The following is a 115,343-nucleotide window of genomic DNA, read 5'->3' as shown; positions in this document are numbered from 1 at the left end:
TACAAAATCACCCAGCGCCTATTTGGCTAGGAAGTATTCATCCTCATGTTGAGAAAAAAGAACTTAAAAAAGCTAATCAAAACGCTGTAAACCATACTGAGCTGTTTTCTGAGGTGAAAAAAGCGTTATCAAACTTTAATTTTAAACTGGTTCGATTAGACAACTTAAACAGTGAACGTTTGCCCCTTTCAGTTCCGCCAGTTATATTATTAATTAAAGAGCCGCAAGATTAGTTTTTTCTTAAGGATAAATAGGTATAAAATAACTACATTATATAAGCCAAGGATGTTGAAATGAATATAATTTTAAACACAATCAGTTATCTGCTCCCTCTGCTCGCACTTATTTTATTACTTGTGGGAATGTTTAAAAAACGTAAGCGCTTTGTACTTGCTTCTTTACTCGTTTCTTTAATTGGAATATTGCTACAGTATGAAACAGCTGGTGGTGAAATCTTTGGTCTTTACTTTAATTATAAAAACGCCCTAATCTATACGCTAAGCTTTTTAATTTTAATGATTGCGTTAATTTATATTGGCATTGCTAGCAAAGAAATGCGTGGTCGCTTTCGTTATCCCACATTATTTCTTTTTATGGTCCTTTTTTTCGCATCTTCAATTATTTTAGTGAATGTCTGGATTAATGCTTGGTTTATTGAACATACCTTAAAAGACACCACAGTTATCCAAGTCGCTACGTTTAAGAAAAACGAATTCTGCGCTCATGATTATTTATTTTATAAAGTTTCACCAGATGGGAAAATGCAGTATCTGTGCCCGAACCATTATGTATTAATTGCAAAAACAGGCCGATTAGACCTTCACCCAGAATTGTTTATCCAACAATATTTAGCGGGTCAAACTCCTTATGGCTGGTTTAAAGATCAAAATAACAACCGGCCAAATTAGTCACCGCTTAAGTATAGGCTTCATGCCTTTCTTTCGACTGACTTCAAATTGTTCTAATACTTAATTTTTGTTACTATCCCTAAAACAACTGTATGTAATTGCATCATGCCTTATTTACTTATTGCGGTATTAATTTTCTTTAACACCACATTGTATGCAATGGCTCCTAAGCTTCAGCTTAATAAGGCGATTGATAGAGCCATTCAACGGTATGGTATACCGTATGAACCCCAGCTCAAATCGTATTTTTCCCAGGCGGGCGTTCAATACCCCCCACAAAAAATTGCTTTACTGGCTTTTAAAAAAGAACAAAACATTCAGTTATGGGCAAAAGATGAATCCACATCTTGGCGCTATATTCATACCTATCCTTTAACCGCTTTCAGCGGCAGGCTAGGCCCAAAGTTAAAAGAACATGATTTGCAAATCCCAGAAGGGATCTATCGATTAACCTCTTTTAACCCTTACAGTGCCCATCATTTATCAATGATGATTAATTATCCTAATTCGTTTGACCGTATGAAAGCTAGTTTGGATGGACGCAAAAAACTAGGCGGCAATATTTTCTTACACGGAAAATCTTCTTCGGTTGGCTGCTTGGCTGTGGGAAATAAAGCCATTGATCAACTGTTTATGCTTGTAAGACGCGTAGGTTTAAATAATGTAAAGATCATTATCGCACCAAATGATCTGAGATTAGAGAAAGCCGCGACAACCAATTTCGCACAACCTCGCTGGTTACCAGAACTGTATAAAGAAATTACTTCGGCTTTAAAAGAATTTCCCGTGCGTAAAAAGCTAGTATGAGAAAAATAAAATTTAACATTCCGAATTTAATCAGACCGACCTTATTAATTTGGAATAGATAAATTAATTTAATGCTTTATACCGTAGCCAAAAGACCAACCCCTTCCTCCGGGAGACTTAAAGGCGTTTCAACCTCCGTTTTCTTCATTTCATCGGAGATGTTTTTTGCTGAAAGGATGGTATTCGCTTTAAAAAAGCCATACGTACTTGCTACTCCTAGAAGAGAACACCCTACTATAGCTACAGCAGCGAGCCCACCACTCAATATAGTAGCCGCAGCAATAAGTCCCAAAATTGAGGAAGTAAACAATAACGTCGCTAGAGCCATACTGGTGTATAAAAATAAACGACTGTATTTAGCTGCCGCGTCTGAATTTGTTTTTGCTTCAATATAAAATTTAGCATTAGACATAACACGACCAGGAAGCATGATAGGACATGGGATAAAACTTGGCCAAATAACTCCCAATGCAAGATGGTTCCAACTTACATTCGATAAATTAGGCTTTGGTATACCTGCAAACTCAGTTAAAAACCACTGCGCAGCAACGGCACAATTTTTACCTAAAATACTAGCCTCATCTTTTGTGCTATTCCAATATGTAATCCAATTTCTTAATATCTCATTCGGGTTAGCCTCAATATCAAAACTGTAAACTGAGCTGGCGAAGTCAATATAGCTTTTGGGTCCTAGATTACTCCAGTAAGTTGCTGGAAGCTCCCACCGATTAATACCATAATATTGATGAGGCTCGGTAGAGGTATTTTCAAGCACAATTTCAATATGAGACCAAATGCTATGAAAATTTAAAACATGTACTTTAATTTTTGCCATATTACAAAGGGTAAATCTAACTTATTTAGAAATGTATCAAATTTATATTAAGTAAGTATTAAGACCCTTGAAATTTTCATCTGAAGCTCTGTGCAGGAGAAAATCTCATGAAGTAAGATCGGCAATTTCTTAGGATTCTAACTTACTCATGCTCTGGGGCAACGACAAATATCCCTGGGGCATTGCGCAAATATTCATTATAATCCATGCCGTAACCAAAGATATAATGATCATCCACTTCTAAGCCTACAAAATCCGCCTTTTCAAGACCATGCTCAACTCGTTTATGATGCTTGTCTACTAACACAGCGCTGTAAACTTCTTTAGCGCCTAATGCTTTGATTTCATCAAGAATTCTTGCAAGCGTTACACCGCCGTCTAATATATCATCTACGACTAAAACTGTTCGATCTTTTAAGTTTGTGCTGGGCCTTACTTTCCAATGTAAATCGCCGCCTCGAATATCGCCTCGATAACGTGTAGCATGGACATAATCAACTTCCAAAGGAAAATCAAGTCGTGGCAATAAATTGCCCATAGGCACAAGCCCACCTATCATGACGCAGATAATCACAGGATTTTTGTCATGAAGTTTTTCATGGATATTAATCGCCATTCTATCCAAAGCGGCCTCCACCTCGAGGGTGGTGTAGAGACGAGATGATTTTTCGTAAACTTTTTTTATTTTTGCGGGTATAGTCATTAGCGTTCCAAATAATAGACAATGATTAAGAAAATGCCCTAATCGCTTAAAAACATAAATTTTTTAACACGATCTAGTCTGGCTTTTTATTACGAGCTGGAAAAATACTTACTTTCCCTGATTCGATAGACTTATCTCTTACTTTAACATCTCCAACTTTATCCACTTCATCAATGCGGTAAACAGAATGCATGGGGATATAGGTTCGATTAACACCATTAAACTCGTGCTTTAAGCGCTCTTCAGAAGGATCAACCACTAAGGATGTGTTTTCACCAAAAACAAAGTCTTGCACTTCTAAAAAGCCAAACATATCACTTTCACATATTTTACGAGCATATATTTCATAAACGGCTTCTAAATATGAAAAAGTAATGCGAAATAAAGTTTTACTCGTATTCGACATGGAAGTACCTAAAGAGAAAAAACGCATTATACAAAAGCCAAAGGCATTTGTTCAAATTTTTTACGAGCTTTTCGGAGACTACTTCTATTTTGCTAACACTCCGACCTACTCATTGATGAATAACATTGCCACTAATTGACATTGAGGGCTTCCCACCAACTTGCAATGCTTGTTCATCTACTGGAAGCAACCCCGAAAGTGCATATTCTTTTTTCTGCAAAATCAAGCAGTAAAACCCTGCAGGGAAAGGCCAGAGCATTTTGCCAATTTCATTAAAAAATTCAAGCTTATGAAGATATTTCTCTTTAGAAACAGGCGGTATGTAATAAAAACTATGATGTAGATATTGGCTATATCCTAGGTTGAGTAATATTCGCTTAACAGTAAAAGATGATGTTAAATGCTTTACTGCATGTCCTAAATATTCAATATTGCCCCATTTTACAGAAGCCCCCCAAAAGCTCCATGGGTTTATACCAAAAAAAATAACATACCCAGAGGGCTTTAAAATTCTATCGATTTCAACAATAAGGTTTTTATCAGTTGTAAGCACTTCAAAAGTAAATGGAGCAATCAAACAATCGAGACTATTTTTTTCGAAAGGTAATGACTGAATCGAAGACAATAAAGAGGTCCGATGAATATTGAGGTATGGTGTAGTAATCCATTTACAATAAAAATGCAATGATTTTAACCAGATATTATCGCCACAGTTTCCAAGTTGAAGTAGCGACTTTCCATAGATGTATTGTTGGTGCTTTGTTAATTCTTTTGCAAAAGCATGCGCAACACGCTCGCCTTGAGATGTCTCAAACCAATCGTCCAATGAGCGGTATTGCTTTGATAATGCATCAGTCGCCAATTTTAATAAGTCCTCTACGATAAAAATCCATTTCTCTACCTTTCTTACTGCTTTTAATCATCGACATGATCTTTTTAAACAGCATGAAATACCAATATTTCACACAAACACTGTACTATAATTTAAATGAGCAAAAAACATATTTAACGGTATACTAACGATTCTAGAGATAATATGGAATATCGATCTCATATCAGGTAGACCTTACCAGCACTGAATTGTTGAAATGGGAACCGTTCTTTATTGACCTCGTAGATAGCTATAAAAATCGACAGCCTATGCAGCAGTTGTCATTTTTGTCTATAGTTATCATATATTTTGAGCAAATAGCATATTATGGCAGTTACTGAACACACTCATTTAAACGTAATTGGTTCCCTTCTTGTCCAGGAAAGATTACTCGATCGTGACAAAGCGCTGGACTATCAGAGGCTTGCCACTGAAAATAAGATTAGTTTTCAAAAATACTTAATTGATAACGACGTATTAACAGGGAAAGAAATCGCTTTATCCCTCGCTAATAATTTTGGTATCCCTTTGCTCGATTTAGACTGCATTGATATTGAGTCTCTCCCGACCGATCTTGTCAGCAATAAACTCATTCGACGACACGGCATAATCCCTGTTTTTACACGCGGGAAACAGCTTTATCTAGCTATTGATGATCCCAGTAAAAATGCCTCATTAAAAGAAATCCAATTCCATACGGGTTTGCATTCTATGCCGCTTGTTGTTGAGACGGATAAATTAGATGATTTTATTGACCAATTGCTTAACGAGCAGGAATCACAAGGCTTAGCCAGCTATTTTGATGAAACCCAAGAGATTGAGGGACTTGAGATAACCACTGAAGAAGATGAAGATGAAGGCGATGAGACAGCACTTTCTCGAGAAGATGCCCCCATTGTAAAATTTGTTAATCGCATCTTAGTAGAAGCCATCAAAAAAGGTGCTTCTGATATTCATTTTGAACCTTATGAACGAACCTATCGCATACGCTACCGGCAAGATGGGATTTTGAATGAGGTGACTTCACCACCCGTGAGCTTATCTACACGTATCGCCGCCCGGATAAAAGTCATGTCGAATCTCGATATTTCTGAACGCCGAGTTCCGCAAGATGGTCGCTTTAAAATGAAATTGTCTGCAAAAAAAGCCATTGATTTTCGGGTAAGCACTTGTCCCACCGTGGGTGGTGAAAAAGTTGTCATGAGGATACTTGACCCAGGGGCTGCAAAAATTGGCATTGAAGCGTTAGGATTTAGTCCAGTCCAACGCGATCACTTTTTAGAAGCCATAAGTCACCCTCAGGGTATGATTCTAGTTACAGGGCCAACTGGAAGTGGTAAAACCGTTACCTTGTATACGGCATTAAATCTTCTGAATGTACCTGAAAAAAATATATCAACAGCTGAAGATCCGGTGGAAATTAAAGTTCCAGGTATTAACCAGGTGAATATTCACCCTAAAGCTGGTCTTACCTTTTCAAGTACCTTGCGTTCCTTTTTACGACAAGATCCTGACATTATCATGGTCGGTGAGATTCGCGATTTGGAAACGGCAGAAATTGCTGTAAAAGCGGCACAAACTGGTCATTTAGTTCTATCTACTTTACATACTAACAGCGCATCTGAAACATTGACGCGATTAGTCAATATGGGTATCCCCTCCTACAATATTGCCAGTTCAGTCAGTCTCATCATCGCGCAACGATTAATCCGACGCTTATGTGAACAATGCAAAGTACTCCATGATGACATCACAGAAAAAAGCTTAATTGAACTTGGTTTTTCCGAAGAAAATATTAAAGACATCAAAGTTTATAAAGCGGTAGGCTGCGCGCAGTGCAATAATGGCTATAAAGGCAGAATTGGCTTATTTGAGGTGATGCCTATGTCAAAAAACTTAGGTCGTTTAATTATGGAAGGAGGAAATTCCCTAGATATTCTAAAGCTCGCACAGTCTGAAGGAATGTTAACCATTCATCAGTCTGGGCTTTTGAAAATAAAAGAGGGAATTACAACCATTGAAGAAGTTAACCGCGTAACAGTAGATTAATATGGCAAAAACAACCAACGCAACTGTCAGTTTTACTTGGGAAGGAGTAAATCAGTCCGGAGAAAAAATCAACGGAACGATTGAGGCTCAAAGTATAGCTATCGCTAAAGTTGAACTCCGTAAGCAAGGGGTGATTACACGAAAAATCGTAAAAAAACGTGCACCATTATTCGGAAAACGAAGCAAAAAGATAAAAGCAGCAGATATCACGGTATTTAGCCGACAAATGGCCACCATGATTGAAGCAGGGATCCCTCTAGTGCAAGCCTTTGAAATTGTTGCACGCGGTCAGGCAAACCCTCGTATGAAAAAACTCATTGAGGATATTAAAGCGGACGTAGAATCTGGTACAACACTCGCCGAGGCCTTTAAAAAATATCCTGAACACTTTAATGAACTCTTTTGTAATTTGGTTGACGCAGGCGAACAATCTGGCTCATTGGATACCATGTTGGATAAGGTGGCGACCTATAAAGAAAAGATAGAAACGATTAAAAAGAAAATCAAAAAAGCGCTCACCTACCCCATGGCTATTATGGTAGTTGCTTTTGTGGTTACAGCAGGATTACTTATCTTTGTCGTTCCACAGTTTGAGTCTTTATTTGAGGGGTTTGGTGCTGATTTACCTGCTGTGACACGTGGGGTCATTACGCTTTCAGAGTTTTTTCAAGCCTATTGGTATATCATTTTTGGTGCCGTTGGGCTAGGAGTATATGGATTCACTTACTCAATGAAGCACTCAGAAACATTTGCGCATAATGTCGATCGCTTATTATTGAAGTTTCCAATTATCGGTACCATCATAGAAAAAGCCTCTATAGCACGATTTGCCCGAACACTTTCAATTACATTTGCTGCAGGACTTCCTTTAGTTGATGCATTAAAATCTGTTTCTGGTGCAACGGGAAATTACCTGTTCGCGAAGGCCACCGAAGATATCCGAGAAGAGGTTTCAAATGGTCAGCAACTACAAGTAGCAATGGAAAATACAACCATGTTTCCGAATATGGTTGTACAAATGGTTGCGATTGGGGAAGAGTCAGGAGCGTTAGAACAGATGCTCAAAAAAGTCGCTGACTTTTATGAGGAAGAAGTAGATAACGCGGTTGACTCACTAAGTAGTTTATTAGAGCCCTTAATCATGGCAATATTGGGAGTCTTAGTCGGTGGCTTAGTCGTTGCGATGTATTTACCCATCTTTAAACTTGGAACGGTGGTATAACCTAATGAATGAATTCATTTTACTTTACCCTATTACGTTTACGGTTTTGTTTGGAATTTTTTGTTTATGTGTAGGCAGTCTGCTGAATGTATTTATTCATCGCCTCCCTCGCATGATGATAGCCAGCTGGACTGAAGAGTGTCGAAGTTTTTTAGAATTACCTGAACAACCCACTGAAAAAATTAATCTTTTTACTCCCCGCTCTCACTGTCCTGAATGTAAAACCCCTATACCCGCTTGGCATAACATCCCTATCTTAAGCTATTGTGTTTTAAAAGGTCGGAGTCATTGTTGCAAAAAAAGGATTTCACTCCGATATCCTTTTGTGGAGGGGCTTTGCTTAGTTCTCTCTTTATTCGCCGCCTGGCATTTTGGTTACACTCTACCTTTAGTATTTGCTTTATTATTTATTTGGATCCTCATTGTTATTGCCTTTATAGACTTACAACACCAACTTATCCCTGACTCATTAAGTTTAAGTCTATTGTGGCTGGGACTTATTGCGAATACACAATCCTTATTTACCGCTCTTCCAAGTGCAGTGTTTGGTGCCGTCATAGGCTATGTTAGCTTATGGTCATTAATCCAGATCTATTATTTACTAACTGGGAAAGTTGGCATGGGGCATGGTGATTTTAAATTATTAGCTGCTTTTGGGGCTTGGTTTGGATGGACCATTCTGCCTTTTATTGTTCTCTTTTCTTCCTTGATAGGTTCTATAATTGGCCTAATTTATCTCAGATTTATCGGCAAGTCGCATGATACCCCCCTCCCATTTGGGCCTCATCTTTGTTTAGCAGGGTTTATTGCATTGTTTTATGGTTCAAACATTATTCAGTGGTATATCAGATTTTACCAATAATCCTAAATTCGGCAGTTGACTCGTTGCGAGAGCAGCTAATGTGCTGAATTTAGGATCATTCCAAACCGAGCAGCAATTCCTGCTCAGCATGAAATGTATCCCGTTTAATATTTTATGGACCAGGATTGTTTCTATGGAAAAATTATTGCTTATTCCGCATTTGCGTCAGCTGTGAAAAAAACTCCGGCTTATTCAATCCCATCGCTGCAAATATTTGCGGCACTCGATCCCAACTTTTTTCTTGGTCGATGCTGTCGACGACCAGCTCAAAGCCATGTTTTTTATCCTGCTCTACACCCCAACCATTAATGTAGCATAAACCATGCATCCGCTTTGCTCGAATATGGCCTAAATTCTCGGAAGCTTTGATGTAGGCTAAGGCTTCTTCATATAAAGTCTTCATACGGCGTTCATTACTAGGACTTGTAAAAACCTCACCTTTTTGAAGGCTTTCACGAAATTTACCTTCCTCAAGCAATTCTTTACCTAAAATATATTGCGCTTCTGCATCCTCTATAGAAGCAGCGGCACGATAGCATTCTAAAGCCATTTCACGAGCAAAAGGCCATTTTTTTCGCCCTTGCTTGCGCATAAAGATAGCCGCCAAGGTATAATATATACCGATTTCCTTTTTTAAGGCTTCATCACTCGGTTGATTATGAACCCTACTTTGTTGCATCGATTTAGCCTTTTTTATCAATCGTTTTACTTTAAAGCGTTTAAAAAACGACATCGTTGCTCCTGTTGTTAGCGTGGAGGAATAGGAGGAATATACAGCAGCCATTCAATTACCTCTACAGCAATAATGACTAGAATAAGAATAATAACAATTTTAATTAAAATGTTTCTTGTTCGGAGTAAATCTCTTCGTAAAACCATTCTTTTATCAAGCTCGCTTTGATCTCTTGCTTCGCTATAATATTGTTTATCAATCCGATTTGAAATCAAGTAGACGAAAAACGCAGCCAATATCCCTGGGATAAAAAAAGCCAAAAAAACAATGACAGAAGCTAAATAAGCACCTATATCAAAGGAGCGTTCTAAATCTTCTCGCCAAATAAATAACGAACCAGGAACATCATAAACCCAGCCAAATATCAGATGCGGCAAAACATAAATGCTAAACCCGATGAGAACCATCGCCAGGAGCAATAATATTATTCCAACGACAAATAAAGCTTTATTTTCCTTGTAACGTTCTCTATCCATAAGAAATAATCAACAATTTTCAAAAACTTAGATACTTAGATTGAACATAGCAGATCGTACAAGAATTGCCAATATTTCATGATAGGAATATAATGAGTTTGTTTACGCGTCTTAAAAATTAAAGACTCTTATATCATCTAAAGATTAACTTTTTTACTCCCTCGAATTAAGGTCTTCTACACACGATGAAACGCCAAGTTTATATGGTTTCAGATGGAACAGGCATTACTGCAGAATCCTTAGGCAATAGTTTGCTAACCCAATTTGAAACGGTCACCTTTGAAAAGCAAACCATTCCCTATATTGATTGTGTGGATAAAGCAGAACAAGTGCGAAAAAAGTTGGATCAGGATTTCGAAGAAACGGGTGTAAAGTCAATCGTCTTTTTAACGTCTGTAAATCCAGAAGTGAGCCAAATCTTAAATAAAGCCAATGCCTGTATTTTAGATTTATTCAATACCTTTTTGTCGCCCTTAGAGCTCGAATTGAATATCAAGTCTTCATACACGGTCGGTCGAACCCACGGCGTTTCGAATCCACAATCCTACTATCAACGAATTGAAGCGGTTAATTATGCATTAGCCCATGACGATGGAGTTAAAGTAAAAGAATACGATAAAGCAGATATTATTTTAATTGGTGTATCACGATGCGGGAAAACGCCAAGCTGTTTATATATGGCATTGCAGTTTGGCATTCTTGCAGCAAATTACCCTTTAACCGATGAAGAATTACAAGAGCTTAAACTCCCCAGCACGCTAAAACCCTTTAAATCAAAATTGTTTGGGTTATCTATTGATCCAGTTCGCCTTCATCAAATTCGTTCTGAACGTCGTCCTGATAGCCAATATGCATCAATGGAACAATGTCGGGTGGAAATTGCTGAAGTGGAAGAAATGTATAAGCAAGAAAAAATTCCTTTCTTAAATTCAACCCGTTATTCAATCGAAGAGATTTCGACTAAAATTATGGCTTCAGCAGGTATCAAACGAAAGTTATAACGATCAATCAACAGGTTTTTTTATGAAAAATTATCGATTCCATAATGAAGAATACGACTCTGAATTCGAAGATGATGGGGAACAGTTTAGACCTCAACGCAATAATGGAAAAATTACTTACTTAGGCGAAGGAACTTATGATAATGCAAGAGTGTTTACTAGCGAACAAGGAAACAGGGTAGTTTCTTTACAACCTAAAGAGACCGATGATTCGTTAAGCGTGCGGCAAGCAAGAAGAAAGCATGCATTTTTTCAAGCACTCTATCCTGATAAGAGAGTAGAATTATTCACTAACAGCAATAACCCCCTTGATTACCGTTTAGTTTTACCCAAACTTCCTGGAGTTGAGTTAACAAACGTCTTAACTCCAAACATAATCAAAAATTCATTGAATACAAGATTTGATATAGCGATTTCTTTACTTAGAGCCATTCAAGAGGTTCATCGTAAAGGACTTGTTATTGTTGATTTATCGGAAAAAAATATTCTTTACCATAGCGGAGTATTTTATCCGATTGATGGTGGCCTATCAGCCAATATTAATCGACCTCTTAACCCGAATGTATTTATCTTGGAATCTGAAAGCGATATCCTAAACTCTAGAAAAAGGTTTTATCATATTGCGCCTGAATGTTGGTCAACCCGTGCTGTATGCGCTGCTCCTTCAATGGATATTTTTTCGGTAGAAAGGATTTTAAGAAAAATTTTTGTTCATGTTGAAAACGACCAATTGTCACATATGCTCTCCCAATGCCGCGGTCCTGCTGTTACAAGACCTTCACTTGAAGAGATGATTACTACCTTGGAAACCATTAAGAAGGAAAAACAAAAAGAAGCGGAAAACGACGGAATTTTATCTAAAATAATAAGCAGGTTATTCTGGTCATCAGGAAAAAATGATCCTTCGCCCGATACTGAAAGAAAACCTAGACATGATTACTTTGGAGCGGTTACAAAACCTTAAGCAAATCGAGCAATCTCTTGATTCATCCACGCGCCTGGCTTTGACCGCTTTTTACTTGAGCTATTTAAGTATTCGCCGATGATCAATAAAGGCATCTTATGTTAGGCTTCTAATGATAATTATAACTTTTGAAATTTGGTGAGTAACGTGCTGGGCTTTTTCAGCCCAGCCTTCTACATTAGTTGCTATCAAGGAGGGGTTGTACCAGGGTAAACGCATCTAATAACATTAAATAAAATAAAAATGTCTCCGTTCCGCGCTTTATGGGCGGAATCCTGCTCCGAACTTCATTCAAGATCGACTGGATGCCCTGCATAAAGCAGGGCAAGTAGGCAAAAAAAATGATAAAAAATTAGATGCATTTGCCCTGAGAGTCGCACGAGAACCATCGCAAAATCAGAACGACCGGGGGTATATTAAGGACAAAAATTAAGAAAATTTATTTTCTTTTTCTGTCCAAAGAGACATAAAGTCATCAACCGTGGTGTTCGCTAGTTTGTTATAATCTGTCATAAGCTCAAAAATTTGCTCTGTTTTTTCTTCATTAAAGTAGCTATTTAAGTTTTGCTTAAATTTATCTTTAAGAACGGGTATTCCTTCTTCCCGTCTACGACGATGTCCAATAGGGTATTCCACGGTGACTAAATCGCTTTCAGTGCCGTCTTTAAAGATAATTTTAATGCTATTGGCTATGGAGCGTTTTTCAGGATTGTGATAATCCTTCGAAAACTGTTCATTCTCTTCGACTACCATTTTCTCGCGAAGCTCATCAATACGCGGATCCGAGGCAACTTCATCTTCATAATCTTGAGCTTTTAAATCACCTTTTAGCAAGGCAACAGCAACCATATATTGTAAACAATGATCTCGGTCAGCTGGGTTATAAAGTTTCCCTTTTTTACTGATGATTCGAATGGCAGATTCGTGCGTGATAAGTTCAATACGCTGAATTTCATCTAACCGATCATTTACCAAAGGATGCAGTTCTACAGCACATTCTACCGCGGTTTGAGCATGAAACTCAGCGGGATACGAAAGTTTGAATAAAATATTTTCCATAACATAACTGCCATAAGGTCTTTGAAATTCAAACTCCTTTCCTGAAAACAAAGCATCATAAAAGCCCCAGGTTGGTGCAGTCAATGCACTGGGATAGCCCATCTCTCCAGCTTGGGAAATTAAAGCTAAACGTACTGCCCTAGCGGTCGCGTCACCTGCAGCCCAAGATTTTCTGGAACCGGCATTCGGAGCATGACGATAGGTTCTTAAGCTTTGTCCATCAACAAATACTTGCGAGACGGTTCGTCTAATCATGTCTTTGTCGCCCCCAAGCATTTTTGATACTACAGCCGCTGTCGCTAGTTTTACTAACACCACATGATCTAAGCCTTCTTTATTAAAGCTGTTTTCCAAAGCCATACAGCCCTGAATCTCATGTGCTTTGATCATGGCCGTCAGAACATCATTTATCGATAAGGATTTTTCCTTATTTCGGCTTACATAATCTGCAACAGATAAGATCCCTCCGAGGTTATCTGAAGGATGCCCCCACTCGGCTGCAAGCCAGGTATCGTTATAATCTAGCCATCGAACCATTGTGCCAATATTAAATGCTCCTTGCACGGGATCTAACTCATAATTGGTTCCTGGGACTCTAACCCCCCGGGGTAATAGCGCGCCTGGCACAACGGGTCCAAGAAGTTTGGTGCAAGCAGGAAAATTTAGTGCTAAAATTCCACACCCTAACGTATCCATTAAGCAATAGCGGGCTGTATCGTAAGCTTCCTCACTTGAAATATTTTTTTCATCAACATAATCAGCGATGTCTTTAATCACCTGATCATAATCTGGTTTGATGTTTTCTTCAGCCTGTGAACTCATGATTAATCCCTCTTTTCAATCGATACGTAAGACCGTTCTTCTGGACCAACGTATTCAGCAGTGGGTCTGATAAGTTTATTATCTTTTCGTTGTTCAAAGACATGTGCCGACCAACCAGTAATCCTGGACATGACAAAAATCGGGGTAAAGAGTGATGTTGGTATATCGCAATAATGATAAGCAGACGCGCTATAAAAATCCAAGTTAGGGAACAGCCCTTTTTCGCGACGCATAACCTCTTCAATACGCTCTGAAATGTTATAGAGAGTCATGTCATTTTTTTCTTTAGACAATATTTTTGACCATTGTTTGATAATATCAGAACGGGGATCGCAATCCTTGTAAACCCTGTGCCCAAACCCCATTATTTTTTCTTTATTATCAAGCATTTCCAATAATTTTTCTTCAGCTTCCTCCGCATCATCGAACTGCTCAATCAACTCCATTGCCGCTTCATTAGCACCACCATGTAATGGACCACGTAGTGTGCCAATTGCTGAAGTAATGGCTGAATAAAAGTCAGATAAAGTCGATGCCGTGACTCTTGCTGCAAAGGTAGAGGCATTAAACTCATGCTCGGCATAGAGAATAAGCGAAACATTCATCATGTCTTTCTGAACTTGTTCAGGTGCGTATCCGTGTAACAACGTTAGAAAATGCCCGCCTAAAGTGGGTTCATCACTTTCTCCGGTAATTTGTTTGCCTTCAAAGTGGTATAAGTACCAATAGCACAGCATCCCAGGGAAAATTGCTAACAATCGGTCAGCAACATCGTATTGTTCTGAAAAATCAAGCTCAGGCTCTAATGTTCCTAAAAAAGAGCAACCTGTTCGTAGCACATCCATTGGGTGCGTGCTTTTAGGAATTAACCTTAATACAGTTTTTAAGTCCTGAGGAAGATAACGCAGCCGAATAAGTTTATTTACATAGTCCTTTAATTGCTCTTTAGTAGGCAATTCACCATGAATGAGTAAATGGGCAACTTCTTCAAATGAAGCGTTTTCAGATAAATCTTCAATGGAATAACCACGATAATTTAATCCTACCCCTTCTTTTCCAACCGTCGCAATTGCAGATTGACCAGCAGTTACATCAGCCAAACCACCTGATTTATTCGCCATCCTTCTCTCCCATAAACTGATCAAGTTTTCGTTCGTAATCCTGATATTTAAGAACCTGGTATAACTCATTGCGTGTTTGCATTGATTCGAGCTTATCTTTCTGAGTTCCTTTCTCGATAATAGAACGATAAACATTTAAAGCCGCTTTAGACATCGCTCGAAATGCACTTAAGGGATATAAGATCAATTGAACCCCTGCATCGTTTAACTCTTCTTTTGTAAATAATGGCGTTTTTCCAAATTCGGTTATATTTGCCAAAATTGGAGCCTTGATGTGCGATGTAAAACTTCGATACTCATCCAGTGTAGTCAATGCTTCAGGAAAAATCATATCCGCACCTAGCTCAATATAATATTCAGCCCGTTCAATTGCGCCTTGTAACCCTTCTTTTGCAAAGGCATCCGTTCTTGCCATGATGATAAAGTTAGGATCAATACGAGCATCTACAGCGGCTTTAATTCGATCGCCCATTTCCTGCTTAGAGACAATTTCTTTGTTCGGACGATGCCCACAGCGCTTAGCGATCACTTGATCTTCTAGGTGAACCGCTGCCGCACCCGCTCGCTCCATTTGTTTAATTGTTCTTGCGATATTAAATATATGCCCCCAGCCCGTATCGATATCCACTAAAAGCGGTAATTTGCTCGCAGAAGTGATACGACGTACATCTTCTAACACTTCTGAAAGCCCAGTTATACCTAGATCTGGTAAACCATAAGATGCGTTGGCAACGCCTGCACCGGATAAATAAATTGCTTTACCACCGGCCACTTCGGCTAGCATTGCTGCGTAAGCATTTACAGTACCTAATAATTGTACAGGTGATTCTTCTTTTACTAATGCCCTAAGCTTTTTCCCCATTGAGTCTAACATTAACACTCCTTAAAGCAATAAACTTCCTTTAAAATACCAACGGCAATACCCTGCGATATTTACTCGATCTTCGAGCACTTCACAAAATAGCTCTCCTTTTCGAACACCGCCTTGAATCCCTCGTAACGCCTTTTTATTCAACTGCTCTGACCAATAAGGGGCAATAACGCAATGTGCAGATCCTGTGACTGGATCTTCAAGAATATTATGTTTGGGATAAAAACAGCGAGAATAAAAATCAGAATCACTCCCTCTTGACGTAAGAATTAATCCGCGCTTGGGAAGAGCTGCTAACGCCTGAAAATTAATCGTTGCTTTAAGGACTTCTTTTTCACTGGGCAAAACAACCATATAGTCCAGTTCACTCACGAATGAGTGGTTTAGAGAAACGTTCACCACGTTTTCTAAACTAGAAACATCGCCAAGAGGATGAAACGATAAACGAGGAAACTCCATCACCAATAAATTTTCTTTTTTGCGAACATAAAGTGGGCCGCTTAAACTTGAAAATTTGATTGGGTTATTTTTGCATTGATCTAACTCAAACAGCAGAAATCCTGCTGCAAGGGTTGCATGACCGCATAAATTAATTTCCCCTTTTGGGGTAAACCATCGAATTTGGTACCCATCAGCCTCTTCTAGAATAAATGCCGTTTCAGACAAGTTATTTTCAACCGCAATGGCTTGTAATAATTCATCATTAAGCCATTCTGTTAAGAGACATACAGCAGCAGGGTTTCCATGAAATACTTTATCGGTAAATGCATCGATTTGATAGATGTCAATATTGTGCACAGATACTCCCTTATCCCGTGTGAGACACGAAGATTAGCATTTTAGTATTAAATAGCAAAGTTCCTTTCTAATTTTTTCTTTAAAAATCGTGACGGGCAGATGGAGTTAATGAGATATCTTGGCAAAATTGAAGGTTCGTGGTTAATGACGCCTGCAAGCCATTCTGTACAGAGTGGAATCGTAGTTAACCCGCGCGACCCAAATCCAGCAAGTATATAAAGCCCAGGATAGCTAGGTGAAGATGTTGCGATCCATCGTTTAGAATTCGTTGTAAAACCTGAATAACAAGACTCGAAGGCTGACTTTTGTGCAACTTGACCAACCAGTGGCAAATAATCTGGAGTACTCGCTCGAACGCCAGCCCAGTTTGACACCACTTGTTGATTCCATTCACTGTGAACGGGCAACTGGTTAAGTGCAGTTAAATTGGTCTCATCATCGTCTGAAAAAGTCATTGTATTATCCATACCCAGATGATAGGTTGCGCCAAAATGATGATGCCCCTTATAAGCAGGCAGCACATGTCCATTGCCACATAAGGGAAGTCTTAGTAACGCGCTTTCAGAGGACTCTGGAATCAATGACATTTGTCCACGTATTGGTTTTAAAGGAAGATAGTTCGTTTGGTTAAATTGATTGGCTTTACATCCTGTCGCGATAATTAGGATTTCTGCTCGATGCTCATTAACTTGCCAGTGCTGACCATTCTCTTCAATTTGGTTCACCACACACCCTCCATGCCAGCTTATACGCTCATGCAGAATGAGATGAGAACATAACTTTCGGGAGTTAATCCAACCAGCCTGAGGAATATAGAGTGCAGTTGAATGAATAGGGATACCAGCTTGCTCTGTAGCTTCATCGGAATTTAAAAGAATGCCCAATCCAGGATAAGCGCTTATCCATTCGTTCAAACTTATTAGATAATCTAGTGCTTTATCAGAATCAGCAAGCTGTAAGATCCCGTTTAATTCCCCAATTGGATGTTGTTTTAGAATCGTCTGGTAGGTTCTAATCGCATGCTGGAAGGCAGCCAGCATAAAATCGGTCATTGGCGCACTAAACGAAGAGAAATTAGGAAAAAGCACGGCTTGTTCATTTCCAGAAGCCCCTTGCCCTGGTTCTTTTTGCTCATCTATGACCGTCACAAACCAGCCTCGATTTGCAAGCTTTCGCGCCATGAAACAACCTGCAAGGCCACCACCAAGAATGATGGCTCGGCGGTCATTAACCTTGTTCATAACTGGAAAAGCCCAAGGGGTATTTCTTTTTTTTCTAGAATGAGTGCCTCCTTGATAGGTTGCGGATAACATTTCACGCTTACGACCAAACCCTCGTTTTTTGGTAAGGATAAAGCCCGCTTGTATTAAACTTTGCTTCACAATACTCGCCACAGAAAACGTAGCAAGTGTTGTTGACTTATCAGATAATAATCCAAGTATGGTCATCAGTTCGCTAGCCCACATAGAAGGATTTTTTGCTGGAGCAAATCCATCCAAAAACCAGGCATCAATCGCTTTGGTACGTAACATAGGTTCTAACATTGCATCGCCAGAAGTTAATAATTGCTCCCAACAATCCAATGCTTCACCAAACATTAAGGTTAGTTTTACCCGTCCATTTTCAAATTGAAGCGTATGAAAACCTGGGGTTAAACTAGGATATTGCTCAATGAGCTCTTTAGATTGCATCTGAAGTGTGGGCCATAATGCTAAGCACCGACTTAAATCCTCTTTTCTCAAAGGATGTTTCTCACAAGAAATAAAATGCAAAGAGGCATTTTCTGGTGCGTGAAGCTTCCATAAAGACCAACTTAACAGAAAATTTAGTCCACTACCAAAACCCGTTTCACCAATCACAAAGCACGATTCTGAACGATCATTCGGCATCGATTTCCAACGCTCGATGAGATGATTTCCAGCAATAAAGACATGATTAGACTCCGCTAAGCCATTCTCATGCGAAAAATAAATGTCATCATAATCAATAGCGAAAGGAATGCCATCTCTCCAAGTAATTTTGGCAGGTTTAATGGGTATAAAGCGTTTACTCACAACCAATTACTCATGAATTCGTCCTAGGCTGCTTTATGGTACCAAAGACTCTATCCGCTGCTTTCTCAGTATATTGAATTTCATCGTCTCCATGAGCGCTTGATACAAACCCGGCTTCAAACATGGAAGGAGCAAAATATACCCCTTCTGCTAACATTTTATGGAAAAATTGCTTAAAGAGCGCTTCATCTGATGCAGCAACATCATTAAAATCCAATATATTTGATTGCTCAGTAAAACAAAAACCAAACATCCCTCCAAGAGAAGAACCACAAAATGGAATGTTATGTCCTTTGGCAACGGCATCCAAAGAGCGGATTAATGCTGAAGCGCATTCATTTAATTGCTCATAAAATCCAGGACGCTCTAACTCACTTAAAGTAGCCAATCCAGCTGCCATAGCTAAAGGATTCCCTGATAAAGTACCTGCTTGATAAACAGGACCCTCGGGAGCAAGAAAATTCATGATCTCACTTTTTCCTCCGATAGCCCCGACAGGCATTCCCCCACCGATCACTTTGCCTAACGTGGTGAGATCCGGATCGATGCCAAAATACCCTTGTGCCCCTGTAAGCCCTACTCTGAATCCTGTCATCACTTCATCAAAAATTAAAACGGCATTGTTTTCAGTACAAAGCGCTCTTAGTCCTGATAAAAATTCAGGCTTTGGCATGACAAAGCCCATATTGCCAGCAACAGGTTCAATAATCACCGCCGCAATATCATCTTTGTACATTTCAAATAAGCGGGAAACCTGATCAAGCTGGTTAAAATCAGCAGTTAATGTATGTTCAGTAATGCTTTTAGGAATACCTGGAGTAGATGGGATCCCAAGGGTTAACACGCCGGAACCCGCCTTAACCAACAGCCCATCACTATGACCATGATAACAACCGTTGAACTTGATGATTTTTTGTTTACCACTATAGCCTCTTGCTAGTCGAATCGCGGTCATAGTGGCTTCAGTCCCTGAATTGACCATGCGAATTTTTTCGATAGCCGGCATTAATTCGATAATTTTTTGAGCTAATTGAATTTCTAATTCCGTTGGAGCGCCAAAGCTCATGCCATGATTGAGCACCTGAGAAACCGCCTCAATCACGCTTGGATGACAATGGCCTAAAATAAGCGGCCCCCAAGATCCGACATAATCAATGTATCGATTATCATCCACATCAATAAGATAGGCTCCTCTTCCCTCTTTAAAAAATAACGGCTCACCGCCAACGCCTTTAAAGGCGCGTACTGGCGAATTAACGCCACCTGGGATAAGTGTTTTGGCCTTAAGAAATAGATTATGTGAAATGCTCATCTTTCATCCTGAGTTTGAAATGCATATATTTTACTCACTAAGCAAGCAAATCGCCAGTTGAGTTTATCTGTAATAATAAATGCATTCTGATAGATAGTTCTTACCTGCACTGGACGTTCAAGCGGAATTACTATTTTGGACTTTCTCTTTACATTAGTCTCTACAGCCTATAAATTAGACGCTTTTTTACAATTAGAACAAATTATGGAATCTTACAAAAAATTCATTTGCGTCATTTGCGGCTTTATTTATGATGAAGAAGAAGGCTGGCCTGAAGATGGCATTGAGCCAGGCACACGCTGGGAAGATGTACCCGAAAACTGGTTTTGCCCAGATTGTGGTGCTGGTAAAGAAGATTTCGAAATGGTTGAAATTGAATAACTACTAAAACGGTTTAACCACCACCAAAAGAACAATAAGCACTAAAAATATGGTGGGAATTTCGTTAAACATACGAAAATAATGGCTTGAATGAGGGCAAGATCGAGTCAAAAATTGTTTACGATATTTCCCACAGATAAAATGATACACCCAAAGCAGAATAACAAGCATTAATTTGGCATGCATCCAGCCTGCGTGTACGTAATATTGGGGGTTATACAACAATAATGAAACCCCTAATACAGTTGTGAATATCCCAGCAGGCCACATAATCCCGTAATAAAGTCTTCGCTCCATAGTCTTAAACCGTTCTAATCCAACCACATCCTCCGTTTGGCAGTGATACACGAAAAGGCGCGGTAAATAAAATAGACCAGCAAACCAAGCCACCATCGCTATGATATGAAAGGCTTTTAAATACAACATTAATCTTACCTCTTTTAAGCGCTTTAGCGAAAAAATTATGAACTATCCGCAAGCAATTATTTTTTGCTCTTTTTTTGACGTCGTGAGCGTTTGATAAGATTCAATGCCTCGACCCCAAGTGAAAAGCCCATGGCAAAATACACATAACCCCGCGGGACATGAAATGCAAAACTATCGGCAACCAAGACCATTCCAATTAGAATTAAGAAACTTAAAGCCAACATTTTTACGGTTGGAAAGCGCTCTATAAAGTCACTCACAGGTTCACTGGCGTAGATCATCACCAAAATCGCGCACGTAATCGCTAAAGCCATTACCCAAAATCGGTCTGTCAAACCAACTGCAGTTAGCACGCTGTCTAAAGAAAAAATAATATCCATTACCCCAACTTGAATCACAACGGAGCGAAACGTAATAACCTTCGGTTGGAACTCTCTTATTTCTTCCTCACCATTCGAGACTTCAAAATGAATTTCCTGAGTTGCTTTCGCGATTAAAAACCCGCCTCCCAGGAGTAGAAAAACATCGCGGACGGAATAACTAAAGTCCCCCCAGGTTATAAATGGTGTTTTAAGCTTCACAATCCAAACGGCTGAGGCTAAGAGAATTAAACGAGTAACCCACGCAAACGTGAGTCCCCAGCGTCTAGCTTTTTTGCGTTGGGCAGGTGGGAGCTTTTCAGTGAGAATTGATAAGAATACAAGATTATCAACGCCCAGAATGATTTCAAGAATTATTAATGCGCTTAGGCTTAGAAAAATATCTAAAAGTTCCACTCTGAAAAAATCTCCCTGAAATGTTTTGGTGATTGTAACAAGCTAGCACGGATTGTCTATAAGTAGTCTGTTTCTTTTTTATCCAGGACAGATTTTTCTTAAATCCGCCTTCGTAATGAATCAAACGTTTTATAAAGTCAACTTTACCATCCCTCTCCCGCGAAAGACCTTCAAGCACGTTGCCAAATTTTTTGAGTTCAACCCTGGTGAAATCTGAGGGATAATTTTAAGCTGGTAATTTATTTGTCCAACTACGATCCATTATTTTATTATAAACTTTAGCTAACCATAATGAAGTATTACCTCCGCCTGGAGCTATATCACTGCTCCAATTATTTTTTGTCCATAAATAAATTTCAAGACATTTCATTTGGATTTGCTTTTCAATTGCAGATAAATCAATGCTAGTTTCAGGCATAATGGATAAATAACCTTCTAAATACAATGTGATTTTGTTTTGCCAACCTTCCTGCTCATGCACTATGGGATGAAAAAATGGACGTGAAAAATCCTCCATAAACCAATTATAACTCGGAAGATCAAAATCTATTATATGAATTGTTTCACCATCAGTTAGAACATTTCCTTCTCGGTGATCCCCATGAGTCAAACCAAAATTATCTGAAGTCTTAATTCTTTTATTGAAATAATCTGTGACTTCAATCAATAAGTTTTGAAGTTTTATCGATTCATTTTTAGCATAATTTTCTAGTTCCGCGATGGATTTATCCCAGCTGGTATACCTATCTACTTTTGGTTTGTACGATTTTGCTGCTTTATGTAATTTTCCAAGCGCCATCCCCCATCGTCGATATAATTTATCGTTTTCATAATTAAAATGAATCGGTTGACCCGGCACCTCTTTACAAACATGGGCTATAAAAATATTATTTCCTTGTTTTATTTGTTCAATCCAAGCATCATTATTGGAGCGTACTGGTTCACATACGGGCGCATCATTTTTGAATAAATGCTGTTGGTAACAAATTGCGGATAAAAGAGCCTTTTCTTGCCTCAGTGCTGTATGAGTCACCCTAAGATAATATCCGCCGCCTTTTTTCTCAAATCGATAGACTAAATTAATTCCTTCGCTTATCAATTTTATTGTTTGTAAATCACCGCCCCATCGGTCTACAGCTTGTTTGGGTGTGGCATTATTGATTCTTTTTAAAACTTCATTCCACATGTTTAATGGCCTCGCGAATTTTTCTTTTAATGATGTAATTATTTTTTGCCTGCAGGGCTGCTATTGCTACTTATGCTTAGAAGGAGAGGCAAATGATTTCGCCGATTTCTTCTCATGCTGATTCCCTCCTTCATTTGGTTATGCATTATCGAGATTAATTAAGCATTTGTCCAAGATATGGAACCTACCTCTGCTGACTGACTAATTACAAGCAAGGCGGGTGAATATTTAAATCCCACCGGCAAGTAGCTTTGCACTCGTTAATAGTCTTGCCTATTGGAGCTCGGTTTTGGAAGGGGGAATTTCTGTTCCTTTTCATAAATTGCTTGGTTATAATAGTGCCAGTGAACATGGTTTCTTAAACAGGTGGCTACAATCATCAATTTAATCAAAAAATTATTACGGAACAAACGAGGGGCAGATATCGAACCAACTGACCCCATTCACACCATACCCCGTAGTAAACATCAAATTTCTAAGCCCGATATTAGTGATAATGCACTTAAAGTCGTTAACCGCTTAAATAGCGCAGGCTTTGAAGCTTATCTCGTTGGCGGAAGTGTTCGCGATCTTTTGCTGCGTAAAGCACCAAAAGATTTCGATGTCGCAACCAACGCAACACCCAATGAAATTCGCAATCTATTTAAAAATGCACGAATTATTGGGCGTCGCTTTAAATTAGCCCATATCCTATTTCATCGAGAAATCATTGAAGTCGCTACGTTTAGAGGGCATGAAGCTACGGATGCCCAGCAATTACTCAATGACCGCGGAATGCTCATCCGAGACAATGTGTATGGAACTCTAGAAGAAGATGCATGGCGGCGCGATTTCACAATCAATTCACTTTATTATAATGTTTTAGATTCAACCATCATTGATTATACCGGTGGGTTTGAGGACATCGATAAACGTTTAATTCGTATCATTGGCGAACCGGTTACTCGTTATAAAGAAGATCCGGTGAGAATGTTAAGAGCCATCCGATTTAGTGCGAAATTACATTTTGAACTCGCTGAAAGCACCGCTGCACCCTTATCAGAATTAAGCCCGTTGATCACCCATGTGTCCAGTTCACGCCTTTTTGATGAAATGACGAAACTCTATCAATGCGGCAATGCCGAAACGGTTCACCGGCTTATGCTGCAGTATGGTTTTTTTGAGCAACTCTTCCCGCAAACATTTAAGTTGTTTGAAGGTCAATATCCTGCTCATGCGCTTATTGGAATTGCCTTAGAAAATACCGATAACCGTATTAAGGAAAATAAACCCGTTACCCCCGCGTTTATATTTGCTGTGATTCTATGGTTTCCGTTATTAGATCGCGCCGCGCGTTTAAGAGAAGAAGGGATTGATCCTTTACCCGCCTTAGAGCAAGCGATGTCACAAGTTATTGCGGAACAAAATCGAATTGTTTCAATACCAAAACGATTTACCCAAGTCATGCGTGAAATATGGATTTTGCAATATCGATTATCTAAGCGAACTGGTAGAAGAGCATTTAATATGATGCAGCATCCTCGTTTCCGTGCCGCCTATGACTTTCTGGCATTACGAGCTCTTGCAGGTGATGAGTCAATGGAGCTTGCTGACTGGTGGACTCAGTTTCAAGACGTCACACCAAATATCCAAAACGAAATGGTTGCAGCACTAACCCCCAATCTTCCTCGTAAACGCCGTCGCAGAAAACCCAAACCCTCTCTATGAACACTTGTTTTTTGGCATTGGGTAGTAATTTAAAACATCCAGAGCGGCAATTACGCCAAGCTGTTAAAGCCTTACGAGGGTTACCTAAAACGGTCGTGACTCAACAATCTCGCCTATATGTCACTGAACCGTTAGGCTCGGCATTTCAACCTGGCTATTGCAACCAAGTCATCAAGCTCTTTACCAATCTACCGCCACTCGAATTATTATCTTATTGCCAGGCGATTGAACTTAAACAAAAACGCGTTAGAAAACGACGCTGGGGCCCTAGAACACTGGACATTGATATATTACTGTATGGTGATCAAACACTAAATACTGCAAACTTAACTCTACCCCACCCAGAACTGTATCACCGCGATTTTGTTTTAATTCCTTTACTTGAAATAATTGGGCAAGAATCCAACAATTCCCGCCCAACTCTAAGATCTAATTAGCACGGGCTGTCTGCCAGTAAGCTTTCATAAACCTTCGAAGCACATGGATGTGCTTCGAGAGCCCCATAGATGGGTTTACGCGTGTTTGTGAAAGCTTACTGGCAGATAGACCTTGCCTGCACTGAATTTTCGGGCGAGAGTTATTCGCAAGAACATTTACCTACTGGTCCCATCCTTCTAAATCGATTAAACTGAATCCATACTTAATAGCCAACGCGAGGGAGTTGTGTATAAAACGATATTGCACCCAACCGATTTAAGTGAAAGCCATTTTCATTTATGTGAAAAAGCAGTTGAGTTTGCCAAACTCTTTGATGCAAAACTTTATTTGCTCCACGTCATTGAACCTCCAGCTTCACTACAAATTGCACAAAGTCTAGGATTTGCTGAATTTGATAAACCTAGAAAGGACGATGCTCGTGCGGTAATGAGTGTATTAGGCGAAGCATTAAATATACCAACGGAGCGACAATTTGTTGAAGTGGGCTCAATAAAAATGCATGTCTTGAATAGTATTCAGCAATTGTCTTGTGAATTAGTGATTGTTGGTAGCCATGAACCCAATCAGCTACCTCAATTTTTAGGCAGCACAGCCCATGCAGTGGTGCAAAAAGCACCTTGCGACGTTCTCACCCTCAAAACATAAAGCACCCGCTGAAGTCGTGCGGATGCTTTACTATGCAGAGAACATGTTAATACCAACCGTATCCATAACCATAGCAAGGATTACATGTTGCACAACACGTAGTATAGGTTGCCACAGGCCTTGCACACGTTGCACCGCATGATGCGGTATATACCCCACAGCCACCAAGTGCTAAAGTTGAAACGAATAGTGTGAATCCAATAATATACCTTCTCATAATTGCTTCCTTGTCATTTGAGAGAGTACTTTTATTATAATTTATGATTCGTGTTTATACAAATTGATTCGGATTTGTTCCGTAAACTTGTCTTTTGCTATACTATAAAAAGGATGATTAAAAAATGGATTAAATCATGATTACTCGCATAAGGACTAAAAATAGCAAGCGGATTATATTCATAGCGACATCGATTGTTTTAATTGGCATTTTATTTTCAAATATTGTTAATGCCCATTACGCGGAAGAAGTTTATCATCCTCACCATCCTTACTATTTACAGCATCCGGCCCACATTCATTATTCGCCCCATCATTATCATTACGTACCGACCCACGTCCATCTCCATCATACTCCTGCTCACGATGTTAATTTTTCCTACTGGACTAATTGGTATAAAATAAGTTCTCATTGTTATCGAAGCTGTCTTGTTGACCGACTAGGTAGAACGCTTAAATGTACACATGAATGCTACTAAAATTTAATCAAGCATCGACTGCTTTCAGAGCTTTCTTCTGCACGGAAACAACGCAAATATTACACTCTATAATCAAAGTTTGATTTTGTCCTGATTACGAGCAAGAGATTATATGAAAATCTTTTGAATTTGGGCTATGATTGCGATTTTTAGATTTCAGGAGCTGATATATGAAAGCAGGGCAAGATAGTCTGTCCACTAAGCGCCAGATGCAAGTAGATGGTAAAACTTATCATTACTTTAGTTTAAAAGAAGCCGAAGCGAATCATTTTAAAGGCATTAGCCGCCTGCCCTACTCTTTGAAAGTATTGTTAGAAAACTTACTCCGCTTTGAAGACGGTGACACGGTTAAGTCGGAAGATATTGAAGCCATTGCCGCATGGCTTGATAAAAAAACATCACAACATGAAATCGCTTATCGACCTGCGCGAGTCCTGATGCAAGATTTTACTGGTGTGCCAGCGGTTGTGGACTTAGCCGCCATGCGAACAGCGATTGAAAAAATGGGGGGTAAAGCAGAAAAGATATCTCCCCTTTCCCCTGTTGATTTAGTTATTGATCACTCCATTATGGTTGATCGCTTTGCAACCGAAGACGCGATGAAGATTAACACGGCCATTGAAATCGAGCGCAACAAAGAACGCTACGAATTTTTGCGCTGGGGACAAAAAGCATTCGCTAATTTTCAAGTGGTTCCGCCAGGTACAGGAATTTGCCACCAAGTAAACCTGGAATACTTAGGTAAAACCGTTTGGAGTACGGAAGTTGATGGCATAACATATGCTTATCCAGATACGCTTGTAGGCACAGATTCTCATACCACCATGATTAATGGCTTGGGTGTACTCGGTTGGGGAGTGGGAGGTATTGAAGCAGAAGCTGCCATGCTTGGACAGCCAGTTTCTATGCTCATCCCCGAAGTCATTGGCTTTAAATTGACTGGAAAATTACGAGAAGGCATTACAGCGACTGACTTGGTATTAACCGTTACCCAAATGCTCCGAAAAAAAGGTGTCGTCGGTAAATTTGTTGAATTTTATGGCCCAGGTCTTGCTGATTTACCCTTAGCCGATCGCGCAACCATTTCCAATATGGCGCCAGAGTATGGTGCAACCTGCGGATTTTTCCCTGTCGACAAGGAAACATTGCGTTATATGCGCTTGACTGGCCGTGATGAGCATACCATTGCTTTGGTAGAAGCCTATTGCAAAGAGCAAGGATTATGGTATGAAAACGGTAGTGAGGAACCAGTCTTTACAGATACTTTATCACTTGATTTAAGCACGGTTGAACCATCTCTTGCTGGACCTAAACGCCCACAAGACAAGGTAAATTTAAGAACATTACCCGAAGAGTTTGATGCGTTTTTGAAGCAATCCGATAAAGAAAAAGAAAAAAACAGTGAATTTGCAGTTGATAAGGAATCCTATGCTCTTAAACACGGCGTCGTGGTTATTGCAGCAATTACCAGCTGCACCAACACTTCAAATCCAAGTGTATTAATGGCTGCCGGATTAGTCGCTAAAAAAGCCGTTGAAAAGGGACTACAAAGAAAACCATGGGTTAAATCTTCTCTAGCTCCGGGTTCAAAAGTGGTTACGGATTATTTAAAACTTGCTGGGTTACAAAGCTATCTTGATGAGCTTGGGTTTAATTTAGTTGGATATGGCTGTACAACTTGTATCGGAAACTCAGGTCCACTGCCTGATCCTATCTCAGAAGCTATTTCGAAGTATGATTTGGTCGTCAGTTCTGTCTTATCCGGAAATCGAAACTTTGAAGGACGAGTTCATCCACAAGTTCGTGCCAACTGGCTCGCTTCTCCTCCACTGGTTGTGGCATATGCATTAGCCGGCTCAACCACACTTGATCTTAGTAAAAGTCCACTTGGTAAAGACCAATCTGGTAATGATGTTTACTTAAAAGATATTTGGCCATCCAATGCCGAAGTCGCTGCAGAAGTAGCGAAAGTCAGTGGAAGCATGTTCCAAAAAGAATATGCTGAAGTTTTTAAAGGTGATGAACTATGGCAGGCTATTAACGTGGGTTCTGGTAAAACCTATGCCTGGGATGATAATTCCACATACATTCAATATCCGCCATTTTTCGAAAACTTGTCAGATAAACCTCTGGCAATTAAATCGGTCAATGATGCCTATGTTCTGGCTTTATTAGGTGACTCCATCACCACCGATCATATTTCGCCAGCTGGAGCGATTAAAGCCAACTCACCTGCTGGACTGTATTTAAAGTCGAAAGGAGTCAACGAAAAGGACTTTAACTCTTATGGTTCACGTCGAGGAAATCACGAAGTAATGATGCGAGGTACGTTTGCCAATATCCGCATTCGCAATGAAATGACACCGGATATTGAAGGAGGATTTACTAAACATATTCCTTCGGGTGAAATCATGTCGATTTTTGATGCCGCCATGAAGTATCAAGAAGCTAATCACCCACTCGTAGTCATCGCTGGAAAGGAATATGGAACCGGATCTTCACGCGACTGGGCTGCTAAAGGAACCAACTTGCTAGGAGTCAAAGCGGTTATCACGGAAAGTTTTGAGCGGATTCATCGTTCAAACCTAATTGGAATGGGCGTTTTGCCTCTGCAATTTATGCCTGGTACGACTCGTAAATCGTTGAACCTAAACGGCAGCGAACGAGTGAGTATTCAAGTCAATGATGATCTAAAACCCGGCTCAATTATTCCAGTAACCATCACGCATCAAGATGGCAACCAGGATCAAATTGAAGTGCTGTGCCGGATTGATACCGCGAATGAGCTTGCATACTATCGACATGGTGGCATTTTACAGTATGTATTACGCAATTTAATTGCTTAGATCAATCGTGTTCAGGGAGGGCAGGCGTATCTAATTTTTGAACATTACACGCTTTTTGCCTACGAGCCCTGCTTTATGCTCTCTTGACACATCTTAAGCCTACGCCACACGGCTTGACTGGGTGACGTAGGCTTAAGATGTGTAGAAGATTTGGGCTTTACACAAGGATCCTGTCGATCTTGACGTTAATTAATATAAGTTCGATACCAAAATTCCAAATTTTGCGGATATCGAACGGGCTTATTTTGAATGGATCCCATACAAAAAGCTTCGCATTTTTACGGGATAACGCTCGTTTGGCACTACAAAAGTCATAAATGACGTTTCTGTCGAACTCTCCTTCATAAGGCTCTGGAGCCTATTGTTAGGCTTTCATGCAAGTATTCTAACTACTACTTAAATATAGAAAGCCCTCATTTATTTGAAAAATCTGCTATTTTAATAATAATTGCAAAAAATTATTTCTCTTTCGCCAACTAAGGACAGTCAGTGGCTATTTTGACCCGTTCCAAACAACAAAGACTTTCTCTGTTGTTGGAAAAACCCTGGTTTTTACCTGTGGTGATTTGTTTCGTTATGAATGCAATTGGGGTTTCATTAAGCCTAGAATATAATTATATATTTGGTGAAGGCGTTTCAATAACCCAAACACGTCAGCAAACCATTCTTATGATCATGGCGAGTTCGCTGATGACATTAATCGGGGTAACCTTCTCAATTAGCATGCTGATTTTATCCAGTGTTGCCACTCAATACGGTCCTCGTTTGCTCCCAAATTTTCTTCACTCTAAAATTGCACAATTTACCTTAGGGTTATTCTTGGGAACTTTTATTTTCTGTCTATACTGCATCTACTATCCTACGAGTGATACGATAAGAGGGATTCAAACGGTCTATGCGTTTATCTTAACCATAACCTGTCTTTTTATTTTAGTCATATTTATTAATTATGTGATTAAATCCATTCGGATTGATGGGTTACTTAAGTTAGTTGTAAACCAAACTGAAAAGGCGATTAACCTAAATTATAGTAAGTCAACAAGTAAGAATAGAAAAAAACGAAAAATCTCAAAAACAATTAAAACCGATCAACTCGTGTGCAGTGATCAAAATGGTTATATACATGGTGTGGATTATGAAACAATCAAAAACATTGCTCAGGAAAACGATTTACGTATTCATGTTTGTTTCAAGCCAGGGGATTATGTTTATGAGAAGAATGCTTTAATGCGAATTTATATAAAAGGAAAAAATAAAAATATTGAAAAGCAAATTTCGTCATTAAAGTATTCAATTAATATTTTGGATAGAAGAGTGATTAGCCAAGATATCGAATATGGATTTGATCAAATTGCAGAAATTGCCGTTCGAGCACTCTCCCCTGGTATTAATGATCCCTATACGGCTAGAGATTGTACCTTTTCGATTGGAAAATTATTAATATATGTTGATAAGTATGAAGATTTAGAATACAACGCAATAGTAGAAGATAAAATCACTTTGGTCACGTATAAATCCTTTACATATGAAGGGATCATTGATGCTGCTCTAAGTCGTTTACGTCAAGCCGCGAAAGATGATGTGACGATTATTCTTGCAATATATGACATGATCATAAATGTTGCTAAACTATTAAAACGGGAGCCGCTTAGGCAAGCTATCTTAAATCAAGCACATGAACTAAGCAATTACATAGAAGATTTAAAATTTACCGGCCATGATCAAGACGCAATTAAAGAGCGAGAAGTTGAACTCGCACGTATTGAAAAAGAAATTCATTGACTGCACTATAAAAACACACCATTATTTCACCTTTAGTAATATACGCTTTGAATCAAAGATAAGTATAGATTTTAACCCTAAGTGTTTTTAAGGATTTTACGTGCGGCAATCTAAGCGAGTATTAAGTGTTTTTACCTTGGTCATGATTAACGTCATTGCCGTTGATAGTTTGCGCACATTGCCATTAACTGCAACCTTAGGACTATCACTGGTTTTTTACTACTCTGTCGCTGCAATCGCTTTTTTTATTCCTGTCGCTTTAGTTTCAGCTGAGCTTGCCACCGCTTTCCCAGAGACAGGCGGGATTTATATTTGGGTTCGAGAAGCATTTGGAAGACGGGCTGGTTTTATTACCATATGGCTGCAGTGGATATACAACGTGGTTTGGTACCCTACGATTCTTGCCTTCATTGCCGCAACCATTGCGTATTTGTTCGCACCACAATTAGCACAGCATAAGCTCTTTCTATTACTAACCATTTATGGTTTGTTTTGGATTTTTACCCTCTTAAACTGTTTTGGAATGAAAATTTCAGGGTTGGTGAGCATCATCGGAGCTATAGTAGGAACCTTAATCCCGATGATAGGAATTATTATTTTAGGCGCTTTCTGGATTTTTCAGGGTAATCCGTATGCTTTTGATCCTCAATTATCCTGGATCCCAGACTTTTCTTCCATTGGAAATTTATCGCTTTTTTCAGCGGTCTTATTTGGATTATTAGGGATTGAAATGTCAGCCGTTCATGCTGAGGAAGTAAAAAACCCCCAACGAGACTATCCTCGTGCTTTATTTTATTCAACCATTTTAATTTTTTTAACTCTTGTATTAGGCTCCTTAGCGATTGTCATCGTCGTTCCACAAACACAATTAAGTGTGGTTTCGGGGCTCATTGATGCGTTTGCCATCTTCTTTAACGCGTATCACATGCCGTGGATGACTTACTTAACCGCGGCATTTATTATTATTGGCGGCTTAAGTGGGGTTGCAGCATGGATTATTGGCCCAACCAAGGGATTATTAGTTTCCGCTCGGGATGGCTCCCTTCCGGCTGTATTTTCCAAAGTAAATCAGCATGGTGCTCCTGTTCCTATTTTAGTCATCCAAGGCTTAATTTTTATGGTGCTCAGTACCGTTTTTATTCTGGTTCAGTCTATAAATGCAGCCTATTGGATTTTAAGCGATCTGTGCGCTCAAATGGCGCTCATCGTATACTTATTTATGTTTGCAGCTGCCATCCGGCTTCGGTATAGCAAACCCTACCAAGTAGGGGCATTTCGAATTCCCGGAGGGAATATCATGATGTGGCTAATTGCCGGAATGGGAATGCTTTGCTGTGTGACAGCCATTATTATCGGTTTTGTACCACCGAATCAAATTGAAGTTGGAAATCGTTGGTTTTTTGAGGGGTTTCTAATGGGCGGTTTGTTTATTTTTGTTGTGTTGCCTTGGTTTTTAGTCAAAAAACGTTAGGAAAAGTTAGCCCAGCTATCATGAGCTGGGCCAGATTTAAATTTTCATTAATCTTCAGGAATAGACATAAGCGTCGCATTGCCACCTGCTGCGGTCGTGTCAACGGTGTACGTTCTTTCGTGACATAATCGAGGTAGATAAAAAGGTCCGCCTGCTTTGGGACCCGTACCAGACAACCCCTCTCCTCCAAATGGCTGTAAGCCCACCACTGCCCCAATCATATTACGATTGACATAGCAGTTCCCGACATGAACTCTATCCCGAATATACTCAACTGTCTGATTAATGCGGCTATGAATTCCAAGGGTTAAGCCGTATCCAGTGCTGTTAATTTGATGAATTACATCATCAAGATTCTTCCGTTTAAAACGAATCACATGTAACACAGGGCCAAACACTTCTTTTTCTAAAGCATTGATGTTGTCGATTTCGAATGCAATAGGAGGCAGATAATAACCATTACCCTTTGTGGAAGCGCTGCATTGATAAATCGTTTTATAAGTTTGAACCATCTTGTCCACGTGACTTTTTAAGTTATCTAGCGCTTCTTGATCAATCACGGGCCCCACATCCGTTTTTAATAATACAGGATCACCAATCTCAAGCTCAGCCATTGCCCCTTTAAGTAGTTCTTTAAATCGAGGATAAACTTCATCTTGAACATATAAGACTCGAAGCGCGGAGCATCGCTGTCCAGCAGAACCAAAGGCCGATGTAATGACATCCATAACCACTTGTTCCAATAATGCGGAAGAATCCACAATCATGGCATTTTGTCCGCCTGTTTCCGCTATAAGAGGAATAAGTTCACCACCCCGAGTGGCCAACGTTTTATTAATGAGTGCGGCCGTTTGCGTTGAACCAGTAAAGATAACCCCTTTAATACGCTTATCCTGAACTAATTTAGCGCCAATGGTCTCGCCTTTTCCTGGAAGAAGTTGAATTACTCCCTTAGGAATCCCCGCTTTATGCATTAACTCAACCGCCAAAGAGGCAATTAATGGGGTTTGTTCAGCAGGCTTTGCAATAACGCAATTACCCGTCACTAAAGCCGCGACCACTTGACCGGTAAAAATAGCGAGTGGAAAATTCCAGGGGCTGATGCATAACACAACGCCCCGTGGGTGAAGGGATAATTCATTTCGTTCTCCGGTGTATCCATGAAGCTCAATTGGACTTGTCATTAATTGCTCCGCCTTGGTGGCGTAATAATGGCAAAAATCAATTGCTTCGCGCACTTCTGCAACACCATCATAGAGCGTTTTACCCGCTTCTAAAGAGGCGATGGCCAAAAATCGCGTCATATTATCTTGCAATAACTTTGCATATTGCCGAATCATCGCCGCTCGCAGAGAGACAGGCATAGTACTCCAAGCAGCAAAAGACTCAACAGCCTGAGTAAGTGCCCAATCTGTATCTTCTTCCGTCGCTTCAAGTACATTACCTACAAAACGATCAGGCGCTTGTGGAGAAAAGCAAGATTGACCCAATTCTGCCTTGAACGACTTGTCCTTTATAAGAGGAGTAGCCTGCCATTTTTGCTCACTCCAATGATTGAGGTCCTGTTGTAAACGCGCTCTTTCTTCTCGATTTGTAAAATCAATTCCAATTGAATTACTGCGAAGAGGTAAAAAAATATCTTTTGGCAAAGGAATATTTTGGTTCATCTTGCTAAGCAGCGCTTTTGACTTCGCTACAGGATCTTCAACCAGCTTACTAATGGGCGCTTTATCATCAACGATACGATTTACAAACGAAGAATTTGCTCCATTTTCTAGCAATCGGCGCACGAGATAGGGAAGTAAATCTTCATGCGTACCCACAGGAGCATAAATTCGGCAAGGAATAGCTAGGCGGTTGCTCGGTACAACCTGGTCATACAGTTCATTACCCATACCGTGCAAACACTGGAATTCAAAATCACGATAGTTTCCAGCTAGACCAAGAATGAGCGCAACTGAATAAGCGTTATGGGTGGCAAATTGCGGATAAATCGCATCCGTCATGGTTAAAAGCTTTTTAGCACAAGCTTGAAACGAGGTATCAGTAAATGCTTTTCGGGTAAAGACCGGATATTCTTCTAACCCTTGCATTTGAGTTTTTTTAATTTCACTATCCCAGTAGGCACCTTTTATCAAGCGGACCATAATGCGACGCTTGTTTTCTCGTGCCAATTGAGCCACCCAATCCAAGAGATAGAATGCCCGCTTTTGATAGGACTGCACAGCCATTCCAAACCCGTCCCATCCTGCTAATGCCGGATCTTTAACCACGCGCTCAATAACATCTAAAGAAATGTCTAATCTTTCTGATTCTTCAGCGTCAACAGTCAATGCGATGTTATATTGTTTTGCACACTTGGCCAGAGACAATAACCTAGGAGGCAATTCTTGAAGAACGCGATCGTATTGTGCTTCATGATATTTAGGATGCAATGCCGAAAGCTTAATGGAAATCCCAGGATTTGAATACACCGTTCCCTCGCCTTTTGTTTCCTTACCAATAGCCTCAATCGCATTGGCATAGGCGTCTAGATAGCGTTTTGCATCGGCACTTGTCAATGCCGCCTCACCCAGCATGTCATATGAATAACGATAACCAATGGCTTCTTTTTTCTTCGCACGAGTTAATGCATCTTGAATGGTCTGCCCCATGACAAATTGTTTGCTCATAATCCGCATTGCCTTATCAACGGCTTTACGAACCACTGCCTCGCTACTACGATTAATAAGCTTCATTAAGGCCTTCGTGAGAACAGAGTCTGCTTTCTCGGGTGAAAGCACTTTGCCAGTGAGCATTAAAGCCCAGGTTGTTGCGTTAACAAAAAAAGACTCGCTTTGACCTCGGTGGGCCTTCCAGTTTGCACTGGCTAATTTATCTTTAATTAAATCATCAATCGTTGCGTTATCGGGAACTCTTAATAACGCTTCGGCCAAACACATCAGTGCGATGCCTTCATCACTAGACAGTGCATATTCTGATAAAAATGAATCAATTCCGGTGCTTTTTTTTCTTTCAGAGCGCACCTGCTCAACAAGCTTTGTTGCTTCTCGTTTCACAAACGACTGTGTTTCGTCATTCAATTCTGCACGTTCTATAAGCTTTGAAACAATACTATATTCATCCTCTCTGTACGCATCATTGATAGTTCTGCGTAAGCCTTTTGGCTGATGAAGTGATTGCTTATCAAGCATGTTGCCTCCAAAGTAGAAAATTATCGGGGTGAAGGATAATCTAATTTTTTAACAAATGAAACTAAATTTATACTTTTATTGTGCGCTTGTGAAACAATATGATCAAAATACTTAGTAAGAAGTTTAGTCAGAAATTATCGTTTATCCATTAGGTATTCCATAGGATACGTTTATCTATCCATTGAAACTAACTATCCTGGTGTGAGGCACATCCAGAATATCCAACTTCAATGGATATAAAAACCAAATTTGAGGTAATTATCGCTTTTTAAAAATAAAATCACCTCAAATTTAAACGAAGATTTTTAGCAGTTGGCTTGCACATTTCATGCCATCATACCTTGCGATGAAATTCAACCTAATCTATTGATTATTCATTACATTTTCTTGACCAATTGTTCCTCTAGATGACTATTCATGCCCCTTTTGGCTTTACATTTGCCTTCTTTGTCTATATAATCACCATTTTTTGTGATATATCTTAACAGTTTTTTTACACTTAACTACTCCACAGGAAGGTGTTCAATTTGTCCTATCAGCCTGTGTTAATTAAGATATGAAAATAGTATGGAGCCGTATGAATACGATTTTAACGCTAATTTCGCTAGTTATGTTTTCTAGCAATTTGACGTCAAGCGCGGCAATTTTTGCTAAGCCAGCTTCTTTTGATATCAATACTGAAGTCAATCATCTCAGTCAAAAAGCACCCAACTTAAATAAAAAAGTCTTAAAAATTGCCTTAGCGGCTTATCACAAAGCCTCTGCAAAAGGGGCGGTAAAAAAGCCAGTTCTTACTGTAATTGATTATTCTTTACCCTCTTCAAAACAGCGCATGTGGATTTTTGATGTAAAAAAAGAACGACTCTTATACAATACTCATGTGGCCCATGGAAAAAATTCTGGCCTTGATGTACCAAAACACTTTTCCAATAAATCTTCCAGTAAAGAAACCAGCCTAGGTACTTATGTTACCCGTGATACATATTTTGGCTCTAAAGGTTTATCATTAAATTTACAAGGATTGGAAAAAGGATTTAATGATAATGCTTATAACCGTAGAGTCGTGATCCATGGGGCATGGTATGTAGAACCCTCTTTTATCAAAAAAGCTGGGCGGGCTGGTCGTAGTTGGGGATGCCCATCTGTTGCAAAATCACTGGCAAAACCAATCATTAACACGCTAAAAGGTGGGTCGGTTGTATTTGCCTACTATCCAGACAAGCATTACCTTTCTCACTCAGGTTATGCAGTAGCTTAAAAAAAAAGCCAGAGGCAAGCCCTGGCTTTTACAGTCTTCCAATCAAGACTTTCGTCTTGAATCATCATCCTTGACGATCAGATCCTTCTGATCAAAATCCTTTTTTAATGACCTCTTTCCGTGAAGTCTGAGATAAATGTAGCAACTAGAATGTCCATATGCAATACAGGATGATAAATTGTTTAATGAAATGCGCTCAGAAATGCAAAAATAAAATATATTATTTTTCAATAACTTGCCTTTTTACCTAGACAAGTTCTTTTATTTTACAGGTTGTTTTCCTTATTAAAAGTGAGAGATCTCTTACAAAAAAAGAAGACTTTATCTCACCTAAAAGACCTTTGAATTTAAAGTTTTATTGTTGTTACGGAATGATTTAGACGGTATTCACCCATTTAATTGGAGTGCTGCTTTGTTTTCTTTCGCTTTTTCCTCTGACAATATTTCAAAAAACAAATCGCTTCGGGTAGAATGATTCAATAGATTATATAATAATTATCTTATGATAAGTTAATCATTTAAAAGAAGCTACAGGCCATTTTAATTATGAATCAAACCATCACATCCTTAAAAAAAGATAAACTAAAAATTATTGACTGGCTTATTGAACATTTTCCAGGGGCTTTTTTTAAAAAAGCAAACCACATTAAACCTTTAAAGCTTGGAATTTTTGAAGACATCATCGATTTTTATGACCGATTGGATAGCCCCCCTTTCAGCAAAAAAGCACTCCGTGAAGCCTTAAATTATTATAGCGGCTCCCCTGCTTATTTAAATTGCCAAATTTCAAATGCCGCTCGAGTGGATCTCTATGGCAATGAAGTGGATGTAGTAACCGAAGAGCAAGCCAAATATGCTAAGCAACGTTATAATCAGCGTTTTGCTGAGAAAAAGAAAAAGCCTACTAAGACAACTCTGAAACAACTACAAAGAGATTAGGGACTGTTGATACTTAGTGACAGGGGTCAAAAAAGTCAACTGACCCTAACTTTTTTTGCACGCCATTAAGTAATTCATTTGAACCGATTCTTGTAAAAAAGACTCTCGCGTTATGGGATTATATCCCATTCCAGACAAACCGATGAGGTCCAAGCCTTCCTTACGAGTCCATGCAGCGAGCTCACTAGGTTTAATGAACTTGTCATAATCATGTGTTTGACGAGGTAATAATTTTAAAACGTATTCAGCCATTAAAATCGCACCTCCATACGCAGCTAAGGTTCGATTAATTGTGGATAAAAAAAGAAAACCACCGGGTTTTAAGACCCGAGCGCAATGCTTTATAACCAGCTCGGGCTTTGCAACATGCTCTAGCATTTCCATACAAGTGACCACATCAAAGCCTTCAGCATCCATCGTTTCCACTGGCTGGCAAAGATAAGTTATATTCAGCTCTTGTTCCTTTGCATGCAATGTAGCAACCTGGATTGCTTTCGTCTCAGCATCAATCCCTGTGACCTGAGCCCCAAGTGATGCCATGCTTTCCGATAATATACCCCCTCCAGAACCTACGTCTAATACCGTTTGATTGGAGAAAGATACGTATCGCTTCATAAACTCCATACGCGCCAAATTAATGTCATGTAGCGTTTTTAGCGGACCATCAGGATTCCACCACTCGTTCGCTAGTTGCGAGAATTTCAGAATTTCTTGCGTATCAATCGTGGTTTGATTCGTCATGTTTCACCAACAATTCAAGGGGTTTAAAAAACGCCATTACCTCTTCATTAGTAACAAAACTTACGTTATACGGATGTTCAGCAATGATATGAGGAAATAATTTGATCTCGGGCAATTGCTTGGCAATTCGACCAAATAAAACCAACTGGACGGAAGGCTTTTGTTCGGCTAATTGACTCAAGAGAAAATGCATAAAAGGCTGCCATTTTCTTGCATGGTAATTGACTTTCCCTTCACTGTAAACCAAGGTTGCATTCAATAATAAAAAACCTTTGGAAATTAAGCGCTCAAAGAACTCTTGGGCGGTTTGTACATACTTGGAATGATCTAATTTAGCAATGGCATCCTGTGAGAAATCAGACCTTAAATCTCCTCTTGCATGCAAAAGCATTTTAAGAAAATTTCTTAAAGAGGTAGCACGATTTACTTTTTTACTAAACCCTGTATCGCTCCAAATTGACTCGACTGAATCATCCCAGAAAGCATACCCATTCGCTGACTGCTCTCTTGGATAGGGGGATTCGCCAAATAAAATATATTCAGAAGAGGACAAAGGAAGACTAAATGCATTTAATAGTTGCTCTTTTCCCGGCAACCAATCGTCATGTTTTCTTAACCATTGCAGATAATCCTGATCCATTTGCTTAAATGCGGCCGTGAGCAACTCATACCACTCAGGATGAGCTGCTTTAATGAATTCGTTCATTCACATTCCCTTACACACCAAATTCGACGTTGCATCGCAGCGAGCGCAGCTAATGTGCTGAATTTAGGTTAAAAAGGATTAATTATAACGAGCGATTTCCCCCAATCCAACCATTTCTTCGCTCTAAATTCGGCAGTTGAATCGTTGCGAGAATAGCTAATGTGCTGAAGATTCAGTGCAGTATCTGTTCGAAGTAGATTCAACTGCCGAATTTAGGTCGCATAACCACCTTGCGAATAAGGTCTTTTTCCGCTAATGTCATAACGTTTAACAGGGAGTTTTCACATGCTGACATCATTGCAAGACTTAATTGAGTCAACAAAAGCTAATCATAAAACAATGATTCACCAACTCCATCAGTTTTGTGAAATCAACTCCGGAACGGAAAATCTTAACGGTTTAAAAGAAATGCACCAGACGCTTATGTCTGCTTTTACTCCACTGGCCGATGAAATTGAGTCTAAAGTTTTCCCTGAAATTCCTCTAATTACTTTGTCAGGGGAACAAATCCTTAAACCTTGTGGTAAGGGATTATTTATTAGAAAACGCCCTGAAAAAAAGCGTCGAATTCTTTTATGTGGCCATATGGACACGGTTTATAGCATAGATCACCCATTCCAATCATTATCCTATATCGATGATAATCGTGTGAATGGCCCAGGCGTTAGCGATATGAAAGGCGGCTTGATTGTTATTTTGCATGCCTTAAATGCCTTTGAAAAGACTCCTTTTGCAGGCGATATAGGCTGGGATGTGTTTATTAATGCCGATGAAGAAATCGGCTCGCCGGCTTCTGCTTCATATCTTGAAGAACTTGCTCATAAGTATCAAGCAGCCTTAGTTTATGAACCCGCCATGAATGAATCAGGGACACTCGCCAAAAATCGCAAGGGAAGTGGGAAATTCACGTTGATTGCAACGGGTAAAGAAGCTCACGCAGGACGTTCTTTCTATGAAGGTCGAAATGCGATCTGTTATTTGGCTGAAGCTTTATTAGATATTCATGCACTAAACCAAGAAGAAGAAAGTTTTACCATTAATGTGGGCCAAGTTTTGGGAGGGACTGCTTTAAATATTGTTCCAGATAAAGCCGTCGCTAAGCTGGATATTCGAATCACCTATCCTGAGGATGAACAATCAATTCTCCAAAAAATAAATCAAATTATTCAAAAACATCAACGCAACGATTATGGTTTATCTTTGAAAGGTAACTTTGGGCGTCCCGTAAAACGCATTAATCCAGCCACTGAACGCCTGTTTCGCCGTATTCAAAACGTAGGCGAAGATCTTGGCTTAACGATTGATTGGAAAGATAGTGGCGGGTGCTGTGATGGCAATAACTTAGCTTCACATAGTCTTCCTGTAATCGATACCTTAGGGGTGCGAGGGGGAAATATTCACAGTTCGGCTGAATATATTCTCTTAGATAGCCTAGTCGAGCGTGCCTCATTAAGCGCTCTATTACTGGTGGATTTAGCTCAAGGTGGGCTTGAGGATTTATCAAAACGTTAAGGAAACAACCGTCATGATGCTGTTTCGCAGCGCACAAAAAACCGATTTAAAGGATATTTATGAACTAGCCCAAAACAGTGGCTTTGGCTTGACTACCTTACCAGCTGATAAGGACTTATTATCCAAACGGCTTGAGTGGTCACTTGAATCGTTTAAAAAAACGGTAACCGATCCATTTAACGAATATTATTTGTTCGTACTAGAAGATCCTACAGAAAAGAAAGTCGTTGGTACTTCGGCAATTGAGGCCTCCGTAGGTCATGACACCCCTTTTTATTCTTATAAATTATCAAAACGCACCCGCGTTTGTCATGATTTAGGCATACGATCAGACTATGAAGTGTTAAGTCTTGTCAATGACAAGCAAGGGGCTAGTGAGTTGTGCACCCTATTTCTTTCACCAGATTATAGACACTCCAGCAATGGATTATTGCTTTCCCGAGGACGTTTTTTATTTATTGCGCATTATCCTGTACGTTTCGCCCCAGTAGTTATAGCCGAAATGCGTGGCATTTCAGATGAAAAAGGTCAATCTCCCTTTTGGGATGCTATTGGGAGTCATTTCTTTCACATGCCTTTTTCAAAAGCTGATCGCTTAACCATTTCAACTAACAAGCAATTCATTGCTGACTTGATGCCTCGAAACCCAGTTTATGTAAAATTATTAGATTCAGCTGCCCAAGAAGTCATCGGGAAACCACATGCATCTACCGTCCCAGCCATGAATATTTTATTGCGCGAAGGATTTCGCTACAGTCAGTATGTCGATATTTTTGACGCAGGTCCTACGATTGAAGCACCTAGAGAATCCATTCGAACCATCGGACTGAGTCGTGTCATGACCGTCAAAAGCATTAGTGATGATGTGAGCAGCAAACGCTTTTTAGTGGCGAATACCGAGTTGAATTTTAGAGCCAGTATTTGTCAGGTTGTGTTTAATCATGAGCGAAAGTCTTGTATTTTAAGCAAACAAGCTGCTGAGGTATTGCAGGTTAAGTGCGGCGATTCGGTCAGAATAGCCCCACTTACATTGGAAGAAAACTCGATATTATCTGAGGTTAAACATGATTAAATTGAGTCATTTTTATAAAGGAACATGGCATGAGGGTCATGGAGAATCATTCACGTCAGTCAATCCTGTCAATAACGAAATGCTTTGGTCAGGCCATGAAGCTACTGAACAAGAAGTTTGTGAAGCGGTATCTTCAGCACACGAAGCGTTTGGCACTTGGGCCAGTTTAGATTTATCAAGTCGTGTGAGTTATTTAAAGCAGTTTGGCAACGAGATAGAAAAAAACCATGAAGCTTTAACGACTTTAATTTCGAAAGAGACCGGCAAACCTCTATGGGAATCCAAAACCGAAGTTAAATCGGTGATTGGTAAGATTAACTTATCCATTGAAGCCTACCACGAACGAACGGGTGAGAAAGAAGTTCAAGTACCGGATGCTTCTGGACACTTACGGTTTAAACCCTTAGGCGTGGTTGGAGTACTTGGTCCCTTTAATTTTCCAGCCCATTTAAGCAATGGCCATATCGTGCCTGCTTTACTTGCTGGAAATACCGTAGTTTACAAGCCCAGTGAATTAACCCCTGCCGTTGCAGAATTCATTGTTCAATGCTTCGAAAACGCGAAATTTCCACCGGGTGTTTTAAATTGCGTACAAGGCAGAGCAAACACAGCTAAATCGCTTATTGACCAAGATATTCAAGGGGTTTATTTCACGGGAAGTTATAAAACGGGATTGTCGATTAACAAACAATTAAGCCATCGCCCCGAGGTTCTTCTAGCGCTAGAAATGGGAGGCAATAACCCGCTTATAATTGATTCTATTTCTAATGTAAAAGCTGCGATATATCAGTCAATTCTTTCTGCCTTCATTACCGCAGGACAACGCTGCACCTGCGCTAGACGTTTATTCATTGCCGATAATCACGAAGGGGATGCCTTTTTATCTCAATTTATACATTCTACGCAATCAATTACTGTAGGTCCTTACACAGAGGAGCCAGAGCCATTTATGGGCTCGGTAATAAGCCATGAACACGCCCTTTCTCATTTGGCTGCGCAAAAAAGGCTTATTGAAAACGGGGGCAATCCTTTGTTAGAGATGAAACTTATTTCAGAACATACAGGGCTTCTCTCACCAGGGATTGTGGATATGACCTCGGTGAAATCTAGGTGTGATGAAGAGATTTTCGCGCCTTTAATACAGGTTTATCGTTATCAGGATTTTGATCACGCACTAGAATTGGCTAATCAAACCCAGTATGGTCTTGCCGCGGGAATTTTAACCGACAGCCACGAGCGTTTCCAACAGTTTTACCAAACCATACGGGCAGGATTAATTAATTGGAATCGTCCCACAACGGGGGCAGCCAGCAATTTACCCTTTGGAGGAGTTGGTCATAGTGGCAATCACCGTCCCAGTGCCTGGTTTGCCGCTGATTATTGTGCTTACCCTGTTGCGAGCCTTGAGCAGCGAGAATTGATTTTGCCTTCAACCCTATTACCAGGAATCAATTTATCATGATGAATGTCTATGAGCTGAATATGGACGGTTTAGTTGGGCCCACACATCATTACGCAGGCCTTGCTCCTGGAAATATCGCCTCAACGCAAAATGCCTTTCAACCAGCAAATCCTGCCGCCGCAGCCATTCAAGGGATTGAAAAAATGCGGCTAATGCACCAGCTTGGTCTAAAACAAGCAGTCTTGCCTCCGCACCAGCGTCCTAATTTGGAGTTATTACATCAATTAGGATTTCGTGGAACTCCGTCTGAACAAGTCAATAAAGCAAGCAAAGTAGATATTAATATTCTAAGTGCCTGTTATTCCGCATCCAGCATGTGGACCGCCAACGCTGCGACCGTGTCTTCTAGCTTAGATACCTCCGATAACCGCGTCCATTTTACCGCAGCAAACTTGGTCAGTAATTTACATCGTCACCAAGAAACAAAATTCTCTGCTCTGCTTTTCAAACATATCTTTGCTAACACGGACTATTTTTATCATCACACGCCATTACCTGGAACGGATGTTTTAGGCGATGAAGGCGCTGCAAATCATAATCGTCTTTGTGCTCATCATGGTGAGCGTGGGATTAATCTATTCGTTTATGGGCGACGAGCCTTACCAGCCAACAACGCATATGCTAAACCCAAACGCTATCCCGCGCGGCAAACCTATGAAGCCTCTCAAGCTATAGCTCGCAAGCACCTACTTAATTCTCAGAATGTATTGATGGTCTGTCAAAATCCTACGGTTATTGACCAAGGTGTATTTCATAATGATGTAATTTCAGTCGCCAATGAATCTGTCTTTTTAGTTCATCAAGAAGCCTTTCTTAACCAACAATCGTTATTAAACACCTTACAACAATCCGCGGATTTCCCGCTGCATCTTCTAGTGGTCAATAGCTCTCGAATTCCCGTTGCAGAGGCAGTCAGTAGCTATTTATTTAACTCGCAGTTAGTCACGCTTCCCAATAAACATAAAAAATCAATGGCGTTAATAGCACCTATTGAATGTGAAGAAAATCAGAGTATCAATCATTATATTCGTGAATTAATTTCCGATGTTGATAATCCCATTGATCATGTTCACTACATTGATTTAAAACAAAGCATGCGAAATGGTGGCGGACCTGCCTGTCTAAGACTTAGAGTTCCTTTGCTAGAACCCGAATTAAACGCCATGCATCAAGGAATTCTGGTTGATGATGGCCTATTAGATAAACTCATCGAGTGGGTTAAGCGACATTATCGAACCGAACTCCTTGCAGATGATCTATCTGATCCAACCCTGATTGAGGAATCATTTTCTGCGCTTGATGAATTAACTCAAATATTAGAACTTGGAAGTCTATACCCTTTTCAACGCGCATGAGAACCATTCAGCTTAAAACGTATTTTAAACATTGTATCTATGAGTCAAACTCAGGTATTCGGGTGTATCAAAATTTAATTTATCGTTGGCTAACGTTTAGTACACGCCCCATACAAACATTATTAAATCGGTACCATCCCGAGCGCCCTATGCTTGATTATCTTGTTCCTTTAACACTTGCCGTGAGGTCAAAACCTGGAAAAACCTGTCTTTTGGGACTTGGAGGAGCTGGTGCTGCCCATTATCTTCAACCTCATTTACAGACGAGTTGGCTGGATATTATTGAGTGTAATCAAGAAGTTATTGATGTGGCTAAGCGTTTTTTTATGGCGGATACGATTTCGAATACAACGATTTATTATGAGCCCGCAGAGTCTTTTATTCAGAAAGACACTCACCAATATGATCATGTGCTGATTGATTTATTCGATGAGCAAGCATTCCCGGAGTCCTGCAATACAGAAGCTTTTTTTATTCACTGTGTCCGGCAACTTACTTCTCAAGGGATCCTAGCGATTAATATAGCCAATCCAGGACAACAAAGGTCTATCTTTGTCAAATTAAAAGCGCTATTTCATCCTGCAATCGTCTCTTTTCCAATAAAAAATTCTGCAAACATTGTCGTTTTAGCAGCGAATGATCGCTCCATTGATACTTTAAAAAATATAATATTGACGTACCATAAGCATCATCGATTATTTTGGGACACAAGATGGGGATATATCGCAGAATGATAACCCGCGGCAGGGCCTATATGTTATATATAAGCAACCACGCCGCAAGAAGTAAAAGAGTTTTGTCTTAAAAATCGCCTCAGATAATATGATCCTAGGTCAAATGATCTTTAGACTTCCATTAGATCTTTTTCTTTTTCAACCAGTAATGAATCAATTTGAGCAATATACTTATCAGTTAGTTTTTGAATCACTTCATTTGCACGTCGCTCATCATCTTCTGATATTTCTTTTTCTTTAACTAATTCTTTAAGCTGGTTATTCGCATCACGACGAATATTGCGAATAGAAACACGCGCTTGCTCAGCTTCGCCACGTACTACACGAATCATTTCTTTACGACGTTCTTCGGTTAAAGGAGGCATAGGAACACGTATTGATGTACCTGCTGTAGCCGGATTTAAACCAAGATCGGATGTTAAAATCGCTTTTTCAACCGCTTGAACCATGCTTTTATCCCATGGTGTAACTAAGAGCGTACGAGGATCACTTAAAGTAACATTAGCTACTTGGTTCAGTGGGGTCAGTGAACCGTAATAATCAACTTGAACGTGATCGAGCAGGCTGGCGTTAGCGCGTCCTGTTCTGATTTTGATGAATTCATGGCCTAGTGACTCCACAGATTTTGCCATGCGCTTCTCAGCATCTTGCTTGATATCATTGATCATGCTTTGCTCCTATAATGGTTCCTACGCGCTCACCCGTTACGATTCGTTTTAATGCATTAGGCTCAAACATATTAAACACTTGCAAGGGCATATTGTGATCCTGGCACAAGCAAATCGCCGTTAAATCCATGACTTGTAATCCCTGACTTAACACTTCACGATAAGTTAAGAAATCATACCGAACCGCATCCGAATTTTTTACGGGATCTGCTGAGTAGACGCCATCCACTTTTGTGGCTTTAAGTACGACATCAGCGCCAACTTCAATAGCCCTTAAACAAGCAGCCGAATCGGTCGTGAAAAAAGGATTTCCAGTTCCAGCAGCAAAAATAACCACCTGCCCGTTTCGTAAATTTGTGATTGCTTTTCGACGATGATAAGGGTCAACAACACCTAACATCGGTATGGCAGACATAATTCTGGCTGGCAGATCGATACGCTCCAATGCATCACGAAGAGCGAGCGCATTCATCACCGTGGCCAACATGCCCATGTGATCACCTGTTACGCGCCCCAATCCTGCTTCGGATAACGCTTTGCCGCGAAAAAGATTTCCACCACCAATAACCAAACCAACTTCAACCCCCATTTGAACAAGCTCGGCAACATCCTTTGCGATTCGATCCAAAACGGCTGGGTCAATGCCAAATTGCGAATCGCCCATTAAGGCTTCGCCGCTGCACTTAAGAACGATACGCTTATACTTTAGTTTTGTTTGGTTGGGACTTATCATTGTTCGCGAACCTGAGCCATAACTTCTGCAACAAAGTTATCTTCTTTTTTCTCAATGCCTTCACCCACTTCATAACGAACAAATGAAATCACCTCAGCATTTTTCTCTTTTAAGAGTTGTCCTACTTTTTTATTTGGATCTTTGACAAAAGGTTGACCGGCCAAGCTCACTTCATCAACAAACTTGCTAATACGCCCCTCAATCATTTTATCAATAATTTCTTGCGGTTTTCCGCTTTCACGTGCTTGCGCGGTAAAGATTTCACGCTCGTTCTCAATTGCATCAGCAGGTACTTGTTCACGGTTAACTACTATAGGCCGGCTAGCCGCTATATGCATTGCTATATCTTTAGCTAACGATTCATCAGCATTTTTCATTGCAACTAACACACCAATTTTAGTGCCATGCAAATAAGAACCAATTACCCCCTCACATTCCTTTTGTACCAGGCGACGAACCTTGATATTTTCCCCAATTTTAGCAACCAGTTCTTGTCTGGCCTCTTCTACAGTATTATTACCGCCTTTAAGTGTTTGAGAGGAAAGTTCAACAACGTCAGCTGCATTTGATTGTAAAGCTGTTTCTGCAACTCGGTTTGCAAATGAAGTAAAATTATCATCCCGTGCAACGAAATCAGTTTCGCTATTTAACTCGAGCATTACCGCTCTTTTTAAATCCTCTGATTTGGAAATCATAATGATTCCTTCCGCAGCAATTCGATCAGCTTTTTTGTCGGCTTTTGCACTACCTGCTTTACGCATTTCTTTAATTGCTTCGTCGATATCGCCATTCGCCATCACCAGAAACTTTTTGCACTCCATCATTCCAGCGCCAGTAATTTCACGTAGCTTTTTTACTAATGAAGCATCAATAGACATATTGGTTTCTCCGTACAAAATTAATTTGAATACCTGAAATAATGCTTCAGGAATTATGCCGTAAACGGTGCAAGACTCTGTGAGATAGTTATATACTTCGTGCGAAGTATATGTACTTCGCGAAACTGGGGTCCAGTTAAAAACCGCAAGCTAACCGCTGCGAAGTATAGCACCATTCCAGTTTGCCACTCAAATATAAGAGAGGCATGGTAAAAGGGGTATTAAAAAATACCCCCTTTTGATTGATTGAATCGAAAAAATGCTTATTTGCTTTTCTTTTCAGTTTTTTCAGTTTCTTTAGCTGACTTAGCCTTTTTAGGCTCATTAGACTCTTCAGATTTAGAAGCTTCCTTAGCTTTTTTAGGCTCTTCTACTTCTTTTTCCTTTTTAGATTCCTTGGCTTTTTTGGGCTCTTCCGCTTTTTTTGCAGCTTTGCTTGATTTAGCTTCTGTTTCTGAAGTTACTTCAACAAACTCAGCATCCGAGACTCCACCAACGGTATTACCACGTTTGGCATCAATAATGGCATCCGCTATGCAACGAACGTAGATTTCAACGGCACGCATTGAATCATCATTTGCAGGAATAATGTAATCTACATTATCAGGATCATTATTGGTATCCACGACACCAATGACAGGAATCTTTAAACGGCGCGCTTCTTCCACCGCAATGTTTTCAAAACCAACATCCACAACAAACAGCGCATCAGGCAACCCACCCATATCTTGAATACCGCCCAAACTACGCTCTAATTTTTCAAGCTCGCGTGATAACATTAAGGCTTCTTTTTTGATCATATGTTCAAACGCACCTTCATCACGCATTTTTTGTAGTTCTTTCAAACGAAATATGGATTGACGAACCGTTTTGTAGTTAGTCAACATTCCACCCAACCAGCGATGGTCAACATAGGGCATACCACAACGCGATGCATGCTCGCGAACGCTTTCTTGCGCAGCACGCTTCGTGCCAACAAATAAGATCTTTGCTTTATTGGCAGCTAATCTACCAGCAAAATTCATGGCATCATTGAGCAAAGGAATAGTCTTTTCAAGATTAATAATGTGGATTTTGTTTCGAGAACCAAAAATAAAATTGGCCATTTTGGGATTCCAGAAACGGGTGCGGTGACCAAAATGGGCGCCGGCTTCTAAAAGTTCACGCATACTAACATTCATAAATTTCTCCAGGGTTAAGCCTCCACGCTTCCCATACGGAACCTAATGGCATAATTAAATCACATTAGGACCCTACCGTATGTGCCGAAACGTGTGTGTCGTTAAAAGCGCGTGAATAATAACACATTCAATTTGACGCAGCAATTTGTTTTTAGAATAAAATTTACGTACATGTTACTTCAAATAAAAGTCAACCCAGCAGAAACTTCGTGTTCAATAAGTCTGCAAGACATATGTTTTTATGAAACCCATCTTGGCAAATAAAAATTAAGGTCTATACTACTAACGGGTATATAGGAACTAATCACACAATAAGGAACTTAGACATGAAAAAATCGCTTATTTTATTATCCGTGTTAACATTAACGCTTTCTTTTAGTCCCATGACGTTTGCAGAAAGTGAAATGAAAGGTGAGTGCCCCTGTAAGCGTATGGAGCATATGAAAAAATTAACCCAAGGTCTTAACTTGACCGCTGATCAAAAAAAACAAATTGATGCCATTAAAGAAGATGCAAAAAAACAAATGATGCAACTTCACGAGCAAAAAATGGCACTAAAAAAGCAGTTTCATGACTTAATCACGGCCGATAAACTTGATGAAAGCAAAGTTGACGAGCTAGTCAATAAGAAAAAAGAGATATACGCTGAAAAAGTTCGACTCATGGTAGAAACCAAAAATAAAATTTATAATGTTTTGAACGCTGAACAAAAACAAAAATTTGAAAATATGATGGACAAGTGGCAGCAAAAACGAATGGATGCCATGAAAAAAATGCAAAATCAAAATGACAATTCTGTCGATGCAATGGATGATGACGACTAATTGATCTAGAATAGCTACACTTTTTTAAGTTGGAATACTAATTTTCCAATTCTAGAGTGCTAACGCCGACCTTGACCATCAAAAAGCATGACTCATCGTCGGCGTTTTTATTTAGGTTTGATAAATTACTATGTTAACATTAAATAATTTGATTAATTATTCGCAATAAGAAACATTCGCCCCATAATTAAATCATGTGCGAAATTATTTTTTTATATGAAATATTTTGGATAAGACACAATGGCTGTAACCATTAAGACCCCCGATGAAATTGAAAAAATGCGCGTTGCCGGGCGCCTTGCTGCTGAAGTGCTCGAAATGATAGGGCCTCATGTACAAGAAGGCATTACAACCGATGAATTAAATTCCATTTGCCATAATTATATTGTGAATGAGCAACAAGCTATCCCTGCTCCGCTAAATTACAACGGATTTCCTAAATCCATTTGCACTTCAATTAACCACGTTGTATGTCATGGGATCCCAGGTAAACGGGTTTTAAAAAATGGTGATATTATTAATATTGATGTCACCGTAATTAAAGATGGATATCACGGGGATACCAGCAAGATGTTTTTCGTGGGGGAACCATCCATCAAAGCCACTCATGTAGTGAATGTTGCGCGAGAGTGTTTATATATTGGGATAGAAATGGTTAAACCTGGTACTCGGTTAGGAGATATTGGTCATGCCATTCAAAAACATGCTGAACAAAATCGATGTTCTGTTGTTCGTGAATATTGTGGGCACGGAATTGGTCGTATTTTCCATGAGGATCCACAAGTGTTACATTATGGCACACCCGGTACAGGTGAAATATTACGCCAAGGGATGACGTTCACGATTGAACCTATGGTCAATGTTGGTAAACCCCAGACACGATTATTACCTGATCAATGGACCGTTGTGACTAAGGATCATAGTTTGTCTGCTCAATGGGAACATACCTTATTAGTCACGGATGATGGGGTGGAAATTTTAACGCTAAGAAATGAAGAACACTAACTGGGTTTTAAAAAATAATTTAAAAAAGCTCAAGGATGAGCTAAGCCAGGAATTTAGTAAAAAAACAAACATCGTAAATCTCACCAACAAGCTAGTCATAGGAATTGATGAACTTATTATCCCCCTATTTCAAAAGCACCTCTTTGATCAAGAAAATCAGTTTTGTCTAATCGCTTTAGGAAGCTATGGTCGACGCGAATTACAGCTTTATTCCGATGTTGATTTGTTGTTGTTACATACTGAATCGGTTGAGGAACGTCAACTCTTAAAAGCACAACAATTTATTCAAGATTGTTGGGATATCGGCCTTGAAATCAGCCATCAAATTACAACGGTTGATGAATGCGCAAAACTCGCCAGTCAAGATGTCAGCGTTATTTCAAGCATCTTAGATATGCGATTATTATGTGGCCGTCGTTCCTTTATAGAAGCGTTATTTTATCAAACCCACCCACTTCATATCTGGACCAGTCACGACTATTTTTTTGCCAAAGAAAAAGAACAACAAATTCGATATGAAAAGTATGGAGAAACCGCCTATAACCTTGAACCAAATGTCAAAAATGGCGCTGGAGGGCTTCGTGACATTCAAGTGCTCTTTAATATCTGCAAGCGACATTTTGGCATTAAAAAATTATCAGACGGTATTGGATTTGGATTTATCACACCCAAAGAGTATGAAGAACTAATTTATTGTCAGCATTTTTTATGGCGCGTTCGCTTCGCGCTTCATATTCTTGCTGATAAAAAAGAAGATCGTTTGCTATTTGATTATCAATCTAAGCTCGCGAAATTATTTGGATACTCTGATACTGAGCATTCCCTCGCCATTGAACAATTCATGAAAGCTTATTTTAAGGTGATTAAACGAAGCCGCGAATTAAATGAAATGTTACTCCAATGGTTTTCTGAAACCATTGTTTATCACCAAAAACAAACGCTCACACCGTTAGATGACTGGTTTCAACTGTCTAACCAATATATTGAAGTAAAACACAGCAAAGTGTTTTCAAATCGTCCTCAAGCCTTGTTGGAAATTTTTCTTTGGCTTGCCAACCATCCTGAAATCGAAGGTGTTCGAGCCAATACCATTCGCTTAATTCGACAACATCTTTATCTAATTGATAAAGCATTTTGTAAAAACAAAGAAGTGACAAAGACGTTCTTGGCCATTTTGTCCAGTAATTACTCTCCATTTGATGCGCTACAACGAATGAGTCGTTATGGAGTACTTGGCTATTATCTAGAACCATTTGGGGTAGTCACGGGTCAAATGCAATATGATTTATTCCATGTTTATACAGTTGATCAGCACACCTTATTTGTGATCCGTAATCTTGGCCGTTTTAATAACTCGGAATACAGTGTTCATTTCAAACTAGCGCATCAATTATTTAATACCATTGAAAATAAAACGATTCTTTATCTTGCAGCATTGTTTCATGATATTGCTAAAGGCCGTGGAGGAGATCATTCCGATCTTGGAGCGATTGAAGCGCAACATTTTGCAAAACGCCATAGGCTCAATAAGCCTATGACAGACTTATTCGTGTGGTTAGTACAAAATCATTTATTGATGTCTCAAACCGCTCAACGTCAAGACATTTATGATCCTCGTACGATAGCAACCTTTTGCAACCAACTTCCTAAAGCGCATTATCTTGATTATTTATATCTCTTAACGGTTGCTGACATCTGCGCCACAAATCCTAACTTATGGAATGCTTGGAAAGATTCTTTACTTAAGGAATTGTATTATGCTTCCAAGAATGCAATGACTACTGAAAAAAAACTACTTGATGAACATGTATTAATTGAACAAAGGCGATCAAAAGCGCTCACTATTCTAAAAAATGAAGGTTTGAAAGAAGAAGCGGTCTTGAATCTATGGCGAAATTTTAAAGGAAAATACTTTCTTCATGAGTCTTCCAAGGTCATTGCTCAACACACAAAAGGAATTCTTACCAGCAAGCAATTTCCACTCATTATGATTATGCCGCATCACAGTCAAGGAGGAACCGAAGTATTTATTTACATGCCCCACTGTGATGAACGCTTTACCATTACTACAACCACCTTAAATAATCATCAAGCTACCATTCAAGAGGCCACCATTTTAACCTGCGATAATCAATTTGACTTAGACACATATATTATCTTAGATGAACGCAATCAAGCCATTTTAGATGAACAAAGAATTTCTGAGATAAAAAATGATTTGCAAAACAATCTAACAGACCACGCCCGTCTTCCTGCCATTTCGTCACGTAGACTCTCAAGAATCCAAGCCCATTTTAAAATTAAGCCTGAGATTAACTTCAATGAAGATAAAGAACGAAGATTAACCCAACTGTTCATAATCACAGGAGACCGACCAGGATTATTAGCTCATATTAGTCAGTTGTTTCTAAAAGAAAACATTCATTTGCATAGCGCAAAAATTGCAACCGCAGGTGAACGCGTCGAAGATATGTTTCATATCAGTAATTATAAAGGCGAGTCATTATGCATCGAAGAACAAGCGATATTGAAAAAGAAATTAATGAATGTTTTAACCAAAATATAAGATACTCGAGGGAATCTCTAGATCATTCAGTTGATGCATTTTGAAAGATTACAGGTATAGAAATCTGAAGGGGGATGTCACTTTGCAAATACATTAAACACGTTTTTCTTTAAAAAAATTGCTTAATAAAGAGGCGCATTCAACTTGTAAAATGCCTTCATCAACCTGGATTCGATGGTTCAATGCCAGTCCATTGGTTAAGTTATAGACTGAGCCACAAGCCCCTGCCTTAATATCGCGGCAGCTAAATACTAAGCGTTTGACACGTGCTTGGACCAGAGCCCCAGCACACATACAACAAGGCTCCAAGGTGACATATAATGTCGTGCCGTTTAAGCGACAATTCTCTACCCTTAACCCTGCTTCTCGAAGAGCAATGATTTCAGCATGGGCACTGGGATCATGCGTTTCTAGCACACGATTCCAGCCGCGGCCAAGTACCTCGTTCGTGTCACTAATTAAGATTGCTCCAACTGGGACTTCCGCCTTTGTCTTTGCGTGTTTAGCGAGATCTAATGCTTGACGCATCCAAAAAGCGTCATCATAACCCGACACAATCACTCCCACTCAATGGTAGCCGGGGGTTTTCCGGAAATATCATAGGTAACGCGAGAAATGCCATCGACTTCGTTAATAATACGGTTTGAAACATGACCTAAGAAATCCCAGGGTAAATGTGCCCAAACGGCTGTCATAAAATCAACGGTTTCTACTGCTCTCAAGCAAATGACATAATCATATCGCCGACCATCTCCCATAACCCCTACGCTTTTAACCGGCAAAAATACCGCAAATGCTTGGCTTACTTGGTGATAAAGTTCAGCTTTATGAAGTTCTTCAATAAAAATGGCATCTGCAAGGCGTAGCTTATCCGCATACTCTTTTTTTACTTGCCCTAAAATCCTAACCCCTAGTCCAGGACCTGGAAAAGGATGACGATAAACCATATCATAGGGTAAACCAAGTTCTAAACCAACTTTACGAACTTCATCTTTAAATAATTCGCGAATGGGTTCCAATAGCTTTAGATTCATGGTTTCAGGAAGTCCACCTACGTTATGGTGCGACTTAATGACTTCAGAGCCGCCTTTAATATGAGTAGCCGCCGATTCAATTACATCGGGGTAGATGGTCCCTTGCGCCAGCCATTGCACGTCCTGAATATTTGCGGCTTCTTTCTCAAACACTTCAATAAATGTTTTTCCAATTTGCTTTCGCTTAGCTTCGGGACATGTGATACCTTCTAGAGCGGTTAAAAATTGTTCTTCAGCCTGTACATGGATGATTTTAATTCCCATATGGTTACCGAACATCGTCATCACTTGCTGGGCTTCATTTAGACGCAATAAGCCTGTATCGACAAAAACACAAATGAGCTGATCTCCGATTGCCTGATGCAATAAAGCAGCGACGACGGATGAGTCAACGCCACCGGATAAGCCCAATAACACCTTACTTGATCCAACTTCAGTGCGTACTTTTTCAATGGCTTGTTCAATAATATTTTCAGGGGTCCAATTAGCTTTGGCGCCACAAATGTCAATCACAAAGCGTTCTAAAATTCGCTTCCCTTGGGGTGTATGCGTAACCTCTGGATGAAACTGAACCCCATAGAGCTTGCGTGATTCATCAGCCATACCAGCGAGCGGTGCATTATTCGTTTCGCAGATCACTTTAAATCCCGAAGGTAATTCAGTCACTTTATCCCCGTGACTCATCCACACATCGAGTAACGCTTGACCTTTTGAATTGGTTTTATCTTCAATGTACTTTAACAATTGACTATGACCATGTAAACGTAACTCGGCATATCCAAACTCACGCTTAGTGGATGTATGTACTTTACCTCCAAGCTGTACCGCCATGGTTTGCATTCCATAACAGATACCAAGAACGGGTAGTTTCGATTCAAATACCCAATCTGGAGCTCTTGGATTGGTTTCTAGAGTAACGGTTGAGGGACCGCCTGAAAGGATAAATCCACATGGATTAAGCGACTTTAGATGATCATTGCTTATATCAAAAGAATAAATCTCACAATAAACACCAATTTCACGAATCCGTCGCCCAATTAATTGGGTGTATTGTGATCCAAAATCTAAAATGACAAGCGGCTTTTTCTTAATCTGGTTCATGGATTAATTATCCACTTGATAATTGGGAGCCTGTTTGGTGATGCTCACATCATGCACATGGGATTCGCGAATACCGGCGTTCGTTACGCGGATAAATTCCGCCTTTTCATGCATCTCTTCAATTGTCTTGCATCCTAAATAACCCATACATGACCGTAACCCACCAAGCATTTGATGGATAATGGTTTGCACGGGTCCTTTATAGGGAACCCGCCCCTCAATTCCTTCTGGAACAAGCTTTTCAGCGCCTTGACTGATATCCTGAAAATAGCGATCACTCGAGCCTTGAGCTTGTGCCATAGCACCAATGGATCCCATTCCACGATAGTTTTTATAAGTACGGCCCTGATAAAGCTCTATCTCCCCTGGAGACTCTTCCGTACCAGCAAAAAGGCTTCCCAACATAACGGTATCAGCACCAGCTGCAATCGCTTTACAGATATCACCTGAGAAACGAATGCCGCCATCTGCAATCACAGGAACTTTCCCTTTAAGAACCGCTGCAACATTGGCAACAGCTGAAACTTGCGGAACTCCGACACCGGTTACAATTCGAGTCGTGCATATGGAACCTGGCCCAATTCCTACTTTAACCGCATCAGCACCAGCTTTTACTAAATCTTCTGCCGCATTTGCGGTTGCAATATTACCGCCAATTACTTGAATTTCAGGATAGTGTTTTTTAATCCATTTAACACGGTTTAAGACGCCTTCTGAATGCCCATGTGCTGTATCGACAACAATCACATCCACCCCTGCGTCAACCAATGCAGCCACCCGCTCGTCAGTACCTTCACCAACGCCAACGGCAGCTCCAACACGCAATTGTTCTGCACTGTCCTTACAAGCATATGGATTTTCTTTAGCTTTTTGAATGTCTTTTACCGTGATTAAGCCACGCAAACAAAAAGAGTCATTCACTACAAGCAGTTTTTCAAGCCTATGTTTATGCAATAAACTTCGAATTTCTTCTCGACTTGCCCCTTCTTTCACAGTAACCAATCGTTCTTTTGGCGTCATCACAGCAGAAACAGGCAAAGACATATTCGTTTCAAAGCGAATATCACGACTCGTTACAATACCAATAAGTTTATCCCCATCCACAACAGGCACACCGGAAAAACTATGTTTATCCATCACTTCTAGGAGTTCTTTTACGCAAAGATCAGGCGTCACTGAAATTGGATCTTTGACCATACCGCTTTCGTATTTTTTAACTTTACGAACCTCCTCAGCCTGAGATAGGATACTCATATTCTTATGAATTATCCCAAGGCCGCCATCTTGAGCCATTGCAATGGCAAGTCTTGATTCGGTCACAGTGTCCATAGCTGCGGAGATAAGGGGCATATTCAGCTCAATATCTCTCGTTAATTTTGTTTTTAAAGACACATTTTTAGGTAAAACGGATGAGTGAGCAGGAATTAGCAAGACATCATCAAACGTTAAAGCCTGTTGGATGATAGAAAGAGGCATACATCAATCCCCCGGTTATATAGTTAACCGATCATTATATAGTAAAACAAGTTAATAATAAACCGGTTGAATTTTGAGGATAACTCCGTGTACACTGGCCATTAATCATATTGATCTGTCAACTATAGGGAAGGGCTAAGCGTTGGCTAAAATAATCGTAGTTACATCTGGCAAGGGCGGCGTAGGTAAAACAACTTCTTCTGCTGCAATTTCAACTGGACTGGCATTAAAAGGTCATAAAACGGTTGTAATTGATTTTGATATTGGTCTTCGTAATCTTGATTTGATCATGGGTTGCGAGCGTCGAGTAGTCTATGATTTTATTAATGTTATCAATGGTGATGCGAGCTTAAAGCAAGCATTAATTAAAGATAAACGCACCCCAGAGCTTTACATCCTTCCAGCATCTCAAACCCGAGATAAAGATGCACTGACTTTAGAGGGCGTCGGTAAAGTATTAAAAGAATTATCGAATGAATTTGATTTCATTGTCTGCGATTCACCAGCGGGAATTGAAGCAGGCGCACTGATGGCGATGCATTTTGCTGATCATGCCATTATCGTAACCAACCCCGAAGTTTCATCCGTACGCGACTCCGATCGCATCTTAGGCATTTTAGCCAGCAAAACAAAGCGTGCCATTGACGGAGGCGAACCCATTCAGGAACATTTATTGCTTACCCGTTACGATCCGGCTCGTGTAGAATCAGGTGAAATGTTGTCTGTCGAAGATGTTAAAGAAATTCTTGCAATACCTTTAATCGGAATAATCCCTGAGTCAAAAGCCGTTTTAAGAGCATCCAATACTGGAACTCCAGTCACTCTGGATGAGCAAAGTGATGCCGGCCTTGCCTATCAAGACGCGATAGCACGCTTCCTTGGGGAAGACCGACCAATGCGATTTGTTAACACCGAGCGCAAAGGGTTATTGCGCCGAATCTTTGGCAAGAACAAGGAGGAAGTTCCAGCATGAGTATATTTAACTATCTGCGAAAGCGTAACACCACAGCCAAAGTTGCGAAAGAACGTTTACAGATTATCATTTCCCATGAGCGTTCAAAACATGATACGCCGGATTACTTCCCTAAGTTGCAAGATGAAATCCTGGCAGTCATCGCAAAGTACGTACCGATTAGCCGCGATCAAGTGACGGTTAATTTAGAACGTCTTGGCGATAATGCTGTTTTAGAATTAAACGTCACCATGCCTGATGACGCTTTAACTCAATAATCGCAACAATTGCCATTCTTTTATTTAATCCCCGATGATGTTTATTCGTCGGTGATGTATCTTTTTGTAAATCAATTTATCAGTCCAAATAACTAAGACGTTTTTCTAATTTCATGCTGTAAGGATATTTCTTTGGTGCTTTTCTTCGCACACGAATTCAAAGCTAAAAGTAAATAATCAACTTCATTTTTAACACATTTTTTCTTAAATCCCACCTATTAACTTATTCGTGAGTCGATTCCATATCAGCTGTATTGCGTGACTTAAACGATGAAGAGGACGATTCCTTCGAAACCATCCAGCGGCTTTTAACAAAACATTGCAAAAGGCTGTTTCATCAAAACATTGACTTTACGAAAGACCAAAGAGCCAAGTCTATTGACAAAACTTACATTAATGAGCAATACCGGGTACCGAAAGATGTCAAGCTAACAGCGCGAGCATTTAAACCCACCAGCAAGTAGTCTTGGTCTGTCGATGTAGCCTCTTGGAGTATTTTTGCAACGACCGCGAGCTGATGTATCCCCACGAATTAATAATGCTGTAAAAGGCAAAATAACTTGCAAACACTACGTGACTAGGAGCTTCTGGCTGAGAAGTCTTTTGCAAACCTTCGAAAGCCATGGATGGCTTTCGAGAGCTACAGGGAAGTATTTACAGCGTGTTTGCGAAAGACTTCTCAGCCAGAAGCTCCGTGCCAACAACCTTGGGCCTCGCCTACGGCTCGGCGCCAACCTACAATTCGTGGAGACATCAGACCGCGAGGGTCGTTGCATGAGCACCAAGCTAATGAACCCGCCTGCTGATGGGTCTCATGGCTGCATGACGATTATTATGGCACAACATAGTCGTTGATTTCATGCAAAGCGGCACATGAACTAAGCCTCAATACCCAAAGCTTCGAGCATTTTATTCTTTTTTGTTGGCTTATTCCTATCTCCTAGCGCGAGCTCTTCCGTGGTAAAATCATCAACGGCAATAGCCTGCTGTCTCGCTGTTTCCGCATCGCGAAGATTAGCTGCTTCCTCAGAGGTTAAGATCCCTTGTTCCTCGGCTTCCGTGATCTGATCAAAAGCTGCCAAAGCAGATAATGATTTTTCTTTAACAGCACAGGACAATTTCTTTTCAAGCTCTTCTACAGAACAAAGTTTCTGAAATGCTTCTTCCACTTGGCCAAGAGGACAGTTTGGCAAAGATTCATGAAATACGAGTCTCGTTAAACGCTCGCGTGATTCATTGGGCGATAAAAGAATTCGCGCAAGTTTTTGACCCAGTTTATCGCTAGGAAGTGCTCTTTGCCTGCCGATCGGTTGGAGAATGATCCGGAGCAGAACTCTAGCCCAACGCATGGGCATATTAACGATAACTCCATGAATCGCTTCTTCAATTTGATAGAACAAATATTGACAACACCAATCTACTAAAGGCTTATCGCTGGCAGGCTCACCATCACGATAAAATCGATGCAGCACACCGGATGTAATATATAAGTAACTAAGCACATCACCCAATCGAGCTGAAATTTTTTCTTTACGCTTGAGCTTGGCACCTAAAGCAATCATTGAGAAGTCTGCTAAAAAGGCCAGATTAGCGCTATACCGATGAACCAATTGATAATATCGTTTGGTGTAGCCATTTGGCGCAGCCGTCAAGCGTCCATCCGTCAATGAAAAGGTGATGGATTTTACAAAATTACCCATAAAAAATGCGGCATGGCTCCAGAGCGCCTCATCAAATTCAGCTAAATTATTCTCTCGAACACTTTCCATTTCTTTTAGTACGTAGGGATGGCAACGAATGGCTCCTTGACCAAAAATAATTAAGCTACGGGTTAAAATATTTGCACCCTCAACCGTAATGCTAATAGGGGCGCCTTCATACCCTCGTCCTAGATAATTTTTTGGCCCAAGGCAAATCCCTTTACCTGCATGAATATCCATTGAGTCAATGCCAATTTGCCGTGCCCATTCGGTAGTATGATATTTAAGAATAGCTCCAGCTACTGCAGATTTTTGGCCTTTGTTAATGGCGCTGGCTGTGGCAGACAAAGCTGCATCAATCATATACGTTTTACCAGCAATTCTAGCTAAAGCTTCTTCTATACCTTCAAAACGACCAATGGGCTGGTTAAACTGCTTACGTACCCGGGCATAGGCTCCCGTCACCAACGATACAGCTTGCGCTGCCCCAACAGCGCTTGAAGGCAGTGAAATGGCTCGCCCAGCACTCAAGCACTCCATTAACATTCGCCAACCATGACCTGCCATTTTGGCACCGCCAATTAAATAATCGATGGGAACAAAAACATCTTTCCCTTGAGTAGGTCCATTCATAAAGGGTGTATTTAATGGAAAATGTCGGCGGCCTTTAACAACACCTGGGTGGTCTGCAGGAATTAAAGCACAGCTTATGCCAATATCTACTTTATCCCCGAGAATATGATCCGGATCAAACAAACGAAACGCAAGGCCAATCACTGTGGCTACTGGAGCGAGCGTAATGTAACGCTTATTCCAGTTCAGTCTAATTCCTACTACTTCTTCACCATTTATTTGTTGAGTACAAACAATACCGGTGTCAGGAATAGACGCTGCATCCGATCCGGCATTGGGGCCGGTAAGCGCAAAACAAGGGATCTCTCTTCCATCGGCTAATCTTGGCAAATAATAGTCTTGCTGTTCTTTCGTTCCATATTTCAAAAGTAATTCCGCAGGTCCCAAAGAGTTAGGAACAGCTACGGTAGAGGCCACCGTAATCGAACGAGCATACAGTTTAACTAAGACTGACATCACACCAACGGCTGAAAATCCTAATCCACCATAGGATTTGGGAATAATCATGCCAAAGAAACCTTTAGTCTTAATAAACTCCCACAGCTCAGGTGGGAGATCAGCGCGCTTATGGGTGATATCCCATTCATCAATCATGCGGCATAACTGATTGACTGAACCATCTAAAAAAGCTTGCTCTTCATTTGATAAGGTCGCTGGCGGAATATCTCTTAGGTGTTTAAAGTCTGGGGAACCGCTAAATAATTCCCCTTCCCATCCAATAGTCCCTGCTTCTAGCGCTTCACGCTCTGTACGTGACATCGTTGGCATAGCCTCTCGCACTTTGTCAAAGAGCAAATGAGAGAGATATTTGCGACGTAAGGGCTTAATAGAAGCTAACACCATTAGGGTAAATAAAGACCAAATTGGTATGGAAACAAAAACACCAAAAGACGCATATTGCGATAACAATAAGGCAACAAGTCCATAACTAATCGTCCATACCGTGAGTGATGCCTGCTTTACAAATAGAAAGCCTGCAGCCCCAATAAGAGCAATCAACATTAAGCAGTTTAACACGTGCATCTCCTTATCAAATGAATACTAAAAACGTATTTTTATTCCAAATCGTTAGAGACTTTCTCAGTATATCTTTCCCTCACGTGCTTAGTTAGCCTAATATTCAGGGCAAGATCATACCATTTTGAACTAAATTTGAAGTCAGTTCATCCTGCGAATTGTGTCATTCCTGCGCAGGCAGGAATCCATTTCTCAACCTGGTACATCACGTTGTTTTCCAGATGGATCCCCGACTGTTCGGGGATGACATAACTTGGATTTTAAAAAAGCAAAGTATGCGTTTGCCCTAGCCTAATATTAGGCTCTAATGCTACCGAATTAAATTAGCTCATCAATTGCCCTAACAATGAGCTCAGCGGTTAATTGTGGATGCTCCATCGGAAACATATGCGTTCCAGAAATTTCGTAACACGTTACATTGTAATTTTTTTTCATATTACGTAAATCTAGGCCATCCACCACATTACTCTTACTGCCATAAATTAAAGCACACGGAACGGTAAGTCGCCCTTCGTATTGATAGAGCATATGAGGAATTGTACGATAAATTTGATACTCTATTGTTTTATCAAATCGCAACGAATACCCTTTATCGCTTTTATTCATACCATATTGAATATAGTCCTCAAGACACGCATCTGTAAAGTGCTTAAACAACTCTCGGCTTCTTAAATAGTTAAAGGCATCTTCTTTTGTTTTCCAAAAATGCCGACGTCCTCTTGTTCTAAAAGCAGGCGTCATATGATCAATCATTCCTAATGTTTTAGAGAGTCTTAAAAGCCGGGACTTAAAACGACCAATGATAGGCGAATCCAACATAACAACAGCCTGAAATAATTCAGGCTGTTCTATCGCTGCTCTAAAACTTAATACTCCACCTAAGGAGTGTCCGACCGCAATCACTGGCTCTGAAGCGTTTGATTTCACGCTGTGAATTAACTCTTCCACTAATTTATGCCAGTTCTCCGTTACTGGATAATCTATGGAATGTCCAATTCGGTCGATATAACAAACATCAAATTGGCTACTTAGCCTAGTCAGCATTTGATGATAGCATGGGGATGGAAACCCATTCCCATGCGCAAAATGAATCATGGGTTTCATGAACGCACCATTTTATGGCGTTCGAATTTAATGCAGGCTAATGCGTAATAAAAATATCCAGCTAAAAGCGCAAGATAAACAAATCCCAAACCAGGAAAAGCAATATCAAAGGTCATCAAAATAAAAAATAGAAGCATTTGCGGCGTTGCGGCCACAGCAAATACTCGACAAGCTTCTATATACTTTAGTTTAAAGCTAAAAAATACTTGAGCGAGAATTTGACCCAATAAAGGTAGCGTTAATAATAAAACCAAATAAATAGAATAAAACAATACGAGCATCACTGGATAAACCATCACTTGGACTAAGAGTCGAATATTCAGAACGCCGCTATTTTCTATCCATTGCTTTGCATCGAAAACCTCTGTATCCCCTTCTGAAATCTTTTGCACTTTGATCTTTTTTTCAGCTGATGAAACCGGGGTTGTTTTAAATAAGGGTGGAGGGGGTGGTTCTCTAAAATACAGCTTATTTTTGGTTATCAGTAAGACTAAATGAGGGTATTGGGATGTAATCTCAGTGATTTTACCCGTGGTATCCACAATAGCCACCACATTACCAGATTTGTTTTTGACAAAATAAGGCATTGGTTTATCAAGCGATACTTCACCTCCTTGAATATAAAGCGGAGGAATCAATTTAATAGGCGCTAGAAGTTCCTGATCAATATAATCCGTCATATAATGGATAACACGAATGCTTAACGGAACACAACCAATAGCAATCACCAAGAGTATATAAAATGCCCCAACCCCTTTCCAGCGTTTGCTGACATCGCGATAAAGACTAGGTGAATAAAAAGAAAGATAGATGGCTTGCCAATAGCGATAAATAGGCTTATCGATTACTCGCAATTCTTTATTCTTACTCATCCCATCCTCCAAGCCTAAGGCCACTTTTTTTACAAAATAGACTCGCTTTATTTAAGTTAATACCCAATGTTAGCTTCTTTTTATTCTCAGGCAATCTATCTAATAATCGAATAGACAACGGAAAATCACCTATTTCACTTGTTACTTGTAGCAAGATATCTGAGCCCATATCATCCATAAATTGCACCCTTGTTTTAATACCCATTGCTACGTCATCTTGTAACTGTTCAAAGTGTTCGGGACGCACTCCCACGATTAGCTCATCTTCTTTTTGAGGGGAACGTTTTAGTGAAGGAATAGGGTGCTCTGTTCCAATCTCTGTTTTAATGATGTTTTGGGACTCGTCAATAGTAGCAGGAATAAAGTTCATTGGGTAATTTCCAATGAATCCGGCAACAAACATGCTAGAGGGCTTTTGATAAAGCTCCTGAGGTGTTCCTACTTGTTCAATATTGCCCTGATTCAAAAGAACGATGCGATCAGCTAACGTCATTGCTTCGGTTTGATCATGAGTCACGTATAGGCATGTGGTGTTTAGCTTTTGATGTAACTTCTTAAGTTCATGTCGCATCTCAGTGCGTAATTTAGAGTCTAGGTTTGATAAGGGCTCATCAAATAAAAACACAGCTGGATCACGGACAATCGCTCTGCCCATGGCAACCCGTTGCCGTTGACCTCCTGATAAAGCCATAGGTTTTCGATACAAATAAGGTCTTATCTGCAGGAGATCGCTTACTTCTTCAACGCGTTGTTGAATGGCTTTTTTATTCATGCCACGCATTTTCAAGCCATAAGCCATATTTGAAAATACCGTCATATGAGGATATAAAGCGTAGCTTTGAAAAACCATCGCCATATTACGCTTTGAAGGAGGAATTTCATTAACACATTGATCATTGATTAAAATACTGCCCTCACTCACTGTGTCTAAGCCTGCGACAAGCCGCAGTAATGTAGATTTTCCACTGCCTGAAGGCCCCACTAAAGCAACAAACTCGCCTTTTTCGATATTAAGATTAATGTTATTTAAAATGATGGTGTCATGATAACGCTTACTCACTGAATCAATATTAACCGTTGCCATTAGTTCCTTAACCCTTTTTCAAACCAACGTTGAAGCGTGAGGACTACAATACATGGCGGCGTTAGTGCAATTAACGCAACCGTCATAATATAATGCCACTGTGGTATTTGATCCGCCACTCCTGCCAAGTATCTAATCCCCATAACAATGGTTGCCATTTCCGTGTTTGTTGTAACCACTAAAGGCCATAAGTATTGATTCCAGCCATACACGAACAAAATAATAAATAAGGCTGCAATTTGAGGTAGTGATAGTGGAATTAAAACATCTAGAAAAAATCGCCAAGGCCCTGCTCCATCCATTTTTGCAGCGTCTACTAATTCATTAGGTATGGTTTTGAAAAACTGACGAAACAAGAACGTTGCAGTAGCTGAGGCCATTAAGGGCAAGGTTAATCCGGCAAACGTATTTAACCAACCAATTGACGCCACCACTTGAAAAGTCGGGACAATACGAACTTCAACGGGAAGCATTAACGTCATAAAAATTAATATAAAACAAATTTTTTTAAGCGGAAAGTTGAAATAAACCAGCGCAAAGGCCGACAGTAACGCGAGTAGTACTTTCCCTACTGCTATCATTAACGCCATAATAAGGCTATTTAACAACATCCTGGCAACCGGTTCTCCACCCGTTGCGGCCAAACCTTCGCTAAGCACAGTCATAACGTTCGTGATAAAGGCGCGACCAGGTAATAGCGGAATGGGGGCATGCATCAGCGCTCCGCCCTCATGACTTGCAGCCACAAAAGCAAGGTATAAAGGCAAAAACATACATAAAACAAACCCACATAGTAACATATGTGGAAGCACGCCATGCACGATTTTCACCCTCTTCATTGATAATGAACCTTTTTCTCAAGGTAATGAAACTGGATTAACGTCAGTCCAATAACAATCAGCATTAATATGACAGACTGCGCAGAAGAGCTGCCAGGATCCATTCCCACAAATCCATCTTGATATACTTTAAAAATCAACGTAGTCGTGTTGTTTTCTGGGCCACCGTTGGTCATGACTTGAATAATTCCAAAGGTATCGAAAAAACAATAAATAAAATTCATAATCAATAAAAAAAAGGTGGTTGGCGATAATAAGGGAAAGATAATTTGCCAAAATCTTCGCCAGGGTGAAGCGCCATCAATAATGGCGGCTTCAATTAAATTATTAGGAATTAGCTTAAGTGCTGCATAAAAGAATAAAAAATTATAACTAAACTGTTGCCAGGTTGCAGCAATAATAATAACCCATAACGCTTGATTTGCGTGTGTGAGGTAATTGAAATCATAACCTAGAGATTGCAAGATTCGTGTAATCCAGCCAAGGGTTGGATGACATAGAAAGCGCCACAAAATAGCTGCCACTGCTGGAGCTACGGCGTATGGCCACAACAGTAATGTTTTATAGATCTTCTGACTTTTGTTTCGTCCATTGACAAGTGCAGCGATTGCTAACCCTAATGACATCGTGAAAAAAGTCACGGAAAGCGCGAGTACAAGCGTTACAACGACAGCTTCACCATAATCTGGACTTTTGAATAAGTCCATGTAATTTGTTAATCCAGCAAACCGATTATGCAATCCAAACGCATCGCTAAAAAAAAGCGATTGAACCACTGCTCCACACGCGGGCCAAATAAAAAACAGTAAAGTAACCAGCAATTGCGGAAAAATGAATATAAAAGCCAATTTGCGATGCTTAGTAAAATTAGGCATTTAATAATCAGGTGCTGGGGAGCTGATTTTTTAATTTACCGGTTAATCGCAGTTTTTACAAATTTAATCTTTTAATTTTTCAGATCCGTAACACTGAGCTAGTTTAGTTTGGGCGATTTTCAAACCGGCGTTGGCTGCGGCTTGGTATAGTTTGCTTGCTATTTCTTTATCAATTAAAACCCCATAACCTTTTTCAAAACACAATCCCAAATGAAATATCGCTTCAACTATGTTTTTTTCAGCCGCTTCTTTAAAACAAATGATGGCTTTATTTTCATCTTTTTCAGTGCCTAAACCATGAAGATACATCCAGCCAAGATTATTTTGAGCTTGCCCAATGTTCTCTTCAGCGGCTTTGAAACAATGAAAAAATGCCATTGCCATATTTTGAGCAACGCCTTTGCCATCACGATACAATAAAGATAAATTGTAATGGGCCAAAGAATGGTTATGATTAGTCGCCTGAGTATACCAATGAACGGCTTGCTCATAGCTTTGCAAAACCCCAAATCCTTTCTCAAAGATGACGCCGCAATTAAACTGGGCATGAAGAAAGCCTGCTTGGGCGGCGGACAAATAATAGCTTGCGGCTTTATTGTAGTTTTGGCTTAAACCTTCCCTGCCATGAAAATATAGATACCCAAGTTGATTCAAGGCCTCAGGTTGGCCTTGTTTCGCTTGGGCAAACAAGGATTTTAAAGAAGAATTTCCAAATGGCATCATTCAATCATTTACAAGCAGATAATAGATCTCCTAAACCGCTTAAAATACCACAACATAGCTCACCTAATGCCACAGCAGGAGCACAAGCTAGGCCTAAACAATCCTTAACTGAGCCGAAACAAGAGCTACAGCAATCGCTGATGGATTCGCAGCATCCTTCGGTACTGCAGTTAACGCCACTGCCGCAACAACTGCAATTGCAAGTACAACAACAGTTATCATTAGAGAAACCTGAACTATAAACTTCTCGGCCTCCCATGTTTATACCTTCACTTTGCTCAAAGCGATAGCCATTTCCCCCAATAGATTCACTACGAGATTCGTGAGTACTAAAGCCATTTGAACCACCCATTTGAGTCATTCGACTTTCACCACTAGAAATCCCACTTTGACCGATGGAGGATGTGTTCACCTCTTCCGTACTTAAAGCGTCTCCCCAGTTGACTGCTGAAGACGTTGATGTAGTCAAATTACCAGCGCCAACTCCGATTTCAGCATGACCGCCTAAGCCTAAAGCGCCACCTGAAACAGATAGACCATTATCGGCTGAACCAGACACTGATGGGTTTGTTGTTGTATGTTGCATAGCTATATTCCATTAGTCAAACACGATCGACATTGTGATCTCTTTTTAATCAAAATTCAATGCGAAACTTAAAGAGATTAAGTATCTAATGTTTCGGTAGCGTGAGCTTTTTTAAGCGTTCGATGTAAAAGCTGCGTATAAATTGGCGCGTTCTTAGCCAGCTGTACGATTGTTGTAGAAGTTAAACAAGTTACCATTAACGGTAAAATTAAAAGATAATTTTGAGTCATCTCCACAACGAGAATAATTCCCGTTACCGGAGCTCTTACCGCGGCAGCAAATAAGGCCCCCATCCCTGCCACAGCGAACATTCCAGGATGAATGGTCATATCACCTGAAATGGCCTGGAGAACATGCGAAGAGGCTAAACCAAGAATGGTTCCCAATGCCAGCATGGGAGCAAAAATACCACCAGGAACCCCGGTCCCGTAGCATAATAAAGTCATAATAAATCGAATAACAAAAATGATAAGCAGCATCGAAAGACCTGGATCCAGGGTTAATGCTTGTTCGATGATGGTATATCCACCACCAACAAAACTAGGATAAACATAGGCTAAATACCCCACCAACAAGCCGATAATGAGTACATAAACATCTTTCACCCAAGGTTTTAACTTATCTAGACCATACAACACCTTCATTAAGAAGGTGTTAAAAAATAAACCTACGAAACCGACAAGAATTCCGAAAATAAAAAACAACCATAGAGACTGCAAACTTGGTAAAGAAAATACGTCCATGGGGATATCAGGTTGCGGACCAATGATCATATGCAATACGATGGTGGCGATAACACAGCAAATCGCGACCATTTTGAAATTAACAAAAGAAAAATTAAACTCATTGCGCATTTCTTCTAATACAAATAATACCCCTGCCAATGGCGCATTAAACGCCGTTGCTAGCCCTGCCGCAGCTCCTGCGGCTATCAACGAGTCACGTCGTTTTCTAGGAAGGGAAAACCATTCTCCTAACATCTCACCTAAATTTCCACCTATTTGAATGGTGGGGCCCTCTCGTCCTAAAACCATTTTAGAAGCAATGGATAAAACACCCCCTAAAAACTTAACGGGAAGTAACCTTCGCCAAAATATTGGACGCTCATGAAGTAATGTGCCTTCGATTTCCTGTACACCACTTCCTGAAGCCTCAGAGGCGACCCATTTGACCAACGACCAGGATATAAACACCATCACCATCGTAGTCAAGGCAGAAATAATTTCCACTGGCCAGTCATGCGATTTGGCGAAAGAAAACCACCCAGTTAAAAGCTTTCCTAGCCAGGTAATAGAGAGTTGTAAAAGGGAGCCGACGCAGCCGGTCAAAATACCCAATAAAATGGATAGCGCATAAAGAATTAATATTTTATCTCGCATTATTCTTAATCATCCTCATTAAGTTGCAGATAATACGTAACCCTGCCTGGTTTGGTAATGAAAGTATCGTCTCAGGGTGAAACTGAACAGCATAAATCGGTCGTGTTTTATGAGCGATTGCCATAATCACCCCATCTTCACTTTCAGCAGTCACATCGAGCTCGCTAGGAAAGTTCTCTTTTTTTGCATAAAGCGAATGATAACGTCCAGCCGTAAATCGTTTCCCAAGACCTGCAAATAGATTTTCCTCTTTAAAAACTTCTATCACGGAAGGTTTGCCATGCATTGGATAATCTAATACACCCAAGGTACCTCCAAAATGCTCAACGATCCCTTGTAGACCTAAACAAACTCCAAATAATGGTATACCGTTTGTAAGAACAGTGCTAATAATTTCTGATAAATCAAAGTCTTTTGGGTTACCTGGCCCTGGGGATAATATGACGAGATCATAGGGTGATCGCTCACGTTTTAGCGTGGCATGTTGTTGAACAGCCTTCTTTTGGCTTGGTTTTGTTAAATAATAGTTTGCCTGATCATATCGAACCGTAATCACTTCGGCACCAGTTTGGCGAAAATAATTTGCTAACGTATGAACAAATGAATCCTCGTGATCGATGAGTAATATTCGTTTGCCTTCTCCATCTTTTGACAAAGCGATTTGTTTCTCGTCTTTAGACTTTGGCTTATCCAGTAAGTCAATAAAAGCCGACGCTTTTAAGCGAGTTTCTTGTTCTTCAGCCTCTGGATTTGAATCATAGAGTAACGTTGCGCCGACTCGAATTTCCGCAATTCCTTCTTTGATTCGTAGCGTTCTTAAAACCAATCCTGTATTAAGGTCACCATTAAATCCTAACCAACCTACCGCTCCACCATACCATCTGCGAGGCGATTTTTCGTGTTGTTCGATAAAATTCATCGCCCAAAGCTTAGGCGCGCCAGTGACTGTAACCACCCACATATGGGATAAAAATGCATCAATCGCATCGAATTCATCACGAAGCACGCCTTCCACGTGATCAACTGTATGAATTAATCTGGAGTACATCTCTATTTGTCTTCTTCCAATGACTCGAACGCTCCCTGGCTTACAGATTCTAGATTTATCATTTCGATCCACATCCGTACACATGGTTAACTCGGAGCATTCTTTTTCAGACTCCAGAAGTTCTTGAATATTTTTTGCATCTTCTATTGCGTTTTCACCGCGTTTAATGGTACCTGATATAGGGCATGTTTCGACTCTTCGACCCTGAACACGAACATACATTTCTGGAGAAGCACCCACCAAATACTCCTGCTCTCCAAGATTAATAAAAAAACCGTATGGTGCAGGATTGACTTCTCGCATGCGTTTAAAAATTTCAGAGGGCTGTTCTTTTGCATGGCGATAAAAGGTTTGGCTGGGCACGACTTCAAATAAATCGCCGCAGCGAAAGCGTTCTTTGGCCAAGTTAACAACGTTGGCATACTCCGAAGGAGCATGGTCACCCTCCTTGTTGGGTGTATTGGTTGGATGATAAGGCACGCTTAGCCCCGTTCTATCCAATCCCGAAGTTGTTTTGCCTTCAAAGAAAAAGTCATAACGAATGACAAACGCCTCTTCTTTACGATGATTCACGATAAATATTTCATCTGGTAAATATAAAACCAGCGTCCTATCTTCATGATGGCGTACTTGATGAGATTTAAGATCTTCAAATTGAAAAATTAAGTCATAACCAAACGCACCATATAACCCAAGATAAGGTTCTTCATCCGACTTAAATAAGGACACAATTTCTCGTATAACAGAAAAGACGCTTGGCTGCTGGCTTCGTTCTTCTTCGGTAAAAAATGCATCTGAATGAAAAACCCTTAGTTCACACACTTCATTTGTGTAGTGCGTTAACTCAACAATAGAAAGTCGTTTTAATCGTTTGCAGATGATGTCTAGTAAAATAGTCCCTCTAGGATTAAGCGCTTCAATTTTAATCCTAGAATTTTTACAGCTTAGTACGAGCGGTGGGTTATGAAAACCAATATCCCAGCATGTATAACGCCCAGGATATTCAAAACCTGACGTAAATAGCGCACCGCGTTCCGCATTAAGCGCATCAATTAGGTGATCTAACGGTTGCGGATATGCCAAATCCTGTTTATCGGATTCGACGACAATTCCTCCTGCTGTTTTTAATGTTTGCATCAAATGTTTACTCTTTCTATCAAATCAATCCTTTTTATCATTCTGCCTCCGTACGGGATGAAAAAACACTGAACCTTATGTGTCCGTACCCGGTTTTAAGAGGTTGAAAGAGCCCATTGAATTGTCCAAGACGCCTATTTTTCCGACAAGAAAAGGACATGTCGTGATGAAAAACAATGAGCTTTGGTGATGTTAAACGCATATTTTAATTGGCACAAGTCGCCGATGTGCTGTTTTCCAGGAATGTAACAATCACTCATTTTTTTACCAGATAAAGGTGTTCCTAATATCCCTCTTATTATTTTGAAATAAAAATGATACATTGGCAGCGGTTTTTTGTAATTTAGGAAAATATTATGAACATCAGATCATTACTCGTCACATCTAAAGTTCCTGGGCCTTACAAACCCTTTAAAGACGTTCAGCGTTCGGTTGAATATAAACCTTCTGATACACATGACCGAAATTTAAAAAAATGGGAGAAAAAACGACTTGAAGCACTTGATAGCATTGAAAAAATAATAAAGTCTGTCCTTACTTTGCCTCACACTTATGATCAAAGAAAACAAAAGCAACTTCAAGGATTTCGTTTTTTTGTCGCACCCAGCATAAGTAAAGACCGACCTGAAGCGCTTGCTTTCATCACTTCAATCGCCCAAAGCCTGACGACTCATAACCGTTCTCCTAAAAACTTAACTAGCTTAAAAGCCGAAACCCGCCATTTAGAAGCTAGGCTAATTGCTGTTGAATCCATTGTTACAGGAGCTTATTTGCTTGTTTTAAACCGGATTGAAAGTGATTACAAAGCGGCCTGGTTAAGTAAAAGCCCGAAGTCCAGTCAGCTTTATCAAGAATTGTCCGAAAGGCTCGGTGAGCTCACTGAAGATAAGCAAAAAGTCTGTCTTGAGGCACTCCATGATCATTTAACAAATCGTGATGCCGAAGCTAATATTAAATTTGGTTCATTAACAAAAGAGGCGACGCTTAAACGAATCGATGAATCCATTGAGCAGCTTTCAGCGAGCGTCAGTTTAAAAAAATAATTAGGTCATAACCTAATATACAAGGACTGTATCATGACAATACCCGTTACTACGAGTAATTCCATCGAAGGCAAGCCTATCAAACAATACTTAGGCATTGTACGAGGCATTGTGGTTCGCTCACCAACCATCGCGCAAGGGTTTATGGGCGGATTAAAATCGATAGTCGGTGGAAAAATTGGAGCCTATACCCAAATGTGTGAACATGCTCGAGAAGAAGCATTTGAACTCATGTTAAAGCATGCGGAAGAACTTGGGGCCAACGCGGTCATCGCTGTAAGATATGATGCCGGCGAATTAGGCCAGATAGGAACGGAAGTATTGTGTTATGGGACTGCTGTGATTATTTAGCTATTTTCTCTTTAGCCCAGTTGCTTGCAACAGGGCTAAAGCAGCATACACGCATCTCAAACTGTCTATGTTCCGATCCTTACGGGCCGAATCGAGCTTCGAATTTCATTTGAGATCGACTAGATCCCTGCATAAAACAGGTAAAAAAAGCGTATAATATTTAAAAATTAGATGCGTTTGCTCTGGGCTAGAAATTTTTGGTTGATCTATCCCAGTTTATGCTGTGAAATAACCCCAAATTTTGAATGCCAGGTCATTATGTTTACTTCCGAAACCGAATTACAAAAACTTGCTTCGCTCGCTTACATCAAACTCGATGCTGAAACCCGTACAAAATTAGCTCACGACGTTTCTGCGATTATGGAATTTGTTGAACAACTTAGAAGTATTAATACTCAAGAAATTAAACCCTTATTTCACCCGCTTGATATGCAACAGCGCTTACGCGAAGATGTATGCGATGAGCCCAATCGAGTTGAATACTTGGCCGAAATCGCTCCGTTATTTGAAAATGACCATTATTTAGTCCCCAAAGTCATTGAAATAGGAAAATAACGCATGCATGACCTTTCTATACGAGAACTTAGCCAAGCATTAAAAAAACAAAACATTTCAAGCCTTGAGTTAACCAAACACTATCTGAACCGCATTGACCAACATCAGGATTTAAATGCATTTATTTCCCTCAATGAGGACGCCGCAATAGCATCTGCAAAATCTGCCGATCAATTATTGGCAAAGGGAAATGGAAACATACTGACTGGCATTCCTTTTGCACATAAAGATATCTTTTGTACTAAAACTATGGCTACAACTTGTGGTTCAAAAATGCTTCTGAATTTTCAGGCACCTTACGAAGCCACTATTGTGCAATCATTAGCCGCTCAACATACCGTTCTGCTTGGAAAAACGAACATGGATGAATTCGCAATGGGATCGGCAAATGAACACAGTTACTTTGGACCTGTTAAAAACCCCTGGAATACTGACTGTGTTCCAGGGGGGTCATCTGGTGGATCTGCAGCAGCTGTAGCCGCTCGCCTAGTTCCATTCGCAACCGGTTCGGATACGGGAGGTTCAATTCGCCAACCAGCTGCCTTTTGTGGAATTTCTGGATTAAAGCCAACCTATGGGTTAGTCTCTCGCTATGGTATGGTTGCTTTTGCTTCAAGTCTTGATCAAGCAGGTCCTATGGCGAGAAGTGTTGATGACTTAGCATTGGTTTTACAAGCGATGGCTGGGTTTGATGCTCGCGACTCGACCTCTCTAAATAAACCTCTCCCTAACTTTACGAGTCAATTCAACCAGACCAGATCCACGGTACGGATAGGTCTTCCTCGTAGTTTTTTTCATTCCACGGTTGATGAAAGCATTCAAAAGGCTATCAAAGCCGCTGTTTCAGTTTTTGAGCAACAAGGCGCTACGATTATAGAAATCGATTTATCCCTACAGCCGCATTGGGTGCCTTGCTATTATGTGATTGCCTGTGCAGAAGCGTCTTCCAATTTATCTCGTTATGATGGAATTCGCTATGGACATCGAGCCCTTGATCCAGAAAATTTAGTGGATCTTATCACACGTTCTCGAGACGAGGGTTTTGGCATTGAAGTAAAGCGACGGATCTTAACTGGAACATACGTTTTATCATCTGGATATTTCGATGATTACTACATTCAAGCCCAGAAAGTCCGTCGCTTGATTAAAGACGAGCTTCTCACCACGTTTAAGGACGTCGATGTGATTCTTGGACCAACCACACCAACGCCAGCATTTGAGCTTGGTGAAGAAATCACCGATCCCACACAACGTTATTTAGCCGATGTGTTTACAGTAGCTGCAAATTTAGCGGGTTTACCTGCCTTATCAATTCCTGCTGGATTTAGCAAAAAGAATCTACCGATAGGAATGCAGCTTATGGGACCACATTTTAGCGAAGAAATTTTGCTTGGTTTAGGACATTCATTTCAGCAACAAACCGATTGGCATACGGCCAAGCCACAGGAGTATAAATGACTTGGGAAACCGTTATTGGACTTGAAGTACATGTCCAGTTAAACACGAAATCAAAACTCTTTTCTGCTTCCTCTACAACCTATGGTGGAAAACCCAATTCACACACCAGTTTTGTGGATGCAGGTCTACCCGGAGTTTTACCGGTTTTAAATGACGAGGCTGTAAAAAAAGCCCTTCGCTTTGGTATTGCAATAGATGCTGAAATCAATAACTACTCTTACTTTGAGCGAAAAAATTATTTCTACCCTGATTTACCAAAAGGCTATCAAATTAGCCAATTCCAACGTCCTATTATTGGCCAAGGGCATTTAAACATTGCATTGGAAGATGGTGCATCGAAGCTTGTTACTATTGAACGTGCTCATCTCGAAGAAGACGCTGGTAAGTCCGTTCATGATGCTCATCCAAAATTTACTGGTATTGATTTAAATCGCGCAGGAACACCCTTATTAGAAATTGTTTCAGCCCCTTGTCTTTATTCAGCACAGGAAGCCATCGCTTATTTAAAGGCATTGCATCAACTGGTTCGCTTTCTGGATATCAGTGACGGAAACATGCAAGAGGGTTCTTTTCGTTGCGATGTCAATATATCCCTTCGACCATCAGGTGCCACTAAGCTTGGCACTCGAACGGAACTTAAAAATTTAAATTCCTTTCGATTTATAGAAAAAGCCATCCAATATGAACAATTACGCCACCAAGATCGTTTAGAATCGGGTCAAGAAATCATTCAAGAAACTCGCCTTTTTTCTCCCGCCTCAAACACAACCCATTCAATGCGAGGAAAAGAAAGCGAGCAAGATTATCGTTATTTTCCAGATCCTGATTTGTTACCTATTGAAATTTCAGAAGAACTGCTTAATGACATCAAAGACACCATGCCTCGCTTACCTGAAGAAATTAAATCTGAGCTTCGTAATGCTTCAGATTTAAAAGAAGAAGATATTGATTTTTTATTAAGTGCTCCAGATGTTATTCAATATTTTTATCGAGTTCAAGAAAACACAATAGCTTCTAGCAAAATGATTGCTAATTGGCTTAAAGGTCCTTATGCTGCCGTATTAAATGAACTGGGTGAAACATTCGATAACCCTCCAATTTCTGCTAAAAGACTTGCCACCCTTCTGAATCACCTAACAGATAATAAATTGTCAAGCAATCAAGCCAAATCGGTGTTTACTAAGTTATTAGCCAATCAAGGCACGGTTGAAGAGATTATTGCCAATGAAGGATTCAATGCCTGTATAAACCAAGATGAACTGACAAGGATTGTTGAGGCTATTATTGCAAAACACCCAGAGCAAGCAGAAGATTTTCGCAAAGGAAAAGAAAAACTTTTAGCATTTTTCGTTGGCCAAGTGATGAAAGAAACCAAAGGAAAAGCAAATCCTGAAACTATTAGTCAATTGATTCGAAAAAACTTATCTTAGACTAGAAGGCTTATGGATGGCCCGAGCAATGTCGGGCCAAGTAGAATGATACACAATTTAACTATTTAGTAAGGTCGTACAATAACCGTTGAACCAACATCCAGAAACTCCTGGTTCAACCATTGAGCCGCACTAGGCAAAACTCTGATACATCCATGGCTGGCATTATAATTCGGTACCTCATAAGCGCCATGAATCGAATAGCCGCCATTAAAGTGCATGCAATAAGGCATTTTTGCACCCCCTCCAGTCTCAATGGGATAAATACTTGAGGTACAATCCTCACCTTTTTTCGAATAAATTCGATAGGTACCTACTGTTGTACGACAGGGGCGACCAACATCCTCACAAAACCCTTTACCACCAGAGCCTCGCCCGGTTTTCACACGATTTCCCTGTGCATCATACGCAGCCCACGCCGTTGCTCGAGGGTCGTAGATGAAAACCTTGCGCCCGGTAGCAGGTCGTTTTTCAGGAAAGTGATAACTTCCCTTGGAATCCGAAGAATGATGCATGGTATAGTGCGTATAACCTGCGTCATCTTCTATCGCGTGCATCGGGGCACAAGCCGCCACAGCTAAACACGCGGGTACAAGTAACAGTTTGCTTTTCATGCGTTTTCCCTCCCTGTTTAACCAGTTTATCGGGAGGTTCTGGAATAAATTTAGGACTTTTTAGTTATTTTTATTCCTAACTGTCTTAAATATGATCTTTTTTATTGTTTTTTAATGCATTTTTTTCTGTGTTAGGAAGCAGTTCAATAATGGCCATTAGTAGCTGCTCATCACTGCATTCAAAACAACCTCCTCGCGCAGGCATAGCATTGAACCCTTCTTCCGTATGTTTAAATAAAGCCTCTATTCCTTCTTTGATTCGAGGTTTCCAATCTTCATCATATCCAATGCGAGGAGCGCCTAAAGGGATTTGTGGCTTTTCTGCATGACATGTTGCACAAAAATGCTGAACGATTTGCTGCCCTTCATCATTTGCTCCTGCAATTTGTCTTAGAAACTCTTGTGGATGGTGGGAAATTGACCAAGCTTCAGAAATCGATAACAGAGAAAGAATCAAACCATAAGTGATACGTTTGAGATAGATTTCGAGACTCCAAAGTTTATTGTTCATGACCGCTCTTTATGGTTGGTTTATTGGCAAATTTGGTGGTTCCCCCGGACAAGCCGGAGGAAGTAGACCTTAAAAAACCTAAGGAAGTAGTCTTTAAGCCCAGGAAAGTTACCTTTAAGCCCAGGGAAGTAGACTTTAAGCCCAGGGAAGTAGACTTTAAGCTCAGAGAGGTAGCCTTTAAACCCAAGGAAATAGCATTTAAGCTCAGGGAAGTAGGCATTCGACAAGCTTGTTTTGTAGTGGTATTGAGCATGTTAACTTCTTGCTATTGTGCGGCCTGAATGCGAGGAATTTTAATTTTATGACTGAACAAGGTTAGCAAAGCGCCAGACAGTACAATCGTAATTCCAATGACGTGTTTTAAGTAGAGGGTTTCACCCAACAAAATAAACCCAAAAATAACCACAAATACAGGTTCAAGCACCGACAAAATTGCAGCTTTATCTGAACTAATGAGTTTCAAACTGTAAAGTAAAAGCAAAATTGGAACAGCAGTTGAAATAATACCGACCCCAATCAAATTAGCCCATACTGAATACTGTGTTGGGATAATAAAAGAGCCTTGAAACAGTGAAAACAGTAAAAATGCGACAGAACATCCAGAAGAGAGCATAAAGGCAGACATATTGGGTGATGCCTGAATTTGCTTACTTAATGCTAAATACCCTGCGTAAAAAAAGGCAGACACTAAGCCAAAGGCAATTCCTATGAGATCCATTCTCATCTCATGCCAGTCCACTAATAACGTCATGCCGACCAGAATCATAATGATTGCTAAATAATACGGAGCTGGGATCGTTTGGCGAAACAGAAAATAATTAATCACCATTAATATAACCGGATAGGTAAAAAAGATGACCATTGCAAGCCCTGATCCAATATACCCAGCCGCAATAAAGTACAACAGCGTTGAAAGACTATAAAACCCAGCTCCCCCTAAAAAGGTAATCAGTAAATCGTATTTAGAATCGGATATTCGTTTTAGGGTGGGAAAAATAACAATAAGCATGACAACGCTTGAAATCAAAAACCGCCAAAAGAGCATGGTACTGGGGGACATGCCAGAGTGAATCACGCTCATCCCAAAATAGCCCAGAAATCCATATAAAAAACCAGATAATATCGCGTAAAACGATCCAATATGCTCTTTCGAATTCATGTTTATCTCAAATAAGCGCAAGTTAAACGAAACAGTGTGCTTAGCATTTTAGCTTTCTATCCAATATTAAATCAATATTGCTTTACAGAAAAGAGCACCATTTTATCTATATACAGTTTGAAAAGGTTATTCAAACTGTGTTGTTCCCGTCTGCTCGGGGAAAACACAACCATAAATTATTCCGTTATGATTTTACTGATATGCCTTGGCGCTTTCTGAAAAAAATTTAAGTAGCTTCTGACAGTTAAATTCTTTTAATGAATTTAATACGATATCTGCTTCCTTCAGAATGTGTTTATCACCAATACCAACAGAATGCATTAAAGCTGAATTTATTGCTTGGACTCCAGCCACTGCATCTTCAACACCCATACAATTTTCTGGTGAAGCGTTGAAGGCTTCAGCGACCTTTAAAAACACTTCAGGATGAGGTTTGCTATTTTTTACCTCGTTTGCATCTGCGACATAATCAAAATAGTGCGTTAAACCAAGTTTTTTCAATACGTAATGAGCATTTTTACTGGCTGAGGCTAGTCCAATTAAAATGTTCATCTCACGAAGCTCTTTTAATACTCGTTCTGCGCCAGGCAAAATATCTTGTGGCGACATCGCTTCAATTAATGATAAATAATAAGTATTTTTTTCTCTCGCTAAATCGTTTTTTTCTTGCTCAGTGCACTCAATCTTTCCTTTCTTTAATATAGTTTCTAATGACGTTAAGCGATCAAGGCCCTTTAATTGTTCATTATCCTCTTCATTGAAAGAAATCGTTAATCCTTCCGCCAATTTTTTCCATGCTTTAAAATGATAGAGAGCGGTATCGGTTATCACGCCATCTAAATCAAAAATCACAGCTTGAATGGTCATGCAAACATTTCCTTAGATTGAATTTCATGATGAATAGGACAACTTGGCGATAGGTGAATCATTTTTTCTCCAAGTTTAATCAGGATGGCCTGGCCATCAATCAGCTCATAGTGCGTAGAATTCCGCTCTACCGTCACTTTCAATTGGTTGTCTTTAAAACGCAAACAAAACTGATAACTGTTCCATTGTTTTGGTAAATAGGGATTAAACACCACATGGTCTTTACGTGCTCTAAATCCAGCAAAACCATGAATAATGGAGGCCCAAGAGCCTGCCATGCAAGCGATATGCACGCCAAATTCACTGTTGGCATGATGATTGTCAAGATCCATACGCACGGTGTCAGCAAAGAAATCGTACGCTGTTTCATAATCTCCCGTTTCCGCAAACTCTAAAGCATGAATGCAACTTGAAAGACTTGAATCATGGGTGGTAAGTGGCTCATAAAAAGCTAAGTTTCTCTTTTTTTGTTCTTGGTCATATTCATCATCAAGTAGATACATCGCTAAGACCACGTCCGCTTGTTTCAGAACTTGATGGCGATAAATTACGAGGGGGTGAAAATGCAATAACAACGGGTACTTATCTTTTGGGGTGTTTTCAAAATCCCATACTGCCTTATCTAAAAATCCATCATCTTGTTTGTGAATTTTAAGCGCTTCATCATAAGGAAGATACATGTTTAAAGCAGCCTTTTGCCACGATGAAAGCTCTTCTGGCTCAAGATGAATTCGGTGAGCTAATTCATCAAACCGCGTCTTATCATGCGTTTTCAATCGCAAAGCCATCTCAAGAGCAAACAATAAATGAGATTTTGCCATGCTATTGGTATAAAAGTTATTATTAACAATAGCCGTGTATTCATCGGGACCCGTTACCCCATCAATGCAAAATTGTTCTTCACGCTTAGGATTAAAATGCCCCAATTGCAACCATAGTCTAGCGGTTTCAAAAAGCATCTCTGCACCACCTTGCCAAAGCAAGGACTCATCCTCTGTCGCATTGATGTAACATTTTAAAGCATATGCAATATCCGCATTAATATGATATTGTGCCGTACCGGCAGGGAAATAAGCAGAACATTCACTCCCACCAATCGTTCGCCATGGATACAAAGCTCCTTTACAATGAGCCATTTCGCGTGCCCTGGCTCGTGCTCCGTCCAGTGTATTAATTCGAAACTCGAGTAATTTTCTAGCGAGCTCAGGCTGTGTGAAACAAAGAAATGGGATCACATAAATTTCAGTATCCCAGAAATAATGACCATCATAGCCGTGACCAGTTAACCCTTTTGCGCCAATATTCGAAAGCCCATTTCGGCCCGTAGATTGAAACACATGAAAGAGATTAAAACGGATCCCTTGTTGCAAGGGCTCATCCCCTTCAATTACGACATCCGCATTATGCCAGAAATCCTCTAGTACTTGTTTATGATGCGAAAACTGTTGCTCAAATCCAAGTGATGCTTCTTGTTGAATTGTTTTCTTTAATGACTGAAGTAGGTTATGAGCCGCATCCAAGTCGCGACTATGACTGTAACCAATCCATTTGTAGAGTGTTACCGGTTTTCCTTCAGTTAAGTTCAGTTCATAATGCTGTTCAAGTAAGGAAGACGCACTGAATAAATTGTTTGAATGTACATCGACACTAAATTCATCGAAAGCAACACTTGCAATAACAAAATCTGAATCGTTAACTTGATGCAAATAGCCATTAAACCCAGCGCTTTGTTCATTATTCAACAACCTTAAACTGTCTGCGATGGAAAGACGGCCAACTCTTGGATCATCTTTATTCACTTGAAAGTCATAGCCAGCATCCAGCGAGGATGTGAGTGTTAAAGGGCCAGAAAAATTTTCAGCGGTGATTTCATAACGAATACACATGAGATTTTGAATTGCCAAAGACACAAAGCGCTGAGAATGAAGATGAAGCGTTTTACCGGAGGTTGTAGTCCAAGTTTGAGTACGACTTAAAAGACCATTGCGAAAATCTAATGTACGGATGGATTCGCCGGTTTTCTCAGTAAAATGTAGGGGCTCCCCGTCTAATGTCATCGTAATCCGTTTACCATTAGGAACTTGGATCATTTTTTGGTTATGCGTTGCAAAGCCATAGGCAGACTCACCATAGGAAATGGGTTCTTCTTGATAAACTCCGTTTAAATATACGCCTTCACAGCTTGGAATTCCTTCTAACGCAGGCTCTTCAAACGTGCCGCGACTGCCGATATAGCCATTCGCTTGAGCCAATAAAGTCTCGGCTAGTAATTGTTGTTGCAATATGGCGCGGTCAACTGTGAGTTTCCATGGGTGAGTCGGGAATAATCCAGTTATTGTTTTTTTAATCATTCATAAACCCTTACAACGTGTTTTGATTTTATGTTTAAAAAGCGTTTCTAAACCATTAAATTCAATTTTTTTTCATAGCGCCCAATATTACTTCCTTTGAAATGGATTGCAATACGAAATGATTCGTTTAAACTGAGAAAATTTTGTGAGCGTTTTCGGCAATTAGTTTTCGGTCGTGTTACGTACAGGAGATATCCAGTACAGAAGGAGATGTAAAAAAATGAAAAAATGGCCACTGGTACTCGCATTGATACTCACATACGTCATCTTTGCCATCTTACTAAATAGTGTGGGTACCGTTATTCTGCAAGTTATTCATCACTATAATGTCACCAAACACAGCGCGAGTACTTTGGAAGGATTTAAAGATTTACCCATCGCCATTGTTTCTTTTTTTGTGGCCTCTTTTTTGCCGAGACTAGGCTATAAGTTATCTCTACAACTAGGACTCATCGTCGTTACTCTGGCTTGCTTTGCTATGCCTCTATTACCAGGCTTTTTGACGACAAAATGTTTATTTTTAGCATTAGGTGCAAGTTTTGCATTGGTAAAAGTATCCGTTTACGCTACCATTGGCACCATCACTGATAGTCCTCGTCAGCATGCGTCCCTGCTCAATACCATCGAAGGTTTTTTTATGCTTGGAGTGCTTGTTGGAAACTGGCTCTTTAGTTTATTTATTCATGATTCAACCATTAAAACTCATGAGTGGCTAAATGTTTATTGGGTGATGGGCAGTTTATGCCTAATTAATTTATTTATCTTACGATTCACCCTCATTCCAAAAATTGAGTCCCCGAGCAAAGCAACATTCTGGCAGGATTTTAATGACATGCTTAAACTCAGTTATCAGTCTTTTGTATTAATCTTTATTGTATCCACGTTCATGTACGTGCTCATTGAACAAAGCATCAGCACATGGCTACCAACCTTTAACCATGAGATTTTAAGAATTCCTCGTTCGATGAGTGTGCAAGTGGCGGGACTGATGGCAGGGTCTTTGGCGCTGGGGCGTTTGCTTGCAGGTGTTTTATTAAAACGCATGGCTTGGCATACCTTACTTTCCATTTGTATTATCGGGATGGCTACCTTATTAATTGTGATTCTGCCCGTAACCAAAGGAATTCGACCACCTACCCCTGTCAATTGGCAAAACGCTCCTTTGGCCATTTATTTACTGCCTATTATTGGGATTTTCATGGCACCGATATATCCAGCCATTAATTCCGTGATGCTTTCATCTCTTCCTAAATCGCAGCATGCCGCCATGACTGGTTTAATTGTGATATTTTCAGCACTAGGAGGCACGACGGGTAGTATTATTACAGGCAACTTATTCAGCAGTTTTGGCGGCCAAAAAGCATTTTATTTATTGTTATTGCCGTTAGCTATATTGTATTTTTCAACTCAAAGTTTTCGAAGCGCTACAAAGCACTCACCAGCACTAATTTGATTAGAAACATCATGCAAAAAATACTGATTGTCATAGGGATCTTGCTCGTATTAATGGGATTAACCTGGCCATTCATTAAAAAGCTTGGACTTGGGCGCTTACCGGGTGATATTGTCATTCGTAAGGGACAGTTTACCTTTTATTTGCCAATTACCACCTGCATTATTTTGAGCATCCTCATCACAATTATTATTTGGCTTATGAATCGTTAACGCTTCTGATGAAGTACGTCTTTAACCTAAATTAGCCAAGATCCCCCTACGCAATCGACGTTTGGTAAGTCAAGATAGGTGCGGTAATTTTCTTCATTTATTCCACCCGTGGGGCAAAATCTTACGTCAGGGAAGGGGCCATAAAACGCTTTTAAGGCGGGGACTCCACCTTTTGCTTCAGCTGGAAAAAATTTAAAATGAGTATAGCCATACTCAAGTCCTATCATTAGCTCTGAAACACTACTTATTCCAGGGATAAATGGAATATTGCCTTTCTTACCCGCGAGAAGTAAATCAGGGGTTAACCCAGGACTTAGTGCAAACTGAGCGCCAGCTTGCTCAGCTTTTTTAAGCTGCCCGGCATTTAATACCGTGCCGGCTCCTGTAACAGCCTCAGGCACTTCACGACGAATCAACTGGATCGCTTCCAATGCCACCGGCGTTCGTAGGGTAATTTCAAGTACCTTAATGCCTTTGGCAAGAAGTGATTTCGCTAATGGAAGCGCTTCTGCCAGATCGTTTATCACAATAACGGGAATAACCGGCCCGAATTTAAACAGATCGCTAGGCTGTAGCGGCCATTGTGTTTGTTGTATTGTATTCATAGTTCCCCTGTTGCTTTAAACATAACGCCGCACCTAGCAATCCTGGCTGTTTGGTCGTGATCGCAAACGTTGCAATGGATTGATTAACTGAGCTAAAACGACCTTTAGCTTCAAATCGCTCCCGAAATTTCAAGGCATTTAATTGTGGTAATAACTTTGGAATCATCCCACCCGCTAGATAAACTCCACCATACGCATTGAGTGTTAAAGCCAAATCCCCTGCAAAACTACCTAATATTGCAAAAAATTGATCTACCGTAGTTTTAGCCAATGCATCGCCTTGCAGAGCAAGTGTTGCAATGTTTGAAGCAGATAGTGGAGCTATAGAAAGATTGGAATACTCGGCTAATGCCAAATAGATCTGCTCTAAGCCTGAACCAGATAAAACACGCTCAATGCTAACGCGACCAAACTGCCGCTTTAAAAAACGATAAATACAGTGCTCTTGTTCGGTTTCAGCACACCATCCCACGTGTCCGCCTTCACTTCCTAAAGGAGTATATTTTTCAGAATCCGAAATGAGAAATGAGACGCCGAGTCCCGTTCCTGGACCAAGAATGACTTTGGGCTTACCAGGAAGCGTCTTTCCTCCACCAATTTGAACGGTTTCATTTCGAGGAATAACCGGTAAACTCATCGCAATAGCAATAAAATCATTCATTACGATGAGCTCTTCAAGCTGCAATGTTACTTTTAAAGCAGAAATAGAACACTGCCAGTGAAGATTCGTCATTGAAATCTCATCCCCTAAAATGGGACATGCGACTGCAATGGCCGCTCGCTTTATGGGTTGACCAACAACCGTGTGCTGATAATGGGAAAAAACGGCTTCAAATGAAGGAAATTCTGCACAAGAATACACGACGAGGTGGCTTAAATGCATGGTCTCTAAATCAACCGCAGCAAAACGCGCGTTTGTTCCCCCAATATCAGCAACAATAACAAGATCACTCATATCCTTGTGCCTCGCTGACATACAAACTGCAAGCCCCTTGCTCTGCACCACTCAGCTCTTTTCGTAATGCACCAAATAATTCACGCCCAAACCCTGAATAATGATGAGTGAGCGATGCAGTTGCAAGCTGTCTTGCATCTAGCTCTGCTTTAGAAACCTCCAAATTCAATACCCCTTTAAAGGGATCTATAGCAATTAAATCACCAGTTTGCACTTTTCCAATGAGTCCGCCTTCTGCGGCTTCGGGTGTCAGATGAATGGCCGCCGGTATTTTGCCAGAAGCCCCAGACATTCTTCCATCGGTAACCAAAGCAACCTGATGGCCACGGTCTTGCAAAATACCTAATAGTGGAGTCAATTTATGCAACTCAGGCATGCCACAAGCTTTGGGGCCTTGATATGACAAGACAATGACACAATCTTTATTAAGCTCCCCTGCTTTAAAGGCTTTTTCTACCGCATCCTGACTGAAAAATACGACGGCAGGTGCTCGAACAATACCTTTACCTTCTGGCAAGGATGATGTTTTCAAAACAGCACGTCCCAAGTTTCCACTTAATACACTTAGACCACCTTGTGGATTAAACGGAGCTTTAGCGCTGGTTAATACCTCTTTGTCTTTGGAAAAAGTGGGTCCTGCTACCCAAGATAATTTTCCTTCTAATAATTGCGGCTCTTCGGTATATCGCTGCAATCCAAAACCTGCTACCGTATTTACATCCTCATGAAGCAAACCGGCTTCAAGCAAGGTATGAATTAAAAAAGCCATGCCACCGGCTCTTTGGAAATGATTGATGTCGGCATATCCATTCGGATAAATTCGAGTAATCAGCGGGGTTACCTTAGATAGCTCAGCAAAATCATCCCAGTTCACGATAAATCCTGCTGCTCGAGCGATGGCAACAAGATGCATGGTATGATTGGTTGAGCCACCGGTTGCCAGAAGTCCGACTATCCCATTGACCAGTGATTTTGCATCAAACAGTTTACCAATCGGTAAATAATGATCACTAAGATGGGTCAATTCAAGGACTCGCTGAGCCGATGCTTCGGTTAATGCTTTTCGTAAAGGCGTATTAGGATTAACAAATGAGGCTCCTGGAAGATGCAATCCCATTATTTCCACTAAGAGCTGGTTGGAGTTAGCTGTACCATAGAAAGTACACGTTCCTGGGCTATGATACGAAGCGGACTCGGCATCTAATAGCGCTTCTTTATCAACCTCTCCTTTAGCAAATTTTTGTCGAATTCGCGCTTTATCAAGATTCGATAATCCAGAAGGCATGGGACCTGCCGGAACAAAGACAAAAGGAAGATGACCAAAACTTAAAGCCGCGATAAGTAAACCCGGTACAATCTTATCACAAATACCAAGCATCAATCCGCCATCAAACATATTGTGAGAAAGACTTACGGCTGTGGCCATCGCAATGACATCGCGGCTCAGTAAGCTTAGCTCCATACCAGGCTGGCCTTGAGTAATCCCATCACACATAGCCGGCACGCCACCTGCAAATTGAGCAATTCCACCTGCATGAGCAATTACTTCTTTAATATGCTGTGGATAGGACTCATAGGGTTGATGCGCTGAAAGCATATCATTATAAGCCGATACAATAGCGATATTTACCTTTGCTTTTTCTCTTAAATCTTTTTTTTCAGCAGCATGACATGCTGCAAAGCCGTGGGCTAAGTTGCCGCAGCCTAAGGCATGGCGATGAGGGCCTAGCTTTTTAGCTTGTTCGATTCGTTCAAGATATAAGGTTCGAAAAGGTTTGCTTCGCTCAATAATACGGTTTGTTACCGTGTGGACCACTTTATTCATACATCTTCCTTAATCACTACAAAGGAGAATACATCACTTGCACATCGCATTGATGATGGTGTAAAAACGCTCGAATAGGCATCTCTAAAGGATCAACTCGTTCTAATGCTTGGTTAAATACAGCCAGTTTTTTTTCACCGACTAGGTGCAAAAACACTACGCGGCTATTTAAAAGTCTTTTTTTCGTCAGTGAGATGCGCTGATAAGGAGCATACATTGGATGAACTTCTAGCACCGCTGAAGTCGTTTCATCATCTAAGCCCATCTTGATTTCAGGACTACAAGGAAATAACGACGCGGTATGACCGTCTTCACCCATACCTAAGATCACCGCATCAAACGTGGGAAGTAACGCGATGGTTTGCTCGATATCTAAAAAAGATTTGCTCTCATCATTTAGACTGATAAAACGAGCTTTGGAAGCAAAATTCTGCAACAAGGTCTCCCTCACCATCCGCTCATTACTATCGGCCGCCGTCACAGGGAGCTTTCGTTCATCAGCCAGTGTGATGGTGATGTTTTTCCAATCTAATGGCCGTTCGGATAGTTTTTTAAATAACGGCTTAGGAGTCGTTCCGCCTGAAACCACCAAATAAGCTTGACCACGCTGTTCAATAGCTTGTTGAAGCACCGCGGCTATTTGTTCTGCAAAATCATGATTTAACGTTTCAGCATTATCAAAAGAATGAATTTTCATCTTATTCGTCCCAATTTCTATCATCCCGAGCAAGCAATGAAATAGCAGCAACCGGGCCCCATGTACCTGCTTGATAAGGTTTTGGTGCTTCAGAATGGCTGTGCCAAGCATCAATAATACCATCAACCCATTTCCAAGCGTATTCGACCTCATCACGACGAACAAATAAATATTGATTGCCAAGCATTGCTTCAAGCAATAATCGCTCATACGCATCCGTGATGCGCTGAGATTTGAAGGTTTCATCGAAGCTTAAGTCTAGCTTGGTTTGTTGCAAACGCATGTTTTTACCTAAGCCCGGGATTTTATTCATAATCTGAACTTCAACCCCTTCATCGGGTTGGAGGCGGATAATTAATTTGTTAGCGGGGAGCTCATTAATGGTTTTATGAAAAATATTTAATGGTTGTGATTTAAACGAAATGACCACTTCGCTAAGCTTTTTAGGCATACGTTTTCCGGTCCGAAGATAAAAAGGAACGCCAGCCCAACGCCAGTTATCAATATCCACTTTCAATGCAACAAACGTTTCGGTCTGGCTATTAGCACGTGCGCCCTCTTCTTCGAGATAACCAGGGACTGAATGGCCGCCTGTAAATCCACTCACATACTGACCTCTAACGGTTTTTTCTTTAACATTTGTGTAATCAATAGGTCTTAGAGCTTTTAACACTTTCAGTTTTTCATCACGTATGCTTTCAGCATCTAAACTTGCAGGGGGTTCCATGGCAATCAGGGATAAAATTTGCAACAAATGATTCTGAACCATATCTCGCATTTGCCCCGCATCATCGTAATAGCTCCATCGTCCTTCAACACCAACTTCTTCTGCGACGGTGATCTGTACATGGTCAATCATCGTGCGATCCCAATTAGAAGCAAAAATCGTATTGGCAAAGCGAAGTGCGAGCAAATTTAATACCGTTTCTTTTCCCAAATAATGATCAATACGATAAATCTGATTCTCATCGAAATACCGGGCTACTTCATTGTTAATCTGCTCTGAAGAAACTAAATCCTTTCCAATGGGCTTTTCCATAACCACGCGGCAAGATGGGTTGGCTAACCCTACTTCAGCTAACCCTTGACATATCGGCCCATACAAAGAGGGAGGTGTTGCAAAATAACTAACCGTTAAACGTTGATTCGGCTCTGTGAGCGTCATAAGCTTTGCATAATCATCGGGCCGACTTAAGTCAATTGAAAGGTATTCAATTCGGGGCTTTAACTGCTGCCAAACCGCATCTTCAAACGGTTCTTTTAAAAATTTACGTAAGTTATTTTCTACAAGCTTGCAATATCCTTCGAGCCCAAGTTCATCGCGCGCCACGGCTATAACTTTTCCATCCCTAGGTAATAAATTTGCCTTTTGTAATTGATACAACGCTGGAAGTAGCTTTCTAGAAGCTAAATCGCCTTTGGCACCGAATAAAATTAAATCACAAGCATTTTCTTTTGACGTGGGCGACATAGTGTCGTTTTCCTCATAATTAAGACCTGTTTTAGAGGCCCTACTCTGCTTTTAGTGCAACAATCACCAGTTGCAATTTGGTTCTGCCACCATACTCATTAATATCCAATCGATAAGCAGCATGGACTCGATTCAGACGATAATTGGGCCAGGCATTCAAATCCACATTAAACGCAATGGCATCTAACACATCCCCCCCCTGTTCATGTATAAGGGTTAACTTTAAATGCCGCTCCCCAACTAAACGCTGATCTAAAATTTCAAAGCGATTGTCAAAGACTGGCTCAGGGAAGTGCTGGCCCCAGGGACCTGCTTCGTTCAATAACAACGCTAGATTTAGAGTTAACTCATCGGGAGCTAACGCACCATCGGTCAACACGTCACCCGTACAAACACTCAAATCAATATGCTTTGCAACCTCAGCTATAAAACACGTTTTGAAGTCTTTAAATTTTTCAGGCTCAATACTTAAGCCTGCGGCCATAGCATGACCACCGAACTTTATTATAAGGCCTGGAAAATCTTTGTCGATGGCTGCAAGCACATCGCGTATGTTTAATCCGGCCACCGAACGAGCTGAGCCTTTCAATTCTTTATCACTCACGGGCGCGAACGCGATTACTGGGCGATGAAACTTATCCTTTAATCGACCAGCTAATATCCCAATCACACCCTGATGCCAGGCGTTATCCACTAAGCATAACGCTTCTGGTAACGTATGATTCTCAACCGTTGAAGCCAATTTATCCAATGCTTGCAACGCTTGATCTTTCATCTCGGTTTCTATTTTACGGCGCTCAACATTCAACTCATCTAATGCTTCAGCCAAATGACGGGCATTGTGCTCATCTTCTGATAAAAGACACTCAATGCCCAGAGCCATATCATCTAGTCGACCAGCCGCATTTAATCTAGGCGCCACAGCAAATCCTAGGTCGCTCTCTCGTAATTTCTCAACCTTTCGACCAGCGACTTCAATCAGTGCTCGAATACCCGGGCGAACCAATCCTTTTCTTATTCTTGCGATTCCTTGGTTGACCATAATACGATTATTTTTATCCAAGGCAACGACATCAGCTACCGTTCCTAAGGCAACGAGATCTAAAAATTGTGCCATATTGGGTTCAACCAAACCCGTGTACTTAAACCAATCCAGATTCATTAAATGACGACGCAAAGCCATCATCACATAAAATATCACCCCGACACCCGCTATCGATTTGCTCAAAAAAGAATCGCCTGCCTGATTTGGATTAACGATGGCACACGCCTCGGGTAACGTATCGCCTGGTAAATGATGATCGGTTACCAACACATCCATACCGACTTCATTGGCAGCAGCCACGCCCTCAATGCTGGCAATTCCATTATCGACGGTAATAATTAAATCGGGCCGCCATTGGCTTGCCACGTTGACAATGGCAGGAGTTAAGCCATAGCCAAACTCAAAGCGGTTAGGTACTAAAAACTCAACGTGTTTAGCACCAAAGCTTTTAAGGGCTGAAACGGCAAGCGCTGTGGAGGTTGCTCCGTCGGCATCAAAATCACCTACAATTAAAATCCGTTGCTGCTCCTCGATAGCTTCATGAAGCCGAACGACCGCTTTATCTATATCCACCAATGCGTCAAATGGCTGCAAAGCGCGAAGGTTTTTTTCAAGCTCTCGGTCATCAACAATGCCGCGTGCGGCGTAAATTCGCTGCAAAACGGGATGAGCGACGGTTAAATTAGGCAAATTGGGGGGTACTGTTCGCTGCTTTATTTGCATAAGCTCTTAACTCCTCCAGCGTGCAAACCATCGTTTGGAACGTGTTTGATACACTGCATTGTTCCAAAACCACTGCACGGACTTGTTTTTTAATTGTTGTTGTAACTGGAATAGCGACTCATCCTTTAGATCATCAAATAATAAAAGACTATCCTTTGTGGGTCTATAACTTGGCTCGTAGCGCTTTGAATGTTTAGAAAGGATTTGTGCTAACCTCACCAACGATTCGGTCTGAGCCAAAATTGGTTTTTTCCCCTGTTCATGCAGCTCCCCTTCTCCCCAAAGCCAAATTCCATTAATAGGAAAATCGTTACGTTGTTCATTAAGCGCATGGCTGCTTAAAAACATTTGACTTTCGGTCATAAATCGCTGCCAATACATCGTGTTATCCAACGATTGCAATAACGGCATCATCGATTGATGTAATGCGTGATGAATCGGGATTGAAACAATCGGGGGCTTTTCATCACAACGTAACAGCCAGGTATGCTTATCTACAAAGTAGGTCTCAAAACCGTCCACGCGCACAAACTCAGTAAAGGCAATAAACCAGGCTTCGCTTTCTTTTTCAGAAAAATGAAGATCTGCGCCGCTGGCTTTCATGAGCGCATCATTATGGGTCGCTTCCCAATAGACTGGAGACGCCACGAGCCACTCACCGGATAGCTCAAATTGTTTCGCTAAAAGTGCTCCAACCGGCAAAGCATCTATCGGATAACCTACGCAGGCTAATACATGCGCGTAGAAATTACCCCCATTAGAAATTAAGTTGGCATTTTGAGGTAGCGCATCTATCTCAGCATTAATTACAACGTGCATAACTATCCTACTTGCAACAACCCATCTGCGCGAAATAACGTTTTTAAATTCCGTAAGGCCTGGCGTATACGTTGTGTGTTTTCGATAAGTCCAAATCGAACATAGGAATCGCCCTGTTGACCAAAACCAATACCAGGAGAAACAGCAACCGAGGCCTTATTTAAAAGGTACTTACTAAACTCAAGCGATCCCATTTCACGATAGGGAGCTGGTATGGGAGCCCAAACAAACATCGTGGCTTTTGGCTTTTCAACTTCCCAGCCAAGTTCATTTAGTCCTTCACAAAGCACGTTTCTTCTTTTTTCATATTCGTCACGAATTTCATGCACACATGCATCGCTTCCTTCCAATGCCGTAATTGCCGCAACTTGAATCGGAGTAAACATCCCGTAATCAAGATAAGATTTAATGCGAGTCAATGCGGCCACTAATTCTTCATTTCCACAAGCAAACCCCACACGCCAACCTGGCATATTGTACGATTTGGATAGTGAATACGTTTCAATCGCAACCTCAATAGCGCCTGGTACTTGCAATATCGAAGGGGCTTTGTAGCCATCAAATACAATATCGGCATAGGCTAAATCATGTATAATCCAAAGGTGATGTGCCTTAGCCAAGGCGACTACTTTTTCAAAAAAATCATACTCCACACAGTGCGTACTCGGATTCGCCGGAAAGTTAATAACCAACGCCTTAGGCTTAGGCCAGGTTTGAGCAATCGCTTGCTGAACGGCATCCAAAAATTGATATTCATCGACTAAAGGAATTTGTTTCACGTTGGCTCCAGCAATGACAAACCCATAGGTATGAATGGGGTAAGCCGGATCAGGTACCAAAATCGTATCGCCTGGTCCTGAAATAGCCAAAGCAAGATGCGCGAGGCCTTCTTTTGAACCGATGGTAGTCACAATTTGAGTATCGCTATCTAACTCCACATCGTAATGACGTTTATACCAAGAAGCCATCGCGCGCCGAAGACGAGGGATCCCTTTTGACATTGAATAGCGATGAGTATCTGGGCGTTTTGCGGTTTCAATTAGTTTATCCACAATATGATCGGGCGTAGGTGAGTCTGGATTTCCCATGCCAAAATCAATAATATCTTCCCCGCGTGCTCGAGCAGCTGCTTTGAGTTCGGTCAAGGTATTAAAGACGTAAGGAGGCAGGCGTTTAATCCGGGGAAATTGACTCATTTTAGTAACCTCTATGATATACTTGTTCCAGTATAAATTAATGAATAATTGAATACCACCATGCAAATTAATAAAGAACCTGCCGAACTAAACAGCATCCAATCTTATTCAGAGCATGAAGTTAAAATTAATCAAGAACTTTATCATTCTAATTTAATCGTTTGCCGGGAGCATATTATTACGACCTGGGAAGCAACCACGGTGCAGTCATTGGATATGGAATTGATGAAACCCATACTGGATACCAACCCCGAAGTTATTCTGATTGGCCATTCTAAATCACAAGCCCAGTTGCCTGTCCAGGTGTTATTGCCGTTATCACAGCAGCGAATTGGCGTAGAAGCGATGTCCTTGGGTGCTGCATGCCGAACATTTAATGTGCTATTAAGCGAAGGACGAAATGTAACCCTAGGAATTTTATTTTAGAGCTCTTTGTTGGGCTGCACTTCGTTTAGCCCAACCTACTGGCATTAAACTTGGCGTTTAGCTTCCAATACATTTGGTATTTGACTAATTTTACTTAAGAGTCGGGATAAACTGTTTAAGCCATCAATCTCAACGGTTAATGATAAATAAGAAATGTTTTCTTGCTTATTCGTTTGAGTCTGCAACGAATAAACATGCGCTTTTTCATTAGCCAATAAAGAAGTGACATCTCTCAATAACCCTGCGCGATCAAACGCTTTAATCAGAATATCTACTACATATTGCTCACGTGTGGCACTGCCCCAACTCACTTCTAAAAACCGACCTTTTTGTCGCTCGCTAGCATGGAGTACGTTAGGGCAATCTTTTCGATGAACCGAAACACCTCGACCCAATGTAATGTAACCAATCACATCATCACCTGGCACAGGCTGACAACAACGAGCCATATGGGTTAATAAATTACCAACCCCCTCAATGCGCAGATCACTGCCAGAAACTTCCGGCTTTGCATGCGTCTTTAATAAAGTTTCAATCTTACTTGTGTCGGGCTCTTGTGGAGTTAATCGGCTTAGAATTTGCCCAAGCTTAATGTCTCCTCGTCCAAGCGCGGCATATAAGTCATCAAGCGCTTTAAAATTAAACGACGCAACCACTTCATTTAAACGATCGGTCTTTAATCCTAATGATTTTAATTCTTTATCTAATAGCTCCTGGCCTTCGGCTTTATTTTTATCAAAATCTTGTAATTTGAACCAATGCAATACCTTGGCTTTCGCGCGTGAGGTTTTTAAATAATTGAGATGAGGATTAATCCAATCCCGAGAGGGCTTAGATTCTTTGCCCGTTAACACCTCGACGCTATCGCCTGTTTTAAGAGTGTAGGTTAAGGGAACAATGTGTCCATTCACTTTAGCGCCTCGACAACGATGGCCCACTTCACTGTGTACGCTATAGGCAAAATCAAGTGGTGTTGACCCTCGTGGTAAATCCAATACATCACCATCGGGCGTGAACACATACACACGTTCTTCCAAAAACTCTTGCTCGATGTCTTGTGAAACTCCTTGGTTGGTTGCCATCTCACGGTGCCAAGCTAAAACCTCACGTAGCCATTCAATTTTACGCTCATGGCTTTCTTTTTGCTGACCCGCTCCTTCTTTGTATTTCCAGTGTGCTGCAACACCCATTTCAGCTAAGTCATGCATTTCAAAGGTGCGAATTTGAACCTCAAACACTCGACCTTCAGGACTTTTTACTGCCGTATGTAACGATTGATAACCGTTTGGCTTGGGATTTACAATATAGTCATCAAATTCAACAACGACTTGCTCCCATAAGGAATGCACAAGGCCTAGAACCTCATAACACTGCTCTTTAGTATCCACTAAAATTCTTACGGCTGTAGCATCATAGATTTCATCCAAAGAAACATTTTTACGAGTCATTTTCTTATAGATGCTATGAATATGTTTCGAACGCCCATACACAGCAAAGTGCCCAAAGCCTAGTTTTTTAATTTGCTGATTTAACTCATCAATGATGGTGTTAACAAATTCATCGCGCTCTAATCTTTTTGATTTTAACCCTTTAGCAATGGCTTTATATTCTTCTGGATGCAAATAACGAAAAGCCAGATCTTCCATTTCCCATTTGATAGCCCCAATCCCAAGGCGATTTGCTAACGGCGCATAAATTTCCATAGCTTCTCTAGCCAGCTGCTTTCGCATGACTTCTGGCATCGGGGATGAGGTACGTAACACGCATAATCGCTCAGCAAGCTTAATCAACACCACACGAACATCATCTACCATCGCTAAGAGCATTTTGCGAATATTATCGATTTGATGTTTGCTTTGTGGAAATTTATTTAAAGCACTGAGGCTCGAAATCCCGCTCATTTTTTCGATGCCTTTCACCAGTTTTGCAATGGATGAACCGAGTTGTTCTTCAACCACATCCAAAGATAAATCGGTGAAGTGCACCGTTTCGTATACAATAGCGGCAATCAAGGTTTCTTTATCGACTTCGAGATCAGCTAAAATATCAGCCATCACAAGACCTTGCTGAAAACAAGACTCACCGGTTTCTGTAGCTTGCTCGGCACCAGCCAGTTGACTTAACGTGCAGGCATTTCGGATCAACTCTATATCCGTTAGATAACCTTTATTGCCTAAATGGTGCAACCACTGTTCTACATCAATACTTCCTTCCAATAAGATTGCTGTCGATTCTTTAACCTTGACCATAACAACCGTCCTTTATTGAGCAAAATTTCAGGTTTTATCAAATACTGCGATGGACTCCACATGAGCGGTATGAGGAAACATATCCATCACCCCCGCCGATTTAAGGGTATACCCATGAACATGAAACAATATATCAGCATCTCTGGCTAATGTGGCTGGATTACAGGATACATAGACAATACGGCTTGGATTAATTCGATGAATGTGCTTCACAATGGCCAGTGCACCTGTACGAGGAGGATCCAACAACACTTTGTTAAATTTAAAATCCGCGAATATCGCAAATGTTCGTTCATCTTCAAGGTTGGCCGCTAAAAATTGAGCGTTGCTTAATTGATTTAACCGAGCATTCATGCGCGCTCGTTGAACCATTCGCTCACTGCCCTCAACACCCAATACCTCTTGGCAATGTTTTGCCATGGGAAGTGAAAAATTCCCTAATCCGCAAAATAAATCTAAGACATAATCAGTCGGTTCAAGTGCCAATAATTGAAGTGCTTTATTGACCATGAGACGATTTAAATTTGAATTAACTTGAGTAAAATCAGTAGGATGAAATTTAAACGTAATCGCTTCATCCGGCAGCTGATAACTTAAAAACTCATCCGAATCCTTAGGATAGAATAGGGATACAGTATCTTCACCGCCAGGCTGTAAATACAATTTAAATCCAGTTCGAGCTCCGAATGCTGCTAGTTTTTTCTCATCTTCTTCGGTTAGAGAACCTAAGTTTCTAAAAATAAGGGCTGTATCTTCATCACCTTCTGCTAATTCTATCTGTGCGATGGAGGATGGATTAGAAAAACCATCGATTAGCGTTCGCAAATTTAACAACTCAGCATCTATTTTCGCACTTAAAACGTTGCAAGATGAAATGTCAGCAATATATCTTGGGTTGCTTTTTTCCCTAAACCCCACCAAGGTAGTATGTTTTTTTTCAACAAACCGAGCACTTAATCGCGCTTTCTTGCGATAATGCCAGTGCTCGTTTGTTAAAGGCTCTAAAACCTGCTCGGGTTTGAGATGCCCTGTTCTTGCTAGCAAATCGAGAAGCTGCTCTTGTTTATGGTAGATTTGTGCCTTAGCATCGAGATGTTGTAAGGAGCATCCACCACAAACTCCATAGTGAGGACATTGAGGTACAACTCGCTCTAAAGAAGGTGCAAGAATCTCAATGACTCTTCCCTCATCAAAATCTTTCTTTTGACGAAGATATTGAAAACGGACTTGCTCGCCAGGAAGTGCGCCTTCAATAAAGGTTGCTTTGCCGTCGATTCGGGCAATACCGCGACCATCGTGACTGAATCGTTCAATAGTGGCGGTGAACGGTATGTTGGGTAGGCGATTACGTCGTTTACTCATGAATACATCCAACTAACTATTTTACATCTAAGGTTGCAATAAATTTATCAACTTCCTCTGGGAATAACTCCTTGCATTGGCCACGGGCTAAAAATCTTGGCAAAGATAAGCTTCCATACCGGATACGAATCAAGCGGCTGACTTCAACCCCCTGGGATTGCCACAAACGCCGCACCTCTCGATTCTTTCCTTCGGTTATGACAACATGATACCAACTGTTCGTTCCTTCACCGCCACGAAATTCAATCTTCTTGAATTTTGCTACGCCATCTTCGAGTTCGACGCCTTTTTCCAAAGCCCGTATGGTTTCTCGATTAACCTCACCTCGTACTCGTACCGCGTACTCACGCTCAAGCTCATATTTAGGGTGCATTAAACGATTAGCGAGTTCACCGTTATTCGTAAAAATCAAAAGACCAGAGGTATTAATATCCAAGCGGCCAACTTGAATCCAGCGACCTTGTTTTAAATGAGGCAAATGATCAAACACCGTTTTACTATGTTTCGGATCCTTACGGCTTGATATTTCCCCAACTGGTTTATGATAGAGAAGGATCCGTGTTTTTGTGGCAAGCTTTAAAGGATTTGCAATAATCCGACCCTTCACACTGATTTTATCATCAGCGCTCACGCTATCGCCTAATTTAGCTTGTTCGCCATTGACATGGATTAATCCGTTTTCAATCCAACGTTCCATCTCTCGACGTGAACCCAATCCTGCTTGGCTCAATACTTTTTGTAATCGTTCGGTACTCATAATCATTCATTCGAGTTAATTCAAGTTACCCTTATATCAGTTCAGGAGCCTCTACGTCGACTGGTATTTTAAGACTCGGCAAATCATTTAACGTTTTAAGATTAAAATACTCTAAAAATTGTTTGGTTGTTGTATAAACAGCCGGCTTGCCCGGAACATCTCGATGCCCTGCCACCCGAATCCATTCGCGCTCCAATAAGGTCTTAATAATGGTAGAGCTCACAGCCACTCCGCGTATCTCTTCAATATCCCCTCGGGTAACCGGCTGCTTATAAGCAATAATAGCCAACGTTTCTAATAAAGCTCGAGAATATCGGGCCGGCTTTTCAACAAGTAGTTTTTCAATCCAACCGCTATATTGAGGCTTCGTCTGAACACGATATCCTCCTGCAACCTGAATAAGTTCTATGGCTCTTTTTTGATACTCTTCTGTCAAATTGTTTAAAGCCTCTTCAACTTCTTTAACCGTTGGTTTTTCTGATTCATCAAATACCGTTAACATCGTGTGGATGCTTAATGGCGAACCATGACTCATGAGCAATGCTTCTAATATTAATTTTAGCTCATGATTCATGGTCGTTCCCCTTTATATAAATGGGTGAAAAAAGCTTAGCTTGCGTGATAATTAATAACGATTGTCGAGAAAGCTCAAGAACAGCGAGCAAAGACACCACCACTCCCATTCTTCCTTCCTGATAATGATACAAAGCCGAGAATTCACAAAACATATTCTCATGCAACAACTGTAAAACCCTATGCATTCGATCACGCACAGACAAGGTCTCACGTGTAATTTGGTGATGCACAAGGTGACTTTGTCGCTTACATAGCGCTTGCATCATCTCCAATAAAGTACTTAAAGAAACGTCTGGCAGAGGACGTTTTATGGCAACAACATCATAAGGTAGAACAATGGGGTAAACATCTCGTTCACAACGTGGAAGTTCATCCAAATAATCAGCCGCCTCTCTAAATTGCTCATAAGCCTGTAATCTTCGAACTAACGCCATTCTAGGATCTTCTTCAGCATCTTCGTCATTCGAACTTACAGGCATGGGTAAAAGCATTCTTGATTTAATCTCGGCAAGCATGGCCGCCATAGCCAAATAATCAGCCGCAAGCTCCAATCGCTTTTGTTCCATTAAGGCGATATATTGCATATATTGTTCCGTAATATGCGTCATGGGGATATCAAGAACATCAATGTTTTGCTTTCGAATTAAATAAAGAAGCAAGTCCAGTGGGCCTGAAAACGATTCCAGCAACACTTCCAGAGCATCCGGAGGGATAAACAAATCACCAGGTAGCTCACGAAGAGGCGTACCTGCAACTACAGCTAAAACACTTGGTTTCGCAGTATTTGCGGGTTCGCCATCCATCAATAATCCAGTCCCATTGCTTCACGAACATCGGTTAATGTTTTATTGGCTTCTTCTCGAGCTTGTTCACTTCCCTCAGCGACAATGCGTTTCACGGATCCCAAATCTTGCTTGAATTCAGCAATACTTGCTTGAATCGGTTTTAATTCATTTTGAATCGCATCAATCACTGGTCGTTTACAGTCCACACAGCCAATACCTGCTGTTCGACACCCCGTTTGAGCCCATGCTTTCACTTCTTCACTGGAATAAACCTTATGAAATTGCCACAATGGGCAACGCTCAGGCTCGCCTGGATCCGTACGTTTTACGCGGGCAGGATCGGTTGGCATCGTTAAAATTTTCTTTTCAATGTCCTCTGGGGTTTCTCGTAGGCTAATCGTGTTATTGTAGGATTTAGACATTTTCTGTCCATCCAACCCAGGCATTTTAGCGTGTTCGGTTAATAAGACCTGAGGCTCATTCAGAATGATTTTTCCTGTTCCATCTAAATAGCCTAGTAACCGCTCTTTATCGCCCATCGAAAGATTTGATTGGTTGGTGAGTAACGCTTTTGCTGTGTTTAAGGATTCATGACAACCTTCTTGCTGAAACTTTGTGCGCAACTCGGTGTATAGTTTGCCATTTTTCTTGCCCATTTTTTTGATGGCTTCGTTAACCGCTTCTTCAAAATTGGGCTCACGACCATATAAATAATTAAACCGACGTGCTATTTCCCGAATTAATTCAACATGGGGGGCTTGATCTTCACCCACGGGTACGTAGTCGGCCTGATACAACAACACATCGGCACTTTGTAACAAGGGATATCCTAAAAAGCCATAGGTGGATAAATCCTTTTCATGTAACTTTTCTTGCTGCTCTTTATAGCTAGGTACACGTTCAAGCCAACCTAACGGTGTAATCATCGAAAGTAACAGGTGAAGCTCAGCGTGTTCAGGAACCCAAGACTGTATAAATACATGAGACAAGCTTGGGTTAACACCGCAAGCTAACCAATCAATAACCATGTCCCAGAGGTTTTCTTCAATTTTTCCTGGTTCCTCATAATGCGTTGTAAGCGCATGCCAATCCGCTACAAAAAAATAACAATCAAATTGATGTTGCAATTTAATCCAATTTTTTAATACACCATGATAATGTCCTAGATGTAATTTTCCACTGGCCCTCATTCCGGAAACAACTCGTTTGTTGGCACTGAATAACGCTGACATTCAAATCCTCAATTTTTCTAAATTCAAACTAGGACTATTCGTCCTGACATCGATCTAAATCGTTCACTAAAATCTGTAAAAAAATACTACCTGAAAGGCTCTGGATCCCCTTTGCCTTCTCTAACAATCACTGGATATTCGCCGGTTAAGTCAACGACGGTGGTGGGCTGTTGATAACAATTACCCCCATCAATAATTAAATCAATTTGACTGCCAAGTAAGTCGCGAATCGCATCAGGCTCGCTTAGTGGCGCACTAGCGCCAGGTAAAATTAACGTTGTACTAAGCAATGGGGCATCAAGACATTCTAATAAAGACAACGCGATGGTATTTTCAGGAACCCGAAGCCCTAAGGTTTTCCTCTTAGGATGCAGCATCAGCCTTGGCACTTCACTGGTGGCATTTAAAATAAAGGTATAAGAACCTGGCGTGAAGGCTTTTAACAAGCGAAAAATAGGATTACTGACCCGTGCATAGGTTCCTAATTGCGATAAATCCCGACACACTAACGTCATGTTATGATGCTTATCAAGCTGACGCAATCTTCGAATTTTCTCCAAGGCAGGCTTGTTGCCTAAAGCACATCCGAGTGCATACCCAGAGTCGGTGGGATAAACAATAATACCGCCCTCTTCGATGACCGAGACGGCCTTACGAAGTAGCCTAGATTGGGGGTTATCTGGGTGTATTGCAAAAAACTGGGTCATATAATCCTCGGTTTAAAATGTCCATTCATTCCATATCGGTGTACAGTTTAAAGGCAAAGGTCGCTGCTGACCAAGGCGAATTCTAGAGACTTGCTCACCATGAAAATCAGAGCCAGAAGAGGCCAACAAGTCATAACGATTACAAAGCTTCACCAATTCACTCACTTGGATATCCATCGTCTCACCCGAGACAACCTCCATGCCTACACCGCCAGATTCTTTGAAAGACTTGATTAACTCATTTAGTTTTGTTCGAGTCAATGAATACTTTAAAGGATGAGCAATCACCGCCTGTCCTCCAGCCAGCGCAATGGATTTGACAGCCTCGTCCATTTCGACCCATGGCGTTACAACATAAGCAGGCTTACCTCGTCCAAGAAGGCGATTAAACCCGCTTTGTAACGAATCCGTGATTCCCTCATTCATCAATACTTTTGCAAAATGCGGCCGTGCTACCTGCTCATGTCCGGCAACAGCGCAAGCTTTTTCATAAGCATCCTCGACTCCAAATGAAGCAAGTTTCGAGGCGATTTCCAGAGCACGAGCATGTCGGTTTTCGCGCTGTCGAGCAATTAAGGCATTGAAACTTACATCATCGAGAGGAATATTTAACCCAATAATGTGTAATTCATGTTTTTTCCAGCGTGTGCTTAATTCAATCCCGTTGATGATGTGCATTTTACCAGCACCAGCAGTTAACAATTCGTTAACCCCTGCCATTGAATCATGATCGGTTAAAGCTAAAACCTTAAGACCAGCCTGAACGCCCATAGCGATTAGCTCTTCTGGAGTATGAGTGCCATCGGAATAGATGCTATGGCAATGTAAATCAATCATGGCGAAGTGAAATAACCTTTATTTTATAGGTGCTTCATAACAAGATTGCACGACAAGAGATGCTATAAATAGTGATGTAATTATAAGCTATTCCCTATGGAACATCTAGGTACTCCCGTTCTCTCATTGCCTCACAGGTTATATTATCTAACAAACAAAAGAACATAATGGGAAACTCTGGGCTCGCCCTCACTTATTCAATATTGACTCAATATGTGCAATTATATTAATATTTGATTTTTTATTAACTTTTGGAGTATCCATGGCGCACAGCCCTAACTCAGTAACAGAAATAGCCAAGCTTAGCTGTTTAGCCGGTAAGGTATTTACTGAACAAGACGAAAAAGAAAAAAAAGGGTTGTATGAACAATATATCCAAACGTTTCAAATACTATATCGTAGAGTAACCTCTTCTAGTACCTCGACTGATGAAGATATTGATGCAAAGGCATCCGAACTCGCTAATAAAATTTATAATGACGCGTTAACATCAAAAAAGACAAAAGAAGATTTTGAAGCGGAGATAACCTGGTCAATGACTAAAGCATTGACGCCTCAGCCAGCCGCTTCAGGGAAGTCTGGAGAATCACCGAACTTACCTGAACATAGTGATTCTGGTTCGATTACGCCTAGCTTTTATCTTAAGGCGATGAGTAGTCCTGGCATGAGAGTAGCGAGCATCCTTATGCTGCTTGCAGGCATAGTCTTGATATCTCTTGCCATTTCTCTTGCTTTTTGTACAGGCTTATCTGGCTTTTGTCTTTTGGTCGCTCTATGCGTAGGTGAAAGCATAAAGGTTACACCTGGCTTGTTAGCCATCGGAGCGATTGGTGCCACAGGATCTTTGGCAGCTGGGGCAGGCTTATTTGCTGGAGGCCATTATCTGCGTCGTAAAGGGGAAGAAGCGGCTAACGTAATCAAAGAAGTTCCAACTTCTTCATCCTCTACTGAAGTTGGTATTGTTGAGCCTAGCTTATCCCAATAACAAGCACAAACTGGGCTGTAAAGCCCGGTTATTCCTTTTATTACACAGAACGACTTATTACACAGAGCGACGCCTTCAAAAATCATACCCTACCGTATAAGTTACTAGCTAATCATCTCGTTTAACATTATACTAAGCGCGATTTAACTTGCGTAATTTTAAACGTATAACTATCCTAATAATATACTAATTAAACATTAATAACACATTGAGCAGTACACCGTTTAACGAATTATTATCTACACCTTCCTTTAATGCGCTGGAATTAGCCAATTTATGCGGTTCCTTGCATCAAAATATTCAACTTCTAGAGTCTTTTTTTAACGTCAAAATCAACCCTGGAAATGATACCATTATGGTGCATGGGTGGTGTGCTGAAAGCGTTGGGCGTGCTAAGTCAATGCTAGCCAAATTGCACACCTATGCTACAAATCCTATTTCATCGCATACGATTTTATCCTTATTAAATCATGACGAAGAGCAAATCGAAATGACGAAACCTATTCAATTAAGTCGAAAATCTATTATCCCTAGAAACGCAAAACAATCTGAATACTTAAAAGGCATCGATCAACATGATTTAACCTTTTCTGTTGGTCCTGCTGGAACGGGAAAAACCTATCTTGCCGTGGCCAAAGCCATTGAATGCCTTGAAAAAGGTGAAGTGCAACGATTAGTCTTTGTGCGTCCAGCAGTAGAAGCAGGTGAAAAACTCGGATTTTTACCCGGCGATTTGGTTGAAAAAGTATTGCCGTATTTGCGCCCTATTTATGATGCTTTATACGAAATGATGGGATTTAAAGAAGCGCAGAAACTGATTCAAAGTGATGTGATCGAAGTCTTGCCATTAGCGTTTATGCGCGGCCGTACTTTAAATGAAGCCTTTGTGATTTTAGATGAAGCTCAGAACACGACGGTATTGCAGATGAAAATGTTTTTAACGCGTATCGGTTTTGGATCAAAAGCGGTGGTGACTGGGGACAGTACTCAAATTGACTTACCTAAAGGAACCGAGTCAGGACTTTCTCATGCGATTTCCTTGTTAGACAAAACGGAAGGAATTGGAATTTTTAAGTTTTCGAGCCGAGAGGTCGTGCGCCATCCTTTGGTTTCTAAAATTATTGACTGTTATGAAAACGAAAAGGGCAATTCATAAAAAATGACGGTTCATATCGATATACAGCATGCGAGCGAAGAAGAAGCGCCTGTCCCAGATGCGACGCTCAGTCAATGGGCAAAAATGGCTTTAACTCATCAACTTAACCGTGGCGAAATCACACTTCGATTGGTATCACTTAACGAAATTCAGCACTTAAATCGACAATATCGCCATCAAGATAAACCCACGAACGTACTTTCTTTTCCTTCAAATCTACCCAAAGAAATTGAATTGGATGTGCCGTTGCTTGGAGATGTGATCATTTGCCCTGCCATATTAAGGCAGGAAAGTGAATTGCTCAATAAACCTTTAGAAGCACATTGGGCTCATATTGTCATTCATGGCGTGTTGCATTTACTAGGTTATGATCATATTCACGAAGAAGATGCAGATATTATGCAACCCATCGAAACTCAGTTACTAGCAAAACTAGGATATGACGACCCATACCATCACGAGGATATAGAGAGTGACTAAAGAAGAGGATACTAATTGGTTTAACCGTTTAAAACAATTTTTACAAGTTGAACCACAAAATAAGGAACAATTAATCAATTTATTAAGAGATGCCCAGATCCGGTCTTTAATTGATGCTGAAACGTTGGCGATGATTGAAGGCGTGATTATTTTTACTCAAATGAAAGTCCGGGATATTATGTTGCCAAAACAACAAATGACCTGCGTCCCTCAGGATGCCGAACTCCCGGAAATTATTGCCATTGTGTCTCAGTCAGGCCACTCTCGATTTCCGGTAACGGGCGACAGCAAAGATGAAGTAGTCGGTATTTTGCATGCAAAAGACTTGCTGCGATTTCAAGGCCAATCCGATCCTGAATTCGATCTATTTGATATTGCACGAGAAGTGACGTTTGTGCCCGAAAGTAAGAGCCTCAATTCTTTATTGAGTGAATTTCGTAGCAATCGTAATCACATGGCGATTGTCGTGGATGAATACGGTTCAGTGGCAGGTTTTGTAACCATAGAAGACATTATTGAACAAATTGTTGGTGATATTGAAGATGAATTTGATATTGATGAGGAAGCCTATATTAAATCGCATGGGAACCATCGCTATATCGTAAAAGCACATACCCCCATTGAAGAGTTTAATGAACACATGAACGCCGAATTCAGTGCCGATAATTACGATACCATTGGAGGAATCCTAATGGCGAACTTTGGCTACTTACCCAAGCGCGGTGAAACCATATTGATTGATAAATTTGAATTTAAAATACTGAATGCCGATGCTCGGCGCATCAAGTTAGTCGAGTGCATGGATCAACGCTCCAAAACGTAAAGGAATCATGTTATGAATCGAAAAATTTTGGTTGCGGATGAAGACCCTGAGGTAACTACCCTTGTGGCACATTATCTTGAAACGGAAGGATTTGATGTTACCAGTGTTCATGATGGCGAAGTAGCGCTTAAAAAAGCGCTAAATCAGTCTTTTGATGCGATCATCTTGGATGTGCTTTTACCTAAACTAAATGGCTTTCAGGTTTTGAAATCTATCCGAGAACATATTGAAACCCCAGTATTAATACTTACAGCCCGAGATGATGACATTGATCGAACCATTGGGTTTGAAATTGGTGCAGATGATTATATTGCAAAACCTTGTAGTCCCAGAGAACTGGTAGCACGTCTTCGAGCACTTTTAAGGCGAACTAAAAAATCTCCTGTATCAAGGCCTGTAATCGAAGTAGGCAATATTGTTGTCGATTGTGCCCAACGAATCATTACTGTTGATAATCAACCCATAGAGCTAACCAATGCGGAGTTTAATATTCTTGAAATGCTCATCAAATCACCAGGCCAAGCTTTCTCAAAAGAAGAGTTAACAGAATATGCTCTAGGCAGAGAATATACTGCTTATGATCGGAGCATTGATGTCCATATCAGTAATTTACGCAATAAGCTTGGTCATAACTCAGATGAGGAAGAATGGATTAAAACCGTGCGGGGATTTGGTTACTTATTTAATAGTTAATACTTTTTATCCTAACCCCCTACTTACCTCGGCTTGTCCGAGGTATCCATGTTCGAAGTAACGCTCTAGCATCAGAGTGGATGCTTTGGTCAAGCCAAAGCACGTTGGGGTGTATTAGGTTAAAGCGTACGATTTTTCCTAACCCCCTACGTACCTCGGCTTGTCCGAGGTATCCAGGTTCGAAGTAACGCTCTAGCATCAGAGTGGATAATTTGGTCAAGCCAAAGCACGTTGGGGTGTATTAGGTTAAAGCGTACGATTTTTCCTAACCCCCTACATACCTCGGCTTGTCCGAGGTATCCAGGTTCGAAGTAACGCTCTAGCATCAGAGTGGATGCTTTGGTCAAGCCAAAGCACGTTGGGGTGTATTAGGTTAAAGCGTACGATTTTTCCTAACCCCCTACATACCTCGGCTTGTCCGAGGTATCCAGGTTCGAAGTAACGCTCTAGCATCAGAGTGGATGCTTTGGTCAAGCCAAAGCACATTGGGGTGTATTAGGTTAAAGCGTACGACTTGTTGGGCCAAGGCCCTATGTTACAGATTAAAGATTGAATTTGGACTGCTTTTCTGAAATGATGAACATTCTATCAAAGGAGTTGCTGCTTTGAATAAAAAGGCAATATTTTTAGATAAAATAAGCGGAAATTTATTCCTTGGCGGCTTGTTTTTATCAAAGCTAAGATACATTCCAGTCTTAGCGATCCGGCCAATTCTTGATTTGATGTCTTTATTAGCTTACTTGGTCGGTTATATAGCATGGTATGCTGCCACAATCTTTTATCCTAATCATCCTCGCAAGCGCGATCGTTGGTATGGGTTTACAGAGTTTAAAGAACAATACCAGCTTGCTTCCCTCGTTGGTTTGTTTTCGACCATTTTATGTCTAATCAATCCAGCGTTGATTCTTGTTTCAGTATGGCTATTTACATTAAGCAATATGATCTGGGCCATCAGTGAATATCATCGTTTCAAACATCCTCCCGCCTATGAAGAAGGTTTCTCTTATGAACGGCAGGCCATGTACTTACGATATACCATGGCTGCCTTGGTAGTTAGTCTTATCACAGCAGTTGCAACAACCGTTGCCGTTTTGTTTCCTCCCGCAGCGATCGCCACGTTGGTGTTGTCTGCACTCTATGGAAATGCATTAACGCTTCTTGCTTTTTATTACTGGAAACAATGCACGTTTACTAAATTTGAACCGGATGTACTTCCTAAAGCAAGTTACTCTGGAATATCCGCTCGAATCGGAGGGCAATCCGAGCGAGCTTTAGAATGCTTAATTGAAGAAACCGAATCTAATAGGTCAGATCCTCTATGGAAATCTGCACCACAAACCTCAATAAGCGGACCCGACCTCAGTTTAGAACCGCCTGAGCTTAAGTTTTAAAAAATTTAGGTAAATCCTTGTTCCTTTAATTCATTATGAGTATAGTTCGCATGCGCTAAAAGGATAACACCATGAATGATCAAATACCTTTGATGATTAAAAAAGCTCGCGAAGCTCTAAAAAACGCTTATTCCCCCTATTCCAATTTTCAAGTGGCTTGTTGTCTTAGCAGCCCAGAAGGCGATTTATTTACTGGTGTCAATGTTGAAAACGCTTCTTACAGTTTAACGACCTGCGCAGAAACCTCAGCGATTGCACAGCTGATTGCGGCGGGCAAAAATTCAATTCAAGATTTAGTATTAATGAATGGTGTAAAAACACTATGCTCCCCTTGTGGGGCCTGCCGCCAACGTATCTTAGAATTTGCAAGCAAAGGTACTACGGTTCATTTATGCGATCACAACCGCGTGTTAAAAACACTCACCATTGATGAGCTCCTGCCTTTAGCCTTTACATTTAAACCCAAATCTGGAAGTAATCATGACTGAAACACCATCTAACCCCCACTTAGCTGCTGAACTCATTCAAAAGCGGCTGCCTTCCTTTAAGCCTACTATAGGCATTGTGTTAGGATCTGGTTTAGGGAGTTTTGCTGAGGCACTTGAAGATTCTATATCCATCCATTACAGCGAACTACCAGGCTTCCCAAAACCTACCGTTCATGGGCATGGCGGTAATTTGGTATTGGGTTATTTAAACGGCGTTGGCGTTGTGTGTTTGCAAGGTCGCTCTCATAGTTATGAAGGTGAATCAAGCTTTGAAGCCGTCAAAACCTATATTCGCACCCTAAAAGTACTTGGATGTAATAATTTTTTAGCCACCAATGCCTCAGGCTCTTTAAGAGAAGATGTTGGGCCTGGCGAGCTGATGTTGATCACCGATCATATTAATCTGCAACCAGGAAATCCTTTGGTCGGGCCAAACGATGACGAATTTGGACCTAGATTTTTCCCATTGGATAATGCTTACGATATTGGTCTAAGAGAGAAGTTATTAAGAATTGCTCATAAGGAGCAAATTACGTTAAATCAAGGTGTATATATATCCGTGCTAGGCCCAAACTATGAAACTGCCGCTGAAATTCAAGCGTTTCGGATTTTAGGCGCCGATGCAGTTGGCATGTCTACCGTTCCAGAAGTTCTCGTGGCAAACCATTGCGGAATGAAAGTCGCCGTTATTGCTACGATTACAAACTATGCAACAGGGCTTGCAAAAACCAGCCACAGTCATGATGCGGTGGTACTCATGGCTACCCAGGCGGCTGAAAAATTGAATTTATTAGTCAAACAATTTATCGCTGAACTGGCATGAATTTAGCAGACTTTCCGCACCACAATATTTTTTAGATTCAAATTTTCTCAATTTTTAGCAAAAAAGACGCGGGGGCGGAATGTCGAATTTAGAAGATAAATTTAATCAAATAAAACAATCCCTTGCTAACTGTTCGCCACGATCGGTTAGCAATCAAGAAGTGCTTCAAATAATCGACTTAACCTTGCTCAGAGAGACTGCGACTAAAGAAGAGATCCTCAAATTGCAAGAAGTAGGCACACAGTTAAATGTAGCCGCCCTATGTATTTTCCCCGACCGTCTTTCAAGCATTCAAAATCCTCATGCACTAAAAATAGCAACGGTTATTAATTTTCCGACAGGAAATACACCTCAAGATAACGTCCAGCAATCTATTTTAAACGTAGTTAACCAATACCAAGTAGATGAAATCGATTACGTTTTTCCCTATTCGTTATATCTTGAAGGTCAAAAAGCAAAGGCTTTATCTTTATGTGAACATAGCCTTCATCTTTGTAAACTTCATAACGTTACATTTAAAGTTATTATTGAAACAGGAGCCCTACCCTCCCTCTCGATGGTTTATGATCTTAGTTCTGAACTCATCCAACTCGGTTGTGATTTTATTAAAACATCCACGGGTAAAATAGCAATCGGCGCAACATCCGAAGCGGCCTTTGCTATCTTGCAAGCGATTAAAGACTCCTCAAGATCCTGCGGTTTTAAGGCCTCAGGAGGAATCAAAACCAAAGCCCAAGCATTAGAATTTATCCACCTAGGGGAATACCTATTAAATCGACCGGTAAATAGCCAATGGTTTCGTTTAGGAGCAAGCAGTTTAATTAACGATTTGATTTGAAAAAGTTGTGGATATTTTTTTTGACCAGGTTGTAATTTTATATTGACTTTTTTTAATTTTTTATCAAAAAATCAACACCACAAAGGCTAGTCGTAATTTTTAAGTTTCAAATAACGCGCTCGCTTATCCACAAATTCTGTGGATAAGTCTGTGTGTATCCCTTTAAAGATCCGATAAACTCAGTGAGTTACCCCGTTGATCAGAGATTCTCCAGTTCATCAGATTATTGTCGCTTGCATAACATCACCCTGTTGGATCCCCCCCTAAGCACTGAATCTTCTACGCATCTCTGAAAATCTAATCCAGCTCTAGTCTTCTAGGTTCTGTGACTTGAGCACAGAATCTATAAGTACTGCGCTAAAACGCTGGGCCACCCGGTCAAGCCGTATGGCGTAGGCTTAAGATGTGTAGAAGAGACAGCCCTAAGCGCCATTAATATGCTTTGATAAGATAAGCAACATCTTTTCTTCCAGTTGTTTTGCTTTGCCAATAGGGAGATGGACGTTGTTAATCATAATAGAAAATGCCAGAGGCTTGCCGGATTGAGTCATCACATAGCCTGATAATGAAGACATATCATGCATGGTGCCTGTTTTTGCTAGAACTTTTTTTTCTAAATCTGTTTCTTTCATTCGTGCTTGCAAGGAACCAGACTCTCCCATACGAGGAAGCGCTTCAGATAAATAAGGCCAAATGGACTTATCGTTATATAAATCAGTGAGCAAAGTCACCATTTGATAAGGCGTAATAAGATTGTATCGGGTGCCTTGTCCATCTGAAATGTCCATTTTCTTGGTATCAAGCGTTGTATGTTTTGCAATAATTTGTTTAATTGCATAAGCGCCCTGCTTATAGGTTCCTTCTCGGGTCAAAGAATAGCCCAGTAGTTTTGTCAAACTATCCGCATACACATTATCGGACTCTTTTAACATATGTCCCACTAATTTGACGAGCTCAGGAGATTGGTGACTCGCGATAAGCGTTGCATGGCCTGGGGTTTTGCCTATAATGATTTTTCCTTGGAGCTCAATTCCACTGTTTTTTAAAGCCTCATTAATGACTTCTTTGGCATATAAGGATGGCTCGGGTATTGCTAAAGCCAGGTGTCGAACCTGTTTATACTGCGGTAAACAGCCATATAGTTTTAGTGTATTATTCGGCCGGATATCGATATTAAAATTACAATGATTACGCTCTTTCGCATGACTCACTGAAATTAAGTTATTAATGAGTTTTACCGGTGGATTAGGGTTTTTACTTTGTATTTTCACCGGGTGGCCAATGGTTTTTGGGCTTACAAACTCAAATGATTCTTTATTCTCATTTAAAATAACCGCCGAGGAAGGTGCAACGTAATACCAGCCTAAATCATCATAATTAATTCCAGCAGCGTAGTAAGGTGGTTTAAATTTCGAGTCATCAATCACCACATTACCCGCAATCGTTTGAATTAAATGCTTTTTTAAGGATTGAATGAGTTGAGTCAAATTTTCTTTCGTAAGTGAAGGATCCCCACTAAATCGCACATATATATTGCGATCATCTTTTAATAAAGACGTTTCATAGTGAAACTGTGGACCAAGACGATACAAGGATGCAGCAGCGGTAAAAATTTTCATGCCGCTCGCAGGACTTAACAATTTATTTGGATTTTGCTCATAAAGGGTCTGGCCTCTTCCTAGGTCTTTAATCACAACCCCTACAGATGCTTGCGGCAATTCCATTGCAATTAATGAATCCAAGTCTTCTTTCAAGGAAGCTGCGTAAACAAAATTTGTAACAAGAAGTAAAAAAACAAGCGATAACTTGGTGACCGTTCTTTTAAGGGCGATGATATTCATAGAGTCATCCTTGAATAAGTCATTCACTAATAATGGGTTGATTAGCAATGCTCTCTAGCATCTGTTCGATGTTTAGCAGATCCAGAGAGCAACGAATTTCAGTCTCTTCAGGATAACTTAAATGGAAGTCTATGTTAATCTATTCTTCAAACGCGGGAAGCTTTGACCAATCGGGGTAGGTTAGCTCCCACAAGCGATGCAATTTTCCTTCTTTGTAATGACCAATTAAGATCACTTCAATCTTAGTAGCCGCCTCATTGGGTCTTTTTGTGGTGATCCAAACTCGACCCGCTATTTTCTCGTCTTGTTCAAGAAGAGTTTCTTCATCGTATTCAATCGAATATTGAATTGGGGTTTGATAATAAGCAATATGCGAAGTCAAAAACTCATCGTAATTAGTTTTTATATCATTCGTATACAGTAAAAAATCTTCATGGTAATACTCTGGAATCAATGAAGCATTTTTTTTGATGACCATTTCAGAAAACATTTCTTTTAATTTTTCAATGTACATCTTATGCTCCTTGATGTTAACCAAAAATTCTCCATTGGAGGGAACCATGCTGGGACCAGAAAAAACTGCCCGTATGACCGATATAATCTGCATTTAAATGATGGGCAGCAAGCACTTGACCTTGCACATCGCCAGCATGAAAAAAGCAAAGGGTTTGTTTACTTCTTAAGGTAATCGTTCGATGCTCACCGCAGTCATAAGATAAAATCAATTCTGGGCCCATTATCCCTTGCGTTAAGGTAATCGGGTAAGTCGTTGTATTCGCAGGAATAAAAACAGGCACGCTTGATGTATATTTATAATACCCTGCGTTTAATGAATGATTTAATAATCGACAAGTCTGGTTGGTGTTATTGGTGATGAGTACATTGAAGTTTTCGCAATTGTTGGAATCTGCATAACTTTCAAGACTTAGAATCGTAAGAATCGCTCCTAGCGCTAAAACCTTTTTTTTCATAGTTCCTCAGTTTAATCTCAACCGTCATGGTGGGGGCGATTATACTCAGTGATTTATTAATTTACAAACAAACTAGGAATTGTGTAGGGCAATAGCTTATAATGAAAAAAATCAACGCAAACAGCGATCCGAATGACAATACGTGAAACGAAACAACGTCTTATCATTGGCATTAGCGGAGCCAGCGGAATTCAGTATGGTATTCGGCTACTCGAATTAATTCGTCCGTTATCTATTGAGACGCATTTGATTGTCACCAAAGCAGCGCAACAAGTCCGACAATATGAAACATCTCTTAGTGCAGATGAGCTTAGCAAGCTCGCTGACCACTACCACCACATACAAGATGTGGGCTGCTCAATTGCCAGTGGTTCTTTTACGACATTGGGTATGATTATTGCTCCCTGTTCTATGCATACGTTAGCAGAAATTGCTCATGGATTAGGTAGCAATGCGTTAACACGAGCGGCTGATGTGATTTTAAAAGAGCGGCGCAAATTGGTCCTAATGGTTCGCGAGTCCCCTCTTAATGCTGCTCATCTTGAGAATATGCTTAAGATCACCCAAATGGGCGGCATTATTGCCCCACCCGTACCAGCTTTTTACAACCACCCTCAAAGCTTAGATGATCTCGTTAACCACAGCGTCGGAAGAGTACTCGACTTATTTGATATTGACGTCAAGATAGTTAGACGATGGCAATAATTTAAATTCAGTTAAAAGGGATGTTCTATACTTTCTGTTAAGCCACCAAGGAATGGATTGCAATGTATAACGGAAAAATTATTGATAGCCACATGCACTTGTGTAATTTAAGTACGGGAAACTACGATTGGTTGACCTCAGAGCGCCCAGAGCAAATACAAATCTTAGGTGAGGGATATTCCTTTCTAGCAAAGAACTTTTTACCAGAAGATTATGAAGCCCTTGCCAAACCAGAAAACATCGTAGGAACCGTTCATTTACAATATGAAGCCAATGACTCCATTAAAGAAACTCAATGGTTAACGCACCAAACTCTAAAAACGGGGATCCCTAATGCCATTGTGGCCCAAGTCAATTTAAGTGAGCGCGACGCTGCCAAGCATTTAAAAACGCATTTGCTTAGCCCTTATTTAAAAGGGATCCGCATGCTCTTAACTTATTACGAAGGAAAACCAGCGCTTTCGCTAACCGATCAAAATCACTTTAAAAATCCCGTATGGCAAAAGAATTTTTCACTTCTTAAACCATTGAACTTAAGTTTTGATGTGCAAATCTATGATACCCAAGCGGACGATTTAATCGCTACCGCAACGAAACACCCAGATGTACCTATTATGGTCAATCATCTATTATGGCCCATTGATTCGAGCGGAGAAGGTTTTGCTTTTTGGCAAAAACAAATTAAAAAATTAGCGGCATGTGAAAACGTCCATATGAAAATTAGCGGTGCTGCGGTCATCTTCAAACAACTATCAGTACCGCAACTTATTCCTTATGTGGAAACCATTTTAGAATATTTCACCCCTAAGCGCTGTGTAGTGGGAAGCAATTACCCACCCGAAGGCGTTTTCACTGGTTTTCACCACATTTGGGATGCTTACCGAACTTTGTTAAACTCATTATCTCAATCCGAACAAGCATCTATTTTTTATCATAATGCAAAATCATTTTATCGCATTGAATCCATCTAGATTTATACAGTCTCATCAAGATCAATTGATGTGAAATACTAACCGCTTTGAACGGTTTCAGTTGACCATGATATATTTTTTATCATCTATCAATTATTTTCTTTATTAGATATTTCTTTTTCGTTTTTTTTTAGATAAGATAGCTATCCTTCCCTAAAAAATCCAACAACCACACACTGTGGATAACTTTTCTTGTCAAGTAGTATTACACTTACACCCCCAACACGTTGAGTCACCCTAACCCATTATCACTATTGGTTTTTTTCACTTTCTATAGTCGGAATTTGGATATTCGTTATCCACAAATTCTGTGGATAAGTCTGTGCGTATTCGGTTTAAAGGTTGATTTTACATGGCTATTGCGATTGCCTATCCATTTTACAGGGTGATTTTCATTTTTTATTGCCTTTTATTGGGTTCAATATATACAATCCTTTTTTGAAGACGAGAATAGGCTGATGGGCAAAAAAAATAACTGGTGGGTGGCTGGCATTGGCGCCATGGGAACCTTAATAGCCTGTAAACTACACCAAAGTGGACAAGAGGTTACATTACTTCTTAAAGATCAAACCCAGCTTGATCGCTATAGCGGCTTACGCTTTTGTAGCATAGATACCACCTATTCATGTAGGCCACGTGCAAACATTGTCTCAAATTTGCATGAAACATCCATACAGCAATTAATTCTATGTTGCAAAGCGTATGACATCGTCCCTCTTTTGCGCCAAATTCGGCCTTTTCTTGCAGAAAATGCGCTGGTAGTCATGATTCATAACGGCATAGGTGTACTTGAGGAAATCAAAGCGTTTCTTCCTGATCTTAGACTAGTTCTTGGCATCAGCACGCTGGGGGCTTATTTGGAACAGCCTTTTAAAATTAAAGCCTGCATGGGCGGTCAATTACAATTAGGCATTCTAAACGGCCATTTTACTTTCACAGAAACCGAAGCGATAAAAGCAAGCTTTGAACAAACGAAACTAACGATTCAGTGGCAAAATGATATCAAACCTTTCATGTGGAAAAAGTTTGCCATTAATTGCGCCATCAATATGTTTACCGCAATTTATCAATGCAAAAATGGGGATTTGCTAAGTCGCCCAGAGGAAATTCGTAAACAGTGTGATGAAATCGCTTTGGTTCTGAACGCATATGAGGTAGAAATCACTTCAGATGGTCTATTTCAAACCGTTATGCAAGTCATTCGTCAAACAGCGGCTAATTACTCCTCGATGTATACCGATGCGGTAAACGGAAAAAAAACCGAACTAAACTATTTAAATGAGCAGTTAGTCCGATTAGCAAAAGCCAAATATCTGCCTACCCCTTTTTCCTCAGCTTTAATTGCCCAGTTTTATCGTGTTTATAAGCCTGAGTTAGAAGCTAAAGTCAATGGACTATCTATTTAAAGCGATAGCTTTTTGTATGGGATCCATTCAAAATAAACCAGTTCGACATCAACAAAATTTGGATTTTTATAATATCGAACTCATTGGTTAACTTGTAGTGTCCAACCTAAAGGAATTAGGATGAATGATTTTTATGTTTATATTATGGCAAGTCAACGTAAAGGAACCCTTTATGTAGGTTCTACAGCAAACTTGATAAAACGAGTTTGGGAGCACAAAAATAATGTCATTCCCTCTTTTACTTCAAAATATAATATCCATAAGCTTGTTTATTACGAAACCTATGATACTTATGCAGGGGCTGCACAACGTGAAAAACGATTAAAAAACTGGCACAGACAATGGAAAATAGACTTAATTGAAGGCTTAAACCCTTTATGGCGTGATTTGTATCAAGAAATATGTTCTTAGTTGGAAGATAGAATGTAAACCCCTACCTGCTGTGCTTTAAGCACAGCATCCATGCTAGGCACATCAAACCCAATGGATGCTGCGGTCAAGCCCATAGGTATCTACACAAATGCTTCTCCTATTATTTGGCGAAGCATTTGTTTAAGTTCTCCTGGGTCATATCGTTCTAATAAATCGAGTGCATTAAGAAGAGAACA

108 protein-coding genes and 1 pseudogene (1 of these 109 running past the window's edge) are annotated in these 115,343 nt (G+C 40.5%); 49 read left to right on the top strand and 60 right to left on the bottom strand.

Features of this window, described 5'->3' with window-relative positions:
- From E1O41_RS00535 to E1O41_RS00525, 3 genes are all read left to right on the top strand, one after another.
- A protein-coding gene (locus E1O41_RS00535) for a VTT domain-containing protein (protein ID WP_131775356.1) crosses the window boundary here: on the top strand, positions 1-233 show its end. Its footprint begins 1,801 nt before the window's first position; only the last 233 of its 2,034 coding nucleotides appear in the window; its start codon lies beyond the left edge, outside the window; the stop codon is at positions 231-233.
- Between the two features lie 60 nt (positions 234-293).
- The gene (locus E1O41_RS00530; RefSeq protein ID WP_131775355.1) at positions 294-908 is read left to right on the top strand and encodes a type I secretion system protein LssZ; all 615 of its coding nucleotides are present in this window, start codon (positions 294-296) and stop codon (positions 906-908) included.
- Between the two features lie 105 nt (positions 909-1,013).
- Entirely contained in the window at positions 1,014-1,715 is a 702-nt protein-coding gene (locus E1O41_RS00525) for a L,D-transpeptidase family protein (RefSeq protein WP_229669286.1), read from the top strand.
- A gap of 76 nt (positions 1,716-1,791) precedes the next feature.
- On the opposite strand, the gene E1O41_RS00520 is transcribed toward E1O41_RS00525, so the two are convergent.
- From E1O41_RS00520 to E1O41_RS00505, 4 genes are all read right to left on the bottom strand, one after another.
- Complete coding sequence (locus E1O41_RS00520) at positions 1,792-2,550, bottom strand: hypothetical protein (RefSeq protein ID WP_131775354.1); 759 nt, start codon at positions 2,548-2,550, stop codon at positions 1,792-1,794.
- Between the two features lie 142 nt (positions 2,551-2,692).
- Positions 2,693-3,253: a hypoxanthine-guanine phosphoribosyltransferase gene (locus E1O41_RS00515; protein ID WP_131775353.1), complete on the bottom strand. Its 561-nt coding sequence runs from the start codon at positions 3,251-3,253 to the stop codon at positions 2,693-2,695.
- A 73-nt stretch (positions 3,254-3,326) separates the two neighbouring features.
- Positions 3,327-3,659, bottom strand: a complete 333-nt coding sequence (locus E1O41_RS00510; protein ID WP_131775352.1) for a DUF1820 family protein — start codon at positions 3,657-3,659, stop codon at positions 3,327-3,329.
- A gap of 109 nt (positions 3,660-3,768) precedes the next feature.
- Positions 3,769-4,521: a methyltransferase domain-containing protein gene (locus E1O41_RS00505; RefSeq protein WP_165481051.1), complete on the bottom strand. Its 753-nt coding sequence runs from the start codon at positions 4,519-4,521 to the stop codon at positions 3,769-3,771.
- Between the two features lie 333 nt (positions 4,522-4,854).
- Between E1O41_RS00505 and pilB the strand changes: the two genes are divergently transcribed.
- From pilB to E1O41_RS00490, 3 genes are read left to right on the top strand one after another with little or no spacing between them, the layout of a single operon-like run.
- Positions 4,855-6,579, top strand: coding sequence for a type IV-A pilus assembly ATPase PilB (pilB, locus tag E1O41_RS00500; RefSeq protein WP_373288383.1), 1,725 nt, complete (start codon positions 4,855-4,857; stop codon positions 6,577-6,579).
- Between the two features lies 1 nt (position 6,580).
- Complete coding sequence (locus E1O41_RS00495; RefSeq protein WP_131775349.1) at positions 6,581-7,801, top strand: type II secretion system F family protein; 1,221 nt, start codon at positions 6,581-6,583, stop codon at positions 7,799-7,801.
- 4 nt (positions 7,802-7,805) lie between these two features.
- Positions 7,806-8,663, top strand: a complete 858-nt coding sequence (locus tag E1O41_RS00490; RefSeq protein WP_131775348.1) for a prepilin peptidase — start codon at positions 7,806-7,808, stop codon at positions 8,661-8,663.
- Between the two features lie 142 nt (positions 8,664-8,805).
- Here the strand turns inward: E1O41_RS00490 and E1O41_RS00485 are convergent, their stop codons facing one another.
- Together E1O41_RS00485 and E1O41_RS00480 are read right to left on the bottom strand one after the other, a co-directional pair.
- A complete protein-coding gene (locus E1O41_RS00485; protein WP_131775673.1) occupies positions 8,806-9,396 on the bottom strand; it encodes an SEL1-like repeat protein in 591 nt (196 codons plus the stop codon).
- A 14-nt stretch (positions 9,397-9,410) separates the two neighbouring features.
- Entirely contained in the window at positions 9,411-9,872 is a 462-nt protein-coding gene (locus tag E1O41_RS00480) for a hypothetical protein (protein WP_131775347.1), read from the bottom strand.
- Between the two features lie 185 nt (positions 9,873-10,057).
- Between E1O41_RS00480 and ppsR the strand changes: the two genes are divergently transcribed.
- The gene (ppsR, locus tag E1O41_RS00475; RefSeq protein WP_131775346.1) at positions 10,058-10,873 is read left to right on the top strand and encodes a posphoenolpyruvate synthetase regulatory kinase/phosphorylase PpsR; all 816 of its coding nucleotides are present in this window, start codon (positions 10,058-10,060) and stop codon (positions 10,871-10,873) included.
- Positions 10,874-10,895: 22 nt separating this feature from the next.
- Positions 10,896-11,837, top strand: a complete 942-nt coding sequence (locus E1O41_RS00470; protein ID WP_131775345.1) for a BUD32 family EKC/KEOPS complex subunit — start codon at positions 10,896-10,898, stop codon at positions 11,835-11,837.
- A gap of 429 nt (positions 11,838-12,266) precedes the next feature.
- On the opposite strand, the gene E1O41_RS00465 is transcribed toward E1O41_RS00470, so the two are convergent.
- From E1O41_RS00465 to hemL, 6 genes are read right to left on the bottom strand one after another with little or no spacing between them, the layout of a single operon-like run.
- The gene (locus E1O41_RS00465) at positions 12,267-13,718 is read right to left on the bottom strand and encodes a bifunctional 2-methylcitrate dehydratase/aconitate hydratase (protein ID WP_131775344.1); all 1,452 of its coding nucleotides are present in this window, start codon (positions 13,716-13,718) and stop codon (positions 12,267-12,269) included.
- A gap of 2 nt (positions 13,719-13,720) precedes the next feature.
- The gene (gene prpC, locus E1O41_RS00460) at positions 13,721-14,839 is read right to left on the bottom strand and encodes a bifunctional 2-methylcitrate synthase/citrate synthase (protein ID WP_131775343.1); all 1,119 of its coding nucleotides are present in this window, start codon (positions 14,837-14,839) and stop codon (positions 13,721-13,723) included.
- Entirely contained in the window at positions 14,829-15,713 is an 885-nt protein-coding gene (gene prpB, locus E1O41_RS00455) for a methylisocitrate lyase (RefSeq protein WP_131775342.1), read from the bottom strand. Before prpB ends, prpC begins: the two co-directional genes overlap by 11 nt.
- A 9-nt stretch (positions 15,714-15,722) precedes the next feature.
- Positions 15,723-16,508: a PhzF family phenazine biosynthesis protein gene (locus E1O41_RS00450; protein ID WP_131775341.1), complete on the bottom strand. Its 786-nt coding sequence runs from the start codon at positions 16,506-16,508 to the stop codon at positions 15,723-15,725.
- Positions 16,509-16,555: 47 nt separating this feature from the next.
- Entirely contained in the window at positions 16,556-18,562 is a 2,007-nt protein-coding gene (mnmC, locus tag E1O41_RS00445) for a bifunctional tRNA (5-methylaminomethyl-2-thiouridine)(34)-methyltransferase MnmC2/FAD-dependent 5-carboxymethylaminomethyl-2-thiouridine(34) oxidoreductase MnmC1 (protein WP_131775340.1), read from the bottom strand.
- 10 nt (positions 18,563-18,572) lie between these two features.
- The gene (gene hemL / locus E1O41_RS00440; RefSeq protein ID WP_131775339.1) at positions 18,573-19,874 is read right to left on the bottom strand and encodes a glutamate-1-semialdehyde 2,1-aminomutase; all 1,302 of its coding nucleotides are present in this window, start codon (positions 19,872-19,874) and stop codon (positions 18,573-18,575) included.
- Between the two features lie 204 nt (positions 19,875-20,078).
- Between hemL and E1O41_RS00435 the strand changes: the two genes are divergently transcribed.
- Entirely contained in the window at positions 20,079-20,255 is a 177-nt protein-coding gene (locus E1O41_RS00435) for a rubredoxin (protein ID WP_131775338.1), read from the top strand.
- Positions 20,256-20,258: 3 nt separating this feature from the next.
- Here the strand turns inward: E1O41_RS00435 and hemJ are convergent, their stop codons facing one another.
- From hemJ to E1O41_RS00420, 3 genes are all read right to left on the bottom strand, one after another.
- Entirely contained in the window at positions 20,259-20,681 is a 423-nt protein-coding gene (gene hemJ, locus E1O41_RS00430; protein ID WP_131775337.1) for a protoporphyrinogen oxidase HemJ, read from the bottom strand.
- A gap of 56 nt (positions 20,682-20,737) precedes the next feature.
- Positions 20,738-21,457 carry a TerC family protein gene (locus E1O41_RS00425; RefSeq protein ID WP_131775336.1) on the bottom strand — a complete coding sequence of 240 codons (720 nt, stop codon included), beginning with the start codon at positions 21,455-21,457 and terminating at the stop codon, positions 20,738-20,740.
- 226 nt (positions 21,458-21,683) lie between these two features.
- On the bottom strand, positions 21,684-22,643 hold the full coding sequence (locus E1O41_RS00420) for a phosphotransferase enzyme family protein (protein WP_131775335.1): 960 nt from the start codon (positions 22,641-22,643) through the stop codon (positions 21,684-21,686).
- A 423-nt stretch (positions 22,644-23,066) separates the two neighbouring features.
- On the opposite strand from E1O41_RS00420, the gene pcnB reads away from it, so the two are divergent.
- From pcnB to E1O41_RS00405, 3 genes are all read left to right on the top strand, one after another.
- Positions 23,067-24,350 (top strand): polynucleotide adenylyltransferase PcnB, encoded by a 1,284-nt coding sequence (gene pcnB, locus E1O41_RS00415; protein WP_131775672.1) that lies wholly within the window; start codon positions 23,067-23,069, stop codon positions 24,348-24,350.
- A complete protein-coding gene (gene folK, locus E1O41_RS00410) occupies positions 24,347-24,787 on the top strand; it encodes a 2-amino-4-hydroxy-6-hydroxymethyldihydropteridine diphosphokinase (RefSeq protein ID WP_131775334.1) in 441 nt (146 codons plus the stop codon). Before pcnB ends, folK begins: the two co-directional genes overlap by 4 nt.
- A gap of 226 nt (positions 24,788-25,013) precedes the next feature.
- A complete protein-coding gene (locus tag E1O41_RS00405; protein WP_131775333.1) occupies positions 25,014-25,433 on the top strand; it encodes a universal stress protein in 420 nt (139 codons plus the stop codon).
- A gap of 46 nt (positions 25,434-25,479) precedes the next feature.
- Here E1O41_RS00405 and E1O41_RS11675 read toward each other — a convergent pair whose 3' ends face one another.
- The gene (locus tag E1O41_RS11675) at positions 25,480-25,650 is read right to left on the bottom strand and encodes a hypothetical protein (RefSeq protein WP_165481049.1); all 171 of its coding nucleotides are present in this window, start codon (positions 25,648-25,650) and stop codon (positions 25,480-25,482) included.
- 648 nt (positions 25,651-26,298) lie between these two features.
- Here E1O41_RS11675 and acnA point away from each other — a divergent pair.
- The 3 genes from acnA (at position 26,299) to E1O41_RS00390 (ending at position 32,227) form a co-directional block, all read left to right on the top strand.
- Positions 26,299-28,974, top strand: a complete 2,676-nt coding sequence (gene acnA, locus E1O41_RS00400) for an aconitate hydratase AcnA (protein ID WP_131775332.1) — start codon at positions 26,299-26,301, stop codon at positions 28,972-28,974.
- Between the two features lie 489 nt (positions 28,975-29,463).
- A complete protein-coding gene (locus tag E1O41_RS00395; RefSeq protein ID WP_131775331.1) occupies positions 29,464-30,756 on the top strand; it encodes a DUF2254 domain-containing protein in 1,293 nt (430 codons plus the stop codon).
- Between the two features lie 100 nt (positions 30,757-30,856).
- Positions 30,857-32,227 carry an APC family permease gene (locus E1O41_RS00390; protein WP_131775330.1) on the top strand — a complete coding sequence of 457 codons (1,371 nt, stop codon included), beginning with the start codon at positions 30,857-30,859 and terminating at the stop codon, positions 32,225-32,227.
- A gap of 47 nt (positions 32,228-32,274) precedes the next feature.
- On the opposite strand, the gene putA is transcribed toward E1O41_RS00390, so the two are convergent.
- Positions 32,275-35,421 (bottom strand): bifunctional proline dehydrogenase/L-glutamate gamma-semialdehyde dehydrogenase PutA, encoded by a 3,147-nt coding sequence (gene putA, locus E1O41_RS00385; protein ID WP_131775329.1) that lies wholly within the window; start codon positions 35,419-35,421, stop codon positions 32,275-32,277.
- A 577-nt stretch (positions 35,422-35,998) separates the two neighbouring features.
- On the opposite strand from putA, the gene E1O41_RS00380 reads away from it, so the two are divergent.
- Together E1O41_RS00380 and E1O41_RS00375 are read left to right on the top strand one after the other, a co-directional pair.
- Positions 35,999-36,679, top strand: coding sequence for a murein L,D-transpeptidase catalytic domain family protein (locus E1O41_RS00380; RefSeq protein WP_131775328.1), 681 nt, complete (start codon positions 35,999-36,001; stop codon positions 36,677-36,679).
- Between the two features lie 546 nt (positions 36,680-37,225).
- Positions 37,226-37,618 (top strand): ProQ/FINO family protein, encoded by a 393-nt coding sequence (locus E1O41_RS00375; protein ID WP_131775327.1) that lies wholly within the window; start codon positions 37,226-37,228, stop codon positions 37,616-37,618.
- 45 nt (positions 37,619-37,663) lie between these two features.
- On the opposite strand, the gene ubiG is transcribed toward E1O41_RS00375, so the two are convergent.
- On the bottom strand, positions 37,664-38,359 hold the full coding sequence (gene ubiG, locus E1O41_RS00370) for a bifunctional 2-polyprenyl-6-hydroxyphenol methylase/3-demethylubiquinol 3-O-methyltransferase UbiG (protein WP_131775326.1): 696 nt from the start codon (positions 38,357-38,359) through the stop codon (positions 37,664-37,666).
- Positions 38,337-39,065, bottom strand: a complete 729-nt coding sequence (locus E1O41_RS00365) for a uracil-DNA glycosylase family protein (protein WP_131775325.1) — start codon at positions 39,063-39,065, stop codon at positions 38,337-38,339. Before E1O41_RS00365 ends, ubiG begins: the two co-directional genes overlap by 23 nt.
- Before the next feature lie 285 nt (positions 39,066-39,350).
- Here E1O41_RS00365 and E1O41_RS00360 point away from each other — a divergent pair, with 285 nt between their 5' ends.
- Genes E1O41_RS00360 through E1O41_RS00340 form a run of 5 tightly spaced genes read left to right on the top strand, consistent with a single transcriptional unit; the run spans position 39,351 to position 45,200 of the window.
- Positions 39,351-40,577: a hydrolase gene (locus tag E1O41_RS00360; protein ID WP_131775324.1), complete on the top strand. Its 1,227-nt coding sequence runs from the start codon at positions 39,351-39,353 to the stop codon at positions 40,575-40,577.
- Between the two features lie 13 nt (positions 40,578-40,590).
- Positions 40,591-41,649, top strand: coding sequence for an arginine N-succinyltransferase (gene astA, locus E1O41_RS00355; protein WP_131775323.1), 1,059 nt, complete (start codon positions 40,591-40,593; stop codon positions 41,647-41,649).
- Complete coding sequence (gene astD / locus E1O41_RS00350) at positions 41,642-43,111, top strand: succinylglutamate-semialdehyde dehydrogenase (RefSeq protein ID WP_131775322.1); 1,470 nt, start codon at positions 41,642-41,644, stop codon at positions 43,109-43,111. Before astA ends, astD begins: the two co-directional genes overlap by 8 nt.
- Positions 43,111-44,466 carry an N-succinylarginine dihydrolase gene (astB, locus tag E1O41_RS00345; protein ID WP_131775671.1) on the top strand — a complete coding sequence of 452 codons (1,356 nt, stop codon included), beginning with the start codon at positions 43,111-43,113 and terminating at the stop codon, positions 44,464-44,466. The genes astD and astB overlap by 1 nt, the downstream gene beginning before the upstream one ends.
- Positions 44,463-45,200, top strand: a complete 738-nt coding sequence (locus E1O41_RS00340) for a spermidine synthase (RefSeq protein WP_131775321.1) — start codon at positions 44,463-44,465, stop codon at positions 45,198-45,200. Before astB ends, E1O41_RS00340 begins: the two co-directional genes overlap by 4 nt.
- Positions 45,201-45,310: 110 nt before the next feature.
- Here the strand turns inward: E1O41_RS00340 and frr are convergent, their stop codons facing one another.
- The 4 genes and pseudogenes from frr to rpsB all read right to left on the bottom strand — a co-directional run.
- On the bottom strand, positions 45,311-45,868 hold the full coding sequence (gene frr, locus E1O41_RS00335) for a ribosome recycling factor (RefSeq protein ID WP_131775320.1): 558 nt from the start codon (positions 45,866-45,868) through the stop codon (positions 45,311-45,313).
- The gene (gene pyrH, locus E1O41_RS00330) at positions 45,858-46,601 is read right to left on the bottom strand and encodes a UMP kinase (protein ID WP_131775319.1); all 744 of its coding nucleotides are present in this window, start codon (positions 46,599-46,601) and stop codon (positions 45,858-45,860) included. The genes frr and pyrH overlap by 11 nt, the downstream gene beginning before the upstream one ends.
- Complete coding sequence (gene tsf, locus E1O41_RS00325; protein WP_131775318.1) at positions 46,598-47,479, bottom strand: translation elongation factor Ts; 882 nt, start codon at positions 47,477-47,479, stop codon at positions 46,598-46,600. The genes pyrH and tsf overlap by 4 nt, the downstream gene beginning before the upstream one ends.
- 431 nt (positions 47,480-47,910) lie before the next feature.
- Positions 47,911-48,660 (bottom strand): annotated as a pseudogene (gene rpsB / locus E1O41_RS00320) (30S ribosomal protein S2); the annotation flags it as partial.
- A gap of 326 nt (positions 48,661-48,986) precedes the next feature.
- Here rpsB and E1O41_RS00315 point away from each other — a divergent pair.
- The 3 genes from E1O41_RS00315 to glnD all read left to right on the top strand — a co-directional run bounded on the left by E1O41_RS00315 (position 48,987) and on the right by glnD (position 53,055).
- The gene (locus E1O41_RS00315; RefSeq protein WP_131775316.1) at positions 48,987-49,484 is read left to right on the top strand and encodes a Spy/CpxP family protein refolding chaperone; all 498 of its coding nucleotides are present in this window, start codon (positions 48,987-48,989) and stop codon (positions 49,482-49,484) included.
- 240 nt (positions 49,485-49,724) lie between these two features.
- On the top strand, positions 49,725-50,489 hold the full coding sequence (map, locus tag E1O41_RS00310) for a type I methionyl aminopeptidase (RefSeq protein ID WP_131775315.1): 765 nt from the start codon (positions 49,725-49,727) through the stop codon (positions 50,487-50,489).
- On the top strand, positions 50,476-53,055 hold the full coding sequence (glnD, locus tag E1O41_RS00305; protein ID WP_131775314.1) for a [protein-PII] uridylyltransferase: 2,580 nt from the start codon (positions 50,476-50,478) through the stop codon (positions 53,053-53,055). The genes map and glnD overlap by 14 nt, the downstream gene beginning before the upstream one ends.
- 93 nt (positions 53,056-53,148) lie before the next feature.
- Here the strand turns inward: glnD and tadA are convergent, their stop codons facing one another.
- Genes tadA through guaB form a run of 3 tightly spaced genes read right to left on the bottom strand, consistent with a single transcriptional unit; the run spans position 53,149 to position 56,666 of the window.
- On the bottom strand, positions 53,149-53,610 hold the full coding sequence (tadA, locus tag E1O41_RS00300) for a tRNA adenosine(34) deaminase TadA (protein WP_165481048.1): 462 nt from the start codon (positions 53,608-53,610) through the stop codon (positions 53,149-53,151).
- A gap of 2 nt (positions 53,611-53,612) precedes the next feature.
- The gene (guaA, locus tag E1O41_RS00295) at positions 53,613-55,190 is read right to left on the bottom strand and encodes a glutamine-hydrolyzing GMP synthase (protein WP_131775313.1); all 1,578 of its coding nucleotides are present in this window, start codon (positions 55,188-55,190) and stop codon (positions 53,613-53,615) included.
- A gap of 3 nt (positions 55,191-55,193) precedes the next feature.
- The gene (guaB, locus tag E1O41_RS00290) at positions 55,194-56,666 is read right to left on the bottom strand and encodes an IMP dehydrogenase (protein ID WP_131775312.1); all 1,473 of its coding nucleotides are present in this window, start codon (positions 56,664-56,666) and stop codon (positions 55,194-55,196) included.
- Between the two features lie 142 nt (positions 56,667-56,808).
- Between guaB and minD the strand changes: the two genes are divergently transcribed.
- The 3 genes from minD to E1O41_RS12000 all read left to right on the top strand — a co-directional run bounded on the left by minD (position 56,809) and on the right by E1O41_RS12000 (position 58,360).
- A complete protein-coding gene (gene minD / locus E1O41_RS00285; protein ID WP_131775311.1) occupies positions 56,809-57,639 on the top strand; it encodes a septum site-determining protein MinD in 831 nt (276 codons plus the stop codon).
- A complete protein-coding gene (gene minE, locus E1O41_RS00280) occupies positions 57,636-57,896 on the top strand; it encodes a cell division topological specificity factor MinE (protein WP_131775310.1) in 261 nt (86 codons plus the stop codon). The genes minD and minE overlap by 4 nt, the downstream gene beginning before the upstream one ends.
- Positions 57,897-58,150: 254 nt before the next feature.
- Positions 58,151-58,360, top strand: coding sequence for a hypothetical protein (locus E1O41_RS12000; RefSeq protein ID WP_165481047.1), 210 nt, complete (start codon positions 58,151-58,153; stop codon positions 58,358-58,360).
- 414 nt (positions 58,361-58,774) lie between these two features.
- Here E1O41_RS12000 and E1O41_RS00275 read toward each other — a convergent pair whose 3' ends face one another.
- From E1O41_RS00275 to E1O41_RS00230, 10 genes are all read right to left on the bottom strand, one after another.
- Positions 58,775-61,246 carry an acyl-CoA dehydrogenase gene (locus E1O41_RS00275; RefSeq protein ID WP_131775309.1) on the bottom strand — a complete coding sequence of 824 codons (2,472 nt, stop codon included), beginning with the start codon at positions 61,244-61,246 and terminating at the stop codon, positions 58,775-58,777.
- 318 nt (positions 61,247-61,564) lie between these two features.
- Positions 61,565-62,350 (bottom strand): alpha/beta fold hydrolase, encoded by a 786-nt coding sequence (locus E1O41_RS00270; protein WP_131775308.1) that lies wholly within the window; start codon positions 62,348-62,350, stop codon positions 61,565-61,567.
- Positions 62,347-63,222: a DUF1189 family protein gene (locus tag E1O41_RS00265; RefSeq protein WP_131775307.1), complete on the bottom strand. Its 876-nt coding sequence runs from the start codon at positions 63,220-63,222 to the stop codon at positions 62,347-62,349. The genes E1O41_RS00270 and E1O41_RS00265 overlap by 4 nt, the downstream gene beginning before the upstream one ends.
- Positions 63,215-64,306: an ABC transporter ATP-binding protein gene (locus tag E1O41_RS00260; protein WP_131775306.1), complete on the bottom strand. Its 1,092-nt coding sequence runs from the start codon at positions 64,304-64,306 to the stop codon at positions 63,215-63,217. Before E1O41_RS00260 ends, E1O41_RS00265 begins: the two co-directional genes overlap by 8 nt.
- Positions 64,306-65,106 carry a sn-glycerol-3-phosphate ABC transporter permease UgpE gene (gene ugpE / locus E1O41_RS00255; protein ID WP_268237620.1) on the bottom strand — a complete coding sequence of 267 codons (801 nt, stop codon included), beginning with the start codon at positions 65,104-65,106 and terminating at the stop codon, positions 64,306-64,308. The genes E1O41_RS00260 and ugpE overlap by 1 nt, the downstream gene beginning before the upstream one ends.
- Before the next feature lie 35 nt (positions 65,107-65,141).
- Positions 65,142-66,020 carry a sn-glycerol-3-phosphate ABC transporter permease UgpA gene (gene ugpA / locus E1O41_RS00250; RefSeq protein WP_131775304.1) on the bottom strand — a complete coding sequence of 293 codons (879 nt, stop codon included), beginning with the start codon at positions 66,018-66,020 and terminating at the stop codon, positions 65,142-65,144.
- Between the two features lie 63 nt (positions 66,021-66,083).
- Complete coding sequence (locus E1O41_RS00245) at positions 66,084-66,743, bottom strand: tetratricopeptide repeat protein (protein ID WP_131775303.1); 660 nt, start codon at positions 66,741-66,743, stop codon at positions 66,084-66,086.
- Between the two features lie 4 nt (positions 66,744-66,747).
- Complete coding sequence (locus E1O41_RS00240) at positions 66,748-67,329, bottom strand: hypothetical protein (protein WP_131775302.1); 582 nt, start codon at positions 67,327-67,329, stop codon at positions 66,748-66,750.
- A 77-nt stretch (positions 67,330-67,406) separates the two neighbouring features.
- Positions 67,407-68,708, bottom strand: a complete 1,302-nt coding sequence (gene clcA, locus E1O41_RS00235; protein WP_131775301.1) for a H(+)/Cl(-) exchange transporter ClcA — start codon at positions 68,706-68,708, stop codon at positions 67,407-67,409.
- Positions 68,698-70,893, bottom strand: coding sequence for an anthranilate synthase component I (locus tag E1O41_RS00230; RefSeq protein ID WP_131775300.1), 2,196 nt, complete (start codon positions 70,891-70,893; stop codon positions 68,698-68,700). The genes clcA and E1O41_RS00230 overlap by 11 nt, the downstream gene beginning before the upstream one ends.
- Before the next feature lie 356 nt (positions 70,894-71,249).
- Here E1O41_RS00230 and E1O41_RS00225 point away from each other — a divergent pair, with 356 nt between their 5' ends.
- From E1O41_RS00225 to gatB, 5 genes are all read left to right on the top strand, one after another.
- Entirely contained in the window at positions 71,250-71,936 is a 687-nt protein-coding gene (locus E1O41_RS00225) for a hypothetical protein (protein WP_131775299.1), read from the top strand.
- A 33-nt stretch (positions 71,937-71,969) separates the two neighbouring features.
- The gene (locus tag E1O41_RS00220; RefSeq protein WP_131775298.1) at positions 71,970-72,287 is read left to right on the top strand and encodes a YbjQ family protein; all 318 of its coding nucleotides are present in this window, start codon (positions 71,970-71,972) and stop codon (positions 72,285-72,287) included.
- Positions 72,288-72,545: 258 nt separating this feature from the next.
- Positions 72,546-72,842, top strand: a complete 297-nt coding sequence (gatC, locus tag E1O41_RS00215; protein ID WP_131775297.1) for an Asp-tRNA(Asn)/Glu-tRNA(Gln) amidotransferase subunit GatC — start codon at positions 72,546-72,548, stop codon at positions 72,840-72,842.
- Positions 72,843-72,845: 3 nt separating this feature from the next.
- A complete protein-coding gene (gene gatA, locus E1O41_RS00210) occupies positions 72,846-74,300 on the top strand; it encodes an Asp-tRNA(Asn)/Glu-tRNA(Gln) amidotransferase subunit GatA (protein WP_131775296.1) in 1,455 nt (484 codons plus the stop codon).
- Positions 74,297-75,730, top strand: coding sequence for an Asp-tRNA(Asn)/Glu-tRNA(Gln) amidotransferase subunit GatB (gene gatB, locus E1O41_RS00205; RefSeq protein ID WP_131775295.1), 1,434 nt, complete (start codon positions 74,297-74,299; stop codon positions 75,728-75,730). The genes gatA and gatB overlap by 4 nt, the downstream gene beginning before the upstream one ends.
- A 65-nt stretch (positions 75,731-75,795) precedes the next feature.
- On the opposite strand, the gene E1O41_RS00200 is transcribed toward gatB, so the two are convergent.
- The 5 genes from E1O41_RS00200 to E1O41_RS00180 form a co-directional block, all read right to left on the bottom strand.
- On the bottom strand, positions 75,796-76,344 hold the full coding sequence (locus E1O41_RS00200) for a L,D-transpeptidase (protein ID WP_131775294.1): 549 nt from the start codon (positions 76,342-76,344) through the stop codon (positions 75,796-75,798).
- Between the two features lie 85 nt (positions 76,345-76,429).
- A complete protein-coding gene (locus E1O41_RS00195) occupies positions 76,430-76,855 on the bottom strand; it encodes a c-type cytochrome (protein WP_131775293.1) in 426 nt (141 codons plus the stop codon).
- A 265-nt stretch (positions 76,856-77,120) separates the two neighbouring features.
- The gene (locus tag E1O41_RS00190; protein ID WP_131775292.1) at positions 77,121-78,014 is read right to left on the bottom strand and encodes a DMT family transporter; all 894 of its coding nucleotides are present in this window, start codon (positions 78,012-78,014) and stop codon (positions 77,121-77,123) included.
- Between the two features lie 192 nt (positions 78,015-78,206).
- Positions 78,207-78,881: a beta-phosphoglucomutase gene (gene pgmB, locus E1O41_RS00185; RefSeq protein ID WP_131775291.1), complete on the bottom strand. Its 675-nt coding sequence runs from the start codon at positions 78,879-78,881 to the stop codon at positions 78,207-78,209.
- Positions 78,878-81,232, bottom strand: a complete 2,355-nt coding sequence (locus E1O41_RS00180) for a glycoside hydrolase family 65 protein (protein ID WP_131775290.1) — start codon at positions 81,230-81,232, stop codon at positions 78,878-78,880. Before E1O41_RS00180 ends, pgmB begins: the two co-directional genes overlap by 4 nt.
- A 220-nt stretch (positions 81,233-81,452) precedes the next feature.
- Between E1O41_RS00180 and E1O41_RS00175 the strand changes: the two genes are divergently transcribed.
- Positions 81,453-82,685 carry an MFS transporter gene (locus E1O41_RS00175; protein WP_131775289.1) on the top strand — a complete coding sequence of 411 codons (1,233 nt, stop codon included), beginning with the start codon at positions 81,453-81,455 and terminating at the stop codon, positions 82,683-82,685.
- 11 nt (positions 82,686-82,696) lie between these two features.
- On the top strand, positions 82,697-82,897 hold the full coding sequence (locus E1O41_RS00170; protein WP_131775288.1) for a DUF2905 domain-containing protein: 201 nt from the start codon (positions 82,697-82,699) through the stop codon (positions 82,895-82,897).
- A gap of 26 nt (positions 82,898-82,923) precedes the next feature.
- On the opposite strand, the gene E1O41_RS00165 is transcribed toward E1O41_RS00170, so the two are convergent.
- The 8 genes from E1O41_RS00165 to alaC are packed head-to-tail and all read right to left on the bottom strand — an operon-like array spanning position 82,924 to position 92,233.
- Positions 82,924-83,502, bottom strand: coding sequence for a bifunctional 4-hydroxy-2-oxoglutarate aldolase/2-dehydro-3-deoxy-phosphogluconate aldolase (locus tag E1O41_RS00165; RefSeq protein ID WP_131775287.1), 579 nt, complete (start codon positions 83,500-83,502; stop codon positions 82,924-82,926).
- Complete coding sequence (glk, locus tag E1O41_RS00160) at positions 83,462-84,457, bottom strand: glucokinase (RefSeq protein ID WP_131775286.1); 996 nt, start codon at positions 84,455-84,457, stop codon at positions 83,462-83,464. The genes E1O41_RS00165 and glk overlap by 41 nt, the downstream gene beginning before the upstream one ends.
- Positions 84,450-86,282 (bottom strand): phosphogluconate dehydratase, encoded by a 1,833-nt coding sequence (gene edd, locus E1O41_RS00155; protein ID WP_131775285.1) that lies wholly within the window; start codon positions 86,280-86,282, stop codon positions 84,450-84,452. The genes glk and edd overlap by 8 nt, the downstream gene beginning before the upstream one ends.
- Before the next feature lie 16 nt (positions 86,283-86,298).
- Positions 86,299-86,979: a 6-phosphogluconolactonase gene (gene pgl, locus E1O41_RS00150; protein WP_131775284.1), complete on the bottom strand. Its 681-nt coding sequence runs from the start codon at positions 86,977-86,979 to the stop codon at positions 86,299-86,301.
- A 1-nt stretch (position 86,980) separates the two neighbouring features.
- Positions 86,981-88,450 (bottom strand): glucose-6-phosphate dehydrogenase, encoded by a 1,470-nt coding sequence (gene zwf, locus E1O41_RS00145; protein ID WP_131775283.1) that lies wholly within the window; start codon positions 88,448-88,450, stop codon positions 86,981-86,983.
- A gap of 40 nt (positions 88,451-88,490) precedes the next feature.
- Complete coding sequence (gene recJ / locus E1O41_RS00140) at positions 88,491-90,218, bottom strand: single-stranded-DNA-specific exonuclease RecJ (RefSeq protein WP_131775282.1); 1,728 nt, start codon at positions 90,216-90,218, stop codon at positions 88,491-88,493.
- Positions 90,219-90,224: 6 nt separating this feature from the next.
- Complete coding sequence (locus E1O41_RS00135) at positions 90,225-91,037, bottom strand: hypothetical protein (RefSeq protein ID WP_131775281.1); 813 nt, start codon at positions 91,035-91,037, stop codon at positions 90,225-90,227.
- A gap of 2 nt (positions 91,038-91,039) precedes the next feature.
- Positions 91,040-92,233 carry an alanine transaminase gene (alaC, locus tag E1O41_RS00130; RefSeq protein ID WP_131775280.1) on the bottom strand — a complete coding sequence of 398 codons (1,194 nt, stop codon included), beginning with the start codon at positions 92,231-92,233 and terminating at the stop codon, positions 91,040-91,042.
- Positions 92,234-92,293: 60 nt separating this feature from the next.
- Between alaC and E1O41_RS00125 the strand changes: the two genes are divergently transcribed.
- A complete protein-coding gene (locus E1O41_RS00125) occupies positions 92,294-92,659 on the top strand; it encodes an Mth938-like domain-containing protein (protein ID WP_165481045.1) in 366 nt (121 codons plus the stop codon).
- 44 nt (positions 92,660-92,703) lie between these two features.
- On the opposite strand, the gene relA is transcribed toward E1O41_RS00125, so the two are convergent.
- The 8 genes from relA to E1O41_RS00085 all read right to left on the bottom strand — a co-directional run bounded on the left by relA (position 92,704) and on the right by E1O41_RS00085 (position 101,164).
- The gene (relA, locus tag E1O41_RS00120; RefSeq protein WP_131775278.1) at positions 92,704-94,908 is read right to left on the bottom strand and encodes a GTP diphosphokinase; all 2,205 of its coding nucleotides are present in this window, start codon (positions 94,906-94,908) and stop codon (positions 92,704-92,706) included.
- A 27-nt stretch (positions 94,909-94,935) separates the two neighbouring features.
- Complete coding sequence (gene rlmD, locus E1O41_RS00115; protein ID WP_131775277.1) at positions 94,936-96,270, bottom strand: 23S rRNA (uracil(1939)-C(5))-methyltransferase RlmD; 1,335 nt, start codon at positions 96,268-96,270, stop codon at positions 94,936-94,938.
- A gap of 16 nt (positions 96,271-96,286) precedes the next feature.
- Positions 96,287-97,027 (bottom strand): 23S rRNA pseudouridine(2605) synthase RluB, encoded by a 741-nt coding sequence (gene rluB / locus E1O41_RS00110; protein WP_131775276.1) that lies wholly within the window; start codon positions 97,025-97,027, stop codon positions 96,287-96,289.
- 31 nt (positions 97,028-97,058) lie between these two features.
- Positions 97,059-97,601: an SMC-Scp complex subunit ScpB gene (gene scpB / locus E1O41_RS00105; protein ID WP_131775275.1), complete on the bottom strand. Its 543-nt coding sequence runs from the start codon at positions 97,599-97,601 to the stop codon at positions 97,059-97,061.
- Positions 97,591-98,406, bottom strand: a complete 816-nt coding sequence (locus tag E1O41_RS00100; RefSeq protein WP_131775274.1) for a segregation and condensation protein A — start codon at positions 98,404-98,406, stop codon at positions 97,591-97,593. The genes scpB and E1O41_RS00100 overlap by 11 nt, the downstream gene beginning before the upstream one ends.
- Positions 98,406-99,620, bottom strand: a complete 1,215-nt coding sequence (locus tag E1O41_RS00095; RefSeq protein WP_131775273.1) for a tryptophan--tRNA ligase — start codon at positions 99,618-99,620, stop codon at positions 98,406-98,408. Before E1O41_RS00095 ends, E1O41_RS00100 begins: the two co-directional genes overlap by 1 nt.
- Positions 99,621-99,706: 86 nt before the next feature.
- The gene (locus E1O41_RS00090; RefSeq protein WP_131775272.1) at positions 99,707-100,327 is read right to left on the bottom strand and encodes an L-threonylcarbamoyladenylate synthase; all 621 of its coding nucleotides are present in this window, start codon (positions 100,325-100,327) and stop codon (positions 99,707-99,709) included.
- 12 nt (positions 100,328-100,339) lie between these two features.
- A complete protein-coding gene (locus E1O41_RS00085; protein ID WP_131775271.1) occupies positions 100,340-101,164 on the bottom strand; it encodes a PHP domain-containing protein in 825 nt (274 codons plus the stop codon).
- Between the two features lie 262 nt (positions 101,165-101,426).
- Between E1O41_RS00085 and E1O41_RS00080 the strand changes: the two genes are divergently transcribed.
- From E1O41_RS00080 to deoC, 9 genes are all read left to right on the top strand, one after another.
- Positions 101,427-102,149: a hypothetical protein gene (locus tag E1O41_RS00080; protein WP_131775270.1), complete on the top strand. Its 723-nt coding sequence runs from the start codon at positions 101,427-101,429 to the stop codon at positions 102,147-102,149.
- Positions 102,150-102,357: 208 nt separating this feature from the next.
- Positions 102,358-103,305: a PhoH family protein gene (locus E1O41_RS00075; protein WP_165481044.1), complete on the top strand. Its 948-nt coding sequence runs from the start codon at positions 102,358-102,360 to the stop codon at positions 103,303-103,305.
- Positions 103,306-103,308: 3 nt separating this feature from the next.
- On the top strand, positions 103,309-103,785 hold the full coding sequence (gene ybeY / locus E1O41_RS00070) for an rRNA maturation RNase YbeY (protein WP_131775269.1): 477 nt from the start codon (positions 103,309-103,311) through the stop codon (positions 103,783-103,785).
- A complete protein-coding gene (locus tag E1O41_RS00065) occupies positions 103,778-104,608 on the top strand; it encodes an HlyC/CorC family transporter (RefSeq protein ID WP_131775268.1) in 831 nt (276 codons plus the stop codon). The genes ybeY and E1O41_RS00065 overlap by 8 nt, the downstream gene beginning before the upstream one ends.
- Before the next feature lie 12 nt (positions 104,609-104,620).
- Positions 104,621-105,301, top strand: a complete 681-nt coding sequence (gene cpxR / locus E1O41_RS00060; RefSeq protein WP_131775267.1) for a two-component system response regulator CpxR — start codon at positions 104,621-104,623, stop codon at positions 105,299-105,301.
- Positions 105,302-105,906: 605 nt separating this feature from the next.
- On the top strand, positions 105,907-106,692 hold the full coding sequence (locus E1O41_RS00055; protein ID WP_131775266.1) for a hypothetical protein: 786 nt from the start codon (positions 105,907-105,909) through the stop codon (positions 106,690-106,692).
- A gap of 71 nt (positions 106,693-106,763) precedes the next feature.
- Positions 106,764-107,180: a cytidine deaminase gene (gene cdd, locus E1O41_RS00050; protein ID WP_131775265.1), complete on the top strand. Its 417-nt coding sequence runs from the start codon at positions 106,764-106,766 to the stop codon at positions 107,178-107,180.
- The gene (locus tag E1O41_RS00045) at positions 107,173-108,003 is read left to right on the top strand and encodes a purine-nucleoside phosphorylase (RefSeq protein WP_131775264.1); all 831 of its coding nucleotides are present in this window, start codon (positions 107,173-107,175) and stop codon (positions 108,001-108,003) included. The genes cdd and E1O41_RS00045 overlap by 8 nt, the downstream gene beginning before the upstream one ends.
- Before the next feature lie 79 nt (positions 108,004-108,082).
- The gene (gene deoC, locus E1O41_RS00040) at positions 108,083-108,841 is read left to right on the top strand and encodes a 2-deoxyribose-5-phosphate aldolase (RefSeq protein ID WP_131775263.1); all 759 of its coding nucleotides are present in this window, start codon (positions 108,083-108,085) and stop codon (positions 108,839-108,841) included.
- A gap of 422 nt (positions 108,842-109,263) precedes the next feature.
- On the opposite strand, the gene dacB is transcribed toward deoC, so the two are convergent.
- The 3 genes from dacB to E1O41_RS00025 form a co-directional block, all read right to left on the bottom strand.
- On the bottom strand, positions 109,264-110,682 hold the full coding sequence (gene dacB, locus E1O41_RS00035; RefSeq protein ID WP_131775262.1) for a D-alanyl-D-alanine carboxypeptidase/D-alanyl-D-alanine endopeptidase: 1,419 nt from the start codon (positions 110,680-110,682) through the stop codon (positions 109,264-109,266).
- A gap of 139 nt (positions 110,683-110,821) precedes the next feature.
- A complete protein-coding gene (locus E1O41_RS00030) occupies positions 110,822-111,196 on the bottom strand; it encodes a nuclear transport factor 2 family protein (RefSeq protein WP_131775261.1) in 375 nt (124 codons plus the stop codon).
- A 16-nt stretch (positions 111,197-111,212) separates the two neighbouring features.
- Positions 111,213-111,653: a hypothetical protein gene (locus tag E1O41_RS00025; protein WP_131775260.1), complete on the bottom strand. Its 441-nt coding sequence runs from the start codon at positions 111,651-111,653 to the stop codon at positions 111,213-111,215.
- A 132-nt stretch (positions 111,654-111,785) separates the two neighbouring features.
- On the opposite strand from E1O41_RS00025, the gene E1O41_RS00020 reads away from it, so the two are divergent.
- The 4 genes from E1O41_RS00020 (at position 111,786) to E1O41_RS00005 (ending at position 115,146) form a co-directional block, all read left to right on the top strand.
- A complete protein-coding gene (locus E1O41_RS00020) occupies positions 111,786-112,358 on the top strand; it encodes a UbiX family flavin prenyltransferase (protein ID WP_131775259.1) in 573 nt (190 codons plus the stop codon).
- 62 nt (positions 112,359-112,420) lie between these two features.
- Entirely contained in the window at positions 112,421-113,329 is a 909-nt protein-coding gene (locus E1O41_RS00015; RefSeq protein WP_131775258.1) for an amidohydrolase family protein, read from the top strand.
- Positions 113,330-113,787: 458 nt separating this feature from the next.
- Positions 113,788-114,735 carry a ketopantoate reductase family protein gene (locus tag E1O41_RS00010; protein ID WP_131775257.1) on the top strand — a complete coding sequence of 316 codons (948 nt, stop codon included), beginning with the start codon at positions 113,788-113,790 and terminating at the stop codon, positions 114,733-114,735.
- Between the two features lie 120 nt (positions 114,736-114,855).
- The gene (locus tag E1O41_RS00005; protein WP_131775256.1) at positions 114,856-115,146 is read left to right on the top strand and encodes a GIY-YIG nuclease family protein; all 291 of its coding nucleotides are present in this window, start codon (positions 114,856-114,858) and stop codon (positions 115,144-115,146) included.
- Positions 115,147-115,343 lie beyond the last annotated feature (197 nt).

Origin of the sequence: Legionella impletisoli, from assembly GCF_900639875.1 — a bacterium.
GTDB classification, from domain to species: domain Bacteria; phylum Pseudomonadota; class Gammaproteobacteria; order Legionellales; family Legionellaceae; genus Legionella_A; species Legionella_A impletisoli.
This window is presented reverse-complemented; position numbering and strand designations above follow the sequence as displayed.

Bases quoted from the DNA above. Each gene is read 5' to 3' on its own strand.
- E1O41_RS00530 (WP_131775355.1), top strand. From the start codon at position 294: ATGAATATAATTTTAAACACAATCAGTTATCTGCTCCCTCTGCTCGCA.
- E1O41_RS00525 (WP_229669286.1), top strand. From the start codon at position 1,014: ATGCCTTATTTACTTATTGCGGTATTAATTTTCTTTAACACCACATTG.
- E1O41_RS00520 (WP_131775354.1), bottom strand. From the start codon at position 2,550: ATGGCAAAAATTAAAGTACATGTTTTAAATTTTCATAGCATTTGGTCT.
- E1O41_RS00515 (WP_131775353.1), bottom strand. From the start codon at position 3,253: ATGACTATACCCGCAAAAATAAAAAAAGTTTACGAAAAATCATCTCGT.
- E1O41_RS00510 (WP_131775352.1), bottom strand. From the start codon at position 3,659: ATGTCGAATACGAGTAAAACTTTATTTCGCATTACTTTTTCATATTTA.
- E1O41_RS00495 (WP_131775349.1), top strand. From the start codon at position 6,581: ATGGCAAAAACAACCAACGCAACTGTCAGTTTTACTTGGGAAGGAGTA.
- E1O41_RS00490 (WP_131775348.1), top strand. From the start codon at position 7,806: ATGAATGAATTCATTTTACTTTACCCTATTACGTTTACGGTTTTGTTT.
- E1O41_RS00485 (WP_131775673.1), bottom strand. From the start codon at position 9,396: ATGTCGTTTTTTAAACGCTTTAAAGTAAAACGATTGATAAAAAAGGCT.
- E1O41_RS00480 (WP_131775347.1), bottom strand. From the start codon at position 9,872: ATGGATAGAGAACGTTACAAGGAAAATAAAGCTTTATTTGTCGTTGGA.
- ppsR (WP_131775346.1), top strand. From the start codon at position 10,058: ATGAAACGCCAAGTTTATATGGTTTCAGATGGAACAGGCATTACTGCA.
- E1O41_RS00470 (WP_131775345.1), top strand. From the start codon at position 10,896: ATGAAAAATTATCGATTCCATAATGAAGAATACGACTCTGAATTCGAA.
- E1O41_RS00465 (WP_131775344.1), bottom strand. From the start codon at position 13,718: ATGAGTTCACAGGCTGAAGAAAACATCAAACCAGATTATGATCAGGTG.
- prpC (WP_131775343.1), bottom strand. From the start codon at position 14,839: ATGGCGAATAAATCAGGTGGTTTGGCTGATGTAACTGCTGGTCAATCT.
- prpB (WP_131775342.1), bottom strand. From the start codon at position 15,713: ATGTTAGACTCAATGGGGAAAAAGCTTAGGGCATTAGTAAAAGAAGAA.
- hemL (WP_131775339.1), bottom strand. From the start codon at position 19,874: ATGAGCATTTCACATAATCTATTTCTTAAGGCCAAAACACTTATCCCA.
- E1O41_RS00435 (WP_131775338.1), top strand. From the start codon at position 20,079: ATGGAATCTTACAAAAAATTCATTTGCGTCATTTGCGGCTTTATTTAT.
- hemJ (WP_131775337.1), bottom strand. From the start codon at position 20,681: ATGTTGTATTTAAAAGCCTTTCATATCATAGCGATGGTGGCTTGGTTT.
- E1O41_RS00420 (WP_131775335.1), bottom strand. From the start codon at position 22,643: ATGTGGAATGAAGTTTTAAAAAGAATCAATAATGCCACACCCAAACAA.
- folK (WP_131775334.1), top strand. From the start codon at position 24,347: ATGAACACTTGTTTTTTGGCATTGGGTAGTAATTTAAAACATCCAGAG.
- E1O41_RS11675 (WP_165481049.1), bottom strand. From the start codon at position 25,650: ATGAGAAGGTATATTATTGGATTCACACTATTCGTTTCAACTTTAGCA.
- acnA (WP_131775332.1), top strand. From the start codon at position 26,299: ATGAAAGCAGGGCAAGATAGTCTGTCCACTAAGCGCCAGATGCAAGTA.
- putA (WP_131775329.1), bottom strand. From the start codon at position 35,421: ATGCTTGATAAGCAATCACTTCATCAGCCAAAAGGCTTACGCAGAACT.
- E1O41_RS00380 (WP_131775328.1), top strand. From the start codon at position 35,999: ATGAATACGATTTTAACGCTAATTTCGCTAGTTATGTTTTCTAGCAAT.
- E1O41_RS00375 (WP_131775327.1), top strand. From the start codon at position 37,226: ATGAATCAAACCATCACATCCTTAAAAAAAGATAAACTAAAAATTATT.
- ubiG (WP_131775326.1), bottom strand. From the start codon at position 38,359: ATGACGAATCAAACCACGATTGATACGCAAGAAATTCTGAAATTCTCG.
- E1O41_RS00365 (WP_131775325.1), bottom strand. From the start codon at position 39,065: ATGAACGAATTCATTAAAGCAGCTCATCCTGAGTGGTATGAGTTGCTC.
- E1O41_RS00360 (WP_131775324.1), top strand. From the start codon at position 39,351: ATGCTGACATCATTGCAAGACTTAATTGAGTCAACAAAAGCTAATCAT.
- astA (WP_131775323.1), top strand. From the start codon at position 40,591: ATGATGCTGTTTCGCAGCGCACAAAAAACCGATTTAAAGGATATTTAT.
- astD (WP_131775322.1), top strand. From the start codon at position 41,642: ATGATTAAATTGAGTCATTTTTATAAAGGAACATGGCATGAGGGTCAT.
- astB (WP_131775671.1), top strand. From the start codon at position 43,111: ATGAATGTCTATGAGCTGAATATGGACGGTTTAGTTGGGCCCACACAT.
- E1O41_RS00340 (WP_131775321.1), top strand. From the start codon at position 44,463: ATGAGAACCATTCAGCTTAAAACGTATTTTAAACATTGTATCTATGAG.
- frr (WP_131775320.1), bottom strand. From the start codon at position 45,868: ATGATCAATGATATCAAGCAAGATGCTGAGAAGCGCATGGCAAAATCT.
- pyrH (WP_131775319.1), bottom strand. From the start codon at position 46,601: ATGATAAGTCCCAACCAAACAAAACTAAAGTATAAGCGTATCGTTCTT.
- tsf (WP_131775318.1), bottom strand. From the start codon at position 47,479: ATGTCTATTGATGCTTCATTAGTAAAAAAGCTACGTGAAATTACTGGC.
- E1O41_RS00315 (WP_131775316.1), top strand. From the start codon at position 48,987: ATGAAAAAATCGCTTATTTTATTATCCGTGTTAACATTAACGCTTTCT.
- map (WP_131775315.1), top strand. From the start codon at position 49,725: ATGGCTGTAACCATTAAGACCCCCGATGAAATTGAAAAAATGCGCGTT.
- glnD (WP_131775314.1), top strand. From the start codon at position 50,476: ATGAAGAACACTAACTGGGTTTTAAAAAATAATTTAAAAAAGCTCAAG.
- guaA (WP_131775313.1), bottom strand. From the start codon at position 55,190: ATGAACCAGATTAAGAAAAAGCCGCTTGTCATTTTAGATTTTGGATCA.
- guaB (WP_131775312.1), bottom strand. From the start codon at position 56,666: ATGCCTCTTTCTATCATCCAACAGGCTTTAACGTTTGATGATGTCTTG.
- minE (WP_131775310.1), top strand. From the start codon at position 57,636: ATGAGTATATTTAACTATCTGCGAAAGCGTAACACCACAGCCAAAGTT.
- E1O41_RS00270 (WP_131775308.1), bottom strand. From the start codon at position 62,350: ATGAAACCCATGATTCATTTTGCGCATGGGAATGGGTTTCCATCCCCA.
- E1O41_RS00265 (WP_131775307.1), bottom strand. From the start codon at position 63,222: ATGAGTAAGAATAAAGAATTGCGAGTAATCGATAAGCCTATTTATCGC.
- E1O41_RS00260 (WP_131775306.1), bottom strand. From the start codon at position 64,306: ATGGCAACGGTTAATATTGATTCAGTGAGTAAGCGTTATCATGACACC.
- ugpE (WP_268237620.1), bottom strand. From the start codon at position 65,106: ATGTTACTATGTGGGTTTGTTTTATGTATGTTTTTGCCTTTATACCTT.
- ugpA (WP_131775304.1), bottom strand. From the start codon at position 66,020: ATGCCTAATTTTACTAAGCATCGCAAATTGGCTTTTATATTCATTTTT.
- E1O41_RS00245 (WP_131775303.1), bottom strand. From the start codon at position 66,743: ATGATGCCATTTGGAAATTCTTCTTTAAAATCCTTGTTTGCCCAAGCG.
- E1O41_RS00240 (WP_131775302.1), bottom strand. From the start codon at position 67,329: ATGCAACATACAACAACAAACCCATCAGTGTCTGGTTCAGCCGATAAT.
- clcA (WP_131775301.1), bottom strand. From the start codon at position 68,708: ATGCGAGATAAAATATTAATTCTTTATGCGCTATCCATTTTATTGGGT.
- E1O41_RS00230 (WP_131775300.1), bottom strand. From the start codon at position 70,893: ATGCAAACATTAAAAACAGCAGGAGGAATTGTCGTCGAATCCGATAAA.
- E1O41_RS00225 (WP_131775299.1), top strand. From the start codon at position 71,250: ATGAACATCAGATCATTACTCGTCACATCTAAAGTTCCTGGGCCTTAC.
- E1O41_RS00220 (WP_131775298.1), top strand. From the start codon at position 71,970: ATGACAATACCCGTTACTACGAGTAATTCCATCGAAGGCAAGCCTATC.
- gatC (WP_131775297.1), top strand. From the start codon at position 72,546: ATGTTTACTTCCGAAACCGAATTACAAAAACTTGCTTCGCTCGCTTAC.
- gatA (WP_131775296.1), top strand. From the start codon at position 72,846: ATGCATGACCTTTCTATACGAGAACTTAGCCAAGCATTAAAAAAACAA.
- gatB (WP_131775295.1), top strand. From the start codon at position 74,297: ATGACTTGGGAAACCGTTATTGGACTTGAAGTACATGTCCAGTTAAAC.
- E1O41_RS00200 (WP_131775294.1), bottom strand. From the start codon at position 76,344: ATGAAAAGCAAACTGTTACTTGTACCCGCGTGTTTAGCTGTGGCGGCT.
- E1O41_RS00195 (WP_131775293.1), bottom strand. From the start codon at position 76,855: ATGAACAATAAACTTTGGAGTCTCGAAATCTATCTCAAACGTATCACT.
- E1O41_RS00190 (WP_131775292.1), bottom strand. From the start codon at position 78,014: ATGAATTCGAAAGAGCATATTGGATCGTTTTACGCGATATTATCTGGT.
- pgmB (WP_131775291.1), bottom strand. From the start codon at position 78,881: ATGACCATTCAAGCTGTGATTTTTGATTTAGATGGCGTGATAACCGAT.
- E1O41_RS00180 (WP_131775290.1), bottom strand. From the start codon at position 81,232: ATGATTAAAAAAACAATAACTGGATTATTCCCGACTCACCCATGGAAA.
- E1O41_RS00175 (WP_131775289.1), top strand. From the start codon at position 81,453: ATGAAAAAATGGCCACTGGTACTCGCATTGATACTCACATACGTCATC.
- E1O41_RS00170 (WP_131775288.1), top strand. From the start codon at position 82,697: ATGCAAAAAATACTGATTGTCATAGGGATCTTGCTCGTATTAATGGGA.
- E1O41_RS00165 (WP_131775287.1), bottom strand. From the start codon at position 83,502: ATGAATACAATACAACAAACACAATGGCCGCTACAGCCTAGCGATCTG.
- glk (WP_131775286.1), bottom strand. From the start codon at position 84,457: ATGAGTGATCTTGTTATTGTTGCTGATATTGGGGGAACAAACGCGCGT.
- edd (WP_131775285.1), bottom strand. From the start codon at position 86,282: ATGAATAAAGTGGTCCACACGGTAACAAACCGTATTATTGAGCGAAGC.
- pgl (WP_131775284.1), bottom strand. From the start codon at position 86,979: ATGAAAATTCATTCTTTTGATAATGCTGAAACGTTAAATCATGATTTT.
- zwf (WP_131775283.1), bottom strand. From the start codon at position 88,450: ATGTCGCCCACGTCAAAAGAAAATGCTTGTGATTTAATTTTATTCGGT.
- recJ (WP_131775282.1), bottom strand. From the start codon at position 90,218: ATGCAAATAAAGCAGCGAACAGTACCCCCCAATTTGCCTAATTTAACC.
- E1O41_RS00135 (WP_131775281.1), bottom strand. From the start codon at position 91,037: ATGCACGTTGTAATTAATGCTGAGATAGATGCGCTACCTCAAAATGCC.
- alaC (WP_131775280.1), bottom strand. From the start codon at position 92,233: ATGAGTCAATTTCCCCGGATTAAACGCCTGCCTCCTTACGTCTTTAAT.
- E1O41_RS00125 (WP_165481045.1), top strand. From the start codon at position 92,294: ATGCAAATTAATAAAGAACCTGCCGAACTAAACAGCATCCAATCTTAT.
- relA (WP_131775278.1), bottom strand. From the start codon at position 94,908: ATGGTCAAGGTTAAAGAATCGACAGCAATCTTATTGGAAGGAAGTATT.
- rlmD (WP_131775277.1), bottom strand. From the start codon at position 96,270: ATGAGTAAACGACGTAATCGCCTACCCAACATACCGTTCACCGCCACT.
- rluB (WP_131775276.1), bottom strand. From the start codon at position 97,027: ATGAGTACCGAACGATTACAAAAAGTATTGAGCCAAGCAGGATTGGGT.
- scpB (WP_131775275.1), bottom strand. From the start codon at position 97,601: ATGAATCATGAGCTAAAATTAATATTAGAAGCATTGCTCATGAGTCAT.
- E1O41_RS00100 (WP_131775274.1), bottom strand. From the start codon at position 98,406: ATGGATGGCGAACCCGCAAATACTGCGAAACCAAGTGTTTTAGCTGTA.
- E1O41_RS00095 (WP_131775273.1), bottom strand. From the start codon at position 99,620: ATGTCAGCGTTATTCAGTGCCAACAAACGAGTTGTTTCCGGAATGAGG.
- E1O41_RS00090 (WP_131775272.1), bottom strand. From the start codon at position 100,327: ATGACCCAGTTTTTTGCAATACACCCAGATAACCCCCAATCTAGGCTA.
- E1O41_RS00085 (WP_131775271.1), bottom strand. From the start codon at position 101,164: ATGATTGATTTACATTGCCATAGCATCTATTCCGATGGCACTCATACT.
- E1O41_RS00080 (WP_131775270.1), top strand. From the start codon at position 101,427: ATGGCGCACAGCCCTAACTCAGTAACAGAAATAGCCAAGCTTAGCTGT.
- ybeY (WP_131775269.1), top strand. From the start codon at position 103,309: ATGACGGTTCATATCGATATACAGCATGCGAGCGAAGAAGAAGCGCCT.
- cpxR (WP_131775267.1), top strand. From the start codon at position 104,621: ATGAATCGAAAAATTTTGGTTGCGGATGAAGACCCTGAGGTAACTACC.
- cdd (WP_131775265.1), top strand. From the start codon at position 106,764: ATGAATGATCAAATACCTTTGATGATTAAAAAAGCTCGCGAAGCTCTA.
- E1O41_RS00045 (WP_131775264.1), top strand. From the start codon at position 107,173: ATGACTGAAACACCATCTAACCCCCACTTAGCTGCTGAACTCATTCAA.
- deoC (WP_131775263.1), top strand. From the start codon at position 108,083: ATGTCGAATTTAGAAGATAAATTTAATCAAATAAAACAATCCCTTGCT.
- dacB (WP_131775262.1), bottom strand. From the start codon at position 110,682: ATGAATATCATCGCCCTTAAAAGAACGGTCACCAAGTTATCGCTTGTT.
- E1O41_RS00030 (WP_131775261.1), bottom strand. From the start codon at position 111,196: ATGTACATTGAAAAATTAAAAGAAATGTTTTCTGAAATGGTCATCAAA.
- E1O41_RS00025 (WP_131775260.1), bottom strand. From the start codon at position 111,653: ATGAAAAAAAAGGTTTTAGCGCTAGGAGCGATTCTTACGATTCTAAGT.
- E1O41_RS00020 (WP_131775259.1), top strand. From the start codon at position 111,786: ATGACAATACGTGAAACGAAACAACGTCTTATCATTGGCATTAGCGGA.
- E1O41_RS00015 (WP_131775258.1), top strand. From the start codon at position 112,421: ATGTATAACGGAAAAATTATTGATAGCCACATGCACTTGTGTAATTTA.
- E1O41_RS00010 (WP_131775257.1), top strand. From the start codon at position 113,788: ATGGGCAAAAAAAATAACTGGTGGGTGGCTGGCATTGGCGCCATGGGA.
- E1O41_RS00005 (WP_131775256.1), top strand. From the start codon at position 114,856: ATGAATGATTTTTATGTTTATATTATGGCAAGTCAACGTAAAGGAACC.